This window comes from Deltaproteobacteria bacterium (genome assembly GCA_016177765.1).
In the GTDB taxonomy this organism is placed as follows: domain Bacteria; phylum UBA10199; class UBA10199; order JACPAL01; family JACOUP01; genus JACOUP01.
The window spans coordinates 1-115,343 of the sequence record JACOUP010000008.1 but is presented as its reverse complement, the minus strand read 5'-3'; the positions used below and the strand labels follow the sequence as shown (position 1 = coordinate 115,343).

Genomic DNA, 115,343 nt, shown 5'->3' with positions numbered 1-115,343 from the left:
TTCGGTCTGGGACTCTCCGCCTGTAGCGGTGTGAAAAGTTTTTTCAGTTCCAAATCATCCCCAAAAAAGACCAGGCAGGAACTCTGGATAACGGCTCGCGAGTATTGCCTCAATGCCGATGGCCGACCGGATGAGAGTAAATTCATCGGGGGCCATCTTTGTCTTGCAGAACCCCAGGACAATTACAGGACCTCCGAAGGATCTGTCCAGATTGCCGGGATGCTCCGACCCTTTGATGAAAGGTTTACCGGGATCAACATTTATGCCGAACGGACCCCGGATCAGAGAAATCCGGCGGTTTGTCAGGGGCCTCAGGATCAGCAGGCCGGTTGCACGCAGACTATCCTGGATACGGTTCGTGACATCGATACCGACGGGGCCTTTGCCTCCTCCGCCCTTCTTCCCTTCACAGGCCGGTATACCATTCGGGTCATCGCCAGTTTTATTTCTGACACAGGGGAAGAGGAGCCGGATGCCCTGGTGGAGAGGACGGTGACTCGGGACAAGATTCCTACCCTGTCTGTTGATCCGTGCAATCCGATGCCTGACGGGTCACCCAATCTGGCCTGTGGGGGGGGTATCTCTCTGGGTAGTGGGTCTCCTGACCAGCGAGTGACTTTCAATCCTTCCGGAGGGGACGATTATCAGCTCACTGTTTCTTCCCCCTCAGGATGCACGGAGACACCGGACAGGCTCCATTCAGCCCGCCTGCAGGTTTGTGTCTACGCCGATGATGGAACGGATACGCCGATGGCCTCGGTTACAGGTAGCGTCAAAAATAGTTACCATTCACGAATTTCAGGCACCGATTTAAAGAAAGAATATTACCAGTCGGTTCGTGAAATAGGTTCTTGTGGAAATCAGAATCAGGGACACCTGGTGGAATTACCCCTGGGGGATGGGGAGAATGAGATCACCCTCGTTGCCACCAATGGGGCCACAGATAGGAACCCTTCCGAACCGAAACCGACGATCAAAATACTCCCTTTTCAGAACGCCCTCAAGGGACCAGACCTCTGTGTAACCTATCTTTCCGCTGACGGGAGGAAACTCGGGGCGGGGCCGATGAACGGCAAGCCGATCACTGAGGGGGTGGAGGATATCCTTGTTGATATCGCCTTTAAAAAATGCCTGAACGGTTCCACCGAGACCGATTTTCCGATAGCCCCTGAAGATTGTCTGAATGACACCCGGTCCGATAAAGACGACTGCCCCAATATCCCTGGGGCTGCCGTTGTCCCCAATACTATTTGTCTCCAGAAGGGGAATAGACAGAAAAAGGGGGGGGACGGGACTCTTCAACAGCTCTTGACCGGGATGTGTCGTGTGGAGGGGAATGGGCATTTTCAGGCCCGGCTCGGCAGAAAGAATTTTGGGTTTCCGGTGACAACCGTCACCTTCAACGCCTATGATCAGTGTGGCAACCTGACGGAAAAGACCGAGTCTTTTGGTCTCGGAAAGATCCACAGTCTCCTCAACGAAGATGGCACTGTTGCCGGGCAACAGCTCCAACGCTCCCTTTCCGCCTTTATCTCCCAACCATTTATTGAGGGGAATGGAGATGGTGACCTGAAGTCAGCCCTTGAGAAGGTCTTAAACTCCGATGAATTCAAGCAGGAGACCTTCTTGAAGGTGTTCGATCCGGTCCAGCCAATGGCTTCCGAGGTGTTGCAGTGCCAGGGGAATGATCATGATCCGTACGACGATACCACGCAGGATTTTGTGAAAACCTTCAAACTCTACCCGCTGACCGATCGTGACCAATACCCGACTGTTGGCAATTTTAAGATTCGTAGTCTCTATCTCCTGAATCGGAACAGGGTCTGGCTGACCCTCAATTTGGATCGTTTAGAGGCGAGGGGAGATATGTTTACGATGATGTTTGACGACACCGATGGGGATGGTCGTGCCGATCCGGGAACCGATATTGATGATGATAATGACGGTCTTTGTGATGACAAGGGGACTACGGAGGGGGCCGGGGGTCAGAAGTGCACTGCCCCGCTTGATGCCGATGGTCAGAAAATGGATGACGACTACGATAATATCAAGGGGAAGTCTTATGACTCATCCTTAAGGGGAGGGAGTCTCTACCGACAGGGGGGACGGATTGTGGGTGACCGCTGTCTGGATGTCGGCCCAATACCGATCAAGGTCCAGCTGACGGGGTTGACGCTCAATCTGGAACTGGAATTGGCCAAAGAAGGGGGGAGGATCAAGCCAAAGATTAATCAGATTGTCGATGAAGGGGGGGGCTGGCCGATTGTTTCCTTTCAGGGGTTGGAGCATCGTCCCATCGCCTTTGATTGTGATCGTCCTAAAATGCTGACCCCGGATGAAAACGGTACTCATCAACCGATTAATCGGCGTCAATGTCGTGCCCTGCAAAGACTGGATGCCGGCCTGAACAATTCCGGACTGGATACCACCTGCCTGAACCAACATGCCTGGCAACAACTGAAATCAACCCTGGAAAATATGCTGACCTGTAACGTCCCCAACCGCCTGTCTCAGTCGATGGGTCGGTTCAAGACCGACCGGGTCCAGCAGTTCTCGTTCAAGGGGCTTGGCAAGGAGTTTTTCTTTGACCTCTACTCCGATTTTATGGCGAGTGAGGTGAGGGTGATCCCGCCGGGAGACCCTGTTTCTACCCGAGGGGGGCTTGGTTTGTCGGCCCCTGCCTTGATCCTGCCGGCCGGTGTCTATGACGAAGGGGATACGACCGAAAAGGATGCCAAGACCTTCATGGAAGGGCTGGCCTCACGCCTCCGACGGGAAGGCTTTGGCAATCTGGGCACCTTTGGTCCCCTCTATGAGGAACCCAAGGCCAACCGTCTGGCCCAACAGCCACCTGATGCCCTCCGCGACCTTGGTCGGGAACTGGGGATCAGTCTCAATGAAGAGGCCTTGAACATGGTCCTGCATACCGTGAACACCGCTCTTTACCAGGTGGATAAGGATGACCCGACGTTCCTGGACATCAGCAAGAAAAAATTGAGGGATGATTTTGACCAGGCCGTGAATGACTATGAAGAAGCAGGCAAGGTTTGCCGCGACAAAGAGGGTCGCGTTCGGGATGAGGAAGAGGGATTTATTGTTAAAGAGGGAACTCTCTTTCGCTATTCGGCCCCGAATTGCGGTGAGAAGAGCTGTCGCAACGGCAAGGTGATTGATCCGGACAGCTGTCGTTGTGTGGACAAGGCCCCTTGTTTCCCACTGGACCTGAATATTGAGCAGGTGTTGGGAACCAATGCGTTTCCGGATATCGATTTTAACGGTGACGGGGCTGTTGCCGATGAGAAGGATGGTCAGACGCCGCTCCTTCTCCATCTTTCACTGAACCCCCGGCTAGGAATCACTGCCAAACTATTGAACAGTTCCGACGCCCACGACACCGGTTCTGGGGTCCCCCCGGTGATCACTGCCCAGCTTGAGGTTGGTCTCTCCAACGCGATCCTTTCCGTTTTTGAAGAGGATGGGACCGGGATGAAGCTCTCCTGGTGCCATCAAGGTGTCGAGGCCTTGAGCGAACTGGCAGAGTGCCAGCATGAAGAAGGGAAAAAGCCGCTGGCCCGATTCTCGCTTTCCGGAAAATTGACTTTCACCCTGCAGATGGTGACGACTCCCAATAGAGACGGTGAGTATGAGTTGGTAGCGGGCTTGGCAACCGTCCCTGGGGCTTCGTCATTGACTACAGACAAGGAAAAATCGTATCTCAAATTATCCCTCATTGAGGATACGGTCGATACCCGTGGAAATTTGATCCGTTCTAATAATTCCCTGTATTCGGATCATCAGGTTTCTCAAGGGGTTACGGACAAGATTAATTCAGCCCTCTCGACACTCACGATTGGAAAGCCGAAGACGATCAAGGTCAATATCCCCTCACGCCCGATCGACGAGCTCCGGGAAACAACCGGTGACGACCGGTTGGATGCTATAGAGCATGGTGAAGAGGTCTCCCAGACGGTCAAGGATAATGAGGAGCTGATCGACAACCTTGAAAAATTCAATATCCTGGATGTCGAAATCCACACCCCTGTTATTGAAATGACCCCCTTCGCCCCACGATCCCTGGGGCTTGGTTTCGACCTGGAGTTCTGTTACCAGTCCGGTCAAGACAACTGCCAGTAGTTTTAAGTTTGCGGCCTCCTTCTTTTTCCATTACAATACGACCAACGTGGCCCTACGGAGAATTTTAACAAGGATCACCCAACGGGAAAAACACGATTACAAAAAGGTCTTTCGCGACTCGTTTTCCCCGATTCGTTCTCTCCAAAAACCGTCAGAACTGTTTACGAGGGTTACCGAGACGCTCCGTCGCCTGTTCAATGCCCAGGGGGCGGCTCTTCTCCTGAGAGATGAGACCACAGGCCAGTTTGTCCTGAAGGCGGCGGTGATCCGTTCCCCCCTTTCCTACTGCATCCCGATCGATCACCCCTTTCTTAAAAAACTGGCCCAATGGGGCAGACCGCTCCAAAAGGAGGAAATGACCGGAGAGGCTCTTTTTAGTGATCTCCGAAGCGCCGCCTTGCGGCTCTACATGGAACTTCAAGCGGAGATCCTTGTCCCTTTGATCCGTCCTCGGGCGGATCACGCCTCGGGTCTTTTCGGATTGATCAGTCTTGGCCGCAGAGAGGTGGATTATGACGAAGAAGATCGGGACCTGCTTTTGCTCCTGTCGCAAGAGATTACCATCTCCATCGAAAATGCCTTTCTCTATGAAGAAATCTTAAGACAGAACACCCGTCTCAAGGAACTCTCCCAACTCAAAAACGGTTTTCTCGCCAGCACCACCCACGAATTAACCACCCCCCTCCACAACATTATCGGTCTTGCCCAGGCAATGGCGGAAGGGATTGACGGACCGGTGACGGAAGGACAGAAGGGTCATTTGCAGATGGTGCGGGAAGCAGGGCAAAGGCTTTTGGGCATTATTGAGACTATTTTGAATATTTCATCGATCGAGAAAACCTCCCGGGAGATGCCGATCAAAAAAATGGATCTGGCCCGTCTCTTAAACGAAGTTCTTCTTTCTCTAAAGCCGCAGATGAAGGAAAGGGGAATACGATGGTTTCAAAAACTCCAATCCACTTGGGTTTACGGTGATGAGGAATTGATTTCAGATCTGTTAAGAAGGATTCTGGAGAATGCGGTTCAGCATACGGAGCGGGGGACGATTGAAGTCCGTACGGAAAAAGCAGGGGAGATGGTCAAATTTTGTGTCAAAGACACGGGACGCGGAATTTTTCCCGAAGATCGGCAGAAGATTTTTGAGGAATTTGGGCAGGCCGGAGAAACCCTCCAGAGGGGGGGTGCGGCAGGTGCCGGTCTTGGACTGGCCGTGGCCAAGAAGATCGTGGAGCTCCATGGCGGTCGTATCTGGGTTGAGTCCCAGGTTGGTTTTGGAAGTGAGTTTTACTTTACCCTTCCCAGAAAGCCATCCTTGATCCGCAGTCAGGCGATTTCATAACCCTATTGCGCAATTTTTATTTTGCGGTAAGAAGAGGCCCCTATGCCAGTCATTAAAAGGGCCCTGATTAGCGTTTCGAATAAGAATGGGCTGGTTCCGTTTGCCCAGAAGCTAGCCTCCCTCAGGATTGAAATCCTTTCCACCGGGGGGACGGCGAAATTCCTGAAAGAAAACAAGATACCGGTGGTTGAGGTTGGTGACTACACCGGCCAGCCGGAAATTCTGGATGGACGGTTAAAGACGCTCCATCCCCGTATTCATGGTGGGATCCTCGCGATCCGGTCTAATGCGAAACACCTTGAGGAACTCAAAAAGTCAAACATAGGACTGATTGATCTTGTCGTGGTTAATCTCTACCCCTTTGAGGAAACGGTAGCAAAACCGAATGTCTCGCTGGAAGAAGCTGTTGAGCAGATTGATATCGGCGGGCCAACGATGATCCGGGCGGCGGCCAAGAACTGGCAGGATGTAACAGTGGTTGTCGACCCTGAAGATTACCCTTCCCTCATTGGGGAGTTGCCCGGTGTTTCGTCCGAGACCAATTTCCGGCTGGCCAAAAAGGTCTTTGCCTTGATGTCGCGGTATGACGGGGCGATTACCAATTACCTCACTGGAGGGAAGGATAACCTTTTTCCCGAGGCCTTCAACTACCATGTTCGGAAAGTTCAGGATCTTCGTTATGGTGAGAACCCCCATCAAAAGGGGGCATTTTACAGGGATCAGAATCCGGTGCCGTCGGTAGCGACTGCCAAACAACTTCACGGTAAAGAACTTTCTTTCAATAATATCCTTGATCTTGATGCCGCCTTGGGGATGGTTCGTGAGTTTCAGGAGCCGGCGGTGGCGGTTATCAAGCATAACAATCCGTGTGGGGTGGCTGTTGGGGGAGAGGGAGAATTAAAGGAAATTTTCGTGAGGGCACGCGATTGCGACCCATTGTCGGCCTTTGGAGGGGTGATCGGCATCAACAGGGTCGTTGATAAACCGTTGGCCCAGGAGATTGCCAAGGATTTTTACGAGGCGGTGATTACCCCGGGATTTGAGCCGGAGGCGCTGGAAATTTTGAAGAGAAAAAAGAACATCCGGCTTTTGGAGGAAAATGGGGACAGAGGGGGATTTTTTAACGGATTGGATTTTAAAAAAGTGGTGGGGGGATTGCTTGTTCAAGAAAGTGATTTGAGCCAGGAGGATATTCGAAAGGCGAAGGTGGTGACAAGGCGGGGGCCGACAGAAGAAGAGTGGCAGGCCCTCTCTTTTGCCTGGAAGGTGGTGAAACATGTCAAATCGAATGCGATTGTTTTTGTAGAGGGCAAGAGGTTGTGTACGGTTGGGATTGGCGCTGGCCAGATGAGCCGGATTGATTCTACCAAGATTGCGATCATTAAAACAAAGAGTTCCTTAAAAGGAACCGCCCTCGCCTCAGACGCTTTTTTTCCGTTCAAGGATAATGTGGAAGAGGTTGCTAAAGTTGGAGTGACAGCGATTATCCAACCTGGGGGATCTATCAAAGACCAGGAGTCTATCGAAGCGGCAGATAAGGCGGGGATCGCTATGGTCTTTACCGGCATCCGTCATTTCAGACACTAACCTATGAAAGTTCTTGTTGTTGGTTCAGGAGGTCGGGAGCATGCCCTGGTCTGGAAAATAGCCCAGAGTCCAAGGGTCAAGAAGGTTTATGTGGCTCCAGGGAATGCCGGTATGGAGGGCAGGCGAGTCGCCATCAAAACTGAAGATTTAAAGGGACTCCTTGAATTTGCCAAAAAGGAAAAGATAGACTTGACCGTTGTTGGTCCTGAAACCCCTCTCTGTGAAGGGATAGTCCCCCTTTTTGAAAGGGAAAAAATTCCTGTTTTTGGCCCAAAACCCGAGGCGGCGATTCTGGAGGGGAGCAAGGTTTTCACCAAGGAATTCCTGATGCGGCACAAGATCCCGACGGCCCGGTTTCAGGTTTTTGAGGAGCCTGTCTCGGCGCGAAGGTATGTTGAAAGAGAAGGGGTCCCTATTGTGATCAAGGCCGATGGTCTGGCCGCCGGCAAGGGGGTCTTTGTCTGCATGACCAAGAGGGAGGCGTTTGAGGCGCTCGATTTTCTTTTTATTCAAAAAGGGTTAGGGGTGGCAGGACGGAAGGTTATTGTTGAGGATTGTCTCAAGGGGATTGAGACCTCGTTTATGGTCCTCGCCAGCGGCCAGCAGGTGATTCCTCTGGCGACCGCCAAAGACCACAAGCGATTGATGGATGCCGATCAAGGGCCCAACACCGGGGGAATGGGGGCGATTAGCCCATCCCCTTACCTGGACCAGAAGATGCAGGCCAGGGTGATGGAGGGGATTATCGGTCCAACCCTGAAGGGACTCGAACAAGAGGGGCGTTCCTTCCGTGGGGTTCTTTATGCCGGGTTGATGCTGACCGAAAAGGGGCCGACTGTCCTGGAATACAACGTCCGTTTTGGTGATCCGGAGGCTCAAGTAATCTTGACCCGCTTGGAGGATGACCTTGTTGATCTGGTGGAGGCCTCTCTCTCGGGAAAATTGTCGGGGCGACAACTGAGGTGGAAGGAAGAAACCTCAGTCTGTGTGGTGATGGCTTCCGGGGGCTATCCCGGTCCCTATGAGAGAGGAAAACCGATCTCCGGCCTTGATTTGACAGGACCGGAGGTGGTTGTCTTTCATGCCGGCACCGAACAAAACCGGGGAGAAATCGTGACCTCCGGGGGGAGGGTGCTTGGAGTGACCGCCCTTGCAAAAGATCTTGCGGCGGCGCGCCAGAGGGCTTATGGTGCCATCTCCAAAATTCGGTGGGAGGGGGTTTGCTACAGAAAGGATATTGGGTTATGAAAAAGCCGGTGGTTGGTATTCTGATGGGGAGCGATTCGGATATTGAGATCATGCAGGAGGCGGCCAGGGTTTTGGGGGATTTCAAGATTGCCCATGAAATGGTGATTACCTCGGCGCATCGTTCTCCCAAGCGAACGATACTTTATGCCGAAACTGCGGCCAAACGGGGATTGAAGGTCCTGATTGCCGGTGCCGGTGCGGCGGCCCACTTGGCCGGTGTCGTGGCGGCCCATACGACACTTCCTGTGGTGGGTGTCCCGATTGATTCTTCTTCCTTGAAAGGGCTCGATTCAATTCTCTCGACGGTCCAGATGCCAGGTGGCGTCCCCGTTGCGGGGATGGCGATCGGCAGGGCTGGTTCCAAGAATGCGGCCCTCTTATCCGTTGAGATATTGGCCCTTTCCAGTGCTTCCCTTCGTCGTCGTCTGGAGAGTTACCGGAAGAAGATGGAACGTGATGTGGTGGAGAAAGACAAAAAGTTGAGGCGGCAGTGAGTGAGGTTATTACCGTTAATCTTGAGGATCCCGAACCAGATAGGGTCGACCGTGTCGTTTCTGCCCTCCGTGAGGGGGCGATTGTCGCTTACCCGACAGAAACTTTTTACGGTTTGGGGGTTAATATCGCCGATGAACAAGCGATCAAGAGGCTCTTTGATCTGAAGCGGAGGGATTATAGCAACCCGATTGCCGTTGTCGTCAGTGACCGCAATATGCTGGTTCGCTATGTCACCGATATCCCTGACAAGGCCCTTCTCTTGATGGACAACTTTTGGCCAGGGCCCCTGACCATTCTCTTCAAGACAACCAGTGCCGTTTCCAAGAGTCTGACGACCAATACCGGCAAGATCGGGATAAGAATCTCTTCTCACCCTGTCGCCCAGGCGCTTGTCAAAAGATTGGGGTATCCCTTGACAACGACATCGGCCAATCTCTCCGGACTCCCTCCTTCCTTCAATGTGAGACACCTCAAAAATTATTTCGGGGACAAGATCGGTTTTATTATTGACGGTGGTGAACTGGCCCCTTCCATGGGTTCCACGGTGGTGGATGTCACCGAGGACAAACTGACCATCATTCGGGAGGGGATTATCAGGGGCGAGGTGTTGTTTCCATTTTTTGAAGAGGCGAATGAAGAAGAAAATGCCCGCTAATCTTGCCGTTTCTCCCTTTCGGGGTGTTCTTTATAATCCGCGGCGAATTTCGAAGATGGAGGAGGTTGTAGCCCCCCCTTACGATGTCATTTCACCGGAGGAGCGGAAGAGGCTTGCGGGGCGCCATCCTTACAATGTTATTCACCTTATCCTGCCCCGCGGAAAGAGGCCTTACCAAAAAGCGGCGCTGACCTTTCGGGCCTGGCTGAAAAGCGGGGTCCTGGTCCAGAATGGGCAAGCCTCCCTCTACCTCTACCACCAGACCTTCCGTATCGGGAAAAGAAAAATATTACGCAAGGGATTGCTCGCCTTGCGCCGCCTTGAACCTTGGGGGAGGTCGGTATTTCCCCATGAAAAGACCCTGTCTGCTCCCAAGCGTGACAGACTCCGGCTTCTCCGGGAGTGTCAGGCAAACCTGAGCCCTGTTTTTTCCCTCTATTCCGATCCCCGGAAAAAAGTTGATCAACTTCTGAAAAAGATTGTTAGAGGCAAGCCGCTTTTTAATCTGAGGACGGATGACGGCATTCATCATCAGTTCTGGTCTATTTCTGATCCTGCGGTTGTGAGGTCCGTCTGCTTCTTTCTTTCTGGAAGAAGATTGACCATTGCCGATGGCCACCACCGGTACGAGACGGCGCTGGCCTATTCCCGAGAGAGAAGAAAGATGAAAAGAGGGAACCGGTTGCCCGGTTCCCGTTCTGTAATGATGTTTTTTTCCAATATTGATGACCCGGGACTTGTGGTCTTGCCGACACACCGCTTGTACCATTCCCCCCTTTCCTGGGATTGGGAGAAGATCCAGAAAAAGACGGCCGGTATTTTTAAGGTTCGGTTTTTTCCCCTTAAGAAAAAAATGGAATTTTTAAAAAGTCTGGAGAAGACAAAAAAAATGGCCTTGGGAGTTGTGCTCCCCCAATCACCCTTGATTCTTTTTGAAACCGATTATTCCCGTCTTGTTCGTTCTTCCCTGGCCAAAGGTTTGGACCCTCAGCGGTTGGTGATGGGGACAACGCTTCTTCACGAATTATTTCTGCCGCGGGTTGTTGGTATCGCTCAGGATAAAAATTCAATCGAAAAGGATTTTGCGTTTGAAAAGGAGGGGAGGTCTGTAATCCGCAAAGTCACCCAAGGCACGGCGGATGCCGGTTTTCTTCTCTCCCCACCGTGTATTAAGGATGTCGTGGCGCTCTCGGAATCAGGGAAGAGGCTGTCGCAAAAGACCACCTTCTTTTACCCCAAACTCCTCTCCGGGCTTGTCTTTCATAAATTTTAAGACACCCTGAGCTAAGTCGAAGGGTCAGGTTTTTTCAGGACAAATCGGATCTCTTCTATTTTTCCGTCCCCCCTCGATTCACGGACTTTTTTAAGGATTTCACCTTTCATCAGTGAGAGTTCCGTCATCCAGGAAGAGTTCTTAACCCAGATAAAAAGGTTTTTGTCTCGAAGAGAGACCGGCTGTGAATTCTGGGCTACGGTGGATCCAACCAATGTCGGCCAACTCTTTTGCAGGAGGGCGATATCCAGAACGGGGGATCCCTCGAAAGATTTTTCAAGGATTTCCTTGATCGTCTTCATTGTCTGTTTAAGTGCGAATAATCCTGTTTTCAAACAAGGCCACGATCAGCTCGGCGCTGTTGGCGGCATGATCCCCGATCCTTTCCAGATACCGCCCGATGGAAATAAGGCGGACTGACCGAGCGACTGTTGTTGGGTCCTTGATCATGAAATCGAGGAGCTCGTAAAAAATCTCCCGGCGGAGCTTGGCAATCCCCTTGTAGGTCTCATAGGTCTGCCTCGCCCTGGAGGGGATCTGCTGAAGGAAGGCCTTGCTGTTTTCATGGATCATCTTTTGGACAGTGGCCGCCATTTTCGGAAGTTCGACATACGGTTTCAACTGGGGTTGTTCATTCAGTTCAAGGGCCCGCTCGGCGAGATTCACAATCAGATCGCCGATTCTTTCCATATCCTTATTGATTTTGATCGCAGTGATAATGAACCGGAGTTCTTTGGGATCGGGGGCAGGATCAGAGAGGAGGCGAAGGCAAAGATCATCGGTCTCTTTTTCAAACCGGTTCACCACCTTGTCTTTTTCAATCGCCTGACGACCTGCCTTGGAATCATGATCCAGCAGGGCTTTCATGGCGGTTTCCAGCATTTCCTCCACAAGGGTGCTCATCTGTTCCATTTTTTTCTTGAGAGGAGAGAGGCTGTGATTCATCGAACCCTCCATACACCGCTTCTGACGGGCGAGGCAAGGGCAAATCGTTAGTATGGTTAGTGTGAATCCGCTTGACAAAAATTGGGAAATACCGAATCATTTTTACCATGAACAAGAAGGATTTGAAGAAGTTCCGTGAGCTCCTTCAGGAGCGGCGGCTGAAGATTCTGGAGGCGGCCGAACAGACCAAGGAACAGGGGATCGGCTTTACGCAGGAGGACCTTCCGGATGAGGTCGACCTCGCCTCCTCGGAGGCGGATCAGTCGATGAACCTCCGTTTGAGAGATCGCGAACGCGTCCTTCTGAAGAAAATTGACAAGGCCTTGACCAAGATGGATGCCGGAGAATATGGGGTCTGCGAGTTATGCGGTGAAGAAATTGGCATCAAACGGCTTGAGGCCCGCCCGGTGACTGACCTTTGCATTCGTTGCAAGGAAGAGCAGGAGAAGGTAGAGAGAACTTTTGCCGAGTAAGGGCGTCTAGCCCCGACTTCCAAACACCCCTTCATAAAGGCCGCGAATTTTTTTCCTCCAGGAGCGGGCCGCGTCGACAAGTGCCGTTGCTGAAGAAAAATTGAGGGCTGTTGCCATCGTGGGGAGCCAGGGAGCGGTTAATTCAAGACAATCGGTGGGGCTCTCCAATTGGAGCCGGAGTGCGGTTTCCAGACGGCGGAGGAATTGGTACCCTTCCTTCAAGTCATTGGTCTCCTGGGGAGTGAGAAATTGGAGTCCTGAGAGTTTTTCAAGGGCCAGGAGCGTATTGGGCTCCGCCAATTCACTAAAATCCCGTCCATGAAGGAGTTGCAGGCCTTGTGTCAGAAATTCAATATCCACAATACCGCCGTATCCTGTCTTCAAATTCCAGGATGACTCGGTCTCTCTGGCAATCTCTCTTTCCATCCGGGTCCGGAGAGAGGCGATATCCTGGAGGAGGGAAGGGGAGGGGGGAAAGCGGAACGGGATCCCTTTCAGAAAAACGGCGGCCTTGTCACAAAGAAAAGGGTCGCCGGCAACCGGTCTCGCCTTGAGAAGGGCCTGTTTTTCCCAGGTTTTTGACTCTTTTTCGTGGTATTCCAGAAAAGAGGCCAGTGAACCGACAAGGACACCGGCGCTTCCCGAAGGACGGAGGGCGGTGTCGATCTTGTAGGCCCATCCCTGTTCGGTGATGATTGTCAGACAAGAGAGGACCCTCTGAGCGAGTTTTGCAAAATATTCCTGAAGGGACAGGGTTTTGTTGTAGGAATTTTCGTCATAGAGGAATTGGAGGTCCAGGTCCGACCGGTAAGTCAACTCTCTTCCCCCCAGCTTTCCCATGCCGATAATGGCGAGTCCCTCTCCCTTCAGGGGACCATAGCGGGCGGCCATTTCGGCAAGGGCGATCTGATAGGCCTCCTGGAGGATCACCTCGGCCAGTTCTGTATTTCTGACAAGAAAGTTCGTAAAAGAAAGTTTTCCCGATTGGTCTTCCTGAATGATTTCACCGGTCACCTCTTTTTTAAAGAGGCGCAGGCTGTCGAATTTTTCTTCAACAGTCGGTAGCGGCTCCAATTCTGACTGGAGCCTGAGCGTCTGCTCTTCCTTCCAGGAGCGTTGTTTTTTAGGTCCTCTTTCAAAGAGACTGGCGAAATGTTTTTGAACATAGGTCCGTGTTTGTTCGAGGTCTTCCAAGAAAGCCTTGCGGGCCGCTTTTCGTGTTTCCTGGGGGTAACCGAGGAGACGGGCGAGGGCCTCCTGTCCCTCGGCTGATTCCGGAATCTGATGAATTTGCTGGTTCTCTTGCATTTGCAGTCGGTTTTCTATCCGCCGCAGGAAAAGATAGGCCTTTTCCAACTGTTTGGTCTCCCTGGCGGGGATGAGGGAGAGGGCCTTGAGCTGGCGAAGGGCTTGAAGGGTATGGGCTTCCTGGAGTTGCGGGTGGCGGCCGCCAAAGATCAACTGAAAAATCCAGACGAATAGTTCGACTTCCCGGATTCCGCCGCTCCCGAGTTTGACATGAAAAGTGGGAACGACTTTTTTTCTCAAAAGGGCATCACTTTTCTCCTTGATTGTCTTGATCTGGTTCAAGGCGGAGTCTTCGAAGCTTTTCCGCCAGACAAAGGGGTGGGCCATCTTGATGAATTTTTCGGCCAGTGGCTTGTCACCGGCGAGGCATCGTCCCTTGATGAGGGCGATTCTCTCCCATTCCGCCCCCCAGGTTTCGTAATACTCTTCGAGGGCGGGGAGTGAATTGACAAGCGTCCCTTTTTTCCCTTCCGGACGAAGATCCAGATCGACGCGATAGAGGAAAGAATCGGTCTTGTCGCTCAGGAAATGCCGTTCTCTTTCAACCCGCTTCACAAAGTATTCGTGGGTGGAGAGTTCAGAGCCTCGTTCTTCATCGTCACCATAGAGGTAGAGGAGATCAATGTCGGAGCTGAAATTGAGGTCCTGGCCTCCCAGTTTTCCAAGACCGAGGCAACAGAGGGGAATTTTTCGAAGACCCAATTCCCGTTGATGAATGGCTCCCAGCACCTGATGGGCCTTTTCGACAATCGCTTGGGCCAGGTCGGAAAGTTCGTGACCGATTTCTTCTTCAGAAGAGCCGATTTCAAGAGAACGGAGGGCGATCCTTAAAAGCTCGCTGTTTTTATAGAGGAGGAGGTTTGAATGAAAGTCGCCCGTGGGCGAATCGCCCTTGGGTGGCACACCCTTGGGTGAATCACCCTTGGGGACTTGTCGAAGGTCCTCCCGGTGGTCTTCCAGGCCTTTTCTTTTGGTGAGGAAGGGGGAGGAACCGAGGGAATCGTAGAGAAGGGGGTGATTGCCGAGGAATTGGGAAAGCCATGCCGAATTCCCAAAGAGGGAAAGGATTTTTGAGCCCGAGGGATGTTTTAAATCAGGCGGATTTCCCCTTTCCTGACGGTAGGCTGTGAACCAGGCCGAAAAAAAGTGCCCTGCCTCCCGTGGGGAAGCGGCTTGATCCAGAAGCTCTTTAGGAAGGGAAGGGATCATCCCTTGTCCAGAAATAAGGGGACCAGAAGGTCGTTCCAAGTGATCCCCTTTTTATTGCCGTTGATCGGCGTGAGTGGGAGAAAGAGTCCCTCCTGGGCCCGCGTCATGGCAACATACAGGAGTCGCATCGATTCCTCCTTTCCCTTCTTCTTTTTTTCTTCTTCCAATCTCTCATATTCAGGGCTCTTTTCAAAGTGATCCTTGAGTCCTTGGGAATCTTCCGAAAGGTGTTTGAAGCCGATCCCTTTTTGCGGATGGAACTGGAAGAGCGGTGAATCGGTCCTCGGTCGGTACGAGAGGTCTGTCATAAAAACTATAGGAAATTCAAGGCCTTTTGAGGCATGAACGGTCATCAGTCGGACGCAGTTGGCGCTCGGGGCGAAGAGTGAGGCCTCCGGGATCCGGGTGCCGGCCTCCCGGAGCGCCTCGACGGTGGTGAGAAATTGTGCCAGGGTGGTGACGCCAAGCGCCTCAAACGACTCTGCCAGGGCGATCAGCCGTTCGAGATTGGCGGTCTCCTGAGCTGTCCGGAAGAGTTTCTCCAAAAATGAGAGTTCACAGAGGTGGAGAAGAAGGGCACTGATGGTTTTGTTTTTGGACCATTGATTGAGCTCTTTGGCAAAGTGATATTTTTTCAGGAGTGTCCCTGCTCTTTGTTCAAGGGTGTGCCACCCAAGGGTGTGCCACCCAAGAAAGATCTCCTCATCGGTCAGGCCGAAGAGGGGGGAGCGCAGGACCCCGACGAGGGAAAGGGTATCATTGGGATTGGCGATCACCTTGAGGAGGTTAACGAGGTCAAGGACCTCTTGGGCCTCGAAAAGAGCCCCTCTGGAAACGGCATGGCAGGGGATCTGGTGCTCCTGGAAGACCTTTTCAAAGAGAGGGATCGCTGTTCGTGTCCGGAAGAGACAGACCATTTCCCGGAAATCTCTTTTTTCTTGACGGAGTTCGATGATTTTTGAGGCGATGGCTCCTGCCTCCTGAAGCCGTCTTTCGGAGGCGCTTTGGACCTCTATCAGCGGGAGCGTCTGGATCCCCAGTCCCTCCTTCTCGCTTCGGGGGAGCATCGGTTGAAAATCTTCCGGGGGAAGGACTTTTTCAAAAAAGCGGTTGATCGGTTCGATCAAGGCGGGTGAAGAGCGGAAATTATCACGGAGGTAGAGTATTTTTCCCTCCCCATTTTTGATTTGTCGGATCTTCTCTTTGAAGAGACTGAGATCGGCACCGCGGAACTGATAGATTGACTGTTTAGGATCGCCGACGGCAAAGAGGAGATTCTTGCCGGACTGGTGCAGGAGATCGAGAAGTCGCGTCTGGATCGGGCTGGTATCCTGGAATTCATCCACCAGGATGAAGCGGAACCGGTTCTGGAGTTTTTCCCTTTCTGGAACGTTGGTTTCCAGCAGATGGATTATTTTTTCCTCCAGGTCGTCAAAATCGGAAAGCCCTTTCCCTTTTTTCTCTAATTGGTAGCGGTGATGGATTTTTTCGAAGAGTTCGAAAAAGGGAACGATGAGCGGGTCTTCCCGGAGATCTTCTTTTTTTTGGGACCACCAGTGTCGCAGGTTGTAGGACTCGTCAAAGGCGGTGAGGAGGAGGTTGTGGGTTCGATGAAAACCGAATTCGGCGATCATCCGGATGGTCGACGGTTCTTCCTCTTCGAGGAGGGTGAGGAGACCGTCATGAATCAGTTGTGCCTGAACGGCCGTGGTCAGGTGTTCATCCATGATTTTGATCTCTTCTTTTTCCTTCAGGAGATCGGCGCAGAAGCCGTGAAAGGTGTTGATAACGGTCTGGTCCAGAGTTCCCGGTGCCAACCCCAGTTTTTTCTGGATCCTGTTTTTTAGTTCCTTGGCCGCTTTTTCGGTGAAGGTGATTGCCAGGATATTCTGCGGCTCCACTTGCCCCAAAAGGGCCGCGTATTTTTCTACCAGGACGGAGGTCTTGCCGGAACCGGCGGAGGCGATCAGGATGACGTTAGTGTCGCTGACTGAAATGGCTGTTTCCTGGTCTAGAGTCAAAGGCATATTTTTTTACGTCCCGCACCGACAGATATCCCGGAACTCACAAAATTCTTCACACTCCTCGGCCTGCTGGGGGAAATCTCCCTTTTTCATCCCGGCGACGATCTTGGAGACCGTCTTGGCTGTTTTGATGAGGATCCCCTCCCACTCCTGTTCGGAAACAGCCGCCTGTGAACGGGAGTCGAGGCAGTGGTATTTTTCAGAATCCTCTATTTTGACAAAGCCCTCTTTGCGTGTCAGGTCGTGAAGCCTGCAGAGAACACCGCCGATCGGTTGGTGATCCTTCAGGAGCAGTGAGGAGACGGCGGCAACATAGAGTGGGAGCTGCAATGCCCGCCCTGCCTCGAACTCTCGCAGGGAAACCGTCTTTGAACCTGTCTTGTAATCCAGTACCAGAAACCGTTTTTTCTCCAGATCGATGTCGATCCGATCGACTACACCGGTCAGTGGAACAGCGCCGCCCTCCGTCGGGAAGAGATACGGTTCCTTTTGGCCAAAACGCCATTCAAAATGGTTCGGGATCAGTCTCTGATTTCCCTCCTGCAACCGGACGAGTTCTTCCTTGAAGAAAGTTTCGATGGCCCTCAGAATCCTCCTTTTTCGGTGTTCCCAGAGTTGGGAACGACGGAGCCCCAGCTCCTTTTCCTGACGGTTCAATTCCTCGCAAACCAGCTTGATTCCACGGACCGCAAGATCATCGTTTTTCTCTTGAGAGGTTCCTTTCATTTCCGGTCCCATTTTTGAAAAGAGGACTTCCAGCAGGTGATGGATCAGCTTTCCCTGAACCCCCGGGTCCAATTCCGGTGTTCGCTCCTTGACCGGCTTTAATTTCAGCAGATATTTGGCGAAATGTTGAAAGGGGGAATTCTGGTAACTCTCCAGTTCAGTAGCGGAGAAATGGTGCTGGTCCAGCTCTCCCTTGAGAAGGGCCAGGGCCTTTGGAGAACGGAGGTTTGGACCGGGATGAAATGGGATTTTGGTCAGGTCGGGGGATTCCAGATGGGATTCAAATTCACTTTCCTTGGGTGAACCACCCTCGAGCCACGGTGACTTCTCCACCTCGCGCCCCAGGGAGTCCATCAGGGGGTAGGAGCCATAAAACTCCCTGTTGGACTGGAGCAGTTCTTGAAACCAGGGGGGTGAAGTCTTTTCCTTGTCTTTGGGGTAGGGGGGGGTGGTGAGGGAGGGAAAAAGAATGACTTCAATCTCTTCAGGGACTGGTTGACCAAAGGTGAGGGAGCTCAAATCCTCAACCGCTTCCTGCCGGTTCCCCTTCAGGATCGCTGGGAGCCACCGATGGGGAGGGAGATTCCTTTCTTCTCCATCCGGCAGGATAATACCGATTTTACGGCCGGGCCTTTCTTTTTTAAGTTTACGGCAAAGGGTCAAAATCCCCCGGTATTCCAGAAAGGGGGTGGGGTAGGCGGTCAGTTTTAGAGGCATTTTGACTCCTCTTACAACGCGGGTCAGGAGGCATGCAAGACCAGATTAAAGTTAGCCCCGTTTTTTTCTTTTTACAAACAATGGCCCGACGAGAATCCCAAACAAAAACCCGCCAATATGGGCAAAAAAGGCGATCCCCCCTGAAGAGGCCGCTCCAGCCTCCAACTGTTGGAGAGAGAGCAATCCTTCCAATAATTGGAGGACAAACCAGAAACCGAGGACCAGCCACGCCGGGAGGATCATTCGTCTTAAGAAAATGAAGATCGGGACAAGGACGGTGACGTGTGACTTTGGGAAAAGCCGGAGGTAGATCCCCAGAATTCCGGCGATCGCCCCGCTGGCACCGATCAGGGGAAGGCTGGAGCCGGGGTCAAAGGCGACCTGAGCAAGGAAAGAAATGATGCCGGAGGCGAGGTAAAAATTGAGGAAGGAATGGCGTCCCATTTTTTCCTCGACGTTGTCTCCAAAGACCCAGAGGTAGAGCATGTTGGCGATAAGGTGGAGCCACCCGCCATGAAGAAAGAGCCCGGTGATCAACCCCAGAGGCCGAAAATGGCCCGGGACGAGGGCAAAGGTTTTAAAAAAGTCTTTCAGTTGAGCGGCCGGAAGGGTGACCTCATAGAAAAAAACAGCGACATTCATCAGAATCAGGGCCACAGTGACCCAGGGAAACGTTCGGGTGGCATACCCCTTTCTCTTTTGGGAACTTCGGTAGGGGATCATTGAGGCAAGGAAATAGCGAGGCGGTCAAACTCTTTCAAGACCTTCCTCATTGCTAGCGGACGCAAGTAGGTGATCGGCTCCACAAAGCAGGGGAGCCAGCACCCTTCGCACCGGTCGTGGTCATTTTGTTTTTCTTGGTACAGGGCTGTTTGTAACAAGGTCTCAAAACTTTCCTTTTTAAGATTACCGATCGGGTGACGGTCGCAAAGGGAGATATCCCCGTTGTGATCCAGAAAAACCTTGGCGGTCTTGAGCGGCCAGGTGATGAACGGGCAAAATTTAGGCGTTTTCTTTTGGGCATAGAGGGCGATCCCCTTGATGAACCCCCTGTTCTGACGGATGTGCGACTCGTTGATAATCTTGACCAGTGTTTCATAAAGCTCGCGGCTATAGGTCAGGGTGGGGGAATCGGAAACCGGTTTATAATAGTAGAATTGATTAACGCAGGAGATCCGGTGTTCCCAGCCTAGTTTCTTGGAGAACCGGACAATCTCCATGACCTGCGAAAGATTGGTGTCACTGATGACGGTGTTCATGACCAGAGGGGCTTTTGACCCGAGCTCCTTTTTACGGGCGGTGACCCATTTCAAGTTTTCAGTAACGATCTCCGAGACATTTCTGGCCCCGCGCTGTTTGTCAGCCACTTCTCCGAAGCCATCGAAGGAACAACCGATGTTGACATTGTATTTCAGACAGGCGTCCATCGTGCGACGGAACCGGTCATTTCGGCCATAAAAGTTGGAGACGATCCCCATCCGGAACGGAAACAGTTTCGACGAGTACTCAATGATATCTGGAAGTTCCGGGGCGATGGTTGGTTCCCCGCCGGAAAAGGTGATTGTTGGGATCGTATAATTTTTTAATTGGTCCTGGTAATACCTGAAATCCTCCAGCGTGATGCTGGGTCCGCCATTGACATCCAGTTCAGCGTTGCACATCGGACACTGCTGATTGCAGAGGCGGGTGGTGTAGAGGTTGAGGTTGAAGATGACCGGTTTCCCGAGGACCAGACGTGAAGCGATCCTCGCTCCCATCGACCATTGACGCCATCTGGATGAAATTTCTGTTTTCACGAGGAGAAAAGACTACTGTGTTCCTTGACTAAGTCAACTTTTTCTTTTACTCACCACCGATCATGAAACGTTGGCGACTTCTTCGGTATCTCCTGCCTCTGATAGGACTGGCCGTTCTCGCTGTGGTTGTCTGGAAAAGTGGCCCAGAGGTCTTGTGGAACCAGTTGATCAATTTTAACTGGCGTTTCATCCCGGTCCTTTCCCTGAGCCTGGTCAATTATTTTCTTTTTGCGACCGCCTGGTCCTTGTGTCTGGGTCCCCAGGGTGATTCACCCAAGGGTGGTTCACCCAAGCAGAAAAACCCTTCTTTCTGGAGGCTCCTGAAAGTCAAGATGATCGGGGAGGCGGTGAATGCCACGACCCCGCTCAACTTTGCCGCCGGTGACCCTCTGCGGGTTTACCTCCTGAGAGGGGATATCCCCTGGCAGGGAGGGACCCGTTCCATTGTTGTCGATCGGTCTCTCTACACCTTGGCGGTCATCTCTTTCATCGCGATCGGCTTTGGCCTCTTTTTCTCTTACTGGGTTCTTCCGGTCCGTATGGTCTTTCAACTGGCGGGAGGGTTGGCCGTCCTTTTTGTCGCCATCCTCTCCCTCTTTCTCGTTCAAAGAAGAGGCCTGTTCGAGGTCCTCCTGAAGATTGGTGATCGTATTCAAGCCACCAGGAGAATTTCCCCCGAAAAAAGAAAGGAACTCCTGGAGGTGGACCACCTGATCCGGCAGGCCTATCGTGAAGGGGGATGGAGGGTTGCCGCCGCCTTTGGTTGTCATTTCATGACCCGTTGTGTGATGGTTGCAGAAACGGCGTTGATCCTCTATTTCTTGGGATTACCGCTTCCAGTAACGGCCTTGTGGGGGCTGACCGCCATGGTGCCGCTCTGTAATTTCGTCTTCAGTTTTATACCGGGGAGCCTTGGGATTCTTGAAGGGGTCAACGGGCTCGTTTTTTACTTCATGAAACTTAACCCGGCGATTGGTGTTTCTCTGCAGATTATCCGTCATCTCCGTTCCGGTTTTTTTGTCACCACCGGCTGGCTTCTTTTGTCCTTCTACCGGGCACGGAACAAGGCGAGTTCTCTTTCCACTGTTTGAATCTCTGAAGGGGTATCGACTTCCCACCAACGGTGCCCGCTGGCATCGTGAACAAGCGGATTTTCACCCCACAGGATCAGTGTCTCCAGCACCTCCTCCACAACCGCCTTTGTCCCTTTCCTTTGAAAGGTGGCCTCAACGGCCCGTTCGTAGAGCCCACGCCTCTTTTTGGTACAGGAGGTCATGCCGATATAACCGCCGTCATAAGTAGGGAGCTTCTTGCTGATCGCCAAAAGTCGTTTTTGAGAATCATGACGGATCTTCATGTCGTCACCGGAGAGTTGACGGTCAAAATCACAGGCCGCTGAAATCTCTTTGGCGTTTTTCAGAAAGCTGTGGAAAAGGGATGGGGGGTAAATGTGATCGGCATTGGCAATAAAAAAATCCCCCTCCAGAAAAGGGAGGGCGCAAACAAGGGTCAGCAGGTTCCCTTTTTTGTACTCTCGGTTTTGGAGGAGGCGGTAGGGTGTGCCACCCAAGGGTGTGCCACCGGCTCTTTTTTCCAAAACGGCCGCCAATTTATAAAACTGATACCCCCCAACAACGATGATCTCCTCCAGAGAGGCTTCATCACAAAGGGTCAGGATGTACTCGATAAGGGGTTTTTCCAGAACCGGGACAAGCGCCTTCGGTCGTGATCGAGTGAGTAACCCGAGCCGGCTCCCCTGTCCCGCAGCCAGGATGACCCCCTTCACAGGGGGACTTCCCCCAAAATCCCCTTTAACTCGGAGAGCTCTTCAATGGTTTGGAATTGGGGAAAGTTTTTCTGAAAATCAGAAGCCTTGAAGGTTCCGGTCTTGCCGATGAAATCAACCTGGTGGTGGGCCGCCCTTTCGGCATCCTTGAGGGAATCGCCGATGAACAGAATACCATCGGAAGAGGTCTTGAGATATTTCTGGATATGCTCAAAGTGCTCCTTCCCCTTTGAAAAGTTGGGGCGCCAACCCAGGACAAGGTCAAACCGGATCCCTTTTTTGCTCAAAAATTCCTCGACCAGTTCCTGATGGTTGCTGGAGGAGATGGCGACCCTCATCCCCTTTTCACGGAGGTAGGAAAGGGTTTCCGGGACCTGATCAAAGAGATTTTTGCTAAAATACTCCTTCTTTTTTTCCTCTTCAAAGGCCCTGGCGGTCTCCCCGTTTCGTGGGTCCCCGGGGAAAACCATTTCTAACTGATCCAAAAAAGGGAGACCTGAAGTTCGGATATAGGCCTCTTTCCCCTCGTCGAGAGAAAGACCATAGGTTCCGCTGATGAGTCGTCCTGCGAGCTCCGCAAAGTCACCCATGGAGTCCACAAGGGTCCCGTCAAAATCAAAGACGCAAACTGTTTTTTTGGTCTTCATCTCTTTTGCCTAATCGGGTTCTGTCAGGGCGGAAGGGGTAAGATTTTTCGCCAATTTTCTTTTGAGGTTGAAATAGGCCATCAGGCACCATCCCGCAGTCGTTCCCAGGGCTGTGGCATAGAGGATCATCTGGGGGTAACCGACAGCGGCGAGCAGAAAGAAGAGAAGGGCGAAGGAGTCCTTTTTCAGAAAGTAACGTCCGTATTTGACAAGCAGGGGAAGAACCCCTTTTCCTTCTGTGATTTTTGAGACAAATTCCTTGTCGTAGGTGACAAAGCTCCCCGAATTGGTGTTTCTTTTGAGAAAAATGAGCATGATTGCGAGGAGAACGAGAAAACTGAAGAGCCCCAATTCCCCAGCCCTCAGAACCCAGAGGTTATGGGTGGTCTGGTAGAGACCGGTGGTCAGGCCGATCAGAAAGAGAAAAAGAGTCAGGTTGTCGCTCAAGGTATCGAGCCATTGACCGAAGGGAGTCCCTGTTTTGTTCAGTTTGGCGACCTCCCCATCGACACCGTCCAGGATTGAAGCCGCCTGAAAGAGAAAGGCGGCCCAAAAAATGGAAGAACCGGTTCCCTGGACGGCCAGAAGGCCGGAGCCGATCCCGACAACCATATTAAAATAGGTGATGTTGTTTGGCTTAAATCCCCTTCGCGCCAAAATGAGGCTGATCGGCAGTGAGATCCGTTTGTTCAGGTGACGGGCTACCAATCCTGTAGTGGCCTGCACAATCCGGAAACAGCCCTCGGCCTCAGCCGGGGAGGGTCTTAAATATTTCAGATGAAAATAGGGCAACATCATCGACAGGCAGAAAAGCTAACAGGCCTTTTTCTCAAAGTAAAGGGGCGATTCTAGATCTCCTGGACCTTAGCCATCTCCCGGCGGACAAGGTGTTCCACCTCGGAGGTAGTTTTACAGGCGAGGGCCTTCTCAACGAGGTCGCTTCCCTGTTTGAAAGTCACCTGGCGGAGGATTTTTTTGACGCGTGGGATGGAGAGGGGATTCATGGAAAGTTCGGTAAAACCGAGACCCAAAAGGATCAAAAGATACAACGGCTCGCCTGCCATCTCTCCGCAGACCGAGACCTCAATCTTTTTTTCACGCCCGGCCTCAACCACCTGTTTGAGAAGACGCAAGATGGCGGGATGAAGTGGTTCATAAAGGTAGGCGACATGCTCGTTCACCCGGTCGATAGCGAGGCTGTACTGGATCAGGTCGTTGGTTCCGATGCTGAGGAAATCAACCTCTCCGGCGATAGCGTCGGCCATCATGGCGGCCGAGGGGACCTCAATCATCGTTCCCAACCGGATGTCGGGATCATAGCGGACCCCTTTTCGATCGAGATCCTCCCGGACATCAGCCAGGATCTTTTTGACCTGGCGGATCTCTTCCACACTGGAGATCATCGGGAGGAGGATCTTCAGTTTGCCATAAATAGAAGCTCGAAGCATCGCACGGAGTTGTGTCCTGAAGAGTTCCTTTTCCCGGAGGCAGAGACGGATCGCCCTGAAACCGAGGGCCGGGTTTAGTCCTTCCATATATTCCGAGTCAGGCAGAATCTTGTCCCCTCCGATGTCCAGGGTCCGGATCGTTGCCGGATGGGGGGCAATTTTCTGGAGGACCTTTTTGTAACTTTCAAAATGTTCCTCTTCGGAAGGGAGACGTTTATTGCGGAGATAGAGGACCTCTGTCCGGTAGAGCCCGATCCCTTCGGCGCCATATTTCTTGATGGTAGGGATCTCTTCCAGGAGTTCCATGTTGGCCGCCAGACGGAGGGTAAAATTATCCTTGGTGACTGCCGGCAGGTGGGCCCCTTTCAGGAGAAGGGTGTCCATGAGTCCCTGTTTTTTCTTGATCTCCTGGTATCTTTTTTTGTCACTGGTGGAGGGGTTGATAATCACGATCCCCTCACTTCCGTCAAGAAGGAGCGAATTTCCTTCGGCAACGGTACGAGTGGCCTCCACAACCCCGACGACCGCAGGGATCTCAAGGGCCTTGGCAAAGATTGCGGTGTGGGATGTTTTGCCGCCAACCTCCGTGATGAATCCCTGAATCGTCCCCTTGACGATCTGGGCGGTATCCGCGGGGGAGAGGTCGTGAACGACAAGGATGGTATTTTTCTTGAACCGAAGGGTGACTTCTTCTTCACCAAGGAGGTTTTTAAAAATCAGATTGCCGACATGTTCCACATCGGCCCGCCGTTCCTTAAAAAATTCCGAAGGGCTTTCGAGGAAGGCGGCCTTGACACCGGCTAAGGTTTTATCCAGGGCCCATTCGGCATTGATCTTCTCCTGCCGGATCGTGTTGACGGTAGAGGAATAGAGCATTTCATCCTTGGCGATCATCTGGTAGGAGTCGAGGATCCGGATCTCGTCACCCACCTGAAATTTACAAAGTTTGTCGCGGATTTTCAAAAGCTGATGACGGACCTTTTCTATCGCCTTCTTGAAACGAGCTGCCTCCGAGCCGATTTCCCGGTCAGCAATCCAGTATTTTGGGAAAGAAATCGGGCCGGTATCAAACAGATGGACCTTGCCAACCGCAATACCGGGAGAGACACCGAGTCCTTTTAAGGTTTTTATCTTTTTTTTCTTCACTTTTCACCAAACTTGTTTTCGATGAGTTGTCCCAGTTCCTGGAGCGCCTCCTGGGCATCCTCTCCGGTGGTGATGACGCTTATTTCAGAGCCGCGGCCGGCGGCCAGCATCAGGACCCCCATAATGCTCTTGCCATTGACCTCCTGGTTTCCGCGACGGACGAGTACCTCGGATTTGTAACGTCCGGCAATTTTTACAAACAGGGCCGCCGCCCTGGCATGAAGACCGAGATCATTAGTGATCTTGTAGGTCTTTCTAGCCTGATCGCGATAGACCGGACCCTTGTCCCTTGGGTGACTCACCCCTGGGTGGATCACCCTTGAGGACCTGTCTTGCCAAGGTGATGTTTTTTTTGCCATATTCTCTGATGAAACGGGCCACTTCTTTCAGCGGCCTGTTTTCCCGATAATGGGCGAGTTTGATCAGCATCGGGAGATTGACCCCGGTGACCACCTCCACCTTTACTTCTTTCAGAAAGGAGAGACAGAGATTGCAGGGAGTCCCTCCGAACAGATCGGAGAGGAGAAGAACCCCTTGAGGGGAATGACAGGAAGCGATCGCCTCCCGGATCTTGCTTTTCATCGTAGGGACTGATTCGTGATGTTCCAGGGCGACGCCAAGAAACGGGAGTTTCTCTTTCACGATCGATTCGGCGGCCCGGATCATTTCCGTCCCGATGTTGCCATGAGTCACGACAACGGCTCCTATCATATCTCTCCTTATTCCATGATCCCTTGAGGGAGATCCTTTTCCTTTTGCTGGTTCAAGAGTTCTCTTGTCAGATTTTCCTGGAGTTCATAGGCCGAATAGACCCCTTTGGCCTTCAGGAGCTGATTGCGGGCGGCCACTTCGATGATCGCTGTCAGGTTTCTCCCCGGGCGGACAGGGATTCGAAGGAAAGGGACCTTGGCATCCAGAATCTTGTAGGTATGTTCCGTGACCCCGAGCCGCTCATATTCTTCACTGGGTTTCCACTCGACCAGTTCGATCACCAGCTCAATCAGCTTCTGGTCCCTGACGGAGCTGACACCAAAGAGATCCTTGATGTTGATGATCCCCAATCCCCGTATCTCCATATGGTACTTGATCAGCTCGGAACCGCTGCCATAAAGGGTGCCGGGCGGTTTTTTGCGGATGTTGACGATATCATCGGCAACCAGACGGTGCCCCTTCATGATCAGCTCCAGGGCAGACTCGCTCTTGCCGATGCCGCTTTTGCCAACCAGCAGGATGCCGACCCCGAAGATGTCGACAAGGACCCCGTGAATGGCGGTCTGGGCTGTCAATTTGTCTTCCAGAAAGCGCGAGACCCTCATAATAAAGGTGGCGGTGGAAAGGGTTGTCTTGAGGAGGGGGATTCTGTTCTTTTCCGTTTCCTCGACAAAAGACTCCGGGATTGGATTGCCATGGGTGACAATAAAACAGGCGATATCCACATGACAGATTTTTTTGATAATGGTCCTTCTTTTGGCCGCGGGGAGCCGGGTCAAGAAATTGAGTTCCGAAGTTCCCAGGATCTGGATTCGGCCCGGATGAAGGTTGGAGGTGTCGCCTGTCAGGGCGAGCCCCGGTTTCTGGATCTGGGGGATGACGATTTTTTTGGGGAGCCCTTTTTCGCCGGCCACCAACTCCAGAGCGAGTTTGTACTCTTTGTCGCCCAGCAGTTCATTGATAGAGACAGAGATCATTAGAATTTCTCATCTTCTTCAACAATCGCCTGGTACAAGGCGTGGGCGGATTCTGCCTCCATCAACTTGTTTCTGAAGTGGGCATCTTTCAAAAGCCGGGACAGGCGGGCCAAGGCCTTGAGGTGGAGACTGGCGGCATTTTCCGGGGCCACGAGGATGAAGAAAAGATGGGCCGACCTTCCATCCTGCGAATCAAACTCGATCCCTTTCGGGCTTCGCCCAAAGCCGGTCATGATCTCGCCCAGACCGGGCATCTTGCCGTGGGGGATCGCGACGCCGTTCCCGATGCCGGTGCTCCCCAATTTTTCCCGCTCCATCAGGACGCGGACCAGTTTCTCCCTGAATTCCGGTTGAGGCGCCGCCTGTCCCTGCAGGAGCAGGGAGGCCAGTTCCTCAATGACCCCTTCCTTGGAATCGGCCTTGAGGTTGGATTCAACTGAGCTCTCGCGGAGGATCTGCTTGATCTTCATGGTGTCACTCGAGGGGGGGACGCTAGGACACCGTTGGAAGAAAAGCAATACTAAATAGACTCAAATCAGCCTCTTTTTCTTGTGTTCTTTGAGCTTCTCTTTGTATTTTTTAAGCTGGTGTTCCAGCTTGTGGATGGTTCGGTCAATGGAGAGGTACATATTGTTTGTTTTCTCCCTGGCGGTGTAGAGGTTGCCGTTTTCCGAGAATGTGATCTCGACAATATGACGGGCCCTTTCCACCGTCAGGATCACATGAAACGCCTCCGGTTTGACAAAATACTTGGTCAGCCTTCCCAGCTTTTCTTCAACATGACTCTTCAACGCCTCCGTAGGGGCGGTGTGTCGGAAGGTCATATGCAGTTCCATGAATTTACTCCTTTAGCCTTGAGGGGCCTGTTTTCTTCGGGAGGATGGCAAAAGACCCAATATTTCTCTATATTTAGCAACTGTTCGTCGGGCCACCTGGATATTGGTTTTATGGAGCATCTCGGCAATCTCCTGGTCGGAGAGTGGCTTCTGGTGGTTTTCACCGGAAATCATTTTACGGATCTCATCCTTGACCGCCTCGGAAGTCATCGCCTCCCCGTTGGAGGTGGTGACCTTGGAATGAAAGAAATATTTCAGTTCAAAAAGCCCCATCGGGGTCTGGGCGTACTTGTTGTTGGTAACGCGGGAGATGGTCGATTCATGCATCCCGATATCCTCCGCGACATCCCGGAGGACGAGCGGACGGAGGTAATGAATCCCTTTCTCCAAAAACTCCTTCTGGAATTTGACGATGGAACAGGTCACCTTATAGAGGGTTCTCTGCCTCTGGTGGATGCTCCGGATCAGCCAGAGGGCGCTCCGGAGTTTGTCCTGGATGTAGTCGCGGGCGTTGTCCGGCACCGTTTTTTGCATAAGGGCGTTCCGATAAAAATTGCTGATCTGCAGTCTCGGAAGACCGTCATCGTTCAAAAGGACAATATAATCTTCGCCGATCTTGTGGACGAAAACATCCGGCACGATGTATTGAGGTCGTTCTCCCCCGAATGGGCGTCCCGGTTTCGGTTCCAGAAAAGAAATAACCTTGGCCAGTTCCCCCACCTTTTCCACGCTGATGCCGCATTCCTTGGCGATCGCCTGAAAGTTCTTTTTTTCCAGGTTGGCCAGGTGATGGTCAATGATATGGGCCAGGAGTTCCTTGGCCTCTCCGTGGTGGCCGATCTGAAGTTTGAGACACTCCTGAAGATTCCTCGCCCCGACCCCCGGGGGATCAAACTCCTGGATCTTTTTCAGGACCGCTTCGATCTCGGGGAGATTATTTCCGTTTTTCTGTGACAATTCCTCCAGGTTCACCTGAAGGTAGCCGTCGTCGCTTAAGTTTCCGATCAGTTCATCGGCGATCTTCATCTCCTCCTCGGAGAGGTTGGCAAAATGGAGTTGCCAGATCAGGTGTTCCTGCAGGGTGTCCGGACGGGTCAGGCTGTTTTCATAGGTCGGGAGGTCATCATTGGAGGGGGCCTCCCCCTTCGGTTCCGTCGGTCCGTACATCTCGGCGGCGTTGTACTGGCCGATGTAGTTTTCCCAATCAAAATCGGTCGGTTGCTTCATCTCCTTGGTTTCGCTGGAGAGCTCTTCGGTCAGTTTTTCCTTGGATTCATGCTGGAGGGCCATCGGTTCGGTGACGGCGGAGGTCTCCTCCTCCTGGGGGGTTTCTTCCTCCTCCGGCTGTTCTTCCAGGACCGGGTTTTCCAACAGCTCATGCTGGACCAGATTTTGCAGTTCGAGCCGGGAGAGTTGCAGGAGCTTGATCGCCTGTTGCAGCTGTGGGGTGATGACGAGCTGTTGGGAGAGCCTGAGGTTCTGTTTGATCTCGAGGGGCACGGTTGACAGTTTCCTCTTCCACTAATGATATGCCTCCGGGGCGATCGGTGTCAAGCTGTGGGAGATTGAGCCCTCTTTTAGTCAGGTCGGTGGGGGGTGGAAAGTCAAGAAAAAAAAGGAAGGCCCTTAATCTTCCATGAAAAATTGGAAGTGAAGAACCGGCTGGAGCTCGGCCGATTGTCCGGGAGGGGCGCTGATAGGGTCTGAAGCCGGGGTGCGGGTGATCTGGACCGACCAGCCGTTCGGGAGTTTTGCGTACTGATCTTCCCCGGTCTTGATCGCTTGTTCCAGGAGGGAATCGAAGGCGAGTAACGATTCAGGAGGATCTCCTTTGAGAAGGTCCAGGGCCTTTCCGATCGGACGATTTTGATTCGTGACAAGGGTCCTCACATCTCTGGGGGTGGCATCAAAGGCTGGAAAGGCTGTTCTTGGAACCACTGCTGTTGTGCCGGGAGGAAAGTCGGGCGGTTCTCTTAGTGAGGGGTGCTCGGCGGTTTCGGGTCTCGTGAAGGGAGGGGTGGCGGGTTCTCCCGGCTGAAATGGGACGGTATCTCTCTCAGCGGCAACGGGGGGGACCGTTTCCGCCACCCCCGATTCTGCCCTCGGGAATTCAATGCCGGTATGCTCCTCAAAAAATTCGCGCCATGCCCTATATTCTCTTGTGGGGAGATGGATGGTCCTTTGACTGAAGTTGGGGAGATAGAAAGAAAGTGTTCCATCGCGGGCCATGTCCACACGGACAGCAATCTTTTTACCGGACTCAATGCTTCGAAAGGTTTCGAGCATGCCCTTAATAGTGCCATCCGCTCCATGCTCTTCGCAGAGTCTCAAGAGTAGATCAAAATCAACCTCTACCTCCCTGCTGAAGAACTCGGAGGGAGGGGATTTCATGAAATAGATCCCCTTGGGTGGCACACCCTCTGGTTCTGTTTGGGGAGGTTGTCTCCCGGTTGTTTTTCCGGAGGTGACCTTGACGGCAACCCGTGGCGGTCCAATCTCGATAAAGTTTCTCGTGGTGGCACCGATGCCGTAGAGGAGATTATCCACGGCCGGGCCGAGGGCGGCCCCGGCCACAAACCCGCTGAGTGCATGGCTCGCGATACCTGCCGGTCCGCTGTCTTGTTCCGGATGGGTCGCCAGATTTGCAACCGACCAGGTCGCCCCCATCGGGCCATGGAGCGTGGCCCCCCTTTGCAGACTTTGCAGGAAATAGGGAACCCACTGTCGGTTGGCGACCGCTTCCAGAAGCCCAAGCTCCGGGAGCGGGAAGACCAGCCCTGTGGCGGCCCCGAAACCAAAATTCAAAACCGATTCACGCGCGTCGGGCGTATGGCCGAAGAGGGGAGAGACTGCCTCCCCCACAACGACGTTCACCCCTCCGGCGGTGACTGCCGTGATGATCCGTTTTTGTGTCCAATAGGCGATCATGGTTTTTTGCAGGGCGGCCACCGCTTCAGGGGTTTTTGCCGCGAGGGTGACAATTCCCCCTTCCACCGCGACCCAGCCGGCGATCCCAACGGCGGCGATTCCCGCCCCGGCGTAGCAGATCGCCTCGGCCCCACTGAGGTCCGGGGCATGCCGGAGCCACCGCAACCCCTCATAGCTCCAGGCGTTCGTTTTTGTAAAACTGACCCCCGGTTCGGAGGAGACAACGGTTTCACGGAAACGATAATCACCATGGATGACCCCCAAAAATTCGACCTGTACCTGTTGGGCATGAACCGTGGTGTGGTGGAGGATCGATTCCCGGGCGGCGACCGATTCCCGGTATCGGGCGAAAAAGGGGTCGTTAAGAAAAGGGGGACGACTGCCGGGACTGATCGGATCAGGAGGGGCCATGGTTGTTTCGCTTTGGGGTTCTTATCGCCCCCGTTAATGGAAAGTTGCTCGAAAAAACCGGGCTGGCCCGGCTAAAGCAGGCCCGCCTGGAGCAGGCCCCCGTCGGACCGCCTCTTCCACCGCACGGTCCCTTTCGGGCCTTGAAAGGGTGCCAGGCCCCCTTTGGGGAGGCTGGAGTCGATGGAGACCGGTTGTGACCCGTTCGATAATAAAGGGATCGGCAGGTCTTGAAGTCAGGCTATCGGCCAAGATCCGGACAACAGCCCGCCCGGCGACGGCGAGCGGTTCTTCTCCCGAAAGTTCCTGGGGAAAGACAACCGGAATATTCGGTACCGGCTGACCGGAGGCAAGGAACGCCCCGACGACCGACTGGGACTCTGGGTCCAATGTCTGGGCGATCGCCAGAACCATTGCGATATCGCCAAGACCGGTCGCCTTGAATGGGGACTTGCCTGGTTCAGCGTAGACAGGGTTGCCCCAACCGCCCGAAACAGGAGTGGCCGGACCTCCTTGTCCGCTACCGCCGCCGCGGGGTGGTTTGCGGGGTGGGGACCGGGTTGGGCTCTCCGGAAACGTTTGTCTTTTAATCAGTTCCCTGAGGGGGAGATCCGGGTTTGCCTCGGCCAGTCGCTGGAGCTCTGTAGCGACGCTGATCGCGGCTGTCCCGACCGCCGCCTCTTCCAAAGCGGAAAGTGGTTGCTGTTCCAGAAGGGAAATCGCCTGTTCAAGGGAGAGGGGAAAGGAGGCGGCGCCTACGGCCGACCCGCTGACTTCTCCAACCACCTCCCGAATCCAGGCCGTGACAGCCGGCTGTTTCGGATGAAGGTCAATCCCCTGGGTGATTGTCGGGGCGTCATCAGGGGTCAGGATCCGGTATTCGACCCTCCATAACCCGTTGTCCAGACGGACCAGTGAAAAGGAATCCGGTTCCGCCATCACCACAAGGAGCTTTCCTCTGTGCCTTAGCTCTGCAATGACGACGAACCGTTCCTCTGCCATCAGGACAATGGAGACAACCTTCCCATAATGATGCCCCTTGAGCCAGAGATCGTCCGGATTCAGGTGAAAACCGGCCTTGCTATCCAGACTCGCCAGATGTTCCTCATTGACCGCCCCCGCAAAGGCGAGGAGTTTCATTGTTTGATCGGTGTCATTGGCGGTGAGTGCGCCACCGTTTCGGATCAAAAGGTCGTTGCCGGGGGTTCCCGGGAACAGGGGGTATTCAAGAGAACTGCGGTTCTCTCTTTCAGAGTCAAACCGCAGGACCGCTCTTTGACCATCGGAAGTCAGATGAACCGATGAGACCCGTGTAGTTGTCTCCATCCAGATAAACTTACCGGGGAGATCTTCAGAAGGAGAAAGGATGGTCACGACAAGGGTCCCTTCAGATTGTCTCTCCAGGCCAATCACCACCAGTCCGGTGATCTCGTCCCATGTCGCTGCGCTTCCCCAGGGAGGAGGCGGCGGTTTAGAAGGGGAGGCATCCTCCAGGAGATGGGCTTCTTCCCCGATTCCGGCCGCCATTTCAGCACCGATAGCTGCCGGTCTGGCCAATGCCTCCGCGGTCGGCTCATCCGGCATCTCTTCCAGAAGGACGGCTAAGGCCCCTTCGATGATCCGGCTATCCACCCCCTCGCCGCCAAGACGTATGGTAACGAGACCACGGAAGAGGGCGGTCCGGCTCACCTGGACGTATTGTCTCGGATCTTCCGGGAGGGGGATGAAAAAGGTGTCGTCGGGATCGTATGGGATGACCCCGTCGATTTGGTCATCGAGGCTGTCGAGATCACGAACAAGGTCTTGAATGCCGGAATCCGACTCCGGAAGACCGGTCGCCTCGGCCAGACGGTGGATCAGGAAGCGGCTTTCAATGGTGCGGACCGGTGGGGGCATAAGCGGGTTGCTTATCGGACGGCCCTGACAACCGGTTGCGGTATTTTTACTTTTTGGAGGACCTGGGGAAGGGGATCGTGGGAGACATCTCCTCACCCTTGGGCGAATCGCCCTTCGATCCTTTCCATTCCTTTTGGGCCTTTTGGAGGGCGGCCGCCTTGATGAAGGAGGCAAAGAGCGGGTGGGGGTGCATCGGGCGGGACTTGAATTCCGGATGAAACTGACACCCGAGGAACCAGGGGTGTTTCTTCAACTCCACGATCTCAACGAGGTTTCCTTCAGGACAAACCCCGGAGACGACAAGCCCCTTTTGGGACAGCTTTTCTTCATAACTGTTGTTGAACTCGTACCGGTGACGGTGTCTTTCGGATATCTCTTTTTCACTATAGGCGGCGAAGGCGTTTGAACCCTTTTCGACGCGACAGGGGTAGGACCCGAGCCGCATCGTAGCCCCCTTGGTGACGACCGCCTTTTGTTCCTCCATCAGGCTGATCACCGGGTGCGGGGTGTGGGGGTTGAACTCGCTCGAATTGGCATCCTTTAAGTTACAAAGGTGACGGGCCACCTCGATGACCGCCAGTTGCATCCCGAGACAGATCCCGAAGAACGGGATCTTGTTTTCACGGGCGTACCGGATCGCCTTGATCTTTCCCTCAACGCCGCGCTCGCCAAAACCGCCGGGGACCAGGATCCCGTCCGGCTCCCTGGGTGAATCACCCTTCCCCTCCTGCTGGATAATCTTCGCGACGGAATCGGATTTTTCAATCTCCTCCGAATCAATGAACCGGAGGTTCACTTTTTGATTATTGGCGATCCCGCCATGGACCAGCGCTTCATTGAGGCTCTTGTACGAATCGGTCAGGTGGACATATTTGCCGACGATCGCGATCGTGACCTCTCCCTGCGGGTTCTTGATCGTTTTGACCAGATTTTCCCAGGCGGAAAGATCCGGCTCGCGGGTCCAGATGTTCAAAATCTCCACGATTTTCTCGTCCAGCCCTTCCTGATGGAAATGGCTGGGGACCTCGTAGATGGAACTGACATCTTTTGCGGTAAAGACACAGTCGGGGGGAACGTTGCAGAAGAGGGCGATCTTTGATTTCAGTTCCTTGGCGAGAGGCCGATCAGTCCGGCAGAGAAGGATGTCCGGTTGGATTCCGATTTCACGGAGTTTGCCGACGGAATGTTGCGTCGGTTTTGTCTTTAATTCACCGGCGGCGGCGATGAAGGGGACGAGGGTCAGGTGGATATAAAGGACATTATCCCGTCCGATATCGGCCCGGAACTGGCGGATCGCCTCCAGAAAGGGGAGGCTTTCGATGTCGCCGACGGTCCCGCCAATTTCCACAATCGCCAGGTCGATTCCAGAGGCAACCTTCATCACGGAACCTTTGATCTCATCGGTGATATGGGGGATGACCTGAACGGTCCGGCCGAGGTAATCGCCGCGTCGTTCTTTTTGGATGACAGAGTTGTAAATCTTGCCGGTGGTACAATTGTTGAGTTTCCCCAGACGGACATTGGCGAACCGTTCGTAGTGGCCGAGGTCCAGATCGGTCTCCGCGCCGTCGTCGGTCACAAAAACCTCCCCATGCTGGAACGGGTTCATCGTTCCGGGATCCACATTGATGTAAGGGTCTAATTTCTGAAGCGTTACCTTGAGCCCGCGGGCCTCGAGCAGGGCGGCAATGGAGGCGGAGGCGAGCCCTTTTCCTAAAGAGCTGACGACACCACCGGTAATGAAAATAAATTTTGTTTTCACAAGAACGAGTCCCCCTATAACAAACCTAAAAAAAGGGGGCAACTTTTTTCCGATAAAACCGAATAATTTTTCGTGGCTGGTGCCGACGCAACAGGATTCTTGTCTTCAACGTCCCCCTATTCTCAGGATGGAGAAGCGAGATGGGTTGTCGGGGCCTCCCCATTGCCGCACCCCGAGGGGCCTTCTCCGGATCGGGAGGCCTCTTCCTTTGAGAAAGCGATCGGCGGTTTTTTTGAAAGGGTGATCGGTCGTCACGAGCGTTATCGGCCTGAAAAACCTCAAATTTTGAGGAACGTGGAATCAAGGATCGATTCCTTTTTCTCCGGGGCGGCGGCCGAAATCGGCGGTTTGTACCACGAGATGGACCTTTTTGAAGAGAAGGTCCGCTTTAAAGAGGGGGAACCGGCGGTCTATGGGGGGCTCGGCCATTTTTATGCCAAGTCGTGGCAGGAACTGAAGGCCGGTCGTGAGATGATCCTCAAGGTGGTGGTTCCCGGTTTTGCCGGGCACCGGTCCAGTCCGGAACTCTGGGAGAGGGTCACCGCCCATTTTTCAGGGGGACTCTTTCTTCAATCGGCAGAAGATCCTGGTCCTCGTTACGAACTGGAGGTTGTCCGGCTTGCCGATTCCAGGGAATATGACGCCTTTATTGAACATCCCGATCGTTCCCACCTGAAGCGGATCGCCTTTAACGGGCAGAAGGCCGCCATTGTGAAGGTGGCGGTCCGCTTGAAAACAGCCGATGAATTTCCATCGGTCGGAGAAAGGGGCTTCTTTCATCTGGTCCAGCCGGGTCGTGAGGGGGAGACACTCCTCGTCTACGACGAGTCAGATAGGGATTTCGGGGTCCTGCATTTGGCGGACCCCCATGTGCGGGCAAACGATTACCGATTGCGTCTGGCCTATCTGAGGAACCAGTTGGAAAAGGTGGATCGTCTCTATGAGGCCCGTGCGATTACCGGAGATCAGGCGGCCCGTGAAAAATTGGCCCTTCTTTGGGAGACGAAAGAGATCGCCGTCAATTATGACCGTCACCTGCAACAGATGGTTGGCGAGGCGGTCCGCCGTTACCGATCGGGGGAGATCGATTTTGTCGTGATCCATGGGGATGAGATTGACAACGTGAATGACTCGGACAGTCTCCAGCAACGCCCCTTTTCCGGAGAACATACCCGTCTTCTTGCTTTTCGTCTCTATCAGGCCGGTGTCCCTTTCTGGGTGGAAACCGGCAACCATCCGGGGCATCGCCCCAATTATCTGGCTCGTATTCATCCCCCTGCCGTCAACACCGATCCCCGCCTTTCTCCGAAGGGGCAGGAGCAACAGAAGGAGGGGTATGCGGCCAATGCCGATCCTGGGCGGGGTTATGGGACCTTATGGCTGGGGGCCCAGATCACGCGGGCCCTGACCACAAAAGCGGCCGGTGAGGCAATGGTTGTCGACCCCGAGACGTTCCGCTGGACCGATTTCTTTACCAACAGCTGGCTGGTTTTGAAGGAGATTTTCACCTACGACCTTTTTGATGTGCCACCGGAACGGCAGACGGCGGACGATGACTTCCGGGGGAACCAATATCTTTATGTCAATTCGGAACCGAATGTTGTCCTGCGGTACAAGGGGCACACCTTTATGATGACCGATGATGGCCGGGAGGATTTCAAGTATTTCCGCTATATGGTTCAAAACACCCCGGAGGCGCTCCGTCCGTTTGTCTACGTCTTCCTGTTTGTCCCGATCCTGCCGTTTTCAATTGACGGCATCCACAAGTACCTCCACAAACAGGAGGTCCCGGCCAAGGGGTATACCGATCCGGCCTTGCGTTTCTTTATCCATACTTTGGCCGATGAACTGCGCCGTCAAGGGTGTACGGTGGGAGAGGCAGTAACCTGCAACGGGTTGTTCCCCGAGGTGACCTTCTCCGCCCACTTTCCCCTCTTTCACTATCTCGATGTCCTCTTTGGCGACGATTATACCGCCAATACCCTGAATACCCAATCGCGCCGGGCGGTCCTGATCTTCTTGTGGTACTTTCGCGACGTCATAAAAAATCTGATTTTTGGCCATATCCACCGGTGGGAGGCGTACTCCTTTGATTTTGATCTCTCGCCGGAAAAGAAAGAGGCCTTGAGAGGCGAGCTCTATGAGTTGGGAATGCGTTCAAGAATAGAGTGGGATGGTGGAGTCACGGATACTGATATTGAGCGGTTTCAGAAGGAGTTAAACAAATTGTGGGACAAGTATGACCTGGATGAACATTTGCGCCTGCCTCCGTCTGTGGCTCAAAGCCACGGGGATGATGAAGAAAAAATCCTCGAGGAGTGCCGGCAACGCGGAGAGCCTTGTCAATTGACCCTTCGCGCCTCCGGTCCGGCCTACGACCAGAATCCCGCGGGATTTGCCATTCAGCACCTGAAAGGGGGGAAGACGGAGCGGTTTGACCTCTTCGATATCTTCTACAATTCGACATTACCGGCGACAGTCCTGCCCCATTCCGAAGGGGAAGCGGAGGTCGGTCGCAGGGTTCGCCAGCGAAGAAGCTCTCTTGATCCTCTCCCCAGCCGTTTGCCGCTGGCGGCAGAGGATCCTTACGAAGGGATTTCTTTCTAACGCAACGCGCTGTTATGGGGGGGCGCTGTCACAACTTTAGCTCTTTTCTACCGATAATCTGATACGGAATGGGAGCCTTTCTAACAGTCGCCAGGCTTGTCTCAGAGGGGGTTGTTGCCTATTCAAGCGACAACAGTCCCCTCCGGTCCTACCCTGAGGAAACCGGCAAACTCGTCAATTCCGAACTCTGTTTTGAGATGGAAGAGTCCGGGCTTTCGGCCTGTTTCCCGGAGGGGGCCCTTGTCCTGGACCTTCTCCACTCGGTGGAAAGGGGACAGGCCCGCTGGGATCGAAGCTATGTCCCTTCGCTGGAGAAGGGGGCTTGGCGGGTCAGTGGGCTCAAACTTTTGGCCGTGATCTGGCTCCCCCCCAGTCTTACGGTCGGTGAAGAACCGGTCGGTCATGAGGAGGCCGGCCACGCCAATATTACACGGTTCGCGTTAGAGAGGCTTGGAAAAGATTTTGAACTCCCCTTTTACGGGTCCAGGGGGGATGAATCAGCGTTGAAACTCTACGAAGAGCTGGATTATCAGGACTATCCGCCGACACGGCGTGGTAATTATGTCGATTATCTGGGTCTGCTTTTCAATGCCCAAAGAGGGACGACCCATCACGCCATGAGGGGGGTCAAGTTTGATCCTGAGTTGGATCAGGTAAGACTCCGAACGATGGGAGAGACGCGTCAGATGATCCGGAAGTCGATGGATCGGTGGCTCTCCGAGATCCATCAGATTCAAAAAGAGCTGGATCAGAGTCCAGTCATTTTTTTGGATGATCGGGAAATGGTCCGCCTCTTCAGGGAACTTCGAGCGATGAATGATGACTTTAATCAGGAACAATATCCCAAAGTGGTGGCTCGCCTGAAGAGACTCCGTCCGCGGTTTTTTTATCCAAGGATGCGCAACGTCAAATTCCCCCAGAATGATTCGAACCGGTACAATCGCCCTTGGAGTTTGTATCATCAGATTGAACCTTATCGAGACCTGGCCCGTTTGATTCAGGAATCCGGTCGTCATTTTACCAACGCGATGATGGGTGATTCACCCAAGGGGGACGAAAAGGCCCTGGCGGCGGGGATCCGTTCTTATAAGGAGGTCTTGAGATACCTTCCGGAGGAGGATTGGGATTCCCTGGCCTCAGGCCGTGGGCCATTGACCGCCATGGGACAGATGAAGCTGGCGGCCGCCATACACCTGGCCCAGGATTACGTTGCCCATTGCCGCAGTTGGGAGAGGGATGTCTGCCAGGACGCTGTCTCCAACAATTTTCTGGGGCTGGGGAGCCTTCACCTCCCTGAGGATGACGAGATTACGACCCGAAAAGGGGTTCTAAAGCCTTCGACCGACCGTGCAGTGGCGATCTCGATTCAACTTTTGAAGATTGCGAATCTTCCAAATGATGCAGACTTTCTGAAAACCAAAAAAGAATTTCTTGACCAGTACTGGCCTGACGAATAATCCAGAAAAGTTTTTTCTTTTACGCAACTATTGTTTTAACCCCGCCGATCCAGTTCGCCGATGTTGGCAGAAAACTCGATTGTTTTTGATCATTATGCAGACAATACCGGGCTTCTTGTCGCCTCCGGGCTCTGTTTCAAGATGCCGGAGGCCAACCTCGAGGTTTGCTTTCAGGAAGACAACGATATTGTCGTTGATCTCCTTGTCCCGGAGCTGAGGGATCAGGGGTTTTGGGAACGGAGTTACCTGCCACAGCTTGAAGAGGGGCCGTGGGTCCTTGCCGGATTCTCCCGTTTCCTTTTCTTGGGTCTTCCCCCCAGCCTGACGATTAACCAGGAGAGGGTTGGTTCCGAGGAGGATGCGCACTCCTTGATTACCCATATCGCCTATCTTCTCCCTTGGGGGGCTCTAAGTCTTTATTCCTCGGAAGAGCCCAAATTTGTTGATCTTATCCGAAAAGAGGTATCTTACCGCGATTTTCCCCCCTTGATTCATGCCAATTATGTCAGCCTGATCGGGAGCCAGTTTGGCAGTGCCGAACTCAACGAAAGGCATGCTGTCAGGCCGGTTGTTGTTGATGATAAAGGGTGCGTCAAGCTCCAGGGGATGGCGGAGACACGGACCAGGATTCGGGGAGCGATGGGTCATCATCTCACTGAAATTCATCGATTGGGGGAGGAACTGCAAAAGGCCCATCCGGCTTTTTCTGACAATGAGCCCTTAAACGGCATTCTTTCACAGATCACCGATATGAAAGAGGCGTTGGTTGCTAATCGTCTGGAGGAGGTTGTTCGGGGGATCAAAAAATTGAGATCTTTGATGATGTATGCCCAGATGAGAAATGTTGTCTTTCCCGGTAATGATGCCGACGATTATCCTAACCGTGAGGTTCTTGAGGTCTTGATGCGTTCTTACAGTGATCTTGCCGCTCATATCAGGGGGGCGCTGAATAATTTTGTGGATGCGGAGAGGGGGGTTGAAGGGGCCTTTGAGATGGGAGTGGCCCATTACCGGAACGTTTTGAGGTATCTTCATGAAGACCAGTGGGATCGTTTGGCCTCCGGCAAGGGGCCTTGGGAGGCGATCCGCCAGATGCGGCTTGCGGCCGCCCTTCACCTGGCGCAAGATTCCGTGGCCCATTGCGTCCACTGGGATGAAAAAGAAAGTAACATTTGTCAGGAGTATGTCTCCGTCAACCTCTTTGGACTGGGGACCCTTCACACAACGGAAAACGACCGGATTAAAACGGAAGAGGGGGAATGGAAGGAGACCAACCAGAGGGCGGTTTCCCTTTCTTACCGGATTCGAGAATTAAGCCACATGACCGAGGAGTACCTGGCCTTCCACGGGCAGTCTTTTGATCAGGTCAAAAACGAGTTTCTCGGTCACTATTGGCCCGAGGCGCCGCGGTAGATTTGGTTATTTCAGGGCCGGCTCGTAGCGGTATTTCTTTTTCATTGGGCCGTCATCTTCACTCATCCAGCAGGGGATTTTGGTTCTTTTCTTGGCCCGTGGGTCACCGGCATAATGAAGGGCGACGGTTAAGAGAGGCTCAATGACGAAACTGTCGGAAGGGGGGGACCAGGAGACCTTCACGTTTTGTTCATAGGTCAGAACCCCTGTCTGGGGGTCGTAGCGGACACTTCCCTGAACACTCCGGACGGACTCCAGTTCTTCCTTAAACTGGTTTGCGTATTCATCCGGATTGTCTTTTAAACGGGCCTCCCGCATCACTTCTGTCAACCTCCCCTTATACTGATCCACTAATCCTCTTGCCGTGTCATGAGGAACCATCTCCCACTTGGCAACGAGAGGACCGTTTCCCCCCGCCAGGGTGATCTTGGTTACGGCGGGAAAGATCCCAAAGACCTTTCCGGCGACGCCGCCCGGATGGGTGATGGTAAATTCATAATAGGCATTCGGCTCTTCGGGTACCGGGACGTCAAAAGTCAACTCGAGGTCTTTCATATATTTCCAGGTGTCATAAGGGATGATCCGTCTCTGAATATCCTCTTTGGTGAGACCCTGTCTTTTTACGGAGATCGCGAGTCTTCCCCCTTTATCAAGATCGTTATCAATGATGATTCCACCGGCGTCGAGATGAGCAGACTGATCGGTCAGGATCTGTTGAAAACGGCCAATTTCATCTTTACTGACTGTATCACCAAGCTCTTGTTTCATCTGGGCGAAGACGCGCTCAGCCACGGCCCGGGATTCCTGAGTCCCGTAGGTGGCGTAAAAGGCGCGCCGGAGTTCCGTCAGGGTAATCGCCCGGTCGTTGGGAAAAAGATCGGATTCATAGGCGGACGCCTCCTCGTCGTCTTGAAAGGCCCGGGTTGTCTTCCGATCCATTTTGTAATTATCCCCCTCAATCGCCTCGCTAATCGGAATATCGGAGCCGTCCAGCTGATCTTCCAGACCATCGGCCGCATCCGGTTCGACAACAATATAAGGGAAGGGTGCTTCACCCAAGGGTGCTTCACCTGCCGGCGGGGGTATTGTATCATGGGCCATTAGGACTCCTTTGTGAACATATTTTCGTCAGTCTTTTCAGAGAGTTGCTTTCTTTTTTTCATCCTTGCACCAACCCCCTTTTTTTGTTAGGGATGCGGGCCTCCATGATACCCCGTTACAGCCGACCCGAGATCGCCTCCGTTTGGGAGCCGGAGAGCAAGTTCGCGAAATGGTTGGAAATTGAGATCCTGGCGGCGGAGGCCTGGTCCAAGAAGGGGCTGGTCCCCCCGGAGGCGATCCAGACGATCCGTAAAAAGGCAAAATTCGATATTGTCCGGATTGATGCGATCGAGGCGGAGGTCAAACATGACGTCATTGCCTTCCTGACCAACGTGGCCGAGAATATCGGCCCGGAGGCTCGCTACCTCCACATCGGACTCACTTCATCGGATATCGTAGATACCTGTTTTTCTCTTCAACTGAAAGAGGCCTCGTCCCTCCTCAAAAAAGATTTGGAGGCCCTTTTGGGAGTAATTCGCAAGAGGGCGTTGGATCACAAGATGACCCCGATGATTGGGCGGACCCATGGCATCCATGCCGAACCGATCACCTTTGGTCTGAAACTCATCGGTTGGTATGAAGAGATGAAGCGAGCACTGACCCGTTTGGATCTGGCTGAAGGAGAGATCGGTTATGGCAAGCTTTCCGGGGCGGTCGGGACCTATGCCAACGGAGACCCGTTTGTGGAAAAGTATGTTTGTGAAAAGCTGGGGCTTCGACCGGAACCGGTTGCAACTCAGGTGATCCCGAGGGATCGCTACGCCGTATTTTTCTGTCGCTTGGCCATCACCGCTTCTTCCATTGAGCGGATTGCCACGGAGTTAAGACACCTTCAACGAACCGAACTCCTTGAGGCGGAAGAGGCCTTTACCAAGGGGCAGAAGGGTTCTTCGGCAATGCCGCACAAGAGAAATCCGGTCAGCGCTGAAAATCTTTGTGGGCTGGCCCGTCTGGTCCGCTCCTATGCGATGGCGGCGATGGAGAATGTGGCCCTTTGGCATGAACGGGACATCAGTCATTCTTCGGTGGAGAGGGTGATTGGCCCCGACGCCACTATTTTGATGGATTATATGCTGGTTCGTTTGACGAAACTGATTGAAGGGCTTGTGGTCTATCCTGAAAATATGAAGAAAAATTTGGAGAAAATGGGAGGTCTTGTCTATTCCGAATCGGTCCTTTTGGAGCTTGTCAGGGCGGGGCTGACACGCGAGAAGGCGTACGAACTGGTTCAGCGAAATGCGATGAGAGTTTGGGAAAAAGGGGCCGATTTTCAGCGAGAACTCTTGCAAGATAAAGAAGTGGCCCGGCACCTTAAGCCGGAGGTCATCAAGAAGGCGTTTAATCTGAAACATCACTTGAGAGAAGTCGATTTTATTTTTAGGAGGGTTTTTGAGAAATGACGGCAAAAATCTATATCACTCTAAAATCAGGCGTGTTGGACCCCCAGGGGAAGGCGGTTTGTCAGGCGCTGGCGAGCCTCCGCTTTGAGGAGGTCCGGGATGTCCGGATCGGCAAATATGTCGAGCTGAAGTTGACCACCGAAGATAAAGAAGAAGCGGAGCGGCGGGTAAAAGAAATGTGTGAAAAACTGCTCGCCAATACGGTGATTGAATCATACAGGTTTGAGATCGTATGAAATTTGGTGTCGTCGTCTTTCCCGGTTCCAATTGTGATCACGACTGCTTCCATGCCATTCATGACCTTCTGGAACAGCCAGCCTCCTTTATATGGCACAAGGAGACCAGGCTCCCCAAAGTGGATTGTCTGATCCTCCCCGGTGGTTTCTCCTATGGGGATTACTTGAGGACCGGCGCCATTGCCCGTTTTTCGCCGATCATGAAAGAGGTCTTGTCGTTTGCCAGGAGGGGTGGACTTGTTCTTGGGATCTGCAACGGTTTCCAAATCTTGACCGAGGCGGGCCTTCTCCCCGGCGTGCTGATGCGGAACACCAACCTCCAATTTATTTGCAAGACAGTCTCCCTCAGGGTGGAGAATACGAATACCCGGTTTACAAAACTCTACACCCCCTCCCCCTTAATCCCCCTCCCTCGAGGGGGAACTCCCCCGCCAATCGGGGGAGATGTCCCGAAGGGACAGAGAGGGCGGATGGGGGTGGGGGGGAGGGTGGTGGTCAAGATGCCGATCGCCCATGGGGATGGGAACTATTTTTGCGATCCGGAAACCTTGAAAAGGTTGAAAGGGGAAGAAAGGGTTGTCTTTCGTTATGAAGGGGAGAACCCGAACGGTTCTTTGGATTCAATTGCTGGCATTATTAATGAAAAGGGGAATATCTTGGGGATGATGCCGCATCCGGAACGGTGTGCCGAGCCGCTTCTGGGAAATGTGGATGGGAGGCGGTTGTTTGAATCGGTGATTTTGTAACCCTCACCCGTCTCTCCGCCTGAGGCGGAGAGACACCCTCTCCCACGAAGAGGAGAGGGTTGGATTAAGGCATGGTCAATCGTGTTGAAAGAAGAGAGGAGGTTGTCAAGGCTCGAATTTTGAGACATGACATGACACGGGCCGAATGTTTGCTCTGGGACGAGCTCCGTAATCGTGGTCTTAAAGGGCTCAAGTTTAAACGTCAACTACCTCTAAGGGGGTATATAGCTGACTTTTGTTGCGTTGAAAAGAGACTGATTGTTGAATTAGATGGAGGGCATCACCTCAAAGAAGATCAAAAAATATACGATGAAGAGAGAGATAAAATTTTAGGAAACGGAGGGTTCCGTATTTTACGAATTTTAAATAGTGAAGTGGAAACAAATCTGCCCAGAGTTCTTGAAAAGATTAAGACGACTTGCTCCAAGATGTAAGTTTGATTGGAGCCCTCTCCCCATCGTGGGAGAGGGCAGCTGAGGCAGAGAAGAATTCTCGGAGGGTGAGGGAATATAGATATGGATACTAAAACTGTCCAGCAACATGGCCTCTCATCGGAAGAGTACCAGAAAATTCTCACCATTCTGGGACGGGAACCGAATCTTTTGGAGCTGGGAATTTTTTCGGTCATGTGGAGCGAGCACTGTTCCTACAAGAGCTCCCGTGTTTTCTTAAAAAAACTGCCGACAAAAGGGAAACAGGTCCTCTGCGGACCGGGAGAAAACGCCGGTATCGTAGATATCGGGGATGGTCTGGGTCTTGTCTTCAAGATGGAGAGCCATAACCATCCTTCTTTTATTGAACCGTTCCAGGGGGCGGCGACCGGTGTCGGCGGTATCCTTCGGGATGTCTTTACGATGGGGGCCAGGCCGATCGCCCTCTTGAACTCCCTTCGGTTTGGTTCCCCCAATCACCCCAAGACAAAATATCTGGTCAAAGGGGTGGTGGCCGGGATCGCCGGCTATGGGAACTGCATGGGGATTCCGACTGTGGGTGGCGAGGTCTCTTTTCATTCTTCCTATAACGGGAATAACCTTGTGAATGCGATGTGCGTTGGACTCGTGAAGAAAAACAGGATCTTCAAGGCCAAGGCGGCAGGGGTGGGGAATCCGGTCTTTTACGTTGGTTCCAAGACAGGACGGGATGGGATCCATGGGGCGACGATGGCCAGTGATGTCTTTGACGAAAAATCGGAAGAAAAAAGGCCGACGGTTCAAGTCGGAGACCCTTTTACCGAAAAGCGGCTAATGGAGGCCTGTCTGGAACTTTTTCAGACGAAGGACCTGGTGGGGATTCAGGATATGGGGGCCGCCGGCCTCACCTGTTCCTCCTTTGAAATGGCCTCCAAGGGGAATGTCGGGATCGATCTGGACCTCTCGAAAGTCCCGCTCCGTGAAGTGGGGATGACCCCTTATGAGGTGATGCTTTCTGAATCTCAGGAGCGGATGCTGTTTGTGGCCAAAAAAGGAGCTGAAAAAAGGGTGGAGAAGATTTTCAAAAAGTGGGGTCTGGATGTTTCCGCTATCGGCAAGGTAGTTCGAGGGAGTACGGTGCGGATTTTCAATGAAAGGGAACTGGTGGGAGAGATCCCGGCGCACCCGATCGCTGAAGAAGCCCCCTGCTATGAACGGTCCAGGGAGAAACCCTCTTATTTGGGCGAAGTCAATTCCTTGAGTCTTGATTCTATTTCCATGCCGCCGGAGATGACGCCTGTCCTGCTCCGGCTTCTCTCCTCTCCCAATATCGCCAACAAGGAGTGGGTTTATCATCAGTACGATCATATGATCGGGACTGATACGGTGATCTTGCCGGGAAGCGATGCCGCGGTTCTTCGGATCAAAGGAACAAAAAGGAGCGATTCGCTCAAGGGTGATTCACCAAGGGGTGATTCACCCAAGGGGGTGGCGATGGCCACCGACTGCAACAGTACCTATTGCTACCTTGACCCTTATCAAGGGGCGATGCATGCGGTGGCCGAGGCGGCCCGTAATATTGTCTGTTCCGGGGCAAAACCGTTGGCGGTGACCGACTGCCTGAATTTTGGAAACCCGGAAAATCCGGGAATCCTCTGGCAGTTTGAGCAGGCAATCCGGGGGATTACGGAGGCCTGCCTGTTTTTGGGAACACCGATTGTCTCCGGCAATGTCAGCTTTTATAATGAAAGTCTCGGTCAATCTGTTTATCCGACACCAACAATCGGCATGGTTGGCCTGCTGGAGGATGTCAAAACCCATTGTACCCAATGGTTCAAGGAAGAAGGGGATCTCGTTTTTCTGTTGGGAAATGCTGAAGGGGAGTTGGGGGGGTCGGAGTATTTGAGTCTTGTTCATGGCAAGGTTCAAGGCACGCCGCCCCCTTTAAAGTTGGCGAGGGAAAAGAAGGTCCAGGAGACCTGCCTCCAAGGGATTCAAAAGGGGTGGATCCGTTCCGCCCATGATTGTTCGGAAGGGGGCTTGGCTGTGGCCTTGGCAGAGTGTTGTATTTCAGGCCCTCAATTGTGGGGGGTCGATATTAAGGTACGGGCGAACGGCCGTTCGCCCTTACGCCCCGACCTACTTTTATTCGGTGAAGCGGCCTCCCGAATTGTTGTCACTGTTCGGGAAAACAATTTGCAGCGGTTTCTCCGATGGGCTAGGCTTAAGAAATGCCCTGTCCAAAGATTGGGTGTTGTGACCCGGGGGCCTTTTAGGCTGGATCCCTGGATCACTGTTCCGACCGCCGAATTGCAGAAGGCCTGGAAAGAGGGTTTTGTAAAATGTGTGGCATAGTCGGCATTTATAACCATCCGGAAGCGGCAAATCTTGCCTACCTGGGGCTTTATGCCCTTCAACATCGCGGTCAGGAGAGCGCCGGGATCATCTCCTCCGACGGCCAACTTCTTCACAGTCACAAGGATATGGGTCATGTCGCCGATATCTTTTCCGAGGCGGCACTGCAGAGACTCCCCGGCAAGAATGCGATCGGGCATGTCCGCTATTCAACGACCGGCGAGAGCATGATGAAAAATTGCCAGCCGATCGCCATCGATTATTCCCGGGGGGGGCTGGCGGTTGCCCACAACGGGAATCTTGTCAATGCCCAGAAGATTCGTGCCGAACTGGAGGCCCATGGAGCGATTTTTCAGTCGACCATGGATACGGAGGTGGTGATCCACCTGATTGCGCAGTCCCCCAAGAATTCCCTCGTGGACCGGATCATCGATGCCTTAAGCCAGATTCGCGGTGCCTATTCGATGCTCTTTTTGACGGAAACGAGGATCATCGCCGTTCGGGACCCTTACGGCTGGCGTCCACTGGTTTTGGGACAGAAGGGGGATTCGTGGGTCGTGGCCAGTGAGACCTGTGCCCTCGACCTGATTGAGGCGGAATTCGTTCGGGAGATCGAACCGGGTGAGGTTGTCGTGATTGACAAGAATGGTGCCCATTCCCAAAAACCGTTCGTGATCCCCCGCAAAAAGGCGATGTGCATTTTTGAATTCATCTATTTTGCAAGGCCGGACAGTCATATCTTTGGCCGGGATGTCTATGAGATGCGGAAAGGGTTCGGACAACAACTGGCCCGTGAGCATCCGGTAAAAGCGGATGTGGTGATTCCGATACCGGACAGCGGCGTTCAGGCGGCATTGGGTTATGCGGAAGAGTCCGGAATCCCGTTTCAGTTTGGACTCATCCGGAACCATTATGTGGGCCGGACATTTATTGAACCGAAGGAATCGATCCGGAACTTTGGCGTCAAAATTAAATTGAACCCGGTCAGGGAGGTTCTCAAAGGCAAGAGGGTTGTGGCGGTGGATGATTCCATCGTCCGCGGGACAACCTCCCGCAAGATCGTCAAGATGATCCGTGACGCCGGGGCCAAGGAAGTTCATGTGCGGATCTCCTCCCCGCCGACGACAGGGCCTTGCTATTATGGGATCGATACGCCAGACAAGGATGAACTGATTGCCGCCTCGAAGAGTGTTGATGAGATTAGAAAGTTCATCGACGCCGACTCTTTAGGGTATCTTTCACCGCAAGGGCTCTATTGGTTTGAAAAAAATCCGGGAGAATGGTTCTGCGACGCCTGCTTTACCGGAAATTATCCTGTCCCGATGGAAGACCCTGCCAGTAAACTCAAACTAGCTACAAGATAGACTTATGCCCTACCGATTTCCCCTTTCCCTTTTATTTTTTCTTCTGGTCATTCCTGGGTTTTTAAAGGCGGATGAGTTGGCTTTGCCTCAAGGGCGGCAGAAACAGCTCGAAGACTGGAAAATTATTACGGCTTCCCGTTATCATGAAGAGAGTGGCGGTTTTGAAGCCAAGGCCGAAGGCTTGATCCCTGCCGATCCGGAACAGGTCTGGTTATTGGTTACGGACTTCAACCATTGGAAAGATATCTTTCCCCACGTGATGGTTTCTCAGGAGGTATCGCCACCGGTCCTTGATCAAATCCGGCAGACACTCAAAACCGGTCCCTTGCCCGATGAGGTGCTGGAGGCCTGGCGGTCACGGCTGGAGAAAATCAAAGAGGGCTCCTGGTGGGTGGGTGGAGCACCCTTGGGTGGAACACCCTTTTGGGAGGGTTATCTGTTTGAGATTTATGATTTTCCGTGGCCGGTGACCAACCGATGGGCGGTCAACCGGTTGGTGATGGACGAAACGGGGGTCATGATGAGACAGTACCAGCTCCATTGGACGATGCTCATCGGGACATTCAAACAGAGCGAGGGGTATTTCAAGATCGGGCCGTACGGCAAGAATTCAAGGCTTACTGATTTTGTTGTTTATATGAAAAACGATCCTGGTCTCAGGGTCCCCAAGACGCTCCTGAAGATGGGGAGCCATCTCAGCCTCCCTAACGTTGTCCGGGGTGTCCGTAATGAGGTCTCGCGGCAAAAAAGACACCTTTGGGTGGAGCACCCTTTGAAAAAACGGTAAAAATCCTTTTGACACGACTGGGAAGGCATGGTTCCCTCGCCGCTCGTGGTTCCCGAGTTTTATCAATTTCACTGTCCCACAAAAGTTGTCTTTGGCGTCGGTCTTGCCAGGGATTTCTCCTCTGAGTTGGCCTCTTTGGGAATCCGCCGTTTTCTGGTCGTGACCGACAAGGTGTTGGTGGGCAACGGTCTGGTCGCTCCTATTATTGAGGGAATTAAAAAAACGGGGTTTGAAGTTGTCGGCATTTTTTCCGAAATCCCTCCCAACTCCGAATTGACCATTGTCAAAAATTGTGCCTCACAGGCCAAGGAGTTGGGGGCCGAAGGGTTTATCGCGATTGGAGGGGGAAGCCCGATTGATACGGCGAAGGCGGCCAATATCCTTTTTACCCTCGGTGGTGATTTGGTAGGGGATTATTCCGGGGCCCAAACTATTTCAGTGCCGCTCAGTCCCCTGGTAGCGATCCCGACGACGGCAGGGACCGGGAGCGAGGTCTCCTCAGCGGCGGTCGTCTTGAACGAGGCGGAACACACGAAACTTTCTTTTGTAGATAGCCATCTCTACCCGACCTTGGCGCTTTTGGATCCCGAACTGACGATAACACTCCCCCCCAGACTGACTGCCGCGACAGGGATGGATGCCCTGACCCATGCGATCGAATCTTATGTCAGCAATCAAAAGAATCCTGTTTCGGATGCCCTGGCCCTGGAGGCGATTCGTCTGATTCATCGTTATCTCGTGGGTGCGGTGGAGGACGGGAAAGATAGGGAGGCTAGATCCGGCATGATTACCGCCTCAATGCTGGCCGGTCAGGCGTTTGATCATGCGATGGTCGGGGTGGTTCATGGAATGGCCCACGCCTTGGGGGGATTGACCGGTATCCACCACGGGACGGCGAACAGTATCTTTCTGCCTTGGGGGATGGAGTATAATCTCGAGGCCAGGACGGAGGAGTACGCCGAGATCGGCCGGATTTTGGTGGGATGGAACCAAGAGAGTTCCGATATCAAGATGGCCCATGCCGCGATCGAAGAGGTTGTTGGACTGAGGGAAAAACTGCAAAAATTAAGCGGGCTCCCTTTTCGTCTTCGGGATGCCGGGGTTAAAGAGGACCTTCTGGGGGCGATTGCCGAAGGGGCCGTGGACGACGGGACCAGTTTCTACAACCCGCGTGAGGTTGTTAAGGAGGAGATTCTGAAACAGGTAAAAAAGGCCTATTAATTTTAATTCCCCTCCCTTGATGGGAGGGGATAGAGGGGAGGGTGACAATGGCTACCTTTGAAAACAGTGCAAAACTCATTGAGGTGCTCAGCGGTTTTTTTCAGTTTTTGAGTCAGGACCCGGGGATCGGCCCAAAGCTTCTCGCCTCGAGGCTGATCCTTCGTTTCAATTATAAGGAACCGGAGGCCTCCCTCACGGTTGATCTCTCGGGTCCCCAGGTTGTCATTTTGGCCAATGATACCGAAAGAAAACCGGAGGTTGAGATGAGTATGAAGGCGGATGTCGCTCACCGGTTCTGGCTGGGGCAGGTGAATCTGATGATCGCCTTGACGCGCCGCGAAATCACGGCCAAGGGGCCGATCCCCAAGATCTTAAAACTCTTGCCGATTATCAAACCGGCCTATACCCTTTACCCGCGCTACCTTGAAGAGAGAGGGTTTTTTAAGTAGCAACCATTTTCCGGGTGGCGCCGATAATAATATCAGAGAAAATCATGAGACTACGAAGCCTCTTATTCTTCGCTATTTTCCTGGGGGTTGCTTCCTGTTCCAAGGATCCGATGGGGGAGCTCTATGGGGTCTCCTTTGAGGAGACCGCCCTTTGCGGTGAAAACACCAAGGAAATCCCGTTCAGGAATGAAAATCTTGAAGAAACACTCCATATTATTGGCATTGCGATTGAGCCGGGAACTGATCCTGATGGCAATTTCAAGCTTGAATCGATCAAGGTTGGCAGTGACCCGGAGATCGTCAGCAAGTCAGGCAAGATCGACGATGTCTCTGTCCCCCCAGGGTCTCCCTATGTGGTAAAGGTGGTCTATTCCCCGATCAAAGAGGGGGCCGGACAACAGGCCATTCTTGCCATAGCCATTGATGGTCCCGATCAGGGGATTGTCCAGGTGATGCTGACGGGGTCCGAGGGGGGTGCCGGTCTTTGTACCAGTGAAAGTGCCTCCGGTCCCGTCAACTTTGACGGCGAACAGACACTGCAGGTGACCCGTTTGGTGAGTGTGACCCAGAAACTTCCGAATGATCCTCTGACCTCTGACCCGGAGGTGACGGCAAGACCGTTTCAACCGGTCGATCTCAACATTAACTTTAATCTCAAGGGGGGAAATTTTACCTTTCCCAAGATTACCGAGGAAGATAGTTTTGTCCTCCCCCCGACGCTGAATCCGAATGTCAAAAATCTGATCCCCGGAGACACAATCATTACGAGTGATGCCGGGGCAACAGGGGCCTATACCGCCTCTACGGGATTTCTGGAGGTGAAAGACATCATCATCAAGATGAGAGAGACTGGAGGGGCCTTTCAGGCCGATTTGAAGATCACCCTGACGACGGGAGGCCTGCCTCTCCCGATCGTTTTCAGTCAGGGGAATCTCCTGAATGCCGACATGAATCTGGTTAATGGGCAACTGACCGGCAAACCTCTCCAGGTGGATGAAAGTGACAAGACAAAAGGTTCGGTGATTCTTGTCGGTTTTGGAACCTTCAGCAATGTTTCTGGCAACAACCAGTCGATCGTCAAATCCCTCCCCAATAGCCAGATCGGTGTCCAGATCGAGGCCAGGATTGTCGGGAAGTAATTTCCAAGGACAAGATTAAGTTGCAATTGGAGTTCTCTTTGTCTTAAAGTCCGCTCGTCATGGCCAGGGCTGATCTCCTTCTTGATTATGAAAATGTGATGGCCGAAAAGGTGGGACGAAAGGAGGGGTTTGTCCTTTCCGAGATTGAGTCTCTCGTCAAGAATATCCAGACCATCCAGAAGGGGCTTGTCAATTTAAGACATCTGGGCCAACTCCCCTTTTGGGATCTTCCCTTTAATGAGGAAGAATCAGGCCGTATCGTCAAATCGGCCGAGGCCAAGAGGAAAGAGTTCGATCATTTTATCTTGATCGGTATTGGAGGCTCTTCACTGGGTGCTGAAACCCTCCAGGCCGCTTTAGGCGCCTCTCACAAGAAAAAGAAATTTTACCTGATTGACCATTTGGATTCAGACCGGATCCAACAGATGCTGGAAGAACTGGAGCCGCGTAAGACCTGTCTGATCGTTGTGAGTAAATCAGGAAAGACCTTCGAATCACTAGCGACCCTTTTGGTTTTAAGAAAGTTCTTGAAAGACAAGCTGGGGATCGGCTATCGCCGCCATGTGGTCCTGATTACGGATCCGTTCAGCGGGCCTCTTCGGAAGATGGCGACCGAGGAAAAACTGGAATCGTTTGCCATCCCACCGGGAGTTGGCGGGCGTTTCTCTGTACTGACTGCGGCGGGTCTTTTCCCTGCCGCCTGTTTTGGGGTGGATGTTCAGGAATTGCTCGCTGGAGCCAGAAGGATGGAGGAGCGGGTTCGGAAGAGGGATCTGGCACAGAACCCGGCGATCCTGTCTGCGATTATTCACTATCTTTTTGCGACGAGAAAAAAAAGGCGGATTCGCGTCATGATGACCTATGCCGAGGGACTCCGAAAGTATGGGGATTGGTTTGGCCAGCTTTGGGCGGAGAGTTTGGGAAAGAGGTATTCGTTGGGGGGTAAAAAGGTCAATGCCGGTTCGACCCCTGTCGCCGCGACAGGGGTTAGGGATCAACATTCACAACTCCAGCTTTATCTCGAAGGACCAGATGACAAGGTGATTAATTTTGTGACGGTCGAAAAGGGAGAATCCCTGCCGATCCCGGAATCTCCGCCATCTTTGGGTGTGGAAGGGCGCCAGCTTGCGAAAGTTGGTCTGCGAGAGCTCTTAAAAATCGAGGAAAAGGCGACAATCGATGCCTTGACAGGGGAAAAAAGGCCGAATTTAAGTTACCGTCTGCCCGTTTTAAATGCTTTTACGCTGGGTCAGCTATTGTTTTCCTCCGAAGTGGAAACCGTTTATGCCGGTGAACTCTGGGGGATCAATCCCTTTGACCAGCCGGCGGTCGAGATTATCAAGAAGAATATCCAAAACCAACTCTGGAAGGGTTAGCCAAACAGAACAGAGCTTCGATTTTTGAGGGCCTCGACGATCATCGCCTGAATCTTCTCCCGGACCATTTCGGAAAGTTTGTTTACCAATAACTGATCGTCTGCATCTTTCGGACCGTACTCTTCAAACAAGATCGGTCCTCCAAAGTGGATCGACCATTTGGAAGGAAAGGGGATCAGGCCAAAAAGCCCCAGCCATGGGAGCGTTGGGGTAATTGGGAGGTAAGGGATACCCAACGGTTTGGCCAGGAGGGTCGACTTATAGATGATCGGATGGATCTCCTCGGCGCCGATCACCGCTGTCGGGATGATTGGAGAGCCGGTTCGCAAGGCCAGCTTGATAAACCCGCCGCGGCCAAACCGTTGGAGGCGGTAGCGGTGTTTGAAATGTTTGCCGATCCCCTTGACCCCCTCCGGGAAGACGGCAACGAGCTGTTCATTCTGCAAGAGCCGTTCGGCATTTTCCTGGCAGGCACGAACGCCGCCGGTCCGGTACATGAAGGTTCCCAGAAAGGGAAAATGATAGACAAAGTCTTCGACAAGGAAGCGGACATCGCGGCGCGAAGGGTGGTCATTTTCCACCGACATCCGGATCATGGCGCCGTCATAGGGCAGAGTTCCGGAATGGTTGGCGACAACCAGCCCCCTTCCTTCGTTCGGGATATGCTGGAGTCCGGAAACAGAAACGCGCCAATAGGTGTTATACAGGAAGTCAAAGAGTGGCCTGACCTTCTGGCAAAAGAGCGGGTCCATTCCAAAATCATCAACCTTGTAGTCTGCGTTGGCCCCGTTTCCGTACCAGAAGCCAATCAGAATTTTCCGGAGTGACTCCAGGGAGAGTGGGTTCAAAAGTCCCTTCAGATTTTCAAAAAGGAGGGTGAGAGGGGAATGGCCCGGAGGCCCCTTGATTTTTAATTCTTCGGAGACCTGGCGGATCTTTTCCTCAAGGTTCTTGACCAGACCGTCGACCTCTGTTTTGAGTTGCGGCGGGATCACCCCTTTTTGGTTGGCCTCCAGTTTTTCTAATGTCTGGCGAAGATCCCCCTCCAGTTTTTCAATCCTTGTTTCCAGTTCGCGCCGGATCTTTTTGATAGATTCACTGTCTCCTCCTCTCCCTGGCCCTCCCCCCAAGGGTGCTTCACCCAAGGGTGTTTCACCCAAGGGTGTTTCACCCAAGGGTGCTTTACCCAAGCGGGGGGGGGCGGATGAGGGTTGGGGTGAGGGGGAGGGCCTCACTGATGGCACTGATTTTAAAAGGCGTAATTTATTGTTCACTTTCCCCGTCTTCAACTTTAAGCCTCCATTAGATGGATATGCCTGAGACGTTCCGCACCGATGAAATCAAGAAGCGCCTCTTTGGCGGAGTATTTGGCAACAAACCCCATCACCCTCCGGGCTTTTTCCCCGTCGGCCACGCAGAGGTATTTGAGAAAATCGATATGGGAGGGGGGAGCGGGGAAGATGTCCAGATACCACATCGCCTGGGCCATCGGGTAGAGAAAGGCCGACGGGACCGGAACACCGATCTTGCCGCTCAAGCTCAAGACCTTTGAAAGGGGGAGAACGCCATCACCGACGATATTAAAGACCCCAGGGCAGTCTTTTTCGATTACTGTCACGAAGGCCCGGAGGGCATCTTCCTCATGGACGAACTGAAACAGGGGGTCGTACCCCATGACGGTGAAGACCACCGGCCGCTGGAGAAAGGTCGTCTTGAAGTTGCGAATCGTTGGTCCGACGATGGTGCAGGGGCGAAGGATGGTGATGATGGATTCGGGATGTTTTTTGGAAAAACGGAGGACCTGGGTTTCGGCATCGACCTTGTCGGCAATAAACTGACTTTTATAACCACCCCGCAACGGATGGTTTTCTGAAAGGAAGTTGGGATTGGTCGGGTGCGGGCCATAGACATCTGTTGTTGAGGCAAGGACAAACTTTTTGACCTTGGCGGCGGCACAGGCATCCAGGACATACATGGTGCCGACCGATTGCAACTCATGGGCGTAGCCAAGGTTGGGTGTTGGTGTGATCGGGAAGGCGGCATGAACAACCGTTTCAACCCCTTCGGCTTGCAAGATTTCCAGAAGTTTCGAATCGGCCAGCGTTTCTGTCAAATCGAGGCGATAAAATTTTGTCCTGCGGGTATCAAAAGGGGGCTTCTTGGTATCAATTGCAATAATAGTGGTGAAGCGATTCTCTTTCTCCAGCTCTCGAAGGATGGAACTCCCCAGAAACCCTGCCGTGCCGGTCAAGGCGATGCTTTTTTGAGGACCTTTCTTATTTTTCTTGTTGAGGGGCATCAGTCTTTTCCCTCCTATCCCAGGCAGGGGGGAATGTAAAGGCAAGAAAACCACGAATAACAAAGAGGAAATATCCAAGTAAAGTGTTCATTTATTTTTCAAAAAAGAGTACAGTGCACTGGACATAAAGGAGGTGTTTATGAGATTTCGGAAATGCTGGTCTTTTCTGGTCATGGCGGTTTTTCTTTTGGCGGTGGGGCGGTGTGGTGGTTCCTCATCGGAGGAGGGAACTGAAGGAGGAGGGAGCGGTGGAGGGACTGAAGTCGGCGATAACATCGGGACCTCCAGCCTTCCGGCCCCTTTGGGTCTTGCGGCGACTGCCTCCACCAGCAAGAGCCGGCAGATTGATCTTTCATGGTCAGCCGTTGAGGGGGCTGTCGGTTATCGGGTTTATTGGTCCACAACCGATGGTGCGGCGACCACAAGTGGGACAAAGATCAGCGACATTACCACCAACTCTTACGCCCAGAGTAGCCTTGTGGCCGGTGCCGCTCACTATTATAATGTGACGGCCGTTGACAGCGACGGCAAGGAGTCGAAAGCTTCTTCACAAGCCGGCGCCACGCCGGCCTACTCCTGGCAGACCGCGACCATTGATTCCACGGGGAATGTGGGCGAGTACCCCTCCGTGGGGGTAGATAGTTCCGGTAAGGTTCATGTGGCCTATTATGACCGAACAAACAGGGATCTTAAGTACGCGACAAATTCATCCGGGTCGTGGGTAACGTCGACCATTGATTCTACAGGGGCTGTGGGGCTCTACACCTCTTTGGCCGTTGATTCTTCCGGGAAGGTGCATATTGCCTATTTTGATTCGACGAATGGCGATCTCAAGTATGCAACCAACAGCTCTGGCTCCTGGGTTTCAACCACCGTTGATTCCTCTGGCGACGTCGGGTGGGCCCCCTCTTTAGTGATTGATAGCTCGGGGAAGATCCATATCAGTTATTATGATAATACAAACTATGATATCAAATATGCCACAAACTCCTCGGGTTTATGGGTGCCTGGCGTTGCTGTTAATTCCTCAGCGATGACCATTGAAACATCTTCGATAGGGGTCGATAGTTCCGGCAAGGTTCATATTGCCTGCTATGACAGCCCCAGCGGGGATCTCAAGTATGCGACGAACTCCTCAGGGTCATGGGTGACGTCAACCATTGATTCTGGCGGTGATGTCGGAGGACGCAATTCTTTGGGCCTGGACGGTTCCGGTAAGGTTCATATCGCCTATTACGACCAGACCAATGCTGATCTCAAATATGCAACGAACTTGTCCGGTTCTTGGGTCACAGCGGCCCTCGATTCGGAAGGATCGACGGGAGCCTATCCCTCTTTGAGTGTGGACAGCTCTGGCAAGATTTACATCGCTTATGGCGGTGTCAATAATGCCCTACAACAGGTGGCCAATGCCTCCGGTTCCTGGTTGGCGACAGAGTTTGACGCCCTTGCGATTGGAGAATATATCGGTCTCAGGCTTGATAGTTCCGGAAAAAGCCATATTGTCTACCGGGATGAGACCAATGGAGATCTTAAATATGCCGCGGAAAATTAGATAACCTCCCGGGCTTGAAGATCAGGCGATTTCGGATTGTTGAAGCCTCTTGGTCTTTTCTAGTTTTCTTGTTCATTGTCACGGCTCTTTTCTCCAAAAGGCCTTGCGATCAGGTATGAAACCCCCGCCAGGACCCGCCACTCCGGGGCCCCCACTCCTTCGATAATGCCCGTCCCTCCGCCGGCGGTGAAGGCCAGGTTCAGGCGAGGAAAATAGTAGCGGACCATCGGTTCTATTTCAAGGGGACTTTGGGGCGCTTTTTTAAAAAAATTCGAACTGCTTCCCCGTAATTCAACGAGCAGGTCAAGTGGGCTTAACACTGCCAGGTTGGCGCCAAGCCCGTACAAGAACTGGGTTCCGATGTTGGTAGAACTAACAACTGTCGCCTCTGATCGGGCAAGGACGCCGGTGTTCAGTGACAAAGAAAGACGATCAAAGAGTCTCGGTGAATCGATGACAGCAAGGAAACCACCCGTTATCTTTCCGGATCCGGTGAAATGGGTGTCCGAACCGGTGGGGAAGGTTACAAACGGGACAATGGCGATACCGACCGGGAACCTTTCATGATCCAGGGCCTTTAGTTTGAAATTCAGGCCGAGATCGCCCGATTCGAACTCTTTGGAATTGGCGCCTGTTGTCGGGTCGTTGAAAGATTCCAGAAAGGCAACAGGAAGGTTAAGCCCGGTGCTTAAAAAAGGAAGGAGCCCGACAGAACCGTAGAAATTGCCGACAAGATTGTAGCTGATGATATTGCCGGTCGAAACACCGGCACCTGTAAAGGCCTTCAGTGAATTGGCGGAGATATCGGTGTAGAGACCGAAGGTATACTGCCACTGGTTCAGACTGTCGGCCCCGTAAATACCGGCGTAAAGGTTATTGTCTGTGGCCGGTTTGAAAAGAATCGTATCAAAAGAGGCGCTTTTGGCCGAAGCGGTCCCTTCGAAGGCAAGCAAGGCGAAAAAAAGGAGGAAAAGAAACGAACGATAAAAGGACATCGTGGGTGGGAAGCTATCTCTTTTCAGGCACTTGTCAAACAAAACATGTTTATTGTTCGAGGTCCGGGATCGGCGTACAATAGGGCTATGGTTTATCCCCTCCGGTTTTTCACTCTCTTTTCGTTGGGTCTCTTTCTCGTCAGCGCCTCCGGGCAGGGGCTTGATGGGGGCAAGGGAGGGGGCGGGTGTGGGTGGGGGTACGGCGGCGAGTCAAGCGGAGAGAGCGGAATAGTCGGAGATGGCAATTCCGTTTCAGTCTCAGTCGGCGGCACCCTGAGCGGACTCTCCGGCACAGTGGTACTGCAAAACAACGGTGGAGATGATCTGACCTTGACGGCAAACGGCCCCTTTACCTTTCCAAGCGAGTTGCCCGATGGTACAAGTTACACGATAACCGTTTCAACCCAACCGGCTACCCAGACCTGTTCGGTTGCGAGGGGTGTTGGTACGATTAAGGGTGCCAATGTGACTAATGTCTCAGTTGTCTGTTCAAAAGACACTTATTCCGTTGGCGGCACCCTGAGCGGACTTTCCGGAACAGTGGTATTACAAAACAATAGTGGCGATAATCTGACCTTGACGGCAAACGGCTCTTTTACCTTTCCGACCGTGTTGGCCGACGGTGCGGATTATGCAGTAACCATTCTAACACAGCCCTCCGGCCAAACCTGTGCGGTCAGCAGTGCCTCTGGAACCATGAGTGGCGCCAACGTAACCGGCGTGACGGTGGCCTGTGCCAATAATATTATAATGTTCGGAACTGGTGGGGCGGGTGGCGGCAATCTCGGTGGCAGGGCTGGTGCCGATGCCCTTTGCACCGCCAGTGTGGGATCTCTTTCATGCAACACCATTCGCGCCTTTATCAGCGTGAGTGATGCCGACGAGATTCGGGATATGCCTGGCAATTACGGGGTCCCAACGACCGTCGCCATTCAGGGGTCAACAGGCACAAAAATAGCCAATAACTGGGAAGACCTGCTCGACGGCACTATCCCAACCTCGCTGGCAACCGCAGGCATAACAGACACAACGTGGTGGTCGGGGAGTACCACCAATGGCTCGCTCTCCAACAATTGTAGCAACTGGACAACCAGTTCCTTCGTGGCCCCTGGAGGACAACAGGCATTCGCTAACGTGACAGACAGCAACTGGATCAGTCAGAGCAACCAGTCCTGTGCTGTCGGCGCTCTCGTGGTTCTGTGCCTCTGTTACTAGAAAAGCAACCTCTTTTCCAGCACTTGTCAAATGAAACCTGCTTGTTGTCCAGGGTTTGTGATCGGCGTACAATAGGGCTATGGTTTATTCCCTCCGGTTTTTCCTTCTCTTTTTGTCGGGTCTCTTTCTCGTCAGCGCCTCCGGGCAGGGGCTTGATGGGGGCAAGGGAGGGGGCGGGTGTGGGTGGGGGTATGACGAGGATGGTTTGTCGGGGGAGGGCGGCGGCAATGATGACGGAGTGACGGTGACTTCAGGACCAGGGGTTGGCGCGAACGTCGGGACCTCAAGCTTGGCAGCGCCTCAAGCCTTGACGATATCTGCCTCAGGTTCCAAGAGCCGGCAGATTGATTTAAGCTGGAATGCGGTTGATGGGGCGCAGAGCTACAATCTGTATTGGGCCACGACATCGGGAACCGCCACAAATAATGGGACACGACTGAGCGGTATTAAAACGGCCTCCTACTCCCATACCAGTTTGGCGGGGAGTGTCACTTACTACTATTATGTGACGGCCGTTGATTCGGACGGGAAGGAATCGGTGACCTCTTCGGAGGTCAATGCTACTGCCGGCTATCTTTGGGATATTTCTACGCTTGATTCAACGGGGAGTATAGGTGTTGCCCCATCATTGGCGATCGATAGCAATGGGAAGATCCATGTCGCCTATCAGGATTCGAGCAATGCCGATCTCAAATACATGACGAATTCAACCGGCTCATGGACACCGGTAACCCTCGATTCAACAGGGAATGTGGGCGCTAGTCCCTCACTAGCCATTGATAGCGCTGGAGATATTCATATTGCCTATTTTGATACGACCAACTTGAATCTTAAATACATCAAGAAGACTTCAGGGTCTTGGGGAGCACCGGCAACCCTTGATTCCACAGGGAGTGTCGGGCATAACCCCTCACTAGCCATTGATAGCGCTGGAGATATTCATATTGCCTATACGGATGGCACTACTGTTGGCAGTTTTGATCTCAAGTACATCAAGAACAGTTCAGGATCCTGGGGAGCACCGGCAACCCTCGATTCAGTGGGTAGCGTGGGGAACTACCCCTCGCTGGCGATTGATTCCTCGGACAAGGTTCACATCGCTTATACAGATCAAACCAATGCTGATCTCAAATACATGACGAATTCAACCGGCTCATGGGGGGAACCGGTGGCCATTGATTCAACGGGAAGCGTTGGTTACTATCCGGCGCTCATGGTAGACAGCTCCGGGAAAATTCATGTTGCTCATCACGCCAGCCCCGATCAAGATTTGAGATACACAACCAACGCCTCCGATTCATGGGTAAGCACAACGATTGATTCAACAGGGAATGTCGGTGTTTTCCCTGCGTCAGCCGTCGATAGTAATGGGAAATTTTACATCAGTTATTTCGACAATACAAAGCTGGATCTCAAGTTTGCCACCAACGCCTCCGGTTCATGGGTAGTATCAACCCTCGATTCCACGGGAAGTGTCGGTAGTTATTCTTCGGTTGTCATTGACAGCTCTGGCAAGGTTCATATTGCTTATACTGATACGACCAATGCCGACCTGAAATATATCACGGAGAAATAGGATCAGGTGGTTTTCTGGAGACCTTGACTCTATCCCAAGCATAATGTTCGTCCTTGCCTGAATCAAATTCGCTGATCTCTTTGGAAATCCGGACGGAACACCAGTCGTGGCCGCACATCGCGCAGAAGTCGGTGTCCACCCCCAGGTCCTCATCGTGATAGGCACGGGCTAGCTCCGGATCGAAGCTTAGCTCGAAATGTTTTTCCCAGTTCAAGGCGGCTCGGGCCTTGGTCAGTTCATCGTCACGGTTCCTCGCCCCCGGGATACCCAAGGCGATGTCAGCGGCATGGGCGGCAATCTTGTAGGCGACACACCCCTGTTTGACATCCTCCTTTTTTGGGAGACCCAAATGTTCTTTCGGCGTGACGTAGCAGAGCATCGCCGCCCCATGATACCCGGCGGCGGTCGCCCCGATGCAACTGGTGATATGGTCGTAACCGGGAAACATATCGGTGACGAGCGGTCCCAAAACGTAGAACGGCGCCCCGTGGCAGAGACGGCGCTGGAGTTTCATGTTGTACTCGATCTGGTCAAACGGGATGTGACCCGGTCCCTCCACCATCACCTGAACCCCTTTTCTCCAGGCCCGCTCCGTCAATTCTCCCAAGGTTGATAATTCCGCCAACTGGGCCTTGTCGGTCGCATCGGCCAATCCGCCGGGGCGGAGACCATCGCCGATGCTGAAGGTCACATCGTACTCGTGCAGGATGTCGCAGATCTCCTCCCAGATCGTGTACATGATATTTTCCTTTTTGTGGGCCAGCATCCATTTGGCCAGGATGGAACCGCCGCGGCTCACAATCCCAATAATCCGGTTTTTCACAAATTCCAGATGCCCTTGGAGGACACCGGCATGGATGGTGAAGTAATCGACCCCTTGCCGGGCCTGAAATCGGAGCGTTTTACAAATCACTTCTTCATCCAGCCCCTCGATTTTGCGCCCGATGATCATCGAATAGATCGGCACCGTTCCGATCGGCACGGTTGAGTTTTTAATAATCGCCTCGCGGGTCGCGTCGAGGTTGCCGCCGGTCGAAAGATCCATGACGGTATCGGCCCCCCACCGTTCGGCCCACTTTAGTTTTTCAACCTCCTGGAGTGTGTTGCTGGAAACCGGTGAGGCCCCCATGTTGGCGTTAATCTTGGTCAGACTCGCCCGGCCGATCGCCATCGGGTCGAGCTGGTATTGGAGGTGAACCTTGTTGGCCGGGATCACCATCCGACCGGCGGCAACCTCACACAAGACCTGTTCGACAGTGAGGTGTGGTTCTCTCTCGGCCACCCGTTTCATCTGTGGGGTGATTTGCCCCAACCGTGCGAATTCCAGTTGAGTGACCGGAACAAACCCTTGGGGGGCAATCCAGGAATCAGCGGCGTCGCGACGGAGGTGGCCCGGTTTTAATTTCCAACCCCCCGGCATGAAGTCCCATGCCGTTTTGTCTGATGGGAGTGGCATACCGGGTGAATCGGGGGAGCTGTAATTCGTTTTCATAAAACCTCCATTAATGTTGACTCTTCGTCCTTCCAGACCGGTTCGAGCCCCTTGGCTTGAACGGCACGACTGATCTCCTCTGGGGAGCGCTGGTCTTCGGTCTCAAATTGTTTGAGCGCCTGGTCGGGATGGAGGTAACCACCCGGCTCTGTCCTGGAACCGGCGCTCATCTGGGTCACCCCCAGCCCGATCAATTCGTCTCTCAAGGTCGCCGACTCCCTTGTGGAGAGGACAATACCGGCCTCCGGCAGGGCGAGACGAAAGGCGGCGATCAACTGTTTGAAATCATCATCAGAGACAGGGTGGGGGATCGCAAAATCACTGGCGCAGGGACGGAGACGCGGAAAACTGACCGTATAATCAGCCCGCCAATATTTTTTTCTTAAACCCAGCAGGTGTTCAAAAAGGGCTGTGGCCTCGGCCCGCCAGTCCGAAAGGCCGAGCAGGATCCCCATACCGAGCGACCGGATACCGCTCTGGAGGACCGCCTCCGCCGACTGAATCCTTTTCTCATAAAATTTCTTTGGTCCTGCAAGATGGACAGAGGCGTACTGCAGACGATCGTAGGTTTCCTGATAGAGGACGACGCGGTCGACGCCGCTGGCGCAAAGCCGGCTGTAAGTTTCTTTGTCGAAGGGGGCGACTTCAATGGCGAGTGAGGCAAACAGCGGTCTTAGTTTTTGAGCGATGAGGGACAGGTATTCGGGAGAAACCTGTTTGGGGTGTTCTCCGGAGACGAGCAGAAGATGGCGGAACCGCTGTTGCCGGAGATATTCCGCTTCTTTCAAAACTTCATCAACGGTCAGCGTCTTTCGTTCAATTTTATTTTGACGACTAAAACCACAGTAGGTGCAGGTGACGACACATTCGTTGGAAATATAGAGCGGGGCGAATAGCTGGATCGTCCGGCCGAATCTTTGACGGGTGAGGGTGCGGGCCGATTGAAACAAATGGAGACGTTCCGATTCGGTCAGCGGTTTCAGCAGGTTTTGAAATTGTTGAACGTTCATTTTTGACCCACGATCCCGACCAACGGACTCGATGCCTCCGCCTGTTCCTTTTCTTGAGCGATTCCTGCTTCATACCCTTTTCTCCCGGCGATCACCGCCAACCGGAACGCCTCGGCCATGAGGACTGGGTCTTCAGCGACGGCGATCGCGGTGTTGATGAGCACCGCATCCGCCCCCATCTCCAGCGCCTCCGTGGCGTGAGAAGGGGCCCCTAGACCAGCATCGACTACGACAGGGACGGTAGCCTGTTCGATAATGATCCGGATATTTTCTTTTGTCTTGATCCCTTTGGCAGAACCGATCGGGGAGCCGAGCGGCATGACGGTCGCTGTACCGATATCGGCCAGTCGTTTTGCGAGCACCGGATCGGCATTGATGTAAGGCAAAACAATGAACCCCTCCTTAATAAGGATCTCCGCCGCCTTGAAGGTTTCAATCGGGTCCGGCAGGAGGTATTGCGGGTCGGGGATCACCTCCAGTTTGAGCCAGTTCCCAAGTCCCGCCTCCCGTGACAGACGGGCGAGCCGGATCGCCTCAATGCTGTTGCGTGCCCCGGAGGTATTGGGGAGGAGGAGGTATTTGTTGCGGTCGATAAAATGGAGGATGTCGGTTTCGGGACGGGAGAGGTCGATCCGGCGGAGCGCCACAGTGACAATCTCTGTTCCGGAGGCTTCGAGGGCCTGGACCATCACCTGTGGAGAAGAAAATTTTCCGGTCCCGACAAGAAGACGGGAGTTAAATTCTTTACCGGCTATTTTAAGAGTATCAGGCATTGCCGTGCTTGCCGACCGAATGAATTCGGCGGCTAATATTTTTTAATTCCTTCCGGAATTCCGCAGGAATTTGTTTTCATTAGCCCACGAATTTATTCGTTGGGCTCCTTTTTACCCACCCCCCACGGCGCGGATAATTTCTACCGAATCATTTTCCCGAATCTGGACCTCGTTCCAAAGAGAACGGGGGATTACTTCATCATTAACCGCTATGGCCGTTGCTTCTGTGGGGAGGGAAAACCGCCCCAAGAGTTCTGTTAGGGAGATTGATTCTGCGAGGATTTCTTTTTGGCCGTTTAAGAGGACTTCAAACATTATCCCTCCGCCGGCATTATCCGGATCAGGTTCATCGGGTTTAATCTCAGCCGAAATAGCGGCACCCCGTAACCCTTCTCATACCGTGGTCGTTTTTTTTGTCAACCGATAACCGTACTCTCCCCATGCTTCAAGATGCGGAGCCGATCCCCCAGATTTTTTTCCGCCTGAAGCCGGAGGATCCATTCCAGCGGGGCGCCGAGTGGTTCAAGGGAAAGATTGAAGGTCCCCCAGTGGATCGGGATCATCACCTGGGCCTCCAGTTCTTCGAAGAGTTGCACCGCCTCGGCCGGGTTCATATGCCGGCTTTTCATAAACCAGGCCGGTTCGTAAGAACCGATCGGGAGCAAGGCCAAGTTAATACCTTTGGCGACCTCTCTTAAGGAGGGGCTATAGGCGGTGTCTCCCGGAAAAAAAATTGTTTTTCCGTTCTTGGCAACAAGGTAGCCGTTACAGTTATTGTACCGGAAGGGGGAGAGCCGAAACCCGACATGCCGGACCGGGAAGGCTTTAATTTCGGTCCCATCCCCAAGACGGGTCGAGCCGCCGTGGTCGATTTCAATCAGGGGATTCCGGATAAACTTTGAAAGAAAAGCCGCTAATCCGCGGGGCAGAACAACCGGAACATCGGAACGAAAATATTTGAATGAGAAGAGATCCAGGTGGTCGTAATGGGCGTGGGAGATCAGGATCGCTGAGGGATGGAGCGCCTCCGGCCTGATTTTCAGAGGGCTGTGCCGCCGGAGAAAGAGGACCCTCTCACTCAAGACCGGATCGGTGATGATCCTGGTCCCCTCGATCTCAAGATCAACCGTGGCGTGACCGATAAAAGTAGCTTTGATCATCGTTAGGGGCCTATAGCGTCCATAATGCCCCTTTGATTGACTTGCAATGTTAATATTGTTATCGAAAAACATCCATGTTGAGGGAAAGCCCTACATTTATCGAGATCAACCTTTCGGCGCTCCGCCACAATTTTTTAGAACTTCGTCACAAGATTGGTCCCTCCCTTAAGATTATGGCGGTGGTGAAATCAAATGCCTATGGGCATGGTACGACGCAAGTGGCGCCAGTGCTGGACGAAGCTGGGGCTGACTTTTTTGGCGTCGGGACGGTCGATGAAGGGATTGAATTGAGAGAAGTGGGTATTGCCAAACCGATTGTCATTCTTCTGGGTTTGCTGGATGGCCGTACAGAACCCTTTTTCGAACATCGACTGACCCCTGTCGTGGAAAATATTCGGGTCGCCAAACTCCTGGGTGCGGCGGCCAAAAAAAAGGGACAATCCCTTGCGATTCATCTCAAAGTCGACACCGGGATGAGCCGGCTGGGAGTGCCGATGGATCAGTGGGGTGGTTTTTGGCAGGAGTTTTCGAAAATTGATTCCCTTCGGTCTGAAGGGTTGCTGAGCCATCTGGCAGAGGCGGGCGACCCTGAGTTTACCGCCTTTCAAAGGGAAAATTTCAGCAAAATTCTTTCAGACCTGGAAAAGTGCGGCGTCAAACCGCAGTGGAGGCATTTGGCCAATTCCATCGAGGCGATCGAAGGGGAGGGTAGAGGTTGCAACCTTGTCCGGTTAGGGCTGGTTTTGTACGGGGCGGCGCCGATCCCCCGCTTGAAGGAAAAGATCGCCTTGAAACCGGTTTTATCGCTCAAGACAAGAATTATTTCGCTAAAAAAACTGGCCCCCGGGACACCGGTCAGTTATAACCGGACCTTCCGGACAAAGAGGGAGAGCCGGATCGGGGTTTTGCCGCTGGGGTATGCGGATGGTTATCCACGGATCGTTTCCAACAAGGCCTTTGTCCTTGTCAGAGGTCAAAAGGTGCCGGTTGTCGGGACCGTTTGCATGGATCTCTCCATGGTGGATCTGACGGACTGCCCCTCAGCCGAGGTTGGGGATGAGGTGGTCGTGATCGGGAGGCAGGGGAGTGAGGAGATTTCGGCGGATGATCTGGCCCAATGGTCGGAGACCATCTCTTACGAGATTTTTTGCCGGTTGTCGCCGCGGTTGAGACGGAGTTATGTTGAGAACTAGGAACGGGTATCGTATGACACAATTGATTGAAACAATCGGGGAGTTGGTTCGGAGGACCGTCCAGGAGGTGGGCCGGTTTTTTAGTTTTGCCCTCTCTTTTTTCCGGTGGCTTTTTGTCTCCCCTTTCCGCTGGTCCCTCCTGAGACAACAGATGGAGTTTTTAGGGGTCCAGTCTTTCCCGGTGATTGCCCTGACCGGTCTTTTCACCGGGATGGTTTTTGCCCTGCAGACTGCCTATGCCTTCCGCCTGTTTAATGCGGAATCCCTCATCGGTTCGACGGTCGGGCTCGCCCTGAGCCGTGAGATCGGCCCCGTTTTTACCGCCCTCATGGTCACGGCGCGGGCCGGTTCGGCGATGGCGGCGGAGATCGGTTCGATGCGGGTTACGGAACAGGTCGATGCCCTGGAATCGATGGCGGTCAACCCGGTCCATTACCTTGTTGTCCCCCGGGTGGTGGCCGGTTTTGTGATGGTGCCGCTCCTCTACGGCTTTTTTATCTTTATCGGCATCATCGGTTCCTATTTTGTGGCGGTCTCCCTCCTGGGTCTTCCGGAAGCCCCCTTCTTTCACAAACTTTATTACTATGTGGATATGGATGATATTGTCGGCGGGATGATGAAGGCCTCTGTTTTTGGCCTCCTTCTAACGCTCCTCTCCTGCCACCGGGGGTACCGCACTTCAGGGGGGGCGCAAGGGGTGGGGAGGGCAACAACCCAGGCGGTGGTGATCTCTTCGGTGGTTATCCTGGTGATGGATTATTTTCTCACGGCGTGGATTTTAGAATTTTTCCCGGAGTTTTAACAATGATCCAACTGAAACACCTTTCCAAAAGTTTTGGTTCGAATAAAGTTCTGAACGATCTCAATCTGGAGATCCCTCGAGAGAAAATCACCGTCATTTTGGGGCGGAGCGGTTGTGGGAAGAGTGTCCTCTTGAAGCATGTTATCGGCTTGTTACGGCCGGATGCCGGTGATGTGACGGTTGATGGGGTTTCTCTCAACCGGTTATCTGATAAGGAGCTGGCGTTGTTTCGCCGCCGGTTCGGGATGCTCTTTCAGAGCGCCGCCCTCTTTGACTCCCTGACTGTTTTTGAAAATGTCGCTTTTCCCCTCAGGGAACATTCGGGGCTCTCTCCGGACAAGATCGAGACCGTTGTGAAGAAAAAATTGGAGGCGGTTGGGCTTTCTGGGATAGAGGACAGGAGGCCCTCTGAACTTTCGGGCGGGATGCGAAAAAGGGTTGGACTTGCCAGGGCCATTGCGTTAGAACCAAAAATTATTTTGTACGATGAGCCAACCACAGGCCTGGATCCGATCATGACCAGTGCCATCAACCGACTTATTGTGGAGATGCCGGGGCGTTTGAAGATAACCTCCGTGGTCATCAGCCATGATATTGAATCCACATTCTTTATTGCCGATAAAGTGGCTCTGCTTCATGAGGGGCGGATTGTGGCCCAAGGCAGTCCGGAAGAGATAAAAAAATCGGATCTGCCGGTCGTTCGCCAATTTTTAGAGGGAAAGGACTAAAGTTTGATGATGCGTGACAGAGAGAGACAGCAGAATTTAAAAATCGGTCTTTTTGCCGTGATCGGTCTCCTGATTCTGGCCTATGCTACCATCCAGGTGAGCGACCGGAAACTCTCATCACAGGGGACCTATACGGTTTCGCTGGTCCTTAATTCAGCAACCGGTCTGACCAAAAAAACGCCGGTGCAGATTGCCGGTGTCCAGGTCGGCTATGTAGCCGGCTTGGAGTTGGTGGACAATCGGAAGGCCAACGTCCTGCTCCGCATCAACAAGGAAGTCCAGTTGACAAAAGATGTTACCGCCCAGGTCCGGACCAAGGGGTTTTTGGGCGAAACCTACATCGATCTGATGCCCGGATCACCGGGAAAGGGATATCTGGCCGCAGGGGAACAGATTACCGCTGTCAATCCCTACGTGGACCTCTCTGAGCTGACCTCCAAGTTAAATGCTATCGCTGAGGATATCAAGGAAGTGACCGGTTCGATGAAGAGGCATTTTGTAGAGGGGGGGAACTGGGATCAGATCATGAACAACTTTGCTATCCTCTCGGACAAGCTGAACAACAGCTTGGGTTATGTCTCCAGCATTTCCAGGAAGATTGACGAGGGAAAGGGGACGATCGGCCGTCTCGTCAACGATGAAGAAACCGCTGAGAACCTGAAGGAAGCGACCAAAGGGTTATCGGAGACGCTGGGGGGGGTGAACCGCCTTCAGGCGGAGATCGGTTATCACCTTGAGTATCTGGGAGATTCCAAAAGTGTGAAAAATTATGTTGGTCTTGGTTTGAAGCCGAGACCGGACAAGGCCTTTCTCCTGGAACTTGTTGTCGATCCGGACCCCTCGCCGAGGCGCCGTGTGACCACCACGGATGTGACGACCGGCGGTGTGACGACACAGGTTGTGAGCGATCAGCAGGTTGTGGAGAAGAACAAACTTTTGATCTCAGCCCAGCTCGCCAAGAGTTTTTATGACTTTACCCTGCGCGGTGGGATCATTGAATCCACAGGAGGGGTGGGGGCCGATTACAAAGTAGGACCGTTTGGGCTCACCTTTTCTGCCTTTGACTTCAGGACGAAGGATCAACAACGCCCCCACTTGAAGGCGTACGGACGGGCCAATCTGACACGCAATTTTTTCCTCCTGTCCGGGGTTGATGATTTTATCTCCAAACAGCGTGACCCTGACTGGTTTGTCGGGGCCGGTTTTCAGATTATTGACGAGGATATTAAGTCGATCTTTGGCGCCGCGAGGTTTCGGTGAGCAGGCTTAAGATTATTATCATCCTTTTTCTGGTCGCTATGGGCCTGCCGGTTCGTGGTCAGGATTCCGATATAACAAAGGAGCCCCCGCCGCCAGCCCGTATCCGGGTTGAAAAACTGTTTAACGGTTTTGATAAAGTGCCTGAGGATCAGATATTAAGGCTCAATCTGGATGAGTGTCTGGCCCGTGCCGCCCAGCACAATGAGGAGCTCAAGGCGAGTGATTATGACAAAGAAATTGCTGAAGAGAAATTACAGGAGGCAAAGATTATCGGGTCGCCGATCATTGAGTATGAATATAACCTTGCCCCGACACCGCAACGGGTTGACGATGCCGCCAAGAGCTTCTTCACCGGGGATATCACCGTTTTTAACCGGTTCAAGCTGGGGATCGGGACACCCCTTTCCACCTTCGGAAAGATCAAACTGGGTCAGGAGCTGGCGCGATCAGGGATTGAGGCCGAGTTGTTCAAGAAGGAGCAGAAAAAATCGGATCTCCTTTTCAAGGTCAAACAGCTTTACAATGGGATTTTGCTCGCCAGGGAACTGGATCGGCTCCTGGATGCCGCTCTCGAGCGTGTTCAAAAAGAGGTGGAGAAGAGGGAACAGGAGGAAGAGGGAAGCGACCCCTCGGAACTTCTCAAATTAAAGCTTTTTCTTCTCGAATTAGAAAAAAAGGTTGAAGAATCCGAAAAAAAGAAGATTCTGGCCAGAGAGGCGCTGAAGGTCCAGATGGGGCTTGACCGGTCGGTCCCCTTCGATATTAAGGATACCCGTTTGAGACCGGTTTCTGTGGATCTGGAAAAATTTGACACCTACCGGGATGAGGCGATGACCCACCGTCCCGAGGTTAAACTTCTGGAAATCGGCCTTGGGGCCAGAGAGAAGCTCTACCGGCTGGAGAGGCGAAAGTGGACTCCCAACCTTGGGGTGGGGGCCTTTTTTGAGATCGGGCGTGCCCCTTACGTGACCGGGGTTATTGCCACGGACGATTTTAACAATCCGTTCAACTTTACCCGGGCTGGGTTCGGCCTGCAGTTGAAGGGGCAGTTCGATTTCCACACGCAGAACTCAAAAATCCGCCAGGCGCGAAGCGAGGTGAAAAAGACCGAGATTCAGAAAGAATTGGCCACAAAGGGGATCACGCTGGAGCTGAAAGAGGCCTACATGGACCTGCAGAGCGCCAAGGCCGATCTGGAAAGGTCTGAGGAGTCCGGAAAACTGTCCCGAAGACTGCTTTTTCTGACCCAGAGCAGTTTTGATATCGGTCTTGCCGAATCAAAGGACCTGGTGGATGCCGTGCAGTCATTCCTGACGACCCGTGGACAATATTTTGAGGCGGTTTTTAATTACAACGTTGCTGTCGCCAAGCTGGATCAAAAAAGTGGAAGAGTTGCCGGAGAATAAAAAGGAGAATCTGATGTTTCAACGAACGATCGCAGTCATTTTGCTGGTGGCTTCTTTTGGATTCGGTGGCACACCCTTTGCCGAAACGGCGGGTAAAAAACAGGCCTCGGAAGGATCCCCGACCCGGGCCATCCAGGACTTAGATACCCTTCTGGACAGCTATAAGGTGGATGCCTCCACGCCAGAAGAGATCAGACAAAATGAAGAACTCAAGAAGAAGGTTATTCATGGGACGTTTGACATTCGCGAACTCTGCCGCCTCGCCCTGGCACAACACTGGCAGACGCTTTCTGAAAGAGACAAAGAGGCCTTTGTGGATCTGATGACCCGTCTTCTGGAAAAAAAGGCGGTTTTTTCCAAGGAACAGAGTCGCAGTAAATCCGGAGGGTCGTCCAAGGCCTCCTATTATGTCACTTATCTTGGTGAAAAGTTTCTCAATTCTGAAAAGACGAAGGCCCAGACGGAGAGCCGGGTCAATATTCCCTCCGAGACTATACAGGTCAGTCTTGATTACAAACTGAAGAAGGTTGATTCCGGTTGGAAGATTTTTGACGTGATCGTCGAAGGGGCGAGCCTTTTGGATAACTATAAGTTCCAGTTCGACAAGATCATCAAGAAAGACGGCTACCCGGATCTGATCCGGCGTATGCAATCCAAACTGAACGATCTGGAAAAAAAGTAATTATTATGAAACGGTGCATTCTTTTACTAGCCGACGGGGCGCGGCCGGATGTTTTTCGCCAGCTCCTCCAAGAGGGACGCCTTCCCGCGATTGAGAAGCACCTTCTAAAGAATGGGGTGTTCCGTTCGGCGGTCGCTACATTCCCCTCAACGACAGGCCCTGCCTATCTTCCGTTTCTGACCGGCTGTTATGCCGGAACCTGTAATCTTCCGGGGATCCGCTGGTTTGACCGTAAAAAATATGCCCAGGGGGGACTGCCGTTCCGTAGCTTCAGGAGTTATGTCGGGATTGAATCGATCCTCATGAATCGGGATATTAACCCCCAGATCAGGTCTCTTTTTCAGATCATCCCCAATTCCGTGAATATCTATAATGCGATCAACAAGGGGTCCCCTTTTCGGTGGAACAAGACAAAATTTTCACGGATATTTTATGCCTATTATGCCCACCTGACCGATCGCTGGTCGGTGATTGACAAGGCCTCCCGGCGAAAATTGATTTCCGCCCTTAAGACGCACCCGGACCTGCAGTTTGCCTTTGCGGTCTTTCCGGCGATCGACGAGTTTTCACACATCGGCGATCCTTTCCACCCGCTGACTCTCAAGGCGTATGAAGGGATTGACCAGATTGTTGGAGAGGTTTTTCGGGTGCTCACTCGAAGGGGCTGGCAGGATGAAACGATCGTCGGGATCGTGAGCGATCATGGCCTCTCATCGACGCATACCCATCTCCCGTTGAATCAATTCATGGAAGGGGAGGGGTTCAAGGTTTTTTACTACCCCCTTATTTTGAAGCGGCGATTTTCGGTGGCCAATATGGTGTCAGGCAACGGGATGGCCCACTTGTACCTCAAGGGACGCCGGGGCTGGGGGGAACCGATATTTGAAGAAGAGCTTCTTTCATACAAGGGAGGGCTCTTTCAAAAACTCCTGAACCGGCCCGAGATTGATATCATCGCCTGTCGCAATCAAAAGGGAGAAGTTGTCGTCACCAGCCGAAGGGGGAAGGCACGGCTCTGGAGGGAAGACGGGGGGATTGGTTATCAGGTAGACGCTAAGGAGAGCGACCCTTTTGGCTACCCGGCACTTCCTTTGAAGATGATGGAGGATGAGGCGCTGACCCGGACATTTGCGACCGACTACCCGGATGCCTTGGTCCAACTCCTCCAGATATTTCGGTCAGAACGGAGTGGAGACCTTGTCTTGAGCGCCAGCAAGGGGTGCGACCTTCGCAAACGGCATGAGATCCCGGAACATAAATCATCCCACGGTTCTCTGATCGCCGAACATATGCTGACCCCGATGATCCTTAATTTCCCGATCCAGAAGAAAGAGGTGAGGACGGTCGATCTTTTTCCAACCATCCTCAAGCTGTTGGGGAAAAAGATCCCGACCCCTATTGATGGGAATAGTTTGGTTTAGAGTGTAAATTTCTTGACGCCCTCTGACGCGATGTGTTATGGGTAGTCAGGAAGATGAAAATAGCTATTTTACTCAAGCAGGTTCCGGATACTGAAACTAAAATCAGAATCAAGGCGGATGGCAGTGGTATTGAGACCGATGGGATCAAGTATATTGTCAACCCTTACGACGAATATGCCGTTGAGGAGGGGATCAAAACCAAAGAAAAGGTAGCTGGCAGTGAAGTCGTTGTCTTCTCCCTCGGGCCGGCCCGTGTTGTGGAGGCGATTCGAACAGCCCTGGCGATGGGGGCCGACCGCGGGATTCACATTGATGATACCGGGATAGCGAGCGACAGTTTTACGGTGGCGATGGTTCTTGCCAAGGCCCTTGAATCTGAAAAATCGGACCTGATCCTTTGCGGCAAGAAGGGGATTGATGATGACTTGGCCCAGGTGATGACGATGGTTGCCGAATTTTTGGGTTTGGCGCAGGTCAATGTGATTGAAAAACTGGAATTGAGGGCAGACAACAAGGGAATTGTTGTCCATCGGCCTGTGGGGGGAGGGGCCCAGGAGATTTACGAAGTCGATTTTCCCTGCATCCTGAGTGCTGATAAAGGGCTAAATACCCCCCGTTACGCCTCACTCCCCGGGATCATGAAGGCGAAGACAAAACCACTCACCGTCCTTAAGGCGGCTGATCTCCTGGGCGACGTGAAACCGAAGACACAAAATACCAAATGGCGTCTCCCGCCGGAACGAAAGGCGGGCAAGGTGATTCAAGGAGAATCGCCCGAGGCAAAGGCCAAGGAGTTGGTCCGTCTACTCCGTGAAGAAGCGAAGGTACTATGACGAACATTCTCATCGTGGCGGAACATCAAGGTGGCGTCCTTAAGAAGACGGCGCTGGAGCTGGCAACAAAGGCCTCGTCCCTTGGGGGAGAGGTTGAGGTTGTCCTCATCGGCAGCAACCTGACAAAAATAGATAAAGAGTTGGGTGCCTATGGAGTCAAAAAAGTTTTTCTCCTCTCCAATACCAATTTTGAAAGGTACAACACCGAGGGGTTCACGAAGGTTCTTGTAGAATTGATTCAAGAGAGAAAATCTGGAATTGTCCTGGGGTCTGCTTCTCCATTGGGACTCGATCTCTTCCCTCGCTTGGCGGCACGGTTGAAAGTGGGACTCGCCACCGATTGCACGGAACTTCGTATCGATGGTGGCCAATTGGTGGCGACCCGTCCCGTTTATGCCGGCAAGGCCTTTGTCGATGTGACCTTTTCCTCAACCCCCCAGATGGCTACCATCCGTCCCAATTCGTTTGCCACAAAACAGACGGTGGTTGGCTCCCAGGCGGAGCTGATCAAGAAACAGGTGGATCCGGGTCCCCTTCGTGCTACAATTAAAGAGATCCGCAAGGGGAAAAGCGAAAAGCCGGATCTGACCGAGGCGGAGATTATTGTCTCTGGAGGACGGGCGATGGGGAGTGCCGAGACTTTCAAGATTCTTCATGAACTGGCCGATACGATTGGGGCGACCGTTGGGGCTTCACGGGCCGCCGTCGATTCCGGCTATGCAACGCATGACATGCAGGTGGGACAGACCGGCAAGACGGTCAACCCAAAGCTCTACATCGCCTGCGGTATTTCGGGGGCGATTCAGCACCTTGCCGGGATGAGAACGGCGAAGGTGATTGTGGCGATCAACAAGGACCCGGAGGCGCCTCTCTTTTCGAAGGCCGATTACGGAATTGTGGATGATCTTTTCAAGGTGGTTCCGGCATTGACGGCCGAATTTAAAAAGGTGTTGTCGGAAACTTAACAAACTTAAAGGAGGGTCCTCCATGGCCCAAACAGCCCAAAAACAGGCCTCTCCCGCCTTGGCGGAATCACACGGCGGGCTTTTTCTTTTGGAAAAGGTTGGCACTCGCAAGATTTTCACCCCTGAGCATTTGAGCGATGAGCAGAAACAGTTTGCCCAGCTGGTGCATGATTTTGTAACGAAAGAGGTGATGCCGAAGTCTGATCTGATTGAGGATCAGAAATTCGATCAGGCCTCGATCCCGCTCATGAAAAAGGCGGGAGAGCTGGGGATCCTTGCGGCCGATTTTCCCGAGGCGTATGGCGGGATGGGGATTGATAAGGTGACCGGCGTGGTGATGGGGGAAAATGCCTGTCTCCAGGGTTCCTTTGGCGTCACACTGATGTGTCACACCGGTATCGCCACATGGCCTCTCATCTACTTTGGAACCGAGGCACAGAAGGCAAAGTACCTCCCTAAACTGGCCACAGGCGAATGGATCGGGGCCTACTGCCTGACCGAACCGAATTCGGGTTCGGATGCATTGGGGATGAGGACTCGCGCGACCCTCTCCCCGGACGGCAAGTTTTATACCCTTAACGGTGAAAAGGTTTTTATCACCAATGGCGGTTTTGCCAAGCTCTTCACCGTTTTCGCCAAAATTGACGGCGATGACAAAAAAGTGACCGCGTTCCTCGTTGAAAAAAGTTTTCCGGGGGTCTCCATCGGCAAGGAAGAGAAAAAGATGGGGATCAAGGGTTCTTCAACAACCTCCGTCATCTTTCAGGATGCCAAAGTTCCGGTTGAGAATATCCTGGGGGAGATTGGCCGTGGGCACAAGGTTGCTTTTAATATCCTGAATCTCGGTCGCTTTAAACTTGGGGTCGCGGCGACAGGGGGTTCCAAGTACCTGATCGCCCAGTCGGTCAAGTATGCCAAGGAGAGGAAGCAGTTTAATCGACCGATCGCCTCCTTTGGGTTGATCCAGAAGAAGCTCTCAGACATGGTGATCCACACCTTCGTTTCCGAGGGGATGAACTACCGGACCGCCAGCCTGATGGATGAGGCGATCAAGAAACTGGATAAAAAAGAACCCAAGTACCATGAAAAAGTTTTGGCGATCGTCGAGGAGTTTGCCGTCGAGTCCTCCATTGCCAAGGTGTACGGTTCGGAATCTCTGGATTTTGTCGTCGATGAGGCGGTGCAGATTCTGGGGGGGTACGGATTCTTGAGCGAATATTTTGCCGAAAGACCGTATCGGGACCAGCGGGTCAACCGGATCTTTGAGGGGACGAACGAGATCAATCGCCTGTTGATCCCGGGAATGCTGATCAAACGGACGATGAAGGGGGAGCTCGACCTGATGGGGGAGGTTTCCCGGATCCTGGCCGAACTCAAGACTGGTTTCACGAAAACAGGGACCGGGCTGCTTGTGGATGAGATCTATCAGACCGATCTTGCCAAAAGGCTGGCGGTCTATGCCAGCGCCGTTGCTGTCCAGAAGTATGCCGAGGGGATCAAGGAGGAGCAGTTTGTTTTGGAATATATGGCCGACCTCTGCACCGACGCCTACTGCATGGATACGGCTGTTATTCGGGCGCTCCAGATGATCGAAGAAAAAGGGGAATCCGCGGCCGCCATTGCGGTGGCGATCGTGAAGACTTATGTGAATGAACGGTACCATGACATGATCGGCCGGGCCAAAAGGATGTTTGCGGTTGTTGCTGGCGGTGCGGCCGATGAGTTCCAGAAATACGCCCGGGCGCTCCAGCGGTTTGACTACTACGTCCCGATCGATACCGTTGCCACCCGAAAAAAGATTGCCGAAAAGGCGATTGAGGTCGAAAAATACCCCTTTGACTAGTCCAGGGGTCAAGTCCTTTGTTGACTAGTTCTCTTCTTAGACTTTCATGAACCCTGAAAAAATGTCGTGGCAGTTTTTCATATGTAACCCACGCGTTCGATCGATCCATCTCGCTTTTTAGTTGACTTTTAGTGTAATAAAATACACTATTTGGTGTAATAATATACGCTATGATCTCTCTTCGAAGTCAAATCACCAAGCATCTCTTGGGGTTTTTATTCATCCATGAGAAAGAATCATTTTACATCAATCAGCTTGCTAGAGAATTGAACGTCGATCGTGGAAATTTGATCAGGAAGTTAAGTGAGTTGGAGAAAGAAGGTCTCCTCCAGAGTGAGTATCGGGGCCATCAAAGATATTATTCCCTTAATAGAAAGTATCCTCTCTATTCTGAATATCGTGATATTATTCGGAAGACGATTGGCTTGGAAGCGGAACTGACCAGGGCTCTGAAACAAATTGGCGGGATTCAAAAGGCCTATCTCTTCGGTTCTTATGCCAAGGATAAAATGAATATTTTGAGCGATATTGATCTTCTCGTCATCGGACAACACCAGAGTGTTTCTCTTTATGAAAAACTTTCGGGTATTCAGAAACAGTTCGGTCGTACGATCAACGCGATGAGTATGGGTCCGCTGGAATTCGAACGGAAAAAGAAAGGTTCTTTTCTGAGTCAGGTTTTGAAAGGGATCATTATTGAATTAGTATGAAATCCATCGACACACGGTTCTTTCAAAAGTTCAATTTTCAGGACCAACAGGTGAAGCGTTATTGGGAGAACGCTCTCAAGGATCTTGGTATTGCGAAAAAAGATCCCATTCTTGAGGTCAAGTTCACCTACAGTTACCAAGCCTTGATCAAAACAGCGATTACTCTTTTGGCCAAGCATCAGGTCAAGGTCAGGAGTGTTCCCGGCCATCATGTTAGACTGCTGGAATATTTGAGCGAATTATTGAAAGAACCAAAGGTCCTGGCGGTTGGCAATGTCATGCGTTCTAAGCGGAATATCGATCTGTATGGTGAAGGAGAAATGGTGACTGAAAAAGAAGTTGAGGATTGTCTCGCTTTTGTGAGTGAAATTGTCGAAAAGGCCCGCGGACTGATGGGCTCTAAATTCTAAAGACTCTCGGCCAAGTATTCCGCGACATTTTTTGGTCTTTCCAAAATTCCATAGTTGGAATTCTTTTAAAATCTTCCCTCCCTTGATGGGAGGGAATGAAAGGGAGGGTGATCCCGGAAAATTCTTTCGGCCTGTTTTTCTTATCACCCTCTCCCACGCCCTCCCCCATCAAGGGGGAGGGGAAATTTGGGTGATTTAATTCTCTTACCACACATTGCATTTCTGAAAGAATCGCCTTAATTTACAGTAGCTCCCCATAAGTTTCTTGTCTCTCGATTGTCGTTGTCGTGCTATTTCCAACTGGATAAACTTCTTTGCCGATGGAATGCAATCATTAAAGAGAGTTTCGTTTGCGGAATAAAGTTCTTTTCGCAAATAATGTAAGATTAGCTCACCGTCATCATCCTCGACAATCAAGGCGAGCACTTCTTTTGCCGTCTTTGCTATGATTGGGGCCACTTCATTGGACACTCCTTTCTGGGGCTGTGTGGCCAGTGGCTGAATGTAATTTATAAAGTTCTGTCCAATGACTATCCGGGGATAGCCCGCCTCTTTTTCCAAACGAAAGGCTCGATGAAGCATTGTGCCATAAATACTATTTTCCTCTATGTGGGTTCCCCAGCCAAGTTCAATAGCACCCCTAACCGGAATGCCTGCACCCAAGAACGCAAGCATCTGCATGGATATGCCTGTCATCAAGTCCCGAATGCTGACGACGGGAATTGCTTCATTTGGATCACTTGTAATGAGAACTTTCAACAAGGCCGCATCACCCATGAATTCTACGTCCACTTTTGCTCTCGTCAATTTTTTCCAGGCATCAACACTTATCTTGCCGCTCAATTCTTGGGGCAGGGGAATTGGCTGGTTGATGTCTCCGACAACCTTACGCAGATGATCGCGGAATTGTTTGACGCGATCAAAAGTCGGCTTCATTTTTTGAATAAGCTCGTCTTTCTTTCCTGTGATACAGTCGAAAACAAACCGATCGGTCAAAGATTCAAGTAATTCACCTTGGCCGAGAAGATCAAAATAAGCTAAGACGTAGAAATTATATTCGGGCATGGTTCCTCTTCAATTTTAATGTATCTATAGCAGTTGCTTGGCAGTCTGTTGACAAACTCGCTTGACCCTTCGACAGGCTCAGGGTGCCCATTTATTTTTCCAGTACTCACCCGGACATGGTGAGCCCGTCGAACCATGAAAGGATACTTTGTCGACATCCTAACTAAAGACTCTCGGCCAAGTATTCCGCGACATCCTTGGTTTCAATCGAGTCGCCGAGGTTCTTGTCCCGCGTGGCATCGCGGAGCATCGTGATGCAGAAGGGACAGGCGGAGGCGGCGCCGTTCGGGTTGACGGATTGAATATCTTCCAGCCGCTTGTGATTAACGCGTGTCCCGATCTTCTCCTCCATCCACATCCGCCCCCCGCCGGCGCCGCAACAACGGCCATTTTCGCGAGAAAGTTCCATCTCCAGAAGATTCAGACCGGGGATCGACTTTAAAATCTCCCGCGGGGCATCGTAGACCTCGTTGTACCGGCCCAAATAACAGGAGTCGTGGAACGTAATTTTTTTGGCTAATTCCTTTTTCGGTTTCAGTTTCCCTTCCCGGATAAGTTCGTAGAGAAATTCGGTGTGATGCACAACCTCGTAATTGCCCCCAAACTGAGGGTATTCATTTTTGATCGTGTTGAAACAGTGGGGGCAGGCGGTCAGGACTTTTTTGATGCTATATTTTTGAAAGGTCTGGATATTCTCTTTGGCCAAGGTCTGGAAGAGGTATTCGTTGCCGATCCGGCGGGCCGGGTCCCCGGTGCACTTTTCCTCCTTCGCGAGGATCGCAAAGTTGATTTGCGCCTCCTGCAGGAGTTTGATGATGGCGGTTGCGATCTTTTTATTCCTGTCGTCAAACGAACCAGCGCACCCCATGAAATAAAGGTATTCCGCATCCGGCTTTTCGGCGATCGTTTTGACCCCCAGTTCCTTGACCCAGTTCCCGCGATCCTCAGAACTGATCCCCCAGGGGTTGTAGTTCTTTTCTAAATTCTTGAAGGTGTTCTGGACCTCTGGCGGCATACTTCCTTGCATGAGAACCAGATTCCGTCGCATCCCGACGATCTTGTCGACGTACTCGATAAAGACCGGACAGGCCTCTTCACAGGCACGACAAGTCGTACAGGACCAGAGGATCTCCGGATCGATCACGGAAGGGGAAAGAGGGGCCTCCTCGCCGCTGGGTGCATCACTCTTTTTCTGTAGAAAAGGAGGCATCAGCTGTTCTTTTTTCCGAATAAAGTCTCTCAGGGTTATGGTGACCTCTTTGGGGTTCAATGGCTTGTCCGTTGCTGTGGCGGGACAGACCGAACTGCAACGCCCGCACTCCGTGCAACTGGCGATATCCAGCAACTGCTTCCAGTCCATATCCTCCACCTTGCCGATACCAAAAGAGGTCGCTTTTTCATCCTCAAGATTGATCGAGTCCAACGCCCCGTAAGGGGTTAGCCGTTTGAGGAAGACGTTAAAGAAGGAGGTGATGATATGGAAATGTTTGCCATACGGGAGGAAATTCAGGAAGACCAGGATTGTCGTAATATGAATGAAATACATGACGGTGAAACCGACTGCCCAATGCGCTAGTCCTTCCATCGCGAGGTCGGTCACCATCAGCGTGAGGATCATGAAAAGGATCAGCGTTCCTTCTTTGGATAGTGTCAGGTGTCTCGGTTTTGAGATCAACCGGCGGTAGAGCATGTAACCGGTGGCAATGATGACCAGCCCTTCAAAGGGGAACAGGGTCCATTCATAGAGCCTTCCAAAGAATCCGTCCAAGAGCGGAAAGACAAAATCCTTGTCGAAACCGAGACCGAAAAGGGTGATCGTTCGGATGGAGATGATGCAAAAACCCCAGAAGATGAAGGCATGCATCAGACCGGCCCTGGGGCTGACAGTGAACATACGGCGCTGACCGAGGAAGTATTTGAAGATTCCCTGGACCCGTTCAGGGATATTTTGGAGGCGATTGTTGGGCCGCCACTTGAGGGAGACCCGGACCCAGCGGGTCATTGTGTAGGCGAAGAAGGTGAGGGCGTAGACAAGGAGGAGGGAGACGGAGACCGGGTACATAATTGGAGTGACCTAACCAAAGAAACGGAGTTGTTTCAAGCTGTTTTTCTCGTTGGAGGGGAGAATTTTTTATGATAAAGAACAGGCCTATGGAAAAAGGGAAAAACCCTTCGGCATCACGGGTGGAGATGACCCATCTCGTTCTTCCTTCGGATGCCAATGCGATGGGAAGCATTTTTGGCGGTCATGTAATGGGGTGGATCGATATGGCGGCGGCGATGGCGGCGATGCGCCATGCCCGCAAAAACTGTGTGACAGTCTCCATGGATGAACTGCACTTTATTTCCCCCGTCAAGGTCGGGCATATCCTGATGCTCAAGGCCTCAGTGAACTACACCCACAAGACCTCCCTGGAAGTAGGGGTCAAGGTAGAGGCGGAAGACCCCTTGACGGGAGAACATTGTCACACCGCCTCGGCCTATCTCACCTTTGTCTGCCTGGATGCCGACGGCAAACCAACTCCAGTCCTGCCGGTCCTCCCTGAGACCCCCCTGGAGAAAAGACGCTTTAAAGAAGCGGCCGATCGCCGCCAGCTTCGACTCAAGGTCCGCGAGGAGCGAAAGAAGGCGCGGACGTAAACCAAATTGACTTTAACCGGCCTTTAATAATAGAACCAATCCAATGTCTTTAGAGGTCAAATTCAAGGAGCTGGAAAAACGGCGTGCCGATGCGGAGTTGGCCGGTGGCAAGGAACGGATTGATAGGCAACATGAGTCTGGTAAACTGACCGCCCGGGAACGGGTCGAAAAACTCCTCGACCCCGAGAGTTTTGTCGAAATTGACAAGTTTGTGACCCACCGCTCGACAGAATTCGGGATCGATCGGCAAAAAATTCTGGGGGATGGCGTCGTGACCGGTCATGGGACGATCGACGGCCGGCTCGTTTTTGTCTTTGCCCAGGATTTCACCACCTTCGGCGGATCGTTGGGGGAGGCGTATGCCACCAAAATTTGCAAGATCATGGATCATGCAATGAAGGTGGGGGCGCCGGTGATCGGCTTGAACGATTCCGGCGGCGCCCGGATCCAGGAAGGGGTTCAAAGCCTGGCCGGTTATGCTGACATCTTTCAACGGAATGTGATGGCCTCCGGGGTGATTCCGCAGATCTCGGTCATCATGGGACCTTGCGCCGGCGGCGCGGTTTATTCCCCGGCGATGACCGATTTTATCATCATGGTCAAAAACAGGGCCCATATGTTTATCACCGGGCCGGACGTTATCAAGACGGTAACCCATGAGCAGGTGACCAAAGAAGATCTGGGGGGGGCGGTCAGTCACAGCAGTAAATCCGGTGTCTCTCATTTTGCGGCCGAAGACGAAGGAGATTCCCTCCGGTTGGTCCGTGAATTGATGAGTTATCTCCCCTCCAACAATCTGGAGGAGTCACCGCTTAAGGATTTTCCAAAAGATGTCGATGCTGAAAACCCTTGGGTCGAGGACCCTTCATTGGATCAGATCATTCCGGATAGTGCCAACAAGCCGTATGACATGAAAGCACTGATTCATGGCATTATTGACAGGGGTAGTTTTCTGGAGGTCCAGCCGCTCTGGGCCAGGAACATGATTGTTGGTTTTGCCCGGATGAACGGGCGGACCGTTGGTATTGTGGCCAATCAGCCGGCGGTCCTGGCCGGCTGTCTGGATATCAATGGTTCGATCAAGGGGGCCCGGTTTGTCCGGTTTTGCGACTGTTTCAATATTCCGATCCTCACCTTTGTGGATGTCCCCGGATTCTTACCCGGTTCGGATCAGGAATTTGGTGGAATCATCAAACATGGGGCCAAACTCCTTTACGCCTTCTGTGAGGCGACGGTTCCCAAGGTGACGGTGATTACCCGCAAGGCGTACGGCGGGGCGTATGACGTGATGAGCTCCAAACATGTGCGTGGCGATGTCAACTTGGCCTATCCTACGGCGGAGATCGCCGTGATGGGGCCGGATGGGGCGGTCAATATTATTTTTAAAAACCAACTCAGCCAGTCAAAATCGCCGGAGGCTGAAAGGGCACGGCTCGTCGAAGAATACCGCAACACCTTTGCCTCTCCTTACAAGGCGGCCGAGCTAGGCTATATTGATGAAGTGATTTTCCCCAGGGAAACGCGGTCTCGTGTGATCCGAGCCCTCAAGATGTTGGAAAACAAGCGCGACAAAAACCCCCCAAAAAAACACGGAAATATACCGCTGTAAGGGCGTCCGCCTCAGGCGGACGCCCTTACTTGAACCCCTCGGGGAATCGTTCAGCGTGGACCTTGGCGCCGTATTGCTTGTCGGCGATGACCGTAATCGGGGTGTTGTCCGATCGGCGGCGGAGGAGAAGTCCGGAGTTACCACGCCAAAAGGCCGTGTTGTTCCTCCGGTCTAGATTGAGATTGACGAACGTCTCCTGGATCTCCGGCCTATCCCAGCGCGGGTCGTAATTGGTAAAAATGCGGACCTGATAAGTTGGGGGCAGGGGTAAATTGGGCAAGGGGTAGAGGGTTCCGGTGACAAGGTCTTCGATCAAGAAATCGCCAAGGTTGACAGTTTCCGGAGAGATGTTGACAAGGCGGGCATATTCATCTTCTGCCTTTGGCCATCGGGCGTTCGCCTGAGGGTGGTAGCTGGTAAAATAGAGGGGACCGCGATAATTGAAAACCCCTTTCTCCTCCAGGCCCCAGATCCCCCTCTTTTCCTTTATGGCCTCGCGAAATTCATAGAAGTGGTAGGGGGACTCCGGCCAGAAGGTAAACGGAAAGGCAAGCCCATTCCGGACCAGTTCTTGAGCCACATTGGTTTTGGGACTGGTTTCATTGGCAACGAGGGCGTCGCCGATTATCCGGCAATAACCGTCGCGGAGACGATCGTCGTGTGTTGTTTTATCCCGATTCCGGCATTCCCTCGGTTGATCCAGACGGTCGTTCCGGACCCAAATTTCTCCGTTGTGATTCCGAAAGAGGCTGTCGACAAAGAGAAACGCCTCGGTCGCCCCCGGTTCGCCGCGCTCACACCGTTGAAGAGGGCTTTCCCCTTTTCTCCAATTCCAGCCGCATTCCGGTGTATTGATCCCTGCCAAACGGAGTGTATCACTGCCGCCTCCTGGTGCTACGTTCACGGTATCCCCATCCACCGTGTAGGACTCTTCTTCCACCCCTTGGTCATTGGTGGTGACCCTGCGGATAATTTTCCAGGGACCTTCTTCATTCGGTTCCGGCGAGACGGCCGGTTTTGCCTTGGCAGGGACCGGCGGATTGACAGCATACGGGCCGCTGGGAACGGTGCATTGAAAGGCCAAGACGCTCGGTCCCGGAAAGCTGACCTTGCGGAATCGCTTCAGTCCCTCACAGTCTTTTCCTTTGTCCCCTTCCGGGCAGTGATGGATCGTCCAACCGTAACGGATTTCCGGCGCAATCTGGACCTCTCCAAGGCGGGGGTTCGTGACGATGACCTGGTCTTGGGCCCAGGCCTGCAGGGCCATGTAGGGTTCTCCTAAAAACTGTGCCCGTGCCGTCTCGCCACCCCCCTCAGGGAGGTAGGTGCAAAACCATTTTTGGAGATGGTCTTGAATGACGCCGCGGGGAAGAATTGGGGAAGCAGGGGGGGGCATGTTATTGGTGGTTCTTATCGGTGGGTGACAAAAAGAGTTGCTATCAAAAACAGCTTTGATAGAGGGGGAGGGATGATTTATAAGGAGTTAGGTCCTACGGGGGTCAAGGTCAGCGCGATCGGTCTGGGGGGGATGCCGATGTCTCTCAAGGGAAGGCCCCGTGAAGAACAGTCGATCCGGGTGATTCATCGTGCCCTTGATTTAGGGGTGACGTTGATCGACACCGCCGATTCCTACTGTCAGGATGAATCGGACAAACATCATAACGAAAGGCTGATTGCCAAGGCGTTAAAAAGTAGGGGCGCGGCGAGTAGCGCCCCTACCCAGGAAATTATTGTGGCGACCAAGGGCGGATTAATGCGTCCTGGTGGGGATTGGGTGACCAACGGGGATCCAAAACATATTGCCAGGACGATTCGCGAAAGTTTTGAGGCATTGGGGGGAGAAAGGCCGATTGCGCTCTGGCAACTCCATGCCCCGGATGACCGGTACCTGATTGAGGAAACATTAAGACCGGTGAAAGAGGCCGTTGATGAGGGACTCATCCGTTTTGTCGGGCTCTCGAATGTTTCGGTGGAGGAGATCCGTCGGGCCAGAAAAATCGTCGACATTGTTTCAATCCAAAATCGTTACAACCCCTGGTGCCGGGATCCGGAAAAAGATGGGGTGTTGGCCTATTGTGAAAAAGAAAAACTGACCTTTTTGCCCTGGAGCCCGTTGGGGGGGAGTTATCGTGTGGGGCAGATTGGGCAGATCCCGGTGTTCCAGGAGATTTCCCAAAAGAGGACTGTTTCTCCTTATCAGGTGGTGCTGGCCTGGCTCATGGCCAAGTCGCCTTGTGTCGTTCCTATTCCAGGGGCGAGCCGGGTGGAGAGCATCGAGGATTCAGTCAAGGCGGCGGAAATGACCCTGTCGGTCGAGGAAATAAGGCAGATCGACAAGGCTATAACCTGATTTTTTTCTCCAACCAGGCATCGAGAGAGAACCGACCCGGCCCGAAGGCCAGAAGGATCAACGTTACCAGCAAAAAGAGAAATGGAGCCTGATCGATAAAATTCTCGGGGTCGCTCAGAATATTTCGTGTCGCTTCGATATGGGCCGTGAGATAGGCCACGATCATGGTGATCGAAAGGGGGATTGCCGCAAGCCTTGAGCCAAGGCCGAGGACGAGAAGCATCCCTCCCAGAAGTTCGGTGCTGCCGACCAGATAGGCGCTGGCGAGTGGTAAAGGAATATGAAGACCCTGGAAGAATTCAAAAACCTTTTCAATATTTGTTAGTTTCCCCTTTCCTGCCAGGATAAACTGTGCCCCCCAGTAGAGCCTCAGGAGCAAGAGGAGAGGGCTTTGCAGGTGACTGGCAAGGGAAACTAGTTTGTCATAGGTCTGTCTCATTATGGTTCGACTGTCGCTTCAGCCGGAGGCTGATCCGTCCTTTGGCGGACACCATGTCCATATCAGAATTCGATTGCCCCGACTACTCCTTTTTGTTACGTAGGGGCAGACCTATGTGTCTGCCCGGGCGGCCACATGGGGCCGCCCCTACATGTTCAAAAAAATTCTTATCGCCAACCGTGGAGAGATTGCCCTCAGGGTGATCCGGACCTGCCGGGAGTTGGGGATCCAAACGGTAGCGGTCTATTCGGAGGCGGATCGCCTTTCTCTCCCTGTCCGGTTTGCAGAGGAGGCCTATCTTTTGGGACCGGCTCCGGCGCGCGAGAGCTATCTCGATATTGATAAAATTCTGGCGGTGGCCAAAAAAGCGGGTGTGGAGGCGATCCACCCCGGCTACGGTTTTCTGTCCGAGAACGCCGACTTTGCTGAGCGGTGTCAGGAAGAGGGGATTGTCTTCATCGGCCCTTCCCCAAAGGCGATGGCCGCTTCGGGAGACAAGCTGGCGGCCAGGGAATTGGCCAAAAAGGCCAAGGTTCCTTCTGTTCCCGGTCTCCTGGCTGTTCTCCAGGATGCGGTTGAAGCCAAGCGGGAAGCGGCTTTGATGAAATACCCGGTGATCCTCAAGGCGAGGGCAGGGGGGGGAGGCAAGGGGATGCGTCGGGTAAATCGGGTTGAGGAGATGGAGTCCGCCTTCCGTCTCGCCAGCTCTGAAGCAGCACAGTCTTTTAGAGACGGTTCTCTTTACATGGAAAAATATATTGAGAACCCGCACCATGTAGAATTGCAGATCTTGGGGGATAAAAAAGGGAACATCATTTGTCTTGGGGAGAGGGAGTGTTCGGTTCAAAGGAGGCACCAGAAGATTATTGAAGAGTCTCCCTCGCCGTTTATTTCTGAGAAAACGAGGCAGGCGATGATCAAAGCGGCGATCCAGCTTGGAAAGGCGGCTGGTTATTACGGGGCGGGGACGGTGGAATGTCTTGTCGATAAGAATCAAAAATTCTATTTTTTGGAGGTGAACGCCCGTCTGCAGGTGGAACATCCAGTGACAGAGATGGTGACCGGGCTTGATCTGGTACGGGCCCAGATCGAGATTGCGGCGGGGGGAAAATTGTCAGAAATTGTAGGGGCGAACCCACGTGTTCGCCCATCTGGGAAGGGCAGACACATGGGTCTGCCCCTACATGGTTACGCAATGGAATGTCGTATCTACGCCGAAGATCCGGATCACGATTTCCTCCCTTCACCGGGAAAGATCACCCATCTGCGTAACCCTGAAGGACCCGGTGTTCGCGTCGATTCGGCCGTTTACCCGGGCTGTGAAATCTCCGTCTACTACGACCCGATGATCGCCAAACTGATCACCTGGGGAAGGACACGGCAGGAGGCGATACAGAGGATGCGGCGTGCCTTGAAGGAATACGAAATCATCGGGATCAAGACGAATATCTCTTTTCATAAACGGATTCTCGAACACCCCGATTTTCTGAAGGGGAGATACGATACCGGTTGGATCGAACGAAACATTTTTGAATTGAAGAGGGAAAGGCGCCAAGGGTTGGAGGAGATCGCAAAAATCGCGGTGGAGATTCATCAGAAGACTTCTCTTCTTAAGGAGGAGAGGAGCGAGGGGGCGGAGTCTCGTTGGAAGACCATCTCTTTGCAAGAGGGACTCCGATGAGTAATAACCAGGCGAGCCCCTCTATTGACTACAGAGTTTTGGGTCCGGGACATTACTCCCTGCTTGTGGATGGAAAATCTTACGAGGTTTTTGTCCGCAAAGAAAAACAGGGTTTTGTTGTCGAGATTGACGGTTGGGTGGATCACCCTTACCTGATTCCGGTTGGATCGGAGAGGGCCAACGGGGAGTCTTCATCTCAAGCTGCTTCTGGTAACGAGGTTGTCGTTTCTCCGATGCCGGGAAGGGTGATCGGGATCAAGGTTCAGGTGGGGCAAGCGGTCAAACCGGGGGACAGCTTGGTTGTCGTTGAGGCGATGAAGATGGAGAATGAACTCCAGACAAGCGTCTCCGGTACGGTTAAAGAAATTCTTGTCAAACAAGGACAAACGGTCGAGGCGGGGCAGGGTCTGGTGGTGATTGAATGAGTGAAAGAGAAGAGAAAGATTATCTGGAAACCCTTGGCTTTCCGGGCCAATTCCCTTTCACGCGTGGAGTTCAGCCGACAATGTATCGTGGCCGGCTCTGGACCATGAGGCAATACGCCGGTTTCGGGACGGCGGAGGAGACCAACAAGCGGTTCAAGTATCTACTCGCCCACGGACAGACCGGACTTTCGGTTGCCTTCGACCTGCCAACCCAAATGGGGTACGACTCCGACCACCCGATGGCGAAGGGAGAGGTGGGGCGGGTCGGGGTGGCGATCGACTCGGTCGAGGATATGGAAACCCTCTTTTCCGGCATCCCGCTGGACAAGGTTTCCACATCCATGACGATCAATGCGACGGCGATGATTCTTCTCTGTCTTTATAGGGTTGTTGCTGAAAAACAGGGAGTCCTGCTGACAGCGCTACGGGGGACGGTGCAGAATGATATTTTGAAGGAATACATCGCCCGCGGGACCTATATTTATCCTGTCAAACCGTCGCTTCGTCTGATCACCGATCTTTTTACCGACTGTCAGAAAAATCTCCCCAACTGGAATGTCATCAGTGTTTCCGGTTACCATATGAGGGAGGCGGGATGTACGGCGGTGCAGGAGGTGGCTTTTACCCTTTTGGACGGGATGACCTATCTGGATGCGGCGATCGCCGCCGGTTTGCAGGTGGATGCTATCGCCCCGCAAATTTCGTTTTTTTTCGGAGTTCACAACAATTTTCTGGAAGAGATTGCCAAATTTCGGGCGGCGAGAAGGCTCTGGGCCAAAATCATGAAGGAGCGGTACAAGGCGCAGAAGGAGGATTCACTCAAACTCCGTTTTCACAGCCAGACCGCCGGCGTCTCCCTGACGGCGCAACAACCTAAAAATAATATTGCCCGGGTGACCCTTCAGGCGTTGGCCGCCATACTCGGAGGGACACAGTCCCTCCATACCAACTCGTTTGATGAGGCGTTGGCATTGCCGACGGAGGAGTCGGCCCGGATTGCCCTTCGGACCCAGCAGATCATTGCGCATGAATCGGGGGTCCCCAACACGGTTGACCCGGTGGCTGGTTCTTATGCGATCGAGTCCATGACTGATGAGATTGAAAAAGGGGCGAAGGTCTATTTCGACAAGGTGGAGAAAATGGGGGGGATGATCCCGGCGATCGAAAAAGGGTTTGTGCAGAAAGAGATCCAGAATGCCGCTTTTGATTATCAAAAAGAGGTGGAGGCCAAAAGACAGGTCCTTGTCGGGGTGAACGAATTTTGTGACGATGACAAGAAGGAGATGCCCCTGCATAAGATCGACCCCTCTATTGAGAAAAGGCAGAAAGCAAAGGTAATAGCGTATAAAAAACAAAGAAATAACAAAAAGATAAACAAAGTTATTAAAGAATTAGAAGAAGGTGCGAGGGGTGGTGAAAATCTGATGCCTCTTGTCTTGGAGGCGGTTGGGAATCAGGCAACCTTGGGGGAGATCTCGGATAGTTTAAGAAAGGTCTTTGGGCTTTATCGGGAAAATATTGTCGTCTAAGGGTGCTTCACCCAAAGAAACCTGATCACCAGCAGGGCAATCTCATACAACGCGAGTAACGGAATGGCGAGCAGACACTGGGAGAGGATATCCGGTCCCGGGGTGAGGAGTCCGGCCAATAGAAAGACAAGAACGACTACATAACGTCTGGCTTTTGACAATTGCTGAGGAGTGACCAACCCGATCTTTGCCAGGACGAAGAGAAAAAGCGGGAAGAGAAAAGCGAGCCCAAAACCGAGGAGCAGTTTGACCGTAAAATCAAGATAGCTCTCCATGCGGGGGAAATATTGAATACCGGTCCCTTCGAGGATGCTGACGAAGAAGGGAAAACCGGCCGGGAAAACCACAAAATAACCAAACGAGGCCCCGCCGATAAAAAGGAGGCTGGCGGTCAGGACAAAACCGATCGCCCCCTTCCGCTCCCTGTTATAAAGTCCGGGGGCCACGAATTTCCAGATCTGGTAAAAGACAAACGGGGAGGCGAGAAAGATCCCGGCAATCAGGGACACCTTGAGGTAGCTCGTGATCGCCTCCACCGGACCGGTCACGATAAAACTGCTCCCGCTTGGCAAGGCCTTAAGCATCGGTCTTTCCAGGAGGGAATAGATCTGCTTTGAAAAATAGAGTGTGACCACGAGCGAGGCCAAGAGGGCCATGAAGGAGCGGATGAGGCAGACCCGGAGTTGGGTTAGATGTTCCAGAATGCCCGCCTTGGCCTCCAGTTCCGGTAATTCGCCATTCATTTGATTTCCTTTTCCAGGGCCTCGCGGAGATCTTCCACCGCTTTTTTGGCCTTCTTCGTCCAGCGGCCGAGGGTTGTTGCTATTTCAGGGAGTCTCTTGGGCCCGATGAAGATCAGGGCCAGGATCAGGACCAAGGTTATTTCGCCGCCGCCAAGATCAAACATTTTTATTCCTCATTTACTCCTCCTCATTAATACCCAAATAAAAATTCAATCCCGCGGGAGGATGAGGTCTCTTTTTCTGCCGCGGCCGCTTCCGGTGTCGATTCCGCGACCTCCTGTTTCTTGCTCAAGGGGGCTGAACCACCCATCAGGGTATCGATCTTGGCCACCTCGAATCCCTTGGGAGGTTCAAAGGAAGCAACCGGTTTATCCTTCAGGACCTCCTGCATATAGGAGAGCCAGACAGGGGCGGCAATAACACCTCCGGTCATCTTTTCCCCCAGTTTTTTCTTGTTGTCATAACCGATCCAGACACCGGTAAGCAGGTCCGGGGTGAAGGCGACGAACCAGCAGTCGGTTTCATCGTTGGTGGTTCCGGTCTTCCCGGCGGCAGGACGTTTCAACTCTTTCGCCTTGAAGCCGGTGCCGCTGTTGACGACCTCCGAGAGGAGACTAACCATCAGGTGGGCTGTTTGGGGGGAGATCGCAAAACCCTCGGGGATGCTGGTGCCGTAAAGGATCTTCATCTCTTCGTTGGAAATTTTCAGATTTTCCCTCTCAATGACCTTTTTACCGGCTTCAAAGAGGGGTGTGTTCAGTTCCTCGGTGTTGGCCTCCTTTTTCCGTTTTTTCCCCTTCGGGGAATCCCCTTCGGACCCCTCTTGGGCCATAACAATAGCCTCGGGCTGTTTAGGGGGCTGGTATTGCTCCAGAACCTTGCCGTTTTGATCAACGACCTTTGTGATCATGAAGAGTTTGGGCCGGATACCGTGGTTGGCAAAAGTGCCATAGGCGGTTGTCAGATCCTGCAAGGTGATATCGGAAGCGCCGAGGGCGCTGGAAAGATAGCGGTGGATTGGTGTGGTGATCCCCAGTTTACGGGCATAGGCGATCGTGTAATCGACGCCGATATCGTAGAAGATCTTAACGGCGATGATGTTGACCGAATGGGCTAGTGCCGTTCGAACAGTCATCAGGCCATTATGCTTGTTGCCATAATTTTTTGGGCTGTAAAATTCGGTGGAACTGACCTGAAATGTGACCGGACCGTCAACGACAGGGGTTCTGGGAGAGTAGCCTTTATCGAGCGCGGCGCTGTAGATAATCGGTTTGAAGGCGCTTCCCGGTTGCCGGTAAGCCTGTGTCGCCCGGTTGAATTCACTTCGGGCAAAATCATACCCGCCGATGATCGCCCTGATCTTGCCAGTTACCGGTTCATAGGAAAAAATGGCCCCTTCCACCTTCGGTTCCTGGCTTAGAACAAAATAGGAATCATCCGGGTTGGCATTTTTTTTCTGGACCCAGAGGAGATCCCCCTTTTTGAGCGGCCGCCAGGCCCATTGCTTGTCTTCATTCAGGATGATTCCCTTCTTATGACCGATCAGGGTTTTTAGAAACTTCGGGTCTGTATCGGTTACCACCGCTTTATAGGGTTTATCGGTCTTGAGTGTCGGGTGACGCATCTCTTCGGTTTCCACGAACCCTCCGTCACCGGAGATCATCACGTAAGGAACCTCCTGGGAAACGATGTCAGCATGGATCTGATCGGCAGTCTCCCCGATTTGAGCGGGAGCGACGGTTTCGATCGGCCCGCGGAACCCCTGTCTCCGGTCTACGGAACGGAGCCCGTCCTTCAACGCCTTTTCAGCCGCCTTGTTTGCCTTGAGATCGGCGGTGGTGTAGATCTTTAAGCCCCCTTGATAGATCAGGTCGCTGCCGTATTTCTCCATCAGGGCCCGCCGGACGTTCTCCGTAAAGTAAGGGGCGTACTGGTTGTTAAATTCCTTGTCGATCCCGGCCCGGTAGATCTTGAGAGGCTCCTTCAGGGCCGCCTCAGCCTCCTTTTTCTTGACATAGCCGTTGTCCACCATCTGGTTCAAGACATGTTGCTGTCTCTCTTTTGCCTGTTTTGGCGAGATGATCGGGTTGAATGAGGAGGGGGCTGAAGGGAGGCCGGCAATGATGGAGATTTCGGCCAAGGTCAGCTCCCGGGCATTTTTATGAAAATAGTTTCTTGCCGCCGCCTCGATCCCATAGGCCCGGTTTCCCAGATAGATCTGGTTTAGGTATAAGAAAAGAATCTGTTCTTTGCTGAGGTGTTGCTCGATCTGGGTAGCGAGGATCGCCTCCTTGATTTTTCGCCCTAATTTCTTTTCCCGCGTTAGGAGAAGGGAGCGGGCGACCTGCTGGGTGATGGTGCTTCCCCCCTGGACCACATGTCCCGCCTTGAGGTTTTCATAAAAGGCCCTGACGATACTGCGGATATCGACGCCGCGATGGTCCCAGAAACGGGAGTCTTCACTGGCAACGAAGGCGTTGATCACCAATTCCGGGATCTCCTTGTAGGGGAGAAGGGTGCGGCACTCATCCCAGAAGACACCGATCATCTGCCCATCTTCGGCGTAGACCTCGCTGACGAGAGGGGGTTTGTATTCGGTAATGCTGGTCAGTTTCGGAAGGTCGCGCGAGAAATAGAGATAAAAATAGAGACCGATGGCAAGGATGCCTATCGTTGAAAGGAGTGTCAGCCCAAACAGGATTTTGGCCAATCGGTCCAGTCTTTGGAAAAAACTCAGGCGCGGCAAGGAGGACGACATGGGGTGCGCCCCTTCTAACATAAATGTTGGGGGACATCAAGTAGGGGGAAAAAACCGCTTGATTCTTTCTGGTAAAGGACTATAAACCCCGGTTCAACTTTATTGGGGGAGGGGGTCATGAAAGAGGATTGGCGGAGTGGGGTGAGTTTTCTGGCAGGTTTTGTCTTGGTCCTGGCGATGGCCCTTTCGAATTGCGTCTTTGAAAAGAAACAACAAGAAGGAGGAGTTGTTGAGGGTGCTTCACCCGAGGGTGTTCCACCCGAGGGTGTGCCGCCGACTGAGCCGGTTCCGGTGACCAGCTTTACGGCCCCTGCTGAGGTACCGCCGCCACCGCCCGTCTCCGAGGTGGCCCCTCCTCAGGGAGTCCCTGCACCGCAAAGCATGCCGACCATCCCTGTGCCACAGGGGGTCCCTGCGCCGACCCCTCCTGTTGTCGGGACCCTTCCTCCGGGATCACCACCGGTAGTTCCGGTTCCTCTGGTGCCGACCGGTTCCCCTGTTGTGACAACTCCAGAATCGGCCCCGAGGACCAATCCGAGCCCAACGCTTGTGGTACCTGCCGTACCGCCGTCCGTGACCTCCATGGCCCCCGGACCGATAACAATCCGGGTCACCCCGCCACCCCCCGCCACGGCGCCACAAAGTCCGACACCGATGGCTCCTCCGGCAACACTACCGCAGCCCACACCACTGGTGACGGCCCCCGCTCCCTCCCCTCCACCGCCTCCCGCCTCATCAACACAGCCGATGGTACCAGCTCAGCCGATGGCACCGGCCCTGCCGGCGGCACCAGTCCAAGGGGGGACCGTTCCTTCCGGGGCGAGGACGGGGTATTAGATTTTTTTGATTCGCATCCCGTAAAAAGAACGCCAGACAAAAAAGAGTCCGACCAGGAAAAGAACAGTGCCGATCGTCTGCGCGATATCCTTGGCGGAGACCGCGATTTCCACCGCCAACAAGCCGAAGAGGGTGGTGAACTTGATGATCGGGTTCAAGGCGACCGACGAAGTGTCCTTGTACGGATCGCCGACAGTGTCACCGATAATGGTTGCGGCATGGAGCGGCGTCCCTTTTTCCCTCAAGTCCACCTCGACAACCTTCTTGGCGTTGTCCCAAGCCCCTCCGGCGTTTGCCATAAATATCGCCTGAAAGAGGCCAAAAACGGCAATGGCGATCAGGTAGCTGGCAAAGAAGGTCGGGTCAAAGCAGGCGAAGGCCAAAGTGAATGAAAAAATGACCCCAAAAATATTGATCATGCCGTTCTGGGCATACTGGGTGCAGATCTTCACGACCTCTTTGGAATCTTTCACCGAGGCCCTCTCCGCACTTTCGAGCCGGATATGTTTTTTGATAAATTCAACCGCCCGATAAGCCCCGGTGCTGACCGCCTGGATGGAGGCTCCGGTGAACCAGTAGATAACCGCCCCTCCGGTGATCAGACCCAAAAGGACCTTTGGATTGAGAAGGTCCAGCTTCAGATTGAGGAGGAGAATAATCGAGAAAATCATCGTAGTCGCCCCGATCACGGCAGTTCCGATTAAGACCGGTTTGGCGGTTGCCTTAAAGGTATTACCGGCCGAATCGTTTTCCTCCAGAAGGGCCTTTCCTTTGTTAAAGTCCGGTCTAAACCCGAAATCTTTTTCGATCTCTGAAGAGACGTTCGGGATTGTCTCAATCTGGGAAAGCTCAAAGATCGATTGGGCATTGTCGGTGACAGGGCCGTAACTGTCTACCGCGATGGTGACCGGTCCCATCCCCAAAAAGCCGAAGGCGACGAGCCCAAAGGCAAAGACGGAAGGGTAGACCATGTAGGCATCCAGTCCGGAAAGGCTGGTCAGGAAAGCGATCAACATCAGGCCGACCATCACCATCCCTTTCCAGAAGGCGCTAAAGTTGCCGGCGACAAGACCGGCAAGGATCGTGAGCGAGGCCCCTCCTTCGCGCGAGGCATTGACGATCTCCGAAACATGTTTTGACTTGGCGGAGGTGAAGATCTTGGTGAATTCAGGGATCAATGCGCCGGCCGCCGTGCCGCAACTGATGATCGTCGACAGTTTCCACCAGAGCGTTGCATCCATGTCGTGCAGGAGGAGATAACTGACGGTGTAGGTGACGCCGATCGATAAAATCGAGGTGAGCCAGACAAGGCTTGTGAGAGGGGCCTCAAAGTTAAAATGAGGCTTGTTGCCGTAAAGCATTTTGGAAACAAAGGTATTCAAACTATAAGAACCGATCGAGGTGATGATCATCAAGACGCGCATCGCAAAGATCCAGACGATCAACTTGGACTGGACCTCGAGGCCGGTGGAGGAAAGAGAGAGTTTTCCGTCCGGTCCCATCATCATCCCGACGGCCAGAACGATAAAGCTGATCAACGCGACGCCGGTCACGCCATAGGTTTCGAAGCCGTCTGCTGTCGGGCCGACGGAATCTCCCGCGTTGTCCCCCGTGCAGTCGGCAATAACTCCCGGGTTTCGGGCGTCATCTTCCTTGATATTAAAGACGATCTTCATCAGGTCGCTCCCGATATCGGCGATCTTCGTGAAAATTCCGCCGCAGATCCGGAGGGCGGAGGCCCCCAGCGATTCCCCGATCGCGAAACCGACGAAACAGGCGCCGGCCGACTCGCGCGGGACAAAGAGCAGGATATAGATCATCATGAACAGTTCGACGCAGATCAGCATCACGCCGATCGACATCCCGGAACGGAGCGGGATCGACATGACCGGATACGGTTTCCCCTCCAGCGAGGCGAAGGCGGTCCGGCTGTTGGCGAGCGTATTGATCCGGATTCCGAACCAGGCTACCGCGTAGGACCCCAGGATCCCCAGAATCGACCAAAGGAGGATCAGCAGGACCCGCGGCAACTCGAGGTGTTGCAGGGCATAGAAATAGTAAAAAATGGCCCCCCCGATCAACGCCTCCAGCAAAATGAGAAAACGTCCCTGTTGCAGGAGGTAGGTCTTGCAAGTCTCGTAGATCAGGCTGGAAATCTCCAGCATGGAACGGTGGGCCGGGAGTTTTTTGATTTTTAAAAATTCCAGGAGTCCGAAAAGCATCCCCAAGACGGAAACGACGAGACCCCACTTCATCAGGGTCACGCCGGAGATCATCGAACCAAAAAGTATAAATTGACTTGTGAGCTCTGGGATACGGAGCTCCGCTTCACTGGCAAGAACAACACCGGGAGCGATGACGCCCAGTAAGGCGATGAGCAATGAAAGCATAGGTCTCCTCCTTATAATTGGTGACAAAGTCGGGGGAATCTAGAGAAAATCAAAAGTTTTGTCAATTGTTCTACGGGAATAATCCACGAACGAGCATGGCGGATGAAATCTTGCGGATCGCCCGGATCAGAGAGGCGGTCCGAAGGTCGGTTTTTTCCTTTTGGGCCAGGTCCCAGGTTTCGTGGAAGGAGCGGCCCATCATCTCCCAGAGTTTTTTATTGATCTCTTTTTCGGACCAGAAGAAGTTTTGCAGATCCTGGACCCACTCAAAGTAGGAAACGATCACACCGCCCGCGTTGGCTAAAATATCCGGAATGACGTAAATATCTCCGCGTTCTTTGATAATTTGGTCCGCTTCATCGGTGGTCGGGCCGTTCGCCCCTTCGGCCATGATCTGACAACGGAGGCGGGGGGCATTCTTTTTGGTGATCACCCCCCCTGTGGCGGCGGGGATCAGAACGGTGCAGGGGAGTTCGAGCAGTTGTTCGTTGGAAACCGGTTCCGCCTCCGGATACCCTTCCAGATACCTGTTCTTCCCGATCCATTCGACCAATTTGCTGATAGTGAACCCTTTGGGGTTGTAGATTCCCCCTTTGACGTCGGAGACGGCGATCACCTGGCAACCGATTTTTTCCGCCTTGCGCGCCGCCGCGTAACCGACCTGACCGAATCCCTGAATGGCGAGGGTTGTTTTGTCGTTCAATTTCAATTTGAGTTTGTCTGCCGCCGCCAGGAGACAGTAAATGACCCCTCGACCGGGGGCCTCTTTTCTGCCGAGGGAGCCGCCGATCGCGATCGGTTTGCCGGTCACCACCTCCGGAATGGAGTACCCTTTTTGATGGCTATAGGTGTCCATCAACCAGGCCATCACCTGTTCGCTGGTCCCCATGTCGGGGGCGGGGATGTCGACCTCCGGGCCGATGAAATTAATAATCTCCGAGGTATAACGCCGTGTCAGCCGTTGGAGTTCCTGACGCGACAGGGGGGTCGGGTCGATCTGCACACCCCCTTTGGCCCCGCCGAGAGGAAGACCGACCACCGCCGTTTTCCAGGTCATCAGCATCGCGAGGGCGGTCACTTCCCCCAGATTGACGCTGGTGTGATAGCGGATCCCTCCTTTATAAGGGCCTAAGGAATCGTTGTGTTGAACGCGGTACCCAGGCACCACGCGGACCGTTCCATCATCCATCCGGAAAGGGACGGAGACGATCAGCGCCCGTTCCGGGACACGGAGCCGGTTAAAAATATTGGGGTCGAGCGAGATTTTTTTGGCCACCCGCTCAAACTGGGTCCGGACCTCGTGGAGAAGATCGCTGTCCCACTCGACCGAACCAGACTGTTTTCCGTTGTGATTATAAGTTTCCATTTACCCAAAAGTTTTCGGATGACGGAGACCGTCCCGCGCGATTTTGAAAAAACCTTGTCTGTTTCCCTTTACGATGAGGGCCCAGCCGATGGCGAGGACGATATAGACAACGGCATAGATATTTCTGGCCTCTGTTGATGTGAAGAAAAGTTGTGTGCCGAAGAGGACAAACAACAGAAGCGCCTCCGTAATGGAAAAGCGGAGATTCGCAATAACGACAATGGCAAAGAGCGATTGTGCCGCGGTCAGGAAGATCTCTTCCGACTGGCGGGCATCCATGACCATCGGGCCCCAGTGACCGGCCGACAGATTGTAGACCAGAGGGAGCATCCCGACAAGCAGGGTCCATTGATTGACCTTGGAGGAGACGAGTGTCCCTATGGAGGCCGAGGCCCGGGCCCGCAGGGCAAAGAGGATCGCTACAATAAATTCCGGTGATTCAGAGGCCAGGGGGGCCAACCACTGGACAAGAATGAACTCTTCAATTCCCCAATAGCGTCCCATTTCCAGAAGCCCCTCTGCGAACGGTTCTGCCGAAATAAAAATGGTGTAGCCGGAAAAGAGAAAGAAGAAGAGGGTGGCCAGGATCCGTTTCCCGCGCGGCCATCGGGCAAGGGCCACGATCGGCCCTTCGACCTCCGGTTCTTCATGATGGGCCCGTGTCGCCTGAAACATGTACCAGGCGAAGATCATCAGGAGGAAAATCGAATCGACCCAGGAGAGCGCTCCCTTAAACGGAATGACAAAACAATAAATCGTGGCGACCGAAAGGGCAAAAAGTTCGAGGCGGTTGACCGGTTCCAGGACCACTTCCCTCTTTTTTGTCTTAAAGAAATAGGCAAAAACGACCGCCGCCCAACCGACTCCGATCAGGAGCCGATTCGCGCCGGTCATGTTGGCGGTGGCGTAATGGATATATTCCGGATTTTTCCCCGCCTCCCAGGCAAAATACATATCGACCGCATATTCCGGCAAGACGGCAACCAGGGCCAAAAAGGCGATGGCGAGCGATTGGGGGATTTCGAACTGGGCCAGCTCCGCCCCCCAGGAGAGCATGAAGGCGGCCCCAAAGATCGCGAGTCCCGGAGCCAACGCAGACCAGGGATGGGACAGGTGGATCCCCAAGCCCTTGACGAGGATCCACTGGAGACAGAGGGTGGCGACGACGAAGAGGAATAAATTATTTTTTCTGGGAGAAGACATTGCGTGCCTCTTACAGATTCCATCCCTCTTTGACAAGGGTAAAAACAAACCCTCTCCGGGTTTGAACTGACCCGGTTTTTTTGACAGGGTTCTACTGAATCCCTAACAAAATCAGTCATCCTAAAATGGCACAAGGTTTGCTTCCGTAAGCGAGCACGTTAGAAACTTAAGGGGTCGGGATTTATTTTGTTAATCTTCAAAATATTTGTTATCATCAACCTTAAATAAACTTGAGGGGGGGTATCATGAACAAAAGACCAGGCCTTAGACAGTGGGGTTTTCTTTTCGTCGCCATCCTTGCCGGGACCTTTGGTCTCGTCAAGTGCGGCGGGAGTGGTTCCAGCAGTGATGTTCCGGATACCGTTTCTATCACCGGGACCATCAGTGCCCCGACGACCAGCGCGAGTCTCTCGGCAATGACGATTGGTACGAAAGCCGATGCCGCCGGCGGGGTTGTCGCTGGGGATAAGGTAAAAATCTGTCGGTTTGACGGGACGGAGATCGGGAGTGGTGAAACGGATACCAATGGCAAGTTCACCATTGATGCGACGGGAACGAATGTCGCTCCGGATGGGGCAACCACCTTCAAAGGTTTTGTTATCACCGAATCAGGGTATGGAAACTTTGCCGAGGTGAGTGTCAACGGAGAGACGACCTCCATCACGATGGATGCGGATGTCAACTCCGCCCTCGCCACGATTCAGATGCTCGATAAGGTCGGCGTGACCCCGGGTTTTGAGTGCCCCGATGTCGACGACAAGATTAGCGACTTTGATCCGGCCTGTTACATGAAGATGATGGTGTGGCAGTACAAGGCGCCCTCGGTCGATGACGGCAACGTGGGGGCTATTGGTGCGATGGCCAGAGATATGGGGGCCGCCCTTTTTGCCAACAAAGGTTCGTTGGGAGGGGTTAGTCCTTTCGATGCCCTGAAGGCGGTTATCAAAAACGATTTTAGCGGTGTTGGAAGTAATATAGCGACACTCGCCCAGGAAAAGGCGCCGGAGGTGAGTGGAAAGGCGGCGAGTAACTATTCCTCTTACGCCACCACGTTGGGGGATGTGACCACGATCGGAAACAACTTTGCTTCGGCCTGGGCCGGTGGTGCCGGTCTGCAGGTTTCGGCCCTCCAGGGGCTTACAGTGGAGGACGACAGCAACTGCGCCTTGTGTAAGAAGAACGACGAATACTGTAAAAATCTGGCCAAGACGGCGATCGCCTATGACACGATTGCCGACCTGAAGGAGATCACGGATGACCCCGAGTGTGTCAAAAAGATCGGAGGGGTCCTCAATACAAAAAAGAAGGATGACGGGACCTTCGATTTTGCGAATTTTGATCCTTCCACAGTGGCCGGTGCCGCGGAATCCTACAAAGGGAATTGTAAGAACATGAAGCCGGGTACGGTGGGCAAGATGTTTGATGCCCTCCCGCCAGCGTTGGGAGACTGCGGACCCAAGGCAAAGGATATGATCTTTATGGTGGCCGAGATCTGCAAAGACAATCCTGACAATTGTAATATGGGGTCGGCGGTCGGTTTTGCCTGCGGTCAAAAAGAGGGGTATATCCCTCCTCCGGGGGTTGATTTTGGGACTACCTTCGCCGCGGCCTGTCCGGCCGGCACCGACTGTTCCAAGTGCGCCAATCCGGATGCCCCGGATTGTAAGACCTTGCAGGGGAATATGCAACAGGGGTATTGCGGCGACGGGACCTGTCAGTCCGCCCTGGGTGAGGCCTCCTATTCCTGCGCGGCCGACTGCGGTGGTAGTACCACTGGTGGCACCACCACGCCTCCCCCTGCGTCCGGCGGCACTCAAACCCAGGGAATGTCCTGTATGGAAAACAACAACTGTGTGACCGGTCTGAAATGTAGCGGAGCGATGCCTTCAGCAAGTCCTCCGACACCCGGCACCTGTCAGCCTCTCTAGGATCTTAAGAGAAGCCTGATTTTTCTCAAATCCCTCCCGGGGCAACCCGGGGGGGATTTTTTTGTACAATTTACAATTGGTGCCGGCACCCCAGTGGGTTTATTTTGAGGTCCACCGCAGCTCCCTCCCTTTCCAGATCGCATACAACACCGGATAAATCAAAAGTTCGAGTGCGAAGGAGGTGATGAGGCCTCCGACCATCGGGGCGGCGATCCGTTTCATGAGGTCGGCCCCGGTGCCGATCGACCACATGATCGGCAAAAGTCCGATCATCGCGGCGGCCACGGTCATCATCTTGGGGCGTACCCTTTTGACGGCGCCATGGACAATCGCCTCAGTCAGGTCTTCTTTCGTCTTCATCTTTCCCTTCTCAACCGCCTCCTTATAAGAGAGGTCCAGAAAGAGGAGCATAAAGACGCCGGTCTCCGCATCGAGCCCCATCAGGGCGATCATCCCGACCCAAACCGCAATCGAAACATGATAACCGAGGATGAAAAGGAGGAGGATGGCGCCGATCAGGGAAAAAGGGACGGCCAAGAGGACGATCCCGGTTTTCACAAGCGACTTTGTGTTCATATAAAGGAGGAGAAAGATCAGGAAGAGGGTCAGCGGGACGATCAGGACCAGCCTCTTTTTGACACGGATCATATTTTCATACTGGCCGCTCCATTGCAGGCTGTAGCCGGTCGGGAGCTTCAATTTTTCGAGAACAATCTTTTTGGCGTCGCTCACATAACCGCCGACATCCCTCCCTTTCATGTCGATATAGACGTAACCGGTCAGCTGGCCGTTTTCGTCCCGGATCATCGCCGGTCCTGTGGAGAGATGGATGTCGGCGATCAGGGCCAGCGGGATCTGCGCCCCTGACGGGGTTGGCACAAGCACCCGTTGGAGTTCAGGGAGATCGTCACGGAGTTCCCGGGCATAACGGAGGTTGACCGGGTACCGTTCTCGTCCCTCGATGGTGGTGGTGATGTTTTCACCGCCGATTGCAGAGGCGATAACCATTTCGGCATCCTCGACGGTCAATCCATAACGGGCCAGTTCCTCCCTTTTCAGGTCGTAATCCAGAAAATAACCGCCCGCCACACGTTCTGCAAAGATACTGCGTGTGCCGGGGACCTCCTTGAGAATCGCCTCCAGATGCCGGCCTACTTGTTCAATCTCCCTTAAATCGGCGCCGAAGATTTTTATCCCGATCGGTGTCCGGATCCCGGTTGAAAGCATGTCGATCCGGTTTTTGATCGGCATCGTCCAGGCATTCGTCCACCCGACAATCTGCATCTTTCGATCCATTTCATCCGTCAGTTCCTCCCAGGAGATTGTCTCTCTCCAGAAATGGTTGAGGAATGGGTGGTAACGCTCGGGAAGCCAGGAATACCAGCGTTTCACCCGGCGCCACTCATTCTCCGGTTTTAGCACAACGGTTGTTTCCCCCATGGAAAAGGGGGCCGGGTCGGTGGAGGTCTCCGCCCTGCCGACCTTGCCGAAGACTCGTTCCACCTCTGGAAAGGTCTTGAGGATCCGGTCCTGGATCTGCAACACCCGTGTCGCCTCTGTAACGGAAAGGCCGGGGAAAGAGGTCGGCATATAAAGGATGGTTCCTTCGTTCAACGGTGGCATGAACTCGGAGCCGAGGCTGAAATAGAGGGGGAGGGCGGTTAACATCAGGAGGCCGGCGGCGATCAGCGTCTCCCTCTTCCGTTTCAGAACAAAGCGGCAGGCTGGTTCGTAGGCGGCAAAGAGGATCTGGCTGATCGGGTGTTTTTCTTCGGGATAATAACGTCCGACAAAAACGGTATTGGCGATCTTGTTGAGCCACTCTGTCATCTTCTTTCTGGTAACAAGCCACTTTGGTTGCCAGTGAAAATAATCCATCCGTGCGAAAAGCATCCGGAGGGCCGGGTCGAGGGTGATGGCGAGCAGGGCGGCGATCGCCATCGCGAGATTCTTGGAATAGGCAAGCGGTTTGAAGAGGCGTCCTTCCTGATCAACCAGCGTGAAGACGGGGATGAACGCGACCGCAATCACCAGGAGAGAAAAAAAGACCGAAGGTCCGACCTCTTTTAACGCCTGAAGGCGGACTTGGTGAAAATCTCCCTTTCGTCCTCCGGAGAGCCACTGCTCCAGTTTTTTATAGGCGTTTTCGACCTCGACAATCGCCCCATCCACCAGGACGCCGACGGAGATCGCAATGCCGGCCAAGGACATGATGTTGGCGGTAAACCCCATCAGGTAAAAAGGAATAAAGGCGAGCAGGACGGAGACCGGAATCGTAATGATCGGGACGAGGGCCGAAGGGATATGCCAGAGAAAGATCAGAATGACGAGGCTTACGATCAACAGCTCGTCAATCAATGTATTTTTGAGGGTCTTGATTGCGCGGCTGATCAGATCTGCCCGGTCGTAGGTGGTGATGATCTCGACCCCTTCAGGAAATGAGGTTTTTAGTTCCTCGATTCTTTGTTTCACACGGTTGATGACGTTCAAGGCGTTTTCACCGTAGCGCATCACGACGATGCCCCCGACAACATCCCCCTCGCCATCCAGGTCGGCAACCCCCCGCCTCAGTTCAGGGCCGATCGTGACCGAACCGATGTTCTTAACGAGAATGGGGGTTCCTGTCTTTGGGTTCAAGCCCACAGCAATGTTTTCAATATCTTCAATCGAGCGGATATACCCCCGCCCGCGGACCATATATTCCCGGCCGCTGAATTCGACCAACCGGCCTCCGATTTCATTGTTTCCCTTTCGAATCGCCTCGATCACACGGTTGAGCGGACTGTTGGTGGCGAGAAGCCTCTTGGGGTCAACGTTGACCTGATATTGTTTGACAGAACCGCCGAAAGAGGCGACCTCGGCGACTCCAGGGACGCTTTGCAGTTGGTACTTGATCGTCCAGTCCTGAAAACTCTTCAGTTCCTGGAGGTCATGTTTCCCAGAAGAATCAACAAGGGCATATTCAAAAATCCAACCGACGCCGGTGGCATCCGGGCCCAGTTCCGTTTTGACCCCTTCCGGCAATCGGGGGATGATCTTTGAGAGATATTCCAGCGTCCGGCTCCGGGCCCAGTAGACATCGGTACCGTCTTCAAAGATGGCGTAAACATAGGAGTACCCGAAGTCGGAGAAACCGCGGATCGCCTTGATCTTCGGGGCCCCCAGGAGGGCGGTGATGATCGGGTAAGTCACCTGGTCTTCAATGATGTTTGGGGCCCTGTCCCAGCGGGAATAGATGATCACCTGTGTGTCCGAGAGGTCCGGGATCGCGTCGAGCGGGACCTTTTTCAGGCAGACAACGCCGACGACCATCAAGACGGCGATAAACGTCAGGACGATGAATTTATTTCTGGCGGAAAATTCTATAATTTTCTCAATCAATGTTCATGCCCTCCCATTCCTTCCACCGAAGCCTTCAACTGACTCTCCGAGTCCACCAAAAATGTGGCGCTTGTCACCACCTTTTCTCCCTCTGACAAACCTTTGAGAATCACCTGTTCTTCCCCGGTCTCGGCGCCGGTCTCTACCTCACGCGCCTCAAAGTGGAGGTTGTCATGAACCACAAAGAGGACCTTGCGTGTCCCGGTATCGATCACCGATGATTTTGGAATCAACAACGCCTCTCCCAGATCAATTTTAAGAACGACCGTGACAAAGCTCTCCGGTTTTATTTCTCCGCCAGCCCCCGGGACTTCGACCCTGGCGCGAACCGAACGGGTCGTTGGATCAACCACGGGGTCGACGGCGCGGACAATTCCTTTCAACTTTTTATCACTGCCGGCATCAATTGCTGCCTCCATCCCCGGTTGGACCAGCGCCATCTCATTTTCATACAGTGTAGCATAAATCCAGACCGGATCTCCTTTCTCTGGGAGGTAGAGACTCTTTGAGACCGTTCCCCTCTTTTCCAGGTCGCGGATCTCTTCGGCCGACATCCCAAGGAGTCTTAATCTTGAAACGGCGGCGGCCTTCAAATTTGGGACGTTTTTAGAAATCTCAATAAATTCCCGCTCCGCAACGGCCAGATCAGGGTCAAACGCTACCCGGCCAAAGGTCCGGATCTCTTTCACTGCATTTTTTCTTGCCGCTATTTCTGTCTTGATCCCGACCCTCTGCTGGCGTTCGGGGGAGATGGTTATTCCCCTCACCCGTCCCGCCTCTGGCGGGCCACCCTCTCCCGTTGACAGGAGAGGGTTAATTGAAGAGATCTCTTTATACACCGGCACCAAACGCATACTACAAATCGGACAATTCCCGGGACGATCCTCATGGATATGCGGGTGCATCGGGCAGGTGTAGTGACTAATTTGTTGTTTGGTGGTTATGTCTTTTGCAGGGGCTCGCGTCGCCCCCTCCATCGGCGAAGCCGCTGGAGCCTCCCCCTCAACGCCCCGTTGGGGCTGGTTGTCTTTGTTCCAAAACCGGTATGAAAACGCGAGAGCAAGTAGGCCCACCAACACCACGATTATTTTCTTTTTCATTGTTTCTCTCCTTCTTTAAAGGTGGTCCCTGAGAGCCGTTCCAGTTCGGCAAATGAGGTTCCGAGTCGTGCCTGGTTTTCATAGTAAGAAAATTGTAGCTCCTTATAAGTCCGTGCGGCATCGGTCAGGGTCATGAAATCAATCTTGTTGGTGCTATAGGCCAGGCGGGCCGCTTCCAGACTGGTTTTGGCTTGTGGCAGGATTTCCTTTTCAAACTTTGTAATAATCTTTTGAGATGATTGGACCGCACTATACGCCTGCTGAATTTCATGCTCGGTATGGACCTCCATCGAGGCACTTTCTGCCTCAGTTGCCTTGAGTGAGGCCTTCGCCTCCCTGATTTCGGCCCTGTTCTTCCCCCAGAAAAAGATCGGGAGGTTGATCATTGCTGTGGCGGTCCAGGTGTCCTCAGTCAGAGGACGCTGGCCGTACATGAAACCGAGCGAAAAATCGGGAATCAACCCCTGCCGCGCGGCAGTTAATTGAGAACGATCTCTATTCCTCATCTGGCGCAAGGTTCCCAGTTCCGGCCGCATTTCGAAGGCCTTTTCCTTCACCTCTTCGAGAGGTGTTTGCAATCGCGGCCAGACCAATGTCTTGGGGAGGCGGAGTTCATTTTCAATGTGGCGATTCATCAGGGCCTTTAGATGGGCCTCATGGGTGACTCGTTCCTGTTCGAGGGAGATTTCCTCATTGGCCAGTTTGGAGAGTTCCACCTGGGCCTTGAGCGGGGCATCAGCGGTTGTTTGACCGGTGGCGTAGCGTGTCTCTGTTGAACCGAGAAACTGTCTAAGCAATTTTTGATTTTCCCGGTTTACCTCCAGCGATCGGTCGACCCGGTAGGTTTCGTAGTAGGTTTTTTTCAAGTCAAGGATGACATCACTTGTCTGACCGCGGGAGTTTTCCGCCACCGCCTTTGCCTCAAAGCGGGCTACCTTCCCTTTAACATACCGTTTCCCAGGGAACGGGATCTTTTGCTCAATCCGGTAATTGATCTCTTCCGATTTTTTGACGTTGGCGGTGTTAAGCGGGACGTCGTCAAAAGTCACCCCAACCATCGGGTCATCGAGCGCCTTTGCCTTGCCAACCTTTGCCCTTGCCGCCGCTGATCGGTATCCGGCCGCCAGGATATCCGGGTTGTTGGCCAAGACTTCAACGACCGCTTCATCGAGGGTCAAAACTCCTTCCTGACCCCGCAGAGGGAGAGGCAGGAACAAGGCCAAAATTGTGACGAGTCCGACAAAACGCATAATCTAATCCTCTCACGTAGAGCGAGCCACTTTGAAATCCCCCTCACCCCCTTTGACAAAGGGGGATTTAAGGGGGATTTTTTAATGAGGATTAGACTAACAGTGCAGACTTGGTGATGAAAAGCGGTGGGGCGTGATCGTTGAAATGAATCCCTCCTTGAAGAGAAGAAACAGGGAACTGCTCGGAGGCCAAGGCGATGGAGGTCGGTGAAAAATCAATCGTGATTGTTGACGCCTCGGGCCTGACCTGTGGGGTATTGTTGGCCGTCCCCTGACCATTGGAAACACAACAACTGATGGCCGCTGAAGTCTGCGGGCCACAGCAGTCCATTTTTCCCGTACAGAACGACCCACTCCAAAAGATCCCTTGGAGGAAGAGGATAAGACACAACATTCCGAATTTCTTAACCATCAGGCTGATAGTAACAGTTTAGGGAAGGGGTGTCAATATATATGCCCGGGACAGGAGTTGAACCTGCACGACCTTGCGGTCACTAGCTCCTGAAGCTAGCGTGTCTGCCATTCCACCACCCGGGCGTTCTAAAACTCTTCCTCGTCATCCTCCCCCAAGCCTCCCCCGGCATCCTCTTCCTCCTCCTCTTCGTTCAGGCCGCTGTCGTCGAAAATCTTTCCGCCGCAGTTCGGGCAGATCGAGTCCCCTCCGGTATATTGGCCGCAATGGGGGCAGTAATCCTCCAGAAGATCTTCTTCTTTTCTGGGCGACATTTTTTACTCCTCAAATTCTCCACCGGCCTATAGACCAATTGACGATAACCGTCAACTATGAGATAGGGGGGCATGATAAAAACAGCTTTTGCCGATATTTTGAAGAAGTTTGAACTCCCGTTGGTCTTTCCACCGGAGGTTCTTAAAGAAGCGGAGGCGATTCCTTCCCGCGTTCTTCTGGAAGAGATCCAGGGGAGGGTTGATCTCCGGTCGATCCCTATCGTGACGATTGATGGGGAAACGGCCAAGGATTTCGATGATGCCGTCGCCGTTCAGAAGTCTGATCATTCTTACCGTCTCTGGGTTTCCATTGCCGATGTCAGCCACTATGTCCGTCCCAAAACGGCCCTGGATGCCGAGGCCTCCAGTCGGGCGACCAGTGTCTACTTTCCGGGGGACTGTCTGCCGATGTTGCCCGAAAAATTGTCGAACGGGATTTGCAGTCTCAATCCGCATGAAGACCGCCTGACCTTCACTGCCGAGATCGATTTCGATTTTCAGGGAAGACCGATCCGGTCGCAATTTTACAAGAGCGTCATCAAAAGTTGTGCCCGTCTTACTTACACGATTGTTCGGAAAATCCTGGTGGATCGTGAAGAGGCGGCCCGAAAAAAGTGGCATTCTCTCATCGGCAATTTGGAATTGCTGGAAGAGCTGGCAGACAAGATCGGCCTTCAGCGGACCACACGGGGGAGCATCGATTTTGACCTTCCGGAGCCGGAGATTGTACAAGACCTGGAGGAGGGGAAGGTTGAAAAAATTGTGAAGGCGGAGAGAAACAAGGCACACCGGATCATTGAAGAGTTGATGATTGCCGCCAACGAGGCGGTGGCCAGATTTGTGACAGAAAAAGGGAACCCGATGGTCTACCGGACCCACGACAAGCCGGATCCGGAGAAACTCGCTAATTTCAGGGAACTTCTCCATAATCTGGGGATTCCTTTGAGGATGGGCAAGACGATCCGCCCGGCGGTTCTGGCCGATCTCCTCCGCCAGGTCAAAGGATTGCCGGAAGAAAAACTGATCAACACCATGATGCTTCGTTCCATGAAGCAGGCCGTTTATGGCACCGACAATATCGGTCATTTCGGATTGGCTTCCGAATGTTACACCCATTTTACCTCTCCAATCCGACGGTATCCGGATCTGGTGGTGCATCGGATCTTGGCGGGAATCGTAGGGGCGGGGTCTCCCCGCCCGGGCGCGGGAACCGCGCCCCTACAACAGATTTCCAAACATTGTTCCGAACGTGAGCGAGTGGCGATGAAGGCAGAGTATGCCTCACGCGATCAGGTCGCCTGTCAATTTATGAAGGGCAAAGTGGGGGAGGTGTATGAGGGGATCATTGCCGGCGTTACCAAGTTCGGGTTCTTTGTCGAACTGATCGCCTTCTTTGTGGAAGGGCTTGTCCCAATGCGAAAATTGAAGGATGACTACTACGTTTATCACGAAAAACATCAGTCCCTCGTTGGCCGCAAGACAAAACGACGGTTTCGTATCGGCGACCGCATCTCTGTAAAGGTGGCCGGTGTGAATTTAGAGAAGCGATGGATTGATTTGGAGGTCCAGAATAGTAAGTAATTACATAGTTTTGGGTCATCTTGACAACACCCCCTTGCTTCTATATAAGTCCGACGCCGCTATGGTTTCAATTTTATTTGTCGGTTTTTACTATCTCCTCTTTTCGATCCTCTCTATTTTCGGGGTTCATCGTTATTATCTTTCTTATTTGTATTCGAAGTATAAACAAAACAAGCCAAGGGCGCGGCTGTTTGAGTCCTTGTTGTCGGAAGAGATCCCCGTAGTAACGGTTCAACTTCCCATCTTTAATGAGAGGTATGTGGCCCCGCGTCTCCTCTCGGCGGTCTCTCGTTTGAAATACCCCAGGGACAAACTGGAGATTCAGGTTTTGGACGATTCGACGGATGAGACCACTTCCATTGCGAGGTCTCTTGTGGACGACCTTGCCCAGGAAGGCCTGGATATTGTTCTGATCCATCGTGAGGATCGTACCGGTTTCAAGGCCGGGGCCTTGAATCATGGACTCAAAAAGGCCAAGGGGAATTTTATTGCCGTCTTTGATGCAGACTTTGTTCCGGAACCGGACTTCCTGGAGAAAACCGTCCCCCACTTTTTGGAAAATCCGGGCATCGGAATGGTTCAGGTTCGTTGGGAGCACCTGAATAAAGACTTTTCACTCCTTACCCAGACGCAGTCGATCTTTCTGGATGGCCACTTCATGATCGAGCACACGGCCCGTAATCGTTCCGGACGGTTCTTCAACTTTAATGGAACGGCCGGGGTCTGGCGGAGGGAGGCGATCCAGACCGCGGGGGGCTGGCAGTGTGACACCTTGACGGAGGATCTGGATCTTTCCTATCGGGCCCAATTGGAAGGGTGGCAGTTCCTTTATCTGGAGGATGTGGTCTCTCCGGCCGAACTGCCGGTCGATATCAACGCCTTCAAGACGCAACAACACCGTTGGGCCAAAGGTTCAATCCAGACCGCCAGAAAACTCCTCCCTCGTATCCTCAGGAGTTCGTTTTCCCGCAAAGTCAAGCTGGAGGCGCTGTTTCATCTGGGGGCCAATTTTGCCTATCTGGCCATGTTTGTTGTTTCCATCCTTCTGCCTTTCTCCCTTTATGTCCGGCATCAACTAGGTTGGGAGGGGACATTTCTGCTGGATATCCCGTTCTTTTTGTCAGCTACCTTTTCAGTGGTCTTCTTTTATCTCTATTCCCAGAGGGAGATCTATCCCGACTGGGTGGCTCGGATCAAATACCTTCCCTTCAATCTCGCTCTGGGGATAGGGCTTTCCGTTAATAATGCCAAGGCGGTTGTTGAGGCGCTTCTTTCAAGGGAGGGAGAATTTTCCAGAACCCCCAAATATGCTGTTGTGAAGAAAGGCGACCTCTGGAAAAATAAAAAATATAAGGGTAAATTTGATTACGTTAGTTTTATTGAACTCGCTTTAGGGGTCCATTTCACGATCGCTGTGATCTATTCCCTGGTCAACGATTTGTACCTTTCTCTGCCTTTCCTTGTCCTCTTTCAAATGGGGTACCTTTATACCGCTTTCATGTCGTTCCACCAGTCAGGACGGGTCCCCGATTTTCTGCCGCTTTTTCGCCTTTGGGTGAATCACCCTTCCTCCGAAACGGTTTCCAAATAAATTGACTTTGACTTCAGAAGTCAATATAGTCGCTCCTTAGGATTCTCGTTATGAAAAGACCTGTTGAGATTACACTCTTAAATCAGAAGTTTACGGTCAAGACGGATGCCGATGACGGGCATGTCGGCCGGGTCACCGATTATGTGGGCCAGAAGTTGACGGAGCTCTCATCACAGGCCAAAACAGTCCCAACCTTGAGTGTGGCCCTTCTGACCTGTTTGAATATTGCGGATGAATATTTTCGCTTCAAAGAGACGAAAAAAGGGAGTATGGTCAAGGCAGAAAGGAAGATCAAGGACCTAATTGAGTTGATTGGTTCGCAGATTTAGGGTGCTTCACCCAAGGGTGCTTCACCCAAGGGTGATTCACCCAAACGTTCTTTTAAATGGATAATGGGGTTTCCCCCTGCGTTGTACGTGATGGAGGAAACGTTTTAGAACCGTAACTTCATCATCGGGTACTGATCGCTTGCTGTGGTGTGCAAGCTCCGAGGTCTGGAGAAGCCTGAAGCGGCAAATAAGGTACCCACCCAGTTAAACTAGGGTTCATAAACTCTTCGTCCGCACGGCAAAGGCAGGGGGTAAAATTTGGGAGTGGTTGTTTTTTTTATTGTTAACCTTGAGCGGGGTTGTGTGGGGAAAAATAGAAAAAGTCTTATTCTAAAAGAATTGGGATCGTTTCTTTCTTTAGGAGATCTGCTATTGGCTCCTATCACGTGACTTTTTTCTTTTCCTCCTGATCCCCTCTCTTGACGAGGGGGAGACGTTGCTGTCGAAGGGTGAGTCAGCCAAACAGAATTTGCGGGTCCGTTTTCTTGCCCGGCGCGAGGAGTCGGCCTCTTCTTTTGTAGAAACGGTTGGCGTCCAGATCCAGGAGCGGGCGCTCTCGGTCGTTTTGCAAAAATTCAAATCCCCACCCCGCAGTGTCGGCCTCTACAGCCCAATCAAAAATGAGGTGACAACGTCGCTTCTCTTCCAAACTTTTCGGAAAAACGGTTCCGACCTGTTTTACCCCCGCATTAACCGCAGTAGAAAAAAACTGGATTTTTTCAAGGTGTCGGGTGCTGAGGAGTTGCAGACCGGGTCATTCGGGATCTTGGAACCTTCAGACCGTGGGATCATGGCAGAGGGGCTTGATCTTCTTTTCGTACCGGGGGTCGCCTTTGATGAAGAAGGATTTCGTTTGGGGTATGGGGGAGGCTTTTATGATCGTCTGGGGTCTGTCCCCATAGATCTCCGGGTGGGTCTTGCCTACGATTTCCAGATTGTTTCCCTCCTGCCAAGAGATGAAAAAGATTTGTCTTGCGATGTTGTGGTGACTGAAAAACGGATCATTCAAAAAGGAAGGGGACCGTTATGTCGAGCGAAATGATTGTTCTATTATCTGTTTCTTTTGGGGTCCTTTTTGTGGGTGGGATTTTTGGATTTTTTGTTCGTAGAAAGATGGAAGAGAAGGAACAGAAGTCGGCGGAAAGCCATGTGAAGGTTCTGGTGGAAGAGGCGGAAAAGAAGGCCGGTGCCATCAAGAAGGAGGCTGAGCTCTCGGCCAAGGATTTTGTCTACAAAGCCAAGATGGAGTTTGAAGAGGAGACAAGATCCCGGCGTCAGGAACTCCAGAGTCTCGAGAAGAGACTGCTTGGCAAGGAGGACAACCTCGACCGGAAGTTTGAAAGTCTCCAGTCCAAAGAGACGGAGACCGGGCGTTTGCAGAAAGATCTGGAAGAAAAGAAAAGAAAGACCGAGGAAGCGGAAAACGAGTACAAGGGGCTTGTTGAGGAATCACGCAAGGCCCTGGAAAGAGTTTCGGGATTGTCAGGTGAAGAGGCCCGCCGGATATTAATGGAGCAGATGGTCGATGAGGCCAAACATGAGGCGGCCAAGAAAGTGAAGGTGATTGAAGACGAGGCCAAGGAGTCAGCCGACCGCAAGTCAAAAAAGATCATCAGCCTTGCCATTGAGAGAATCGCCGGTGAATGGGTCCAGGAAAGGTCTGTTTCCGTGGTCAATCTTCCCTCCGATGACATGAAAGGACGGATTATCGGTAGAGAGGGAAGGAACATCCGTGCCCTTGAGTCCTTAACCGGTGTTGATCTCGTGATCGATGACACCCCTGGCGCCGTGGTTCTCTCGTCACACAGTCCTGTGCGGAGAGAGGTGGCGCGGATCGCACTCGAACGATTGTTGCAAGATGGGCGGATCCATCCCGCAAGAATCGAGGAGGTGGTCGAGAAGGTTTCCAAGGAAATTGACCAGTCCATTCGAGAGGCTGGCCAGCAGGCGCTTTTTGAACTGGAAATACACAATGTCCATCCGGAAATTGCCAAATTATTGGGGACGCTCAAGTTCCGTTACAGTTATGCCCAGAATGTCCTGAGGCACTCGATTGAAGTTGGTTTTATGTGTGGGATCATGGCTTCTGAATTGGGTTTGAATGTCAAGGCGGCACGAAGGGCAGGGCTCTTGCATGATATCGGCAAGGCAGTTTCGCACGAAATCCCCGGATCCCATGCAGTGATCGGCGGGGAGTTTGCCAAAAAGTACGGAGAGACGCAGGAAATCTGGCATGCGGTCTGGGCTCACCATGAAGATATTCCGCAGGACAGTGTCCTTGATCATCTTGTGGAAGCGGCGGATGCCCTGTCAGGCGCGCGTCCCGGGGCGCGGATGGAACAGACCGAGGCGTATGTGAAAAGGCTCGAAGAACTTGAAAAAATAGCCCTCTCTTTCCCCAGTGTCGAGAAGGCCTATGGCATTCAGGCCGGGCGGGAATTGCGTGTCCTTGTCCAGCCGGAAAAGATTGGGGATGCGGATGCCCTGATGCTCTGCAAAGATATCACCAAGAAAATTGAAAACGAGTTGACCTATCCGGGGCAGATCAAGGTGACGGTGATTCGGGAGACACGGGCGGTGGACTACGCACGATGAAAATACTCCTTATCGGCGATATTTTTGGTGAACCGGGCCGCGAGGCGGTGCGCCTCGGTTTGCCTTCTTTGATTGCCGAACACAAAATCGATTTTGTTATCGCCAACTGCGAGAATGCCGCCCACGGCCGCGGCGTTACTCCGAAGATTGCTAACGATCTTCTGGCCCAAAAAATCAATGTCCTCACCTCCGGAAATCACATTTGGGACCAGAAGGAAATCATGCCGTATATCCAGGAAAATCGCCGTCTTTTGAAACCGGCCAATTACCCACCCGGTTCCCCCGGGCAAGGGGCCTGTATTTACAACGATTACATGGGGGTCCGTGTTGGTGTCATCAATCTGGAGGGGCTTGTCCATATGACGCCGAAGGATTGCCCGTTCAGGACAACCGATCGGATCCTGGCCGAGTGGCAGGGGCAAACGGATATTGTCGTTGTCGATATGCATGCCGAGGCAACCAGCGAAAAAAGGGCGATCGGCTGGTATCTTGATGGCCGGGTGACAGCGGTGATCGGCACCCATACCCATGTTCCCACCGCGGACGAAGAAATCCTGCCGGGAGGGACCGCGGTTCTTACCGATGTCGGGATGACGGGGCCCTATGATTCGGTGATTGGCCTTGCCAAGGAAGTCGCACTTAAAAGGTTTACCAGCCGGATCCCTGAAAAGTTCGAGGTGGCCTTGGGGGACCCCCGCTTGTCTGCAGTCCTGATCGATGCCGACGAAAGGAGTGGGAAGGCCCGGTCGATCCAGAGGATCCAGAAAAAAGTTGCTTGAGAGGGGAACTTTTAGGTATAGCAGAGTCCTGGTGAAACCGACCGAGCAGCTGGAACTCCTCAAAAGGGGAGTTATTGAAATCATTTCTGAGCCGGAGCTCTTCGATAAATTAAAAAAGGGGAAGCCCCTTCGGATCAAGGCCGGTTTTGATCCGACCACCCCCGACCTCCATCTGGGACACACGGTTCTTCTTCAAAAGCTAAAACAGTTTCAGGATCTGGGCCATCAGGTGATCTTCCTGATTGGAGACTACACGGCGATGGTTGGTGATCCAACAGGCCGTTCCGAGACAAGACCGAGACTCTCCAACGGAGAAATCAAGAAAAATATCCGCACTTACGAAGAACAGGTTTTCAAAATCCTTGACCGCAAGAGGACGCAAACCTGCTTTAACAGCGCCTGGCTTTCAAAAATGACCACCCTGGATTTTATTGAGCTGGTAGCCAAGCAGACCGTGGCGCGGATGTTGGAGAGAGACGATTTTCAAAACCGGTTCAAAAAGGGAGATCCCATCTCTATCCTGGAATTTATCTATCCTCTCCTTCAGGCGTATGACTCCGTCCAACTGAGGGCGGACGTGGAATTGGGAGGAACCGATCAGAAATTCAATCTTCTCATGGGACGGACGATTCAGAAACTCTACAATCAGGATTCCCAAGTGGTTCTGACCATGCCGCTTCTGGTCGGGACTGACGGGGTTCAAAAGATGAGCAAATCTTATGGGAACTCCATTGGCATTACGGAAACGCCACAACAGGTGTTTGGCAAGCTCATGTCTATTTCGGATACCCTGATGTGGTCTTATTATGAATTGCTTTCAAACAAAAGTCTGTCGGAAATTGCGGCCCTCAAGGAAAGTGTCGCTCAGGGGAGTACCCATCCCAAACAGGCCAAGGTGACTTTGGCCAAAGAGATTGTGGCCCGGTTTCACAGTCCGATTTTGGCGGAAAAGGCGGCCGAGGAGTTTGAGAGGATCTTTTCAGCCCAGGGGCTCCCCTCGGAGATTGAAGAAACCAGGCTTCCGACCTCCAAGGAGCATCCCTTTCTGGCCCAGATCCTTTCAGACCTGGGGATGGTCTCCAGCCGCTCGGAGGCCCGCCGTCTGATCAAACAGGATGCGGTCTCTGTCAATGACCAGAAGGTGACCAACGAGTTTCATACCCTTCCGCCGGTTGGGGAATACCTCCTCAAGGTGGGGAAAAGACGCTTCAAAAAGCTCCGATTCTCTTCATAAGGGGCTCGCGTCGCCCCCTCCGCCGGCATGGCCGGACGGAGCCTCCCCCTCAACGCCGCTCTGCGGCTAGTTGTTTTCCTTATCTTGACATTTCAGGAAAAGTGCCTAGAATAAAAGCGCTTTTGGCTTGTTTTTAGGCTTGACGTTCCCGCGGAAGTTCTGCTACACCACCGCGTCGCTTCGGAGTGTAGGGTTTGATCCTTAAAATTGCCGGGATTTTTTGTTCTCCCTTTTTGGGAGAAGGGAAGGTTGTCTTCCCGCGCTCTTTGAAAACTAGGTAGTCAGCAAAATCGTATGGGCCCCAAATTCATTTGGGGAAAAGTAGTATTTTCTTAAAATCGAACTCGAATTTAACTGGAGAGTTTGATTCTGGCTCAGAACGAACGCTGGCGGCGTGCCTAACACATGCAAGTCGCGCGAGATAGTCCCCGCAAGGGGATGTGTAAAGCGGCGAACGGGTGAGTAGCACATGGGTAATCTGCCCTTCTGACCGGGACAACCTGCCGAAAGGTTGGCTAATACCGGATATGACCACGAGGACGTCTAGTCCTTGAGGTAAAAGATGGCCTCTACTTGTAAGCTATCACGGAAGGATGAGCCTGTGGCCCATCAGCTAGTTGGTAGGGTAATGGCCTACCAAGGCGATGACGGGTAGCTGGTCTGAGAGGACGATCAGCCACACTGGAACTGAGACACGGTCCAGACTCCTACGGGAGGCAGCAGTGGGGAATATTGCGCAATGGGGGAAACCCTGACGCAGCAACGCCGCGTGAGTGATGAAGGCCTTCGGGTCGTAAAGCTCTGTCTAGGGGGAAGAATCCTCGGGATTCGAACAGGATCCCGGATTGACGGTACCCCTGGAGGAAGCACCGGCTAACTCCGTGCCAGCAGCCGCGGTAAAACGGAGGGTGCTAGCGTTGTTCGGAATTACTGGGCGTAAAGCGCGTGTAG

Annotated in this window: 97 protein-coding genes, 1 tRNA gene, 1 rRNA gene, 1 other RNA gene and 1 riboswitch (1 of these 101 running past the window's edge); of the genes, 55 read left to right on the top strand and 45 right to left on the bottom strand. The window is 53.0% G+C overall.

From position 1 onward, the window contains the following. The 7 genes in view from HYS22_02955 to HYS22_02925 are tightly spaced (at most 42 nt apart) and all read left to right on the top strand, a layout consistent with a single transcriptional unit that may run on beyond the window. Positions 1–4,134: the 3' portion of a hypothetical protein gene (locus HYS22_02955; protein ID MBI1909112.1), read on the top strand. Its footprint begins 42 nt before the window's first position; only the last 4,134 of its 4,176 coding nucleotides appear in the window; its start codon lies beyond the left edge, outside the window; it ends in the stop codon at positions 4,132–4,134. Beyond that, entirely contained in the window at positions 4,082–5,473 is a 1,392-nt protein-coding gene (locus HYS22_02950; protein MBI1909111.1) for a GAF domain-containing sensor histidine kinase, read from the top strand. The genes HYS22_02955 and HYS22_02950 overlap by 53 nt, the downstream gene beginning before the upstream one ends. 42 nt (positions 5,474–5,515) lie before the next feature. Then, positions 5,516–7,060: a bifunctional phosphoribosylaminoimidazolecarboxamide formyltransferase/IMP cyclohydrolase gene (gene purH, locus HYS22_02945; protein ID MBI1909110.1), complete on the top strand. Its 1,545-nt coding sequence runs from the start codon at positions 5,516–5,518 to the stop codon at positions 7,058–7,060. Between the two features lie 3 nt (positions 7,061–7,063). Next, a complete protein-coding gene (purD, locus tag HYS22_02940) occupies positions 7,064–8,308 on the top strand; it encodes a phosphoribosylamine--glycine ligase (protein MBI1909109.1) in 1,245 nt (414 codons plus the stop codon). After that, the gene (gene purE / locus HYS22_02935) at positions 8,305–8,802 is read left to right on the top strand and encodes a 5-(carboxyamino)imidazole ribonucleotide mutase (GenBank protein MBI1909108.1); all 498 of its coding nucleotides are present in this window, start codon (positions 8,305–8,307) and stop codon (positions 8,800–8,802) included. The genes purD and purE overlap by 4 nt, the downstream gene beginning before the upstream one ends. Further along, positions 8,799–9,458: a threonylcarbamoyl-AMP synthase gene (locus HYS22_02930; protein ID MBI1909107.1), complete on the top strand. Its 660-nt coding sequence runs from the start codon at positions 8,799–8,801 to the stop codon at positions 9,456–9,458. Before purE ends, HYS22_02930 begins: the two co-directional genes overlap by 4 nt. Continuing rightward, positions 9,436–10,731: a DUF1015 domain-containing protein gene (locus HYS22_02925; GenBank protein ID MBI1909106.1), complete on the top strand. Its 1,296-nt coding sequence runs from the start codon at positions 9,436–9,438 to the stop codon at positions 10,729–10,731. The genes HYS22_02930 and HYS22_02925 overlap by 23 nt, the downstream gene beginning before the upstream one ends. Before the next feature lie 11 nt (positions 10,732–10,742). Here HYS22_02925 and HYS22_02920 read toward each other — a convergent pair whose 3' ends face one another. After that, the gene (locus HYS22_02920; protein ID MBI1909105.1) at positions 10,743–11,033 is read right to left on the bottom strand and encodes a DUF721 domain-containing protein; all 291 of its coding nucleotides are present in this window, start codon (positions 11,031–11,033) and stop codon (positions 10,743–10,745) included. Between the two features lie 7 nt (positions 11,034–11,040). Next, on the bottom strand, positions 11,041–11,676 hold the full coding sequence (gene phoU / locus HYS22_02915; GenBank protein MBI1909104.1) for a phosphate signaling complex protein PhoU: 636 nt from the start codon (positions 11,674–11,676) through the stop codon (positions 11,041–11,043). A gap of 107 nt (positions 11,677–11,783) precedes the next feature. Between phoU and dksA the strand changes: the two genes are divergently transcribed. Continuing rightward, positions 11,784–12,149, top strand: coding sequence for an RNA polymerase-binding protein DksA (dksA, locus tag HYS22_02910; protein MBI1909103.1), 366 nt, complete (start codon positions 11,784–11,786; stop codon positions 12,147–12,149). A gap of 6 nt (positions 12,150–12,155) precedes the next feature. On the opposite strand, the gene HYS22_02905 is transcribed toward dksA, so the two are convergent. Genes HYS22_02905 through HYS22_02885 form a run of 5 tightly spaced genes read right to left on the bottom strand, consistent with a single transcriptional unit; the run spans position 12,156 to position 19,929 of the window. Further along, positions 12,156–14,666, bottom strand: coding sequence for a hypothetical protein (locus HYS22_02905; protein ID MBI1909102.1), 2,511 nt, complete (start codon positions 14,664–14,666; stop codon positions 12,156–12,158). Beyond that, the gene (locus HYS22_02900) at positions 14,663–16,693 is read right to left on the bottom strand and encodes a UvrD-helicase domain-containing protein (protein ID MBI1909101.1); all 2,031 of its coding nucleotides are present in this window, start codon (positions 16,691–16,693) and stop codon (positions 14,663–14,665) included. Before HYS22_02900 ends, HYS22_02905 begins: the two co-directional genes overlap by 4 nt. A gap of 6 nt (positions 16,694–16,699) precedes the next feature. Continuing rightward, positions 16,700–18,133 carry a PD-(D/E)XK nuclease family protein gene (locus HYS22_02895; GenBank protein ID MBI1909100.1) on the bottom strand — a complete coding sequence of 478 codons (1,434 nt, stop codon included), beginning with the start codon at positions 18,131–18,133 and terminating at the stop codon, positions 16,700–16,702. Between the two features lie 51 nt (positions 18,134–18,184). Next, positions 18,185–18,856: a rhomboid family intramembrane serine protease gene (locus tag HYS22_02890; GenBank protein ID MBI1909099.1), complete on the bottom strand. Its 672-nt coding sequence runs from the start codon at positions 18,854–18,856 to the stop codon at positions 18,185–18,187. After that, the gene (locus HYS22_02885; protein ID MBI1909098.1) at positions 18,853–19,929 is read right to left on the bottom strand and encodes a radical SAM protein; all 1,077 of its coding nucleotides are present in this window, start codon (positions 19,927–19,929) and stop codon (positions 18,853–18,855) included. Before HYS22_02885 ends, HYS22_02890 begins: the two co-directional genes overlap by 4 nt. Positions 19,930–19,991: 62 nt before the next feature. Between HYS22_02885 and HYS22_02880 the strand changes: the two genes are divergently transcribed. Beyond that, the gene (locus HYS22_02880) at positions 19,992–21,020 is read left to right on the top strand and encodes a flippase-like domain-containing protein (GenBank protein ID MBI1909097.1); all 1,029 of its coding nucleotides are present in this window, start codon (positions 19,992–19,994) and stop codon (positions 21,018–21,020) included. Here the strand turns inward: HYS22_02880 and HYS22_02875 are convergent. The 13 genes from HYS22_02875 to HYS22_02815 all read right to left on the bottom strand — a co-directional run bounded on the left by HYS22_02875 (position 20,978) and on the right by HYS22_02815 (position 34,474). Continuing rightward, a complete protein-coding gene (locus HYS22_02875; protein MBI1909096.1) occupies positions 20,978–21,715 on the bottom strand; it encodes an NTP transferase domain-containing protein in 738 nt (245 codons plus the stop codon). The genes HYS22_02880 and HYS22_02875 overlap by 43 nt on opposite strands. Further along, positions 21,712–22,362, bottom strand: a complete 651-nt coding sequence (locus HYS22_02870) for an HAD family hydrolase (protein MBI1909095.1) — start codon at positions 22,360–22,362, stop codon at positions 21,712–21,714. The genes HYS22_02875 and HYS22_02870 overlap by 4 nt, the downstream gene beginning before the upstream one ends. A 9-nt stretch (positions 22,363–22,371) precedes the next feature. Continuing rightward, positions 22,372–23,160 carry a CDP-alcohol phosphatidyltransferase family protein gene (locus tag HYS22_02865; GenBank protein MBI1909094.1) on the bottom strand — a complete coding sequence of 263 codons (789 nt, stop codon included), beginning with the start codon at positions 23,158–23,160 and terminating at the stop codon, positions 22,372–22,374. Between the two features lie 50 nt (positions 23,161–23,210). Continuing rightward, positions 23,211–24,956 carry a phosphoenolpyruvate--protein phosphotransferase gene (gene ptsP, locus HYS22_02860; GenBank protein ID MBI1909093.1) on the bottom strand — a complete coding sequence of 582 codons (1,746 nt, stop codon included), beginning with the start codon at positions 24,954–24,956 and terminating at the stop codon, positions 23,211–23,213. Beyond that, positions 24,953–25,315, bottom strand: coding sequence for an HPr family phosphocarrier protein (locus HYS22_02855; GenBank protein MBI1909092.1), 363 nt, complete (start codon positions 25,313–25,315; stop codon positions 24,953–24,955). The genes ptsP and HYS22_02855 overlap by 4 nt, the downstream gene beginning before the upstream one ends. Beyond that, positions 25,212–25,667: a PTS sugar transporter subunit IIA gene (locus HYS22_02850; protein ID MBI1909091.1), complete on the bottom strand. Its 456-nt coding sequence runs from the start codon at positions 25,665–25,667 to the stop codon at positions 25,212–25,214. The genes HYS22_02855 and HYS22_02850 overlap by 104 nt, the downstream gene beginning before the upstream one ends. 8 nt (positions 25,668–25,675) lie before the next feature. Continuing rightward, positions 25,676–26,644 carry an HPr(Ser) kinase/phosphatase gene (gene hprK / locus HYS22_02845; GenBank protein ID MBI1909090.1) on the bottom strand — a complete coding sequence of 323 codons (969 nt, stop codon included), beginning with the start codon at positions 26,642–26,644 and terminating at the stop codon, positions 25,676–25,678. Then, the gene (locus HYS22_02840; GenBank protein ID MBI1909089.1) at positions 26,644–27,114 is read right to left on the bottom strand and encodes a PTS sugar transporter subunit IIA; all 471 of its coding nucleotides are present in this window, start codon (positions 27,112–27,114) and stop codon (positions 26,644–26,646) included. Before HYS22_02840 ends, hprK begins: the two co-directional genes overlap by 1 nt. A gap of 60 nt (positions 27,115–27,174) precedes the next feature. Next, positions 27,175–27,480, bottom strand: coding sequence for a ribosome-associated translation inhibitor RaiA (gene raiA / locus HYS22_02835; GenBank protein MBI1909088.1), 306 nt, complete (start codon positions 27,478–27,480; stop codon positions 27,175–27,177). 12 nt (positions 27,481–27,492) lie between these two features. After that, on the bottom strand, positions 27,493–28,980 hold the full coding sequence (gene rpoN, locus HYS22_02830) for an RNA polymerase factor sigma-54 (GenBank protein ID MBI1909087.1): 1,488 nt from the start codon (positions 28,978–28,980) through the stop codon (positions 27,493–27,495). 126 nt (positions 28,981–29,106) lie between these two features. After that, positions 29,107–30,819 carry a hypothetical protein gene (locus HYS22_02825; protein MBI1909086.1) on the bottom strand — a complete coding sequence of 571 codons (1,713 nt, stop codon included), beginning with the start codon at positions 30,817–30,819 and terminating at the stop codon, positions 29,107–29,109. A gap of 33 nt (positions 30,820–30,852) precedes the next feature. After that, positions 30,853–32,712 carry a hypothetical protein gene (locus tag HYS22_02820; protein ID MBI1909085.1) on the bottom strand — a complete coding sequence of 620 codons (1,860 nt, stop codon included), beginning with the start codon at positions 32,710–32,712 and terminating at the stop codon, positions 30,853–30,855. A 46-nt stretch (positions 32,713–32,758) separates the two neighbouring features. Next, positions 32,759–34,474, bottom strand: a complete 1,716-nt coding sequence (locus tag HYS22_02815; protein MBI1909084.1) for a CTP synthase — start codon at positions 34,472–34,474, stop codon at positions 32,759–32,761. 99 nt (positions 34,475–34,573) lie between these two features. Here HYS22_02815 and HYS22_02810 point away from each other — a divergent pair, with 99 nt between their 5' ends. The 3 genes from HYS22_02810 (at position 34,574) to HYS22_02800 (ending at position 39,951) form a co-directional block, all read left to right on the top strand. Continuing rightward, positions 34,574–37,081, top strand: coding sequence for a hypothetical protein (locus tag HYS22_02810; GenBank protein MBI1909083.1), 2,508 nt, complete (start codon positions 34,574–34,576; stop codon positions 37,079–37,081). A 68-nt stretch (positions 37,082–37,149) separates the two neighbouring features. Further along, complete coding sequence (locus HYS22_02805; GenBank protein MBI1909082.1) at positions 37,150–38,538, top strand: hypothetical protein; 1,389 nt, start codon at positions 37,150–37,152, stop codon at positions 38,536–38,538. Between the two features lie 60 nt (positions 38,539–38,598). Next, positions 38,599–39,951, top strand: a complete 1,353-nt coding sequence (locus HYS22_02800; protein MBI1909081.1) for a hypothetical protein — start codon at positions 38,599–38,601, stop codon at positions 39,949–39,951. 6 nt (positions 39,952–39,957) lie between these two features. Here HYS22_02800 and HYS22_02795 read toward each other — a convergent pair whose 3' ends face one another. After that, on the bottom strand, positions 39,958–41,052 hold the full coding sequence (locus HYS22_02795; GenBank protein MBI1909080.1) for a hypothetical protein: 1,095 nt from the start codon (positions 41,050–41,052) through the stop codon (positions 39,958–39,960). A 104-nt stretch (positions 41,053–41,156) separates the two neighbouring features. Between HYS22_02795 and HYS22_02790 the strand changes: the two genes are divergently transcribed. The 11 genes from HYS22_02790 to HYS22_02740 all read left to right on the top strand — a co-directional run bounded on the left by HYS22_02790 (position 41,157) and on the right by HYS22_02740 (position 52,535). Further along, complete coding sequence (locus HYS22_02790) at positions 41,157–42,452, top strand: adenylosuccinate lyase (GenBank protein ID MBI1909079.1); 1,296 nt, start codon at positions 41,157–41,159, stop codon at positions 42,450–42,452. Further along, on the top strand, positions 42,449–42,688 hold the full coding sequence (gene purS / locus HYS22_02785) for a phosphoribosylformylglycinamidine synthase subunit PurS (GenBank protein ID MBI1909078.1): 240 nt from the start codon (positions 42,449–42,451) through the stop codon (positions 42,686–42,688). The genes HYS22_02790 and purS overlap by 4 nt, the downstream gene beginning before the upstream one ends. Further along, a complete protein-coding gene (gene purQ / locus HYS22_02780; protein ID MBI1909077.1) occupies positions 42,685–43,434 on the top strand; it encodes a phosphoribosylformylglycinamidine synthase I in 750 nt (249 codons plus the stop codon). The genes purS and purQ overlap by 4 nt, the downstream gene beginning before the upstream one ends. 71 nt (positions 43,435–43,505) lie before the next feature. Further along, entirely contained in the window at positions 43,506–43,868 is a 363-nt protein-coding gene (locus tag HYS22_02775; protein MBI1909076.1) for an endonuclease domain-containing protein, read from the top strand. An 81-nt stretch (positions 43,869–43,949) separates the two neighbouring features. Continuing rightward, on the top strand, positions 43,950–46,199 hold the full coding sequence (gene purL / locus HYS22_02770) for a phosphoribosylformylglycinamidine synthase subunit PurL (protein ID MBI1909075.1): 2,250 nt from the start codon (positions 43,950–43,952) through the stop codon (positions 46,197–46,199). Continuing rightward, positions 46,187–47,563: an amidophosphoribosyltransferase gene (locus HYS22_02765; protein ID MBI1909074.1), complete on the top strand. Its 1,377-nt coding sequence runs from the start codon at positions 46,187–46,189 to the stop codon at positions 47,561–47,563. Before purL ends, HYS22_02765 begins: the two co-directional genes overlap by 13 nt. 4 nt (positions 47,564–47,567) lie before the next feature. Beyond that, positions 47,568–48,350, top strand: a complete 783-nt coding sequence (locus HYS22_02760) for a hypothetical protein (GenBank protein MBI1909073.1) — start codon at positions 47,568–47,570, stop codon at positions 48,348–48,350. Positions 48,351–48,395: 45 nt separating this feature from the next. After that, complete coding sequence (locus tag HYS22_02755) at positions 48,396–49,571, top strand: iron-containing alcohol dehydrogenase (GenBank protein ID MBI1909072.1); 1,176 nt, start codon at positions 48,396–48,398, stop codon at positions 49,569–49,571. 47 nt (positions 49,572–49,618) lie between these two features. Then, positions 49,619–50,020, top strand: coding sequence for an SCP2 sterol-binding domain-containing protein (locus tag HYS22_02750; protein ID MBI1909071.1), 402 nt, complete (start codon positions 49,619–49,621; stop codon positions 50,018–50,020). A 44-nt stretch (positions 50,021–50,064) separates the two neighbouring features. Continuing rightward, the gene (locus HYS22_02745) at positions 50,065–51,159 is read left to right on the top strand and encodes a hypothetical protein (protein MBI1909070.1); all 1,095 of its coding nucleotides are present in this window, start codon (positions 50,065–50,067) and stop codon (positions 51,157–51,159) included. 59 nt (positions 51,160–51,218) lie between these two features. Then, a complete protein-coding gene (locus tag HYS22_02740; protein ID MBI1909069.1) occupies positions 51,219–52,535 on the top strand; it encodes a glucose-6-phosphate isomerase in 1,317 nt (438 codons plus the stop codon). Here HYS22_02740 and HYS22_02735 read toward each other — a convergent pair. After that, a complete protein-coding gene (locus tag HYS22_02735; GenBank protein MBI1909068.1) occupies positions 52,532–53,695 on the bottom strand; it encodes an acyltransferase family protein in 1,164 nt (387 codons plus the stop codon). The two genes, HYS22_02740 and HYS22_02735, sit on opposite strands and share 4 nt — an antisense overlap. Positions 53,696–53,826: 131 nt before the next feature. Beyond that, entirely contained in the window at positions 53,827–54,834 is a 1,008-nt protein-coding gene (locus HYS22_02730; GenBank protein ID MBI1909067.1) for an SDR family oxidoreductase, read from the bottom strand. A gap of 139 nt (positions 54,835–54,973) precedes the next feature. Here HYS22_02730 and HYS22_02725 point away from each other — a divergent pair, with 139 nt between their 5' ends. Further along, complete coding sequence (locus HYS22_02725) at positions 54,974–56,389, top strand: hypothetical protein (protein ID MBI1909066.1); 1,416 nt, start codon at positions 54,974–54,976, stop codon at positions 56,387–56,389. Positions 56,390–56,448: 59 nt separating this feature from the next. On the opposite strand, the gene HYS22_02720 is transcribed toward HYS22_02725, so the two are convergent. Next, positions 56,449–57,384 carry a transporter gene (locus HYS22_02720; protein MBI1909065.1) on the bottom strand — a complete coding sequence of 312 codons (936 nt, stop codon included), beginning with the start codon at positions 57,382–57,384 and terminating at the stop codon, positions 56,449–56,451. An 87-nt stretch (positions 57,385–57,471) separates the two neighbouring features. On the opposite strand from HYS22_02720, the gene HYS22_02715 reads away from it, so the two are divergent. Both HYS22_02715 and HYS22_02710 read left to right on the top strand, forming a co-directional pair. Beyond that, on the top strand, positions 57,472–58,599 hold the full coding sequence (locus HYS22_02715) for a hypothetical protein (GenBank protein MBI1909064.1): 1,128 nt from the start codon (positions 57,472–57,474) through the stop codon (positions 58,597–58,599). A gap of 79 nt (positions 58,600–58,678) precedes the next feature. Further along, complete coding sequence (locus HYS22_02710) at positions 58,679–60,175, top strand: hypothetical protein (GenBank protein ID MBI1909063.1); 1,497 nt, start codon at positions 58,679–58,681, stop codon at positions 60,173–60,175. Here the strand turns inward: HYS22_02710 and thiC are convergent. From thiC to HYS22_02685, 5 genes are all read right to left on the bottom strand, one after another. Then, positions 60,162–61,631, bottom strand: a complete 1,470-nt coding sequence (thiC, locus tag HYS22_02705; protein ID MBI1909062.1) for a phosphomethylpyrimidine synthase — start codon at positions 61,629–61,631, stop codon at positions 60,162–60,164. The two genes, HYS22_02710 and thiC, sit on opposite strands and share 14 nt — an antisense overlap. Before the next feature lie 32 nt (positions 61,632–61,663). Beyond that, positions 61,664–62,677 (bottom strand): 2-iminoacetate synthase ThiH, encoded by a 1,014-nt coding sequence (gene thiH, locus HYS22_02700; protein MBI1909061.1) that lies wholly within the window; start codon positions 62,675–62,677, stop codon positions 61,664–61,666. Beyond that, the gene (locus HYS22_02695) at positions 62,674–63,450 is read right to left on the bottom strand and encodes a thiazole synthase (protein ID MBI1909060.1); all 777 of its coding nucleotides are present in this window, start codon (positions 63,448–63,450) and stop codon (positions 62,674–62,676) included. Before HYS22_02695 ends, thiH begins: the two co-directional genes overlap by 4 nt. A 111-nt stretch (positions 63,451–63,561) precedes the next feature. Continuing rightward, positions 63,562–63,765, bottom strand: coding sequence for a sulfur carrier protein ThiS (gene thiS / locus HYS22_02690; protein ID MBI1909059.1), 204 nt, complete (start codon positions 63,763–63,765; stop codon positions 63,562–63,564). Next, positions 63,751–63,844, bottom strand: a riboswitch (TPP riboswitch). (Overlaps the previous gene by 15 nt.) Positions 63,845–63,866: 22 nt before the next feature. Further along, entirely contained in the window at positions 63,867–64,610 is a 744-nt protein-coding gene (locus tag HYS22_02685) for an MBL fold metallo-hydrolase (protein MBI1909058.1), read from the bottom strand. 74 nt (positions 64,611–64,684) lie between these two features. Here HYS22_02685 and alr point away from each other — a divergent pair, with 74 nt between their 5' ends. The 12 genes from alr to HYS22_02625 all read left to right on the top strand — a co-directional run bounded on the left by alr (position 64,685) and on the right by HYS22_02625 (position 76,863). Continuing rightward, the gene (gene alr, locus HYS22_02680; GenBank protein MBI1909057.1) at positions 64,685–65,803 is read left to right on the top strand and encodes an alanine racemase; all 1,119 of its coding nucleotides are present in this window, start codon (positions 64,685–64,687) and stop codon (positions 65,801–65,803) included. A 13-nt stretch (positions 65,804–65,816) separates the two neighbouring features. Next, entirely contained in the window at positions 65,817–66,605 is a 789-nt protein-coding gene (locus HYS22_02675) for an ABC transporter permease (protein MBI1909056.1), read from the top strand. A 2-nt stretch (positions 66,606–66,607) separates the two neighbouring features. Beyond that, a complete protein-coding gene (locus tag HYS22_02670) occupies positions 66,608–67,333 on the top strand; it encodes an ABC transporter ATP-binding protein (GenBank protein MBI1909055.1) in 726 nt (241 codons plus the stop codon). A 3-nt stretch (positions 67,334–67,336) separates the two neighbouring features. Further along, complete coding sequence (locus HYS22_02665) at positions 67,337–68,593, top strand: MCE family protein (GenBank protein MBI1909054.1); 1,257 nt, start codon at positions 67,337–67,339, stop codon at positions 68,591–68,593. Further along, a complete protein-coding gene (locus HYS22_02660; GenBank protein MBI1909053.1) occupies positions 68,590–69,999 on the top strand; it encodes a TolC family protein in 1,410 nt (469 codons plus the stop codon). Before HYS22_02665 ends, HYS22_02660 begins: the two co-directional genes overlap by 4 nt. Positions 70,000–70,012: 13 nt before the next feature. Continuing rightward, the gene (locus HYS22_02655) at positions 70,013–70,681 is read left to right on the top strand and encodes an ABC transporter substrate-binding protein (protein MBI1909052.1); all 669 of its coding nucleotides are present in this window, start codon (positions 70,013–70,015) and stop codon (positions 70,679–70,681) included. A gap of 5 nt (positions 70,682–70,686) precedes the next feature. After that, on the top strand, positions 70,687–72,102 hold the full coding sequence (locus HYS22_02650; GenBank protein MBI1909051.1) for an alkaline phosphatase family protein: 1,416 nt from the start codon (positions 70,687–70,689) through the stop codon (positions 72,100–72,102). Positions 72,103–72,155: 53 nt separating this feature from the next. After that, entirely contained in the window at positions 72,156–72,935 is a 780-nt protein-coding gene (locus HYS22_02645; protein ID MBI1909050.1) for an electron transfer flavoprotein subunit beta/FixA family protein, read from the top strand. Continuing rightward, positions 72,932–73,900, top strand: a complete 969-nt coding sequence (locus tag HYS22_02640) for an electron transfer flavoprotein subunit alpha/FixB family protein (GenBank protein ID MBI1909049.1) — start codon at positions 72,932–72,934, stop codon at positions 73,898–73,900. The genes HYS22_02645 and HYS22_02640 overlap by 4 nt, the downstream gene beginning before the upstream one ends. A gap of 22 nt (positions 73,901–73,922) precedes the next feature. Then, a complete protein-coding gene (locus tag HYS22_02635) occupies positions 73,923–75,743 on the top strand; it encodes an acyl-CoA dehydrogenase family protein (GenBank protein ID MBI1909048.1) in 1,821 nt (606 codons plus the stop codon). A gap of 170 nt (positions 75,744–75,913) precedes the next feature. Further along, on the top strand, positions 75,914–76,453 hold the full coding sequence (locus tag HYS22_02630) for a nucleotidyltransferase domain-containing protein (GenBank protein MBI1909047.1): 540 nt from the start codon (positions 75,914–75,916) through the stop codon (positions 76,451–76,453). Beyond that, positions 76,450–76,863 carry a hypothetical protein gene (locus HYS22_02625; protein ID MBI1909046.1) on the top strand — a complete coding sequence of 138 codons (414 nt, stop codon included), beginning with the start codon at positions 76,450–76,452 and terminating at the stop codon, positions 76,861–76,863. Before HYS22_02630 ends, HYS22_02625 begins: the two co-directional genes overlap by 4 nt. A 204-nt stretch (positions 76,864–77,067) precedes the next feature. Here the strand turns inward: HYS22_02625 and HYS22_02620 are convergent, their stop codons facing one another. Beyond that, a complete protein-coding gene (locus tag HYS22_02620; GenBank protein ID MBI1909045.1) occupies positions 77,068–77,928 on the bottom strand; it encodes a hypothetical protein in 861 nt (286 codons plus the stop codon). Positions 77,929–78,091: 163 nt separating this feature from the next. Continuing rightward, on the bottom strand, positions 78,092–79,990 hold the full coding sequence (locus HYS22_02615) for a (Fe-S)-binding protein (protein MBI1909044.1): 1,899 nt from the start codon (positions 79,988–79,990) through the stop codon (positions 78,092–78,094). An 89-nt stretch (positions 79,991–80,079) separates the two neighbouring features. On the opposite strand from HYS22_02615, the gene HYS22_02610 reads away from it, so the two are divergent. Together HYS22_02610 and HYS22_02605 are read left to right on the top strand one after the other, a co-directional pair. Beyond that, on the top strand, positions 80,080–80,568 hold the full coding sequence (locus tag HYS22_02610) for an acyl-CoA thioesterase (protein MBI1909043.1): 489 nt from the start codon (positions 80,080–80,082) through the stop codon (positions 80,566–80,568). A 43-nt stretch (positions 80,569–80,611) separates the two neighbouring features. Beyond that, positions 80,612–82,177 (top strand): acyl-CoA carboxylase subunit beta, encoded by a 1,566-nt coding sequence (locus HYS22_02605; GenBank protein ID MBI1909042.1) that lies wholly within the window; start codon positions 80,612–80,614, stop codon positions 82,175–82,177. A 25-nt stretch (positions 82,178–82,202) separates the two neighbouring features. Here HYS22_02605 and HYS22_02600 read toward each other — a convergent pair whose 3' ends face one another. Beyond that, positions 82,203–83,573: a thermonuclease family protein gene (locus HYS22_02600; GenBank protein MBI1909041.1), complete on the bottom strand. Its 1,371-nt coding sequence runs from the start codon at positions 83,571–83,573 to the stop codon at positions 82,203–82,205. A 72-nt stretch (positions 83,574–83,645) separates the two neighbouring features. On the opposite strand from HYS22_02600, the gene HYS22_02595 reads away from it, so the two are divergent. Further along, positions 83,646–84,527 (top strand): aldo/keto reductase, encoded by an 882-nt coding sequence (locus HYS22_02595; protein ID MBI1909040.1) that lies wholly within the window; start codon positions 83,646–83,648, stop codon positions 84,525–84,527. On the opposite strand, the gene HYS22_02590 is transcribed toward HYS22_02595, so the two are convergent. Next, positions 84,517–84,966, bottom strand: a complete 450-nt coding sequence (locus HYS22_02590) for a DoxX family protein (GenBank protein MBI1909039.1) — start codon at positions 84,964–84,966, stop codon at positions 84,517–84,519. The two genes, HYS22_02595 and HYS22_02590, sit on opposite strands and share 11 nt — an antisense overlap. A 151-nt stretch (positions 84,967–85,117) precedes the next feature. Between HYS22_02590 and HYS22_02585 the strand changes: the two genes are divergently transcribed. Genes HYS22_02585 through HYS22_02575 form a run of 3 tightly spaced genes read left to right on the top strand, consistent with a single transcriptional unit; the run spans position 85,118 to position 88,601 of the window. Next, on the top strand, positions 85,118–86,647 hold the full coding sequence (locus HYS22_02585; protein MBI1909038.1) for an acetyl-CoA carboxylase biotin carboxylase subunit: 1,530 nt from the start codon (positions 85,118–85,120) through the stop codon (positions 86,645–86,647). Continuing rightward, positions 86,644–87,072, top strand: a complete 429-nt coding sequence (locus HYS22_02580) for a biotin/lipoyl-binding protein (GenBank protein MBI1909037.1) — start codon at positions 86,644–86,646, stop codon at positions 87,070–87,072. Before HYS22_02585 ends, HYS22_02580 begins: the two co-directional genes overlap by 4 nt. Further along, the gene (locus HYS22_02575; protein ID MBI1909036.1) at positions 87,069–88,601 is read left to right on the top strand and encodes a methylmalonyl-CoA mutase; all 1,533 of its coding nucleotides are present in this window, start codon (positions 87,069–87,071) and stop codon (positions 88,599–88,601) included. The genes HYS22_02580 and HYS22_02575 overlap by 4 nt, the downstream gene beginning before the upstream one ends. Here the strand turns inward: HYS22_02575 and tatC are convergent. From tatC to HYS22_02560, 3 genes are read right to left on the bottom strand one after another with little or no spacing between them, the layout of a single operon-like run. Further along, a complete protein-coding gene (gene tatC, locus HYS22_02570; GenBank protein MBI1909035.1) occupies positions 88,598–89,344 on the bottom strand; it encodes a twin-arginine translocase subunit TatC in 747 nt (248 codons plus the stop codon). The two genes, HYS22_02575 and tatC, sit on opposite strands and share 4 nt — an antisense overlap. Next, positions 89,341–89,508: a twin-arginine translocase TatA/TatE family subunit gene (locus HYS22_02565; GenBank protein ID MBI1909034.1), complete on the bottom strand. Its 168-nt coding sequence runs from the start codon at positions 89,506–89,508 to the stop codon at positions 89,341–89,343. The genes tatC and HYS22_02565 overlap by 4 nt, the downstream gene beginning before the upstream one ends. A gap of 26 nt (positions 89,509–89,534) precedes the next feature. Continuing rightward, entirely contained in the window at positions 89,535–92,102 is a 2,568-nt protein-coding gene (locus HYS22_02560; GenBank protein ID MBI1909033.1) for a PBP1A family penicillin-binding protein, read from the bottom strand. A 117-nt stretch (positions 92,103–92,219) separates the two neighbouring features. Here HYS22_02560 and HYS22_02555 point away from each other — a divergent pair, with 117 nt between their 5' ends. Beyond that, positions 92,220–92,939: a hypothetical protein gene (locus tag HYS22_02555; GenBank protein ID MBI1909032.1), complete on the top strand. Its 720-nt coding sequence runs from the start codon at positions 92,220–92,222 to the stop codon at positions 92,937–92,939. Here HYS22_02555 and HYS22_02550 read toward each other — a convergent pair. The 3 genes from HYS22_02550 to HYS22_02540 all read right to left on the bottom strand — a co-directional run bounded on the left by HYS22_02550 (position 92,936) and on the right by HYS22_02540 (position 97,898). After that, positions 92,936–95,329 carry a sodium-translocating pyrophosphatase gene (locus HYS22_02550; protein MBI1909031.1) on the bottom strand — a complete coding sequence of 798 codons (2,394 nt, stop codon included), beginning with the start codon at positions 95,327–95,329 and terminating at the stop codon, positions 92,936–92,938. The genes HYS22_02555 and HYS22_02550 overlap by 4 nt on opposite strands. Positions 95,330–95,399: 70 nt before the next feature. Further along, positions 95,400–96,695: a Glu/Leu/Phe/Val dehydrogenase gene (locus HYS22_02545; protein MBI1909030.1), complete on the bottom strand. Its 1,296-nt coding sequence runs from the start codon at positions 96,693–96,695 to the stop codon at positions 95,400–95,402. Then, complete coding sequence (locus tag HYS22_02540) at positions 96,696–97,898, bottom strand: sodium:calcium antiporter (GenBank protein ID MBI1909029.1); 1,203 nt, start codon at positions 97,896–97,898, stop codon at positions 96,696–96,698. It abuts the gene before it with no gap. A 245-nt stretch (positions 97,899–98,143) separates the two neighbouring features. On the opposite strand from HYS22_02540, the gene HYS22_02535 reads away from it, so the two are divergent. Further along, the gene (locus HYS22_02535) at positions 98,144–99,826 is read left to right on the top strand and encodes a hypothetical protein (GenBank protein MBI1909028.1); all 1,683 of its coding nucleotides are present in this window, start codon (positions 98,144–98,146) and stop codon (positions 99,824–99,826) included. A gap of 99 nt (positions 99,827–99,925) precedes the next feature. Here the strand turns inward: HYS22_02535 and HYS22_02530 are convergent, their stop codons facing one another. The 6 genes from HYS22_02530 to HYS22_02505 all read right to left on the bottom strand — a co-directional run bounded on the left by HYS22_02530 (position 99,926) and on the right by HYS22_02505 (position 106,283). After that, the gene (locus HYS22_02530) at positions 99,926–103,207 is read right to left on the bottom strand and encodes an efflux RND transporter permease subunit (GenBank protein ID MBI1909027.1); all 3,282 of its coding nucleotides are present in this window, start codon (positions 103,205–103,207) and stop codon (positions 99,926–99,928) included. After that, positions 103,204–104,307, bottom strand: coding sequence for an efflux RND transporter periplasmic adaptor subunit (locus HYS22_02525; GenBank protein ID MBI1909026.1), 1,104 nt, complete (start codon positions 104,305–104,307; stop codon positions 103,204–103,206). The genes HYS22_02530 and HYS22_02525 overlap by 4 nt, the downstream gene beginning before the upstream one ends. Next, complete coding sequence (locus tag HYS22_02520) at positions 104,304–105,557, bottom strand: TolC family protein (GenBank protein MBI1909025.1); 1,254 nt, start codon at positions 105,555–105,557, stop codon at positions 104,304–104,306. The genes HYS22_02525 and HYS22_02520 overlap by 4 nt, the downstream gene beginning before the upstream one ends. A gap of 91 nt (positions 105,558–105,648) precedes the next feature. After that, positions 105,649–105,969, bottom strand: coding sequence for a hypothetical protein (locus HYS22_02515; protein ID MBI1909024.1), 321 nt, complete (start codon positions 105,967–105,969; stop codon positions 105,649–105,651). Positions 105,970–106,011: 42 nt separating this feature from the next. Next, positions 106,012–106,094, bottom strand: a tRNA-Leu gene (locus tag HYS22_02510). Positions 106,095–106,097: 3 nt separating this feature from the next. Further along, the gene (locus HYS22_02505; GenBank protein ID MBI1909023.1) at positions 106,098–106,283 is read right to left on the bottom strand and encodes a hypothetical protein; all 186 of its coding nucleotides are present in this window, start codon (positions 106,281–106,283) and stop codon (positions 106,098–106,100) included. A gap of 72 nt (positions 106,284–106,355) precedes the next feature. Here HYS22_02505 and rnr point away from each other — a divergent pair, with 72 nt between their 5' ends. From rnr to HYS22_02460, 9 genes are all read left to right on the top strand, one after another. Further along, positions 106,356–107,864, top strand: a complete 1,509-nt coding sequence (gene rnr / locus HYS22_02500; protein MBI1909022.1) for a ribonuclease R — start codon at positions 106,356–106,358, stop codon at positions 107,862–107,864. 61 nt (positions 107,865–107,925) lie between these two features. Further along, positions 107,926–109,455: a glycosyltransferase gene (locus tag HYS22_02495; GenBank protein ID MBI1909021.1), complete on the top strand. Its 1,530-nt coding sequence runs from the start codon at positions 107,926–107,928 to the stop codon at positions 109,453–109,455. A 50-nt stretch (positions 109,456–109,505) separates the two neighbouring features. Continuing rightward, the gene (locus HYS22_02490; protein ID MBI1909020.1) at positions 109,506–109,784 is read left to right on the top strand and encodes a cell division protein ZapA; all 279 of its coding nucleotides are present in this window, start codon (positions 109,506–109,508) and stop codon (positions 109,782–109,784) included. A gap of 70 nt (positions 109,785–109,854) precedes the next feature. Next, positions 109,855–110,039: non-coding RNA, 6S RNA (ssrS, locus tag HYS22_02485), on the top strand. A gap of 181 nt (positions 110,040–110,220) precedes the next feature. Beyond that, on the top strand, positions 110,221–110,826 hold the full coding sequence (locus HYS22_02480) for a 5-formyltetrahydrofolate cyclo-ligase (GenBank protein MBI1909019.1): 606 nt from the start codon (positions 110,221–110,223) through the stop codon (positions 110,824–110,826). Next, the gene (gene rny / locus HYS22_02475; protein MBI1909018.1) at positions 110,823–112,379 is read left to right on the top strand and encodes a ribonuclease Y; all 1,557 of its coding nucleotides are present in this window, start codon (positions 110,823–110,825) and stop codon (positions 112,377–112,379) included. The genes HYS22_02480 and rny overlap by 4 nt, the downstream gene beginning before the upstream one ends. Then, a complete protein-coding gene (locus HYS22_02470; GenBank protein MBI1909017.1) occupies positions 112,376–113,158 on the top strand; it encodes a TIGR00282 family metallophosphoesterase in 783 nt (260 codons plus the stop codon). The genes rny and HYS22_02470 overlap by 4 nt, the downstream gene beginning before the upstream one ends. Positions 113,159–113,189: 31 nt before the next feature. Next, positions 113,190–114,392 carry a tyrosine--tRNA ligase gene (locus HYS22_02465; protein MBI1909016.1) on the top strand — a complete coding sequence of 401 codons (1,203 nt, stop codon included), beginning with the start codon at positions 113,190–113,192 and terminating at the stop codon, positions 114,390–114,392. A gap of 349 nt (positions 114,393–114,741) precedes the next feature. Then, a 16S ribosomal RNA gene (locus HYS22_02460) occupies positions 114,742–115,343 on the top strand; the annotation flags it as partial.

Coding starts and splice junctions, on each gene's coding strand:
- purH (MBI1909110.1), top strand. CDS start 5,516: ATGCCAGTCATTAAAAGGGCCCTGATTAGCGTTTCGAATAAGAATGGG.
- purD (MBI1909109.1), top strand. CDS start 7,064: ATGAAAGTTCTTGTTGTTGGTTCAGGAGGTCGGGAGCATGCCCTGGTC.
- purE (MBI1909108.1), top strand. CDS start 8,305: ATGAAAAAGCCGGTGGTTGGTATTCTGATGGGGAGCGATTCGGATATT.
- HYS22_02925 (MBI1909106.1), top strand. CDS start 9,436: ATGAAGAAGAAAATGCCCGCTAATCTTGCCGTTTCTCCCTTTCGGGGT.
- HYS22_02920 (MBI1909105.1), bottom strand. CDS start 11,033: ATGAAGACGATCAAGGAAATCCTTGAAAAATCTTTCGAGGGATCCCCC.
- phoU (MBI1909104.1), bottom strand. CDS start 11,676: ATGAATCACAGCCTCTCTCCTCTCAAGAAAAAAATGGAACAGATGAGC.
- dksA (MBI1909103.1), top strand. CDS start 11,784: ATGAACAAGAAGGATTTGAAGAAGTTCCGTGAGCTCCTTCAGGAGCGG.
- HYS22_02905 (MBI1909102.1), bottom strand. CDS start 14,666: ATGATCCCTTCCCTTCCTAAAGAGCTTCTGGATCAAGCCGCTTCCCCA.
- HYS22_02900 (MBI1909101.1), bottom strand. CDS start 16,693: ATGCCTTTGACTCTAGACCAGGAAACAGCCATTTCAGTCAGCGACACT.
- HYS22_02895 (MBI1909100.1), bottom strand. CDS start 18,133: ATGCCTCTAAAACTGACCGCCTACCCCACCCCCTTTCTGGAATACCGG.
- HYS22_02890 (MBI1909099.1), bottom strand. CDS start 18,856: ATGATCCCCTACCGAAGTTCCCAAAAGAGAAAGGGGTATGCCACCCGA.
- HYS22_02880 (MBI1909097.1), top strand. CDS start 19,992: ATGAAACGTTGGCGACTTCTTCGGTATCTCCTGCCTCTGATAGGACTG.
- HYS22_02870 (MBI1909095.1), bottom strand. CDS start 22,362: ATGAAGACCAAAAAAACAGTTTGCGTCTTTGATTTTGACGGGACCCTT.
- HYS22_02865 (MBI1909094.1), bottom strand. CDS start 23,160: ATGATGTTGCCCTATTTTCATCTGAAATATTTAAGACCCTCCCCGGCT.
- HYS22_02855 (MBI1909092.1), bottom strand. CDS start 25,315: ATGGCAAAAAAAACATCACCTTGGCAAGACAGGTCCTCAAGGGTGATC.
- HYS22_02850 (MBI1909091.1), bottom strand. CDS start 25,667: ATGATAGGAGCCGTTGTCGTGACTCATGGCAACATCGGGACGGAAATG.
- hprK (MBI1909090.1), bottom strand. CDS start 26,644: ATGATCTCTGTCTCTATCAATGAACTGCTGGGCGACAAAGAGTACAAA.
- HYS22_02840 (MBI1909089.1), bottom strand. CDS start 27,114: ATGAAGATCAAGCAGATCCTCCGCGAGAGCTCAGTTGAATCCAACCTC.
- raiA (MBI1909088.1), bottom strand. CDS start 27,480: ATGGAACTGCATATGACCTTCCGACACACCGCCCCTACGGAGGCGTTG.
- HYS22_02825 (MBI1909086.1), bottom strand. CDS start 30,819: ATGGCCCCTCCTGATCCGATCAGTCCCGGCAGTCGTCCCCCTTTTCTT.
- HYS22_02820 (MBI1909085.1), bottom strand. CDS start 32,712: ATGCCCCCACCGGTCCGCACCATTGAAAGCCGCTTCCTGATCCACCGT.
- HYS22_02805 (MBI1909082.1), top strand. CDS start 37,150: ATGGGAGCCTTTCTAACAGTCGCCAGGCTTGTCTCAGAGGGGGTTGTT.
- HYS22_02800 (MBI1909081.1), top strand. CDS start 38,599: ATGTTGGCAGAAAACTCGATTGTTTTTGATCATTATGCAGACAATACC.
- HYS22_02795 (MBI1909080.1), bottom strand. CDS start 41,052: ATGGCCCATGATACAATACCCCCGCCGGCAGGTGAAGCACCCTTGGGT.
- HYS22_02790 (MBI1909079.1), top strand. CDS start 41,157: ATGATACCCCGTTACAGCCGACCCGAGATCGCCTCCGTTTGGGAGCCG.
- purS (MBI1909078.1), top strand. CDS start 42,449: ATGACGGCAAAAATCTATATCACTCTAAAATCAGGCGTGTTGGACCCC.
- purQ (MBI1909077.1), top strand. CDS start 42,685: ATGAAATTTGGTGTCGTCGTCTTTCCCGGTTCCAATTGTGATCACGAC.
- HYS22_02775 (MBI1909076.1), top strand. CDS start 43,506: ATGGTCAATCGTGTTGAAAGAAGAGAGGAGGTTGTCAAGGCTCGAATT.
- purL (MBI1909075.1), top strand. CDS start 43,950: ATGGATACTAAAACTGTCCAGCAACATGGCCTCTCATCGGAAGAGTAC.
- HYS22_02765 (MBI1909074.1), top strand. CDS start 46,187: ATGTGTGGCATAGTCGGCATTTATAACCATCCGGAAGCGGCAAATCTT.
- HYS22_02760 (MBI1909073.1), top strand. CDS start 47,568: ATGCCCTACCGATTTCCCCTTTCCCTTTTATTTTTTCTTCTGGTCATT.
- HYS22_02750 (MBI1909071.1), top strand. CDS start 49,619: ATGGCTACCTTTGAAAACAGTGCAAAACTCATTGAGGTGCTCAGCGGT.
- HYS22_02745 (MBI1909070.1), top strand. CDS start 50,065: ATGAGACTACGAAGCCTCTTATTCTTCGCTATTTTCCTGGGGGTTGCT.
- HYS22_02740 (MBI1909069.1), top strand. CDS start 51,219: ATGGCCAGGGCTGATCTCCTTCTTGATTATGAAAATGTGATGGCCGAA.
- HYS22_02730 (MBI1909067.1), bottom strand. CDS start 54,834: ATGCCCCTCAACAAGAAAAATAAGAAAGGTCCTCAAAAAAGCATCGCC.
- HYS22_02725 (MBI1909066.1), top strand. CDS start 54,974: ATGAGATTTCGGAAATGCTGGTCTTTTCTGGTCATGGCGGTTTTTCTT.
- HYS22_02720 (MBI1909065.1), bottom strand. CDS start 57,384: ATGTCCTTTTATCGTTCGTTTCTTTTCCTCCTTTTTTTCGCCTTGCTT.
- HYS22_02715 (MBI1909064.1), top strand. CDS start 57,472: ATGGTTTATCCCCTCCGGTTTTTCACTCTCTTTTCGTTGGGTCTCTTT.
- HYS22_02710 (MBI1909063.1), top strand. CDS start 58,679: ATGGTTTATTCCCTCCGGTTTTTCCTTCTCTTTTTGTCGGGTCTCTTT.
- thiC (MBI1909062.1), bottom strand. CDS start 61,631: ATGCCACTCCCATCAGACAAAACGGCATGGGACTTCATGCCGGGGGGT.
- thiH (MBI1909061.1), bottom strand. CDS start 62,677: ATGAACGTTCAACAATTTCAAAACCTGCTGAAACCGCTGACCGAATCG.
- HYS22_02695 (MBI1909060.1), bottom strand. CDS start 63,450: ATGCCTGATACTCTTAAAATAGCCGGTAAAGAATTTAACTCCCGTCTT.
- thiS (MBI1909059.1), bottom strand. CDS start 63,765: ATGTTTGAAGTCCTCTTAAACGGCCAAAAAGAAATCCTCGCAGAATCA.
- HYS22_02685 (MBI1909058.1), bottom strand. CDS start 64,610: ATGATCAAAGCTACTTTTATCGGTCACGCCACGGTTGATCTTGAGATC.
- alr (MBI1909057.1), top strand. CDS start 64,685: ATGTTGAGGGAAAGCCCTACATTTATCGAGATCAACCTTTCGGCGCTC.
- HYS22_02675 (MBI1909056.1), top strand. CDS start 65,817: ATGACACAATTGATTGAAACAATCGGGGAGTTGGTTCGGAGGACCGTC.
- HYS22_02670 (MBI1909055.1), top strand. CDS start 66,608: ATGATCCAACTGAAACACCTTTCCAAAAGTTTTGGTTCGAATAAAGTT.
- HYS22_02655 (MBI1909052.1), top strand. CDS start 70,013: ATGTTTCAACGAACGATCGCAGTCATTTTGCTGGTGGCTTCTTTTGGA.
- HYS22_02650 (MBI1909051.1), top strand. CDS start 70,687: ATGAAACGGTGCATTCTTTTACTAGCCGACGGGGCGCGGCCGGATGTT.
- HYS22_02645 (MBI1909050.1), top strand. CDS start 72,156: ATGAAAATAGCTATTTTACTCAAGCAGGTTCCGGATACTGAAACTAAA.
- HYS22_02640 (MBI1909049.1), top strand. CDS start 72,932: ATGACGAACATTCTCATCGTGGCGGAACATCAAGGTGGCGTCCTTAAG.
- HYS22_02635 (MBI1909048.1), top strand. CDS start 73,923: ATGGCCCAAACAGCCCAAAAACAGGCCTCTCCCGCCTTGGCGGAATCA.
- HYS22_02630 (MBI1909047.1), top strand. CDS start 75,914: ATGATCTCTCTTCGAAGTCAAATCACCAAGCATCTCTTGGGGTTTTTA.
- HYS22_02625 (MBI1909046.1), top strand. CDS start 76,450: ATGAAATCCATCGACACACGGTTCTTTCAAAAGTTCAATTTTCAGGAC.
- HYS22_02620 (MBI1909045.1), bottom strand. CDS start 77,928: ATGCCCGAATATAATTTCTACGTCTTAGCTTATTTTGATCTTCTCGGC.
- HYS22_02615 (MBI1909044.1), bottom strand. CDS start 79,990: ATGTACCCGGTCTCCGTCTCCCTCCTCCTTGTCTACGCCCTCACCTTC.
- HYS22_02610 (MBI1909043.1), top strand. CDS start 80,080: ATGGAAAAAGGGAAAAACCCTTCGGCATCACGGGTGGAGATGACCCAT.
- HYS22_02605 (MBI1909042.1), top strand. CDS start 80,612: ATGTCTTTAGAGGTCAAATTCAAGGAGCTGGAAAAACGGCGTGCCGAT.
- HYS22_02600 (MBI1909041.1), bottom strand. CDS start 83,573: ATGCCCCCCCCTGCTTCCCCAATTCTTCCCCGCGGCGTCATTCAAGAC.
- HYS22_02595 (MBI1909040.1), top strand. CDS start 83,646: ATGATTTATAAGGAGTTAGGTCCTACGGGGGTCAAGGTCAGCGCGATC.
- HYS22_02590 (MBI1909039.1), bottom strand. CDS start 84,966: ATGAGACAGACCTATGACAAACTAGTTTCCCTTGCCAGTCACCTGCAA.
- HYS22_02585 (MBI1909038.1), top strand. CDS start 85,118: ATGTTCAAAAAAATTCTTATCGCCAACCGTGGAGAGATTGCCCTCAGG.
- HYS22_02580 (MBI1909037.1), top strand. CDS start 86,644: ATGAGTAATAACCAGGCGAGCCCCTCTATTGACTACAGAGTTTTGGGT.
- HYS22_02575 (MBI1909036.1), top strand. CDS start 87,069: ATGAGTGAAAGAGAAGAGAAAGATTATCTGGAAACCCTTGGCTTTCCG.
- tatC (MBI1909035.1), bottom strand. CDS start 89,344: ATGAATGGCGAATTACCGGAACTGGAGGCCAAGGCGGGCATTCTGGAA.
- HYS22_02565 (MBI1909034.1), bottom strand. CDS start 89,508: ATGTTTGATCTTGGCGGCGGCGAAATAACCTTGGTCCTGATCCTGGCC.
- HYS22_02560 (MBI1909033.1), bottom strand. CDS start 92,102: ATGTCGTCCTCCTTGCCGCGCCTGAGTTTTTTCCAAAGACTGGACCGA.
- HYS22_02555 (MBI1909032.1), top strand. CDS start 92,220: ATGAAAGAGGATTGGCGGAGTGGGGTGAGTTTTCTGGCAGGTTTTGTC.
- HYS22_02550 (MBI1909031.1), bottom strand. CDS start 95,329: ATGCTTTCATTGCTCATCGCCTTACTGGGCGTCATCGCTCCCGGTGTT.
- HYS22_02545 (MBI1909030.1), bottom strand. CDS start 96,695: ATGGAAACTTATAATCACAACGGAAAACAGTCTGGTTCGGTCGAGTGG.
- HYS22_02540 (MBI1909029.1), bottom strand. CDS start 97,898: ATGTCTTCTCCCAGAAAAAATAATTTATTCCTCTTCGTCGTCGCCACC.
- HYS22_02535 (MBI1909028.1), top strand. CDS start 98,144: ATGAACAAAAGACCAGGCCTTAGACAGTGGGGTTTTCTTTTCGTCGCC.
- HYS22_02525 (MBI1909026.1), bottom strand. CDS start 104,307: ATGAAAAAGAAAATAATCGTGGTGTTGGTGGGCCTACTTGCTCTCGCG.
- HYS22_02520 (MBI1909025.1), bottom strand. CDS start 105,557: ATGCGTTTTGTCGGACTCGTCACAATTTTGGCCTTGTTCCTGCCTCTC.
- HYS22_02515 (MBI1909024.1), bottom strand. CDS start 105,969: ATGGTTAAGAAATTCGGAATGTTGTGTCTTATCCTCTTCCTCCAAGGG.
- HYS22_02505 (MBI1909023.1), bottom strand. CDS start 106,283: ATGTCGCCCAGAAAAGAAGAAGATCTTCTGGAGGATTACTGCCCCCAT.
- rnr (MBI1909022.1), top strand. CDS start 106,356: ATGATAAAAACAGCTTTTGCCGATATTTTGAAGAAGTTTGAACTCCCG.
- HYS22_02495 (MBI1909021.1), top strand. CDS start 107,926: ATGGTTTCAATTTTATTTGTCGGTTTTTACTATCTCCTCTTTTCGATC.
- HYS22_02490 (MBI1909020.1), top strand. CDS start 109,506: ATGAAAAGACCTGTTGAGATTACACTCTTAAATCAGAAGTTTACGGTC.
- rny (MBI1909018.1), top strand. CDS start 110,823: ATGATTGTTCTATTATCTGTTTCTTTTGGGGTCCTTTTTGTGGGTGGG.
- HYS22_02470 (MBI1909017.1), top strand. CDS start 112,376: ATGAAAATACTCCTTATCGGCGATATTTTTGGTGAACCGGGCCGCGAG.